This window comes from Bacillus sp. AFS077874, assembly GCF_002566505.1.
Lineage (GTDB): Bacteria > Bacillota > Bacilli > Bacillales > Bacillaceae_G > Gottfriedia.
In genome coordinates, this window is the sequence record NZ_NUYF01000007.1 from 274,570 (window position 1) to 389,912 (window position 115,343).

Below are 115,343 nucleotides of genomic sequence, written 5' to 3' on the forward strand. Positions count from 1 at the left end.
AGAAAGCGAGCGTTTGTCAATAGTCTGAGACTGATTCAAAATGAATCAGTCTTCTTTGATGACTTAACTTTTCGAATTAAGTTAATTGCCAAGTATGCTAAAACCATAAAAACAAGATAAATTGTTGCATAAAACCAGTACTCTTTATTGGTAAGTTTATTACTTAGGAGACTTAAAATGAAGAATGTTGTAAATGAACCTAATAATAGCCCAATAAATGTTTTTAACCTCATTACAATGCACCCCCATTAAAGTAATTTTAAGTATTTTAAAGAAACCCTTTTACAGTCTATATAGTTCATTATTGGTAAGAATATTCCATTCTAACCTTTCTAGAAGCAAAATTAAGCTCTTTCTATACACTACTTCCCTATAAAAAAGACTGATTTAATCGGTCAACAGTCTGATACTCTTTTACTATATTGGACTCCAACATCAATTAGTTCACTTATAAACTCTTTAATATTTCCTACTAGGACACCGCCATGTCCAGTACACATTACACTACTTTCAAATTGATTTATTTTTTTTAGTCCACCTAGAAAACATTCTAAGTGTTCTGTTGAGACTCCACCATTTCTCAAATACTTTACCCACTCATTTCTAAGGTCATCTCCTTTAGAGACTAGTCCATCCTTTGATAAAGGATCACCGAAGAAACATAAGAAATCACCTGTAAAAACTACTTTTGATGGGCGATGGTAAAATACGACCGAACCTGGAGTATGGTATCCAACTAAATCATATTCAAACTCCTTTATTACTTCAAAATCTTCCAGGTCATTACTAAATTGACTTAATTCATGTGAATCAATCAAATTATTATCATTTGAATGGATAAATTTCTTAGCGTTTTTAAAAATACTAGAACCTTCAATATGATCTTCATGTCCATGTGTAGCTAAAAAGAGATGGACGTCTTCTGGAGTTTTCCCCAATTCAACCAGAGCTTTCCTAAGATACTTAGAGTGGGTCCCTTTTCCTGAATCAATGAGAGTAACTCCATTATCTTGAATTATAAAGTAGCAATTATTATATGACTTCCATTCGGTATCCCATATCGCTAAAGCGTATATGTTATCTACCACACGTTCAAAAGAAACTTCCACGTCTTCACCTCCAGAATAGATAGCATTCCATAATTAACTAAAAATCGGTCTGAAATACCTACATTATAGTGTTCTATATTTGCGACTAATCACCTTTTATCAATATGTTATCTAGTCATAATGAATAAATATTATGAAAATTTAGCAGAATTAATGGGTCTTATCCACTAGATCAAAAATACATAAAAAATAATTTTAACTTTTCAGAAAAAAATAGATTAGAAAATAAATATGCTATAATCTTTCTAATTTTATAAATATAGTCCTGGAAGGAGAGTTTAACGTGGAAAAAGAACTAAATTTAAAGAAAAATATTGGCTTTTTCGTATCAACGTCTTTAGTAATCGGTACAGTAATCGGTTCTGGAATCTTTATGAAACCTGGGATTGTATTGTCTTCAACTGCTAACTCCACTATGGCTCTTTTAGCGTGGATTATCGGTGGTGTTATTACACTAGCAAGTGGATTAACGATCGCTGAAGTAAGTGTAAAAATCCCGAGAACTGGTGGATTATATGCTTATATAGAAGAGGTTTATGGTGAGAAGTGGGGATTTTTATGCGGTTGGGTACAAACCCTCGTCTATGGACCAGCTGTTATGGGTGCTCTTAGTCTTTATTTTGGCTCTTTGTTGGCAGATTTTTTCGGTTTTCAGGGAAGTAGCAAAGTTATTGCTATTATCACGATTATATTACTTGGTGGTCTAAATATACTAGGCACTCAACTTGGTGGATTTATTCAAACAATCTCTACTGCTGGTAAACTAGTTCCTATTATTTTAATTGCTGTTTTTGGTATTCTTCAAGGGGACGTATCAGTTTTTAATGCAGATAGTGGTAGTTCTACTCAAGCACTTAATATGGGCGCAGCAGTATTAGCGACTTTATGGGCATATGACGGTTGGATGAATGTAGGTTTTATGGCAGGAGAAATGAAGAATCCTTCAAAGACTCTTCCTAGAGCAATTATTTCCGGTATTGTTATTGTTATTTTAGCTTATCTTTCTGTTAATATCGCAATGCTACATGTTTTATCTGCTAGTAAAATTGTTGAATTAGGTCCTAATGCAGCTACTGCGGCAGCTTCTTCACTATTTGGTAGTATTGGTGGAAAAATTCTTGCCATCGGAATCTTAATTTCTATTTTTGGCTGTTTAAATGGCAAAATTCTTACATTCCCAAGGGTTACATTTGCAATGGCAGAACGAAACTTCCTACCTGGTTCAAAAGTATTATCTAGTATTCACCCAAAATTTAATACGCCAGTAGGCTCAACAGTTTTTCAAATTGTTTTAGCATTAGCAATGATGATATTCTGGAACCCAGATCGACTTTCTGATATGGCTATATTTGCAGTTTTCTTATTTTATGGACTAGCATTTAATGCAATCTTCATATTACGTAAAAAAGATAAAGGTGGAAATAAATTATATAAAGTACCTTTATACCCTATCACTCCGATTGTGGCAATATTAGGTACACTTTACATCATCGGTAGTACGATTATAAATGCCCCAATAGATGCACTTGTATCAATTGGTATTGCAATTGTTGGTTTACCTGTTTATTGGAGACTAAAATCGACTATTAGAAGCGAAGAAAAATATAAAGCAAGTTAATATATAGATTAATAAAAAGCAGGTAAAAGACTTCAATATCTTTTACCTGCTTTTTTATGTCTCTATTATTTATGTGCAAAAAATACTAATTGAACTAAGAGTAGTACTGCAAATATATATACAAATGGGTGTACGTCTTTAAATTTACGTTTAACGATTTTCATGATTGGATAAGAAATAAAGCCTAAAGCAATACCGTTTGCAATACTTGATGTTAATGGCATACTAACAATGACTAAAAATGCCGGGAATGCTTCTTCAAAATCATCCCATTTAATCTCCGAAATACTTTTAATCATTAAACAGCCAACAATAATTAAGCTAGGCGCTGTAATTGCGGCAACATCTGATACTGAACCAATCATTGGGCTAAAAAATGCTGCGATTACAAATAGGACTACAACAGTTAATGATGTTAAACCAGTTTTTCCACCAGCACCAACACCTGCAGAGGATTCTACAGTTGCTGCAGTCGGACTTGTTCCTAACATTGCACCAACTATTGTTCCAATTGAATCAGCAGAGAATGCACTTCCTCCCTTTTCTAACTTACCATTTTTGATAAGACCTGCTTGTTTAACGATTGCTAGTAAAGCTCCTGTTGTATCGAATAACATGACAAGTAAGAATGAAAAAATGACACTATAAAGTCCATATTCAATAATGTCTTTCACTGAATCAATTGGGTTGTATACTAAAATTCCTTTTGGTAAATGTGGCATAGCAACAAAACTATTTGCAAAATTTAACTGACCTGTAAAATATGCAATTAGACCTGTCGTAATCATCCCTAGAAATAACGCACCATTTAAGTTAAGTGCCATAAATACAATTGTTATTAGTAGACCGATCAATGTAAGTGCAACTTTAGGAGAACTAAAATCACCAATTTGAACTAGATTAGCAGGATGATCTGCGACAATACCTGATAAACGCAAACCAATAAAGGTAATAAATAAACCAATTCCAGCAGCAATTGCATGCTTTAAGTTAGCAGGAATTGCTTGAATCAATTTTGTTCGGAAAGATGTTAAAGAAAGTAGTAAAAATAAAATTCCAGTAATAAAAACAGCAGAAAAACCTACTGAATATGGGAGATTATGTCCCCCAATCACAGAATAAGTAAAATAGGCATTTAACCCCATTGCTGGCGCTATAACGATGGGATAATTAGCTATTAAAGACATCGTTAAAGTACCAATAATGGTTGCTAGAATAGTAGCTAAAAATGCCTGGTTAAACGGTACACCTGCGTCCTTTAAAATCATTGGATTGACAATAATGATGTACGCCAAAGTTAAAAATGTAGTTAAACCAGCTAATACTTCAATTTTAACTGAAGTATTTCGTTCTTTAAGTTGAAACATATGATGACTCCTTTATTATATTAAAATAAAAAAACTGCCCGCTTTTCATGAGAAAAAGCAGGCAGTTTTACATTGTAAAGAAAACAAAAATCCAGAGCTCTTCCTCATAGTCTAGCAGTTTACGGGCGCTAGGTAGAAACTCTTGAACCTTATTTTCAAGTTTATATGAGAAAATATTAATATATTTTTTCTATCATACGACCTGCCTTACAGTCTGTCAATAAAAAACATTTTTGTTATATAATTTAGAAAATATTATAATGAATGTGGATAAAATAGTAGTAACAATTTAAAAGTACTTTTTAGTAATAGTCGAATGGTATTCTCATTAAAAAGCTATCTATGTTATTCTGAAAGTATAATTTAGAATTTAAGGGGTTGTTTAACATTCGTTTAAATAAATTTATTAGTGAGTCTGGAAAGGCTTCGAGACGTGGAGCGGATAAGTTAATTAGTGAAGGACGCGTAAAATTAAATGGTAGAGTAGCAAAAGTCGGCGATCAAGTTGAACCTGGTGATGAAGTAATTGTAAATGGTGAACATATTAGACTAGCTCGAAATCATGTTTATATAGCCTTAAACAAACCAGTTGGTATAACTAGTACTACTGAAAAAGGTGTTAAAGGGAATATTGTTGATCTCGTAAACCATCCATTACGTATCTTTAATATCGGAAGATTGGATAAGGATTCTGAAGGCTTGATTCTCCTTACAAATGATGGCGATATTGTAAATGAAATTTTACGAGCTGAAAATAGACATGAAAAAGAATATATTGTATCTGTAGATAAACCAATAACGCCTGACTTTTTAACTAAAATGTCCGAAGGGGTAAAAATATTAGGTACGAAAACATTACCATGTGAAGTTAAACAACTTTCAAAATATGATTTCCAAATCATTTTAACACAAGGTTTAAATCGTCAAATTCGACGTATGTGTGAAGCGCTAGGTTATGAAGTCTGTCGATTACAACGAACTCGAATTATGAATATTCATCTAGGCAATTTACCAATTGGTCAATGGAGAGACTTATCTAAGAAAGAAAAAACTCAGTTATTTAGAGAATTAAATTACGAACCAAATGAATGGTAAACTTAAAAAAAGACTGTTTCAATTTAATTGAAATTAGTCTTTTTTGTTCAATTAGGGGTATCCTTATATTTGTATGATTTGAATTCCTACAAAAAAAGAAACCACTATTAAGTAGTATTTAATAGTAGCTTCTTTGGGATATATGATTATAAGCCTAATTGACTCTTAATCGTTTGTAACGTTTGGTTATTATAGATTGTTTTCGGTGTAGGCGCGTTTTGAACTGATGGATTTTGCTGTAAGTAATTTTTCTCGATAAAAGCAAAATCTTTTGCATTTACTGTTCCATCGAAATTGATATCAGCATTTAAATTGTTTGTTCCCCAGTAATTTTGGACGTAAAGTGCATCTTCTACATCGATTACGTTATCTTGGTTAACATCTCCACCAACTAAGTTAACGTTAATTGAATCCGTTTTACCATATAGTTCGCCTTTGTATTCGAAACCAAATTTCTTTGTTTCCTTTGTAATAAAGTGTCCAGGTACATTAACTTCAAATGTATATGCATCTTTATTTAGAGGAAGTGGTTCTATATTAAAGCGTCCACCACTACTAATTAAATTAGTCGCGTCTAGATTATAGGCTCCATTTGTTACTTTCATCGTTGCGCCTACTTTTGTCCAATTACGGTATCCAGTATATGATTGACCTTCAACTAAGTACCCCTCTGGTATAATATTGCCTTGCACTCGATTAAATCTTGATTTTAATTGGAATCGTTTACCTGCATTTAATAGCTTAACTGCTTGACCATTAGCATCTACTATATTAGCTGATGGGTTAATATAACCTATTGGATAGAAAAGTTGATCTTGTACTTTTACTTTTACGTTTACTATTTCTGCACGGTCAAATACTATCGCTTCTTTAAAAGTGACTTTTATTTTATTACCAGTTACTTGAATGGTTGCTTTATCCTTGAATTTATCCGTTAAAGATGCTTCAACAAGATTAACATAAGGAACACCTGCAGCCTGTGCATCATCAAAATTCCATGTTGCTTCTTTAACACCTTGTAAGTTGTCTAATACTAGAGATGCAGACAAGATATCTCCTGATCTAGCTAACTCTACATTATGTTTCGCGTATGAGACAGGTGTACCTTCTTTTACAAAGTAGTATTCCTTCCAGTTTGCTTGATTTCCAGCTGCATCGTAACCAATTAAATTAAATGATAGAGAATTAACACCATCAACCATTTCTACCTCATCAATCCACTTACCGTTTTTGTCCATTTTAATTGGACCGTTTGGAAAAGGCATGCCATACGTAAAGATTGCAAAGTTCGATGTTTCATCTAAATTCATACCTGCATTCTGCATTTCAGTTAAAGCATTATCTATTATTTCCATTTCAAATGGAACTGTCTTTTGACCCGGTTTATACTCAATAAACGGTGAATCTGAATCTAGTGAGCTTTTTACTTTAGGTGTATCAATATCAATAAATACATCATCAAAGTCTATTTTTTGTTTTCCACTTGGTAAAGTAGTAACGTATTTTAATTTATAGTGACCAGGTTTAGCAACCGTTGTTTCTTCAGAGATAGGATGTTTTTTATCTCCCGTAAACTTGTTATACTCCCCACTAAACGCTTGAAGGAAGTAGTCATTATCCGTTGGTCTTCCTTCTAGATTAAGTGTACCGACTAATCCTAAATCTTCATTCGTTTTTCCGTCTTGCAATATGACATCTAGTGTATTGATTGGTGAACCTAAATTGAATTTCAATAATACTGTTGTTGTGCGATAACTGTCATACCCATGATTATAATAAGAAGGTGAAATAGCAGGCGTTAGTAGATTTAGCATATCAAAGCCTTCATCTGATTTCTTAAAACTAAATGGGATACGATATTGCTCTGTTTTATCTTCACTATTTGTTATTAAAACATAGCCTTCATAAAAACCTATTTTTGCTGTAGATGGAACCGTTAATGTTGCTTTTACTGTTTTAACGGTGTTCTTGTCCACTTTAATTGAATTACTAATATCTAGAACAACCCCGTTCTCTTGTAATCCATTCTTACCATTTGCATTATCCACTACTTTTACATCAAATGTATTCTTTTTATCGCTATTGTTTTTAAACTCAATGTCTTTCTTTACTTTTAGTTGTGAGTCATTTTTAACAACTTGTTTACTGAAACTTAACCCTCCAGTTTCATTTTTTGCTTTTAATAATTCGTTTCCAACCGGGATTAATGTCTCATCTTGTACTTTTATTTCTGTTTGGGTGTGAAGAGCTTGATATGGATCTACACGACCTGCTCCTACTTCAAACACGCTATAATCTCCATTTAGTTTATCAGCAGTGTTCATAAGGATTGATTTAACATCTGCTGGCTGAAGGTTTGGATTCTGTCCGAGTAATAACGCCGCAACACCAGCTGCAAATGGCGATGCCATAGACGTTCCATCCATTCTTTGGTATGCATATTTATAGTCTTCTGGTGTATTATGATTTGCTATATATGAAGGAACCGTAGATAGAACACTTACACCAGGTGCTGTGATTTCAGGCTTCATTTGGAAGTTACCGTTAACTGGTCCTCTTGAGCTAAAGTCCGCTAGCTTATCACCTTCAGTAGACTTTTCCTTTAGATTTGCAAATGTAAAAATTGTATTTCCATTTGCAATTTTCGCCTTTAATTCTTCTCCTGCTTTCTTTGTCATTGAGAATGCAGGAATATATTCCATTGACTCACCTAAGTTATATCCAACATGGCCATCCCCATTGTTGTACATAATGACAGCTTTTGCTCCGTTTTGCTTTGCAAACTTAACTTTATCAACTAGTGCAAAATTCCCACGTTGAACGAAAGCAATTTTCCCGGTAACATTTTTATTTTTGTAATCATCCAATGTTCCTAATCCAACATCTACTAGTTCAAGAGATTTTCCTTCTAAACTATTAAAGTGATCAGCGAAGCTCCTAGCCATACTAACAAGATCAGTTGACCATCCGCCTTCCACTTTACCTTCAAATGTTGAAATTGTCGTTGGTACATCACTAGCTCCTACTGTTAAAGCAAATGCTGCCGTACCTGGTGAGCCTAAAGTATAAGCTTTAGGTCCACTGTTACCTGCTGAAACTACCGCTGTTACGCCATTTAGTACAGCATAATTTATTGCCGTACTTGTTGGATAATATGGATCATTAATTCCTGCTCCTAACGAAAGGTTAATAACATCCATACCATCTTGAACTCCTTTATCAATCCCTGCGATTACATTTTCAGATGATCCGCTTCCGTATGGACCAAGCACACGGTACATATATAGATCCGCGTCAGGTGCAACTCCTTCTACCGAAACTTCACTATCATTTTTATTTTGTCCAACAATTGTCCCTGATACATGCGTACCATGCTCAGTATAATAAGTACCATTACCATTACTTTCAGGTTGGTTTGATGCCTGCCAGTCTTTGTAAGTAGCTTCCATTGGATCATTATCATTATCTACAAAATCGTATCCGCCTTTAAAAGCGTCTTTTAAATCAGGGTGGTTATAGTCAATACCAGTATCTAGTACCCCTACTTTAACACCTTTACCTGTTATTCCTTCTTTATGTAGCTTGTCCACGTTTAAATAAGGAATACTATCAACTGATGTAGTTATTTTACTTCCAACATCTGTTGGAACATCTTCTTTAATTGGATCAATATTAAACGTTACATCTTTATAAATCGTTTTTACAGCATCTGACTTTAAAAGTTCTTTCACTTGATTTGCAGGAAGTGTAATCGCTGCACCATTAAATGCTGTTTTATACGTTTTTGTAATGACAGGAGCGTTTTTCTTTTCCTTAACCTTAACGAACTTTCCTACATCTTCTTTAAAAACCTTGTGCTCTTTATCAACTTGTGCTTGTGCTGATGTTTTCGTTAAAGTCTTTCCATCAACTGCTGCTTCTAATACTGCAACATTACTAGGATCTGAATTAAACTGAACGATGACAGAGACGTTTTTATCAGAATTTAGTTCACCTTCCCCGAATCCTTGAAGTCCTTCTTGATTGTTTAATTCTAGTTGTTTTAATGCTTCTCTTTGCTCTGGTGTAATTGAAGCTAAAATTTCTTCTGCTTTAGAAGTTGCTGCTTTTGCCGTTAAGTATGACTTTGCACTAAAAGGTGAAATAAGCAGACTCGTTGAAAGAGCAAGTACTGCCGAGTGCTTTGCTAATGTTGTTACCTTCATAGACTTCATCCCCCACTTTTCTCTGTATAATTAAAAAATTCTTACTATTTCAATAGTAATAGCATTTAGGAAAAATGCATATTGTGTTATTTTTAATCGAAATTTTGGTCATTTTGTAGGTTTTTTTTCCTAAAAAGCATTGAAATTTGAAAGAAAATTTCATTAAATATTAAAAAAACATGAAATTTTGCTGAAAAATTTGTGTTATTTTTAATTTAAAATGAAAGTATTTGACTTTAAAAATTTCTAGTTATAATAAATGAATAGGTATTTCAAAGTCTTTGTACTTTCTAGTTTCTTAGATTTGCGTTGCAATGGACATTCGCAAATTGTAGGAATGTAATCTTGCACTGACGCAAAAAACTTCATAGTTAATCATCTGGAATTAGAAAAGGAGAGAATATATGCTTGAAGGCGAAATCATTAAATTTTATCGTAAAAAAGCGGGATTGACACAAGAGGAATTAGGAAAAGACATTTGTACCGCTACCCATGTAAGTAGAATTGAAAGAGGGGAAACCCGATATTCTGAAGAAATCATTCAACTGTTCTCTCAACGTCTTCAAATTGACATTAAAAATGAGATAGCCACTGTTCAAAATATCGAGAAGAAACTACAAAAATGGCATAATGCAATCATATTAGAGCGAATGAAGGATGTCATAATCATAAAGGAAGAATTAGAAAGCATTCACTATATTAACACATCCAACTATGCTACCTATTATCAGCTATTATTAGCCCGCTATTTTATTTTAAGTAAAAATACAGATAAAGCAGATCGCATTATTAATCGGATCGAAAAAGATTCTCCTCCTATGTCAACATATGAAAAGAACCTACTCCATCACGTTAGAGGGATCTATTATTTAACCCAATATACACGACTAGGAAATGTAAATAGACAAATTGCGCTCCAAGAATTAAAAAAGGTCAATATAGAGGAATATGGAAATAAAGAATATTACTATCATCTCGGGTCAGCCTATCATTGGACTCAGTCTAAGGTTATGGCATATTTCTACGGTGAAAAGGCATTTAGATATTTTAATAAAACAAATAATTACACGAGAGCAATTTTGGCAGAATCCCTAATGTTAGTACAATTAAAAGACAGTACACAACTAGATTTTGAAGAAATAGTAGTAAGGTATGAAAGTTTAATTGAGCATAGCGAAGCTTTAGGACTTTTAGATAAAAGAGGAATGATCTTACATAATTTAGGTCTAATGTATTTTTGGAAGCGAGACTTTAAAAATGCACATATCTATTTTAAAAAATCTATTGACGAAGCTGATAAACAATCATTGCCATATTTAAATCGTTTATACAACTATTTAGATAATGCCGGGGAAGGAAAGATTCTATCAACAAATGAATTGCTAGAAGAAGCATATGAAGGACTTGCTCTTTCTGAAAAAGCTACAAATGATTTATATAGAATTCTCTTTAAGATTTTAATTTTACGTTTTAACGAAAATTATGATGAATATTATGAGTTCATGGAACAAACTGCATTTCCTTTCTTTAAGGAACACCACCATGTTACACATTCAAGTAAGTATGCAAAGTTGCTCTATTCGTACTATGTTAAGACTAAGCAATATGAGAAAGCAGTTCATACTGGAAAAATGTTTATTAGTGGTAATTAGTTAAAACGGATAAGACAGTATAGATTTAAGGGACTGATTCTATTGAGTCTGTCCCTTAAAATGAATTTTAGTGAGTCTATCATTCTAGTAAAATTAATGTACAAGTAAGTCCTTCTCTAACTGATTGTATTCATCAAGAATAAAACTAATTAGCTTCCTGTAATCTGATAATTCTGAATATTTAACAAGCAACTCTTCCACAGAGTGATCTTGGAGGAAGCTTTGTAGTTCAACTGCTTCATGATCATCATTATTTTTATAGAATAGCGCAACTGCAATTGCTTTAACTAAATAGTTAGGTGTTATCCCAAAGTTTATCAACTCTCTTGCCGGCTTAATAAAACGGTCATTTGCTCCTAATTTACGAATTGGAGAACGAGCAACACGAGATAATTCATCTGAAATATATTCATTATCGAATCTACCTATTATTTTTTTAATATAAGCGCTATGTTGATCTAAGTCAAAGTTATATTTTTTAACTAATAACTTTCCTGTTTCATCTAAAATAGAACTAACAGTATTCCTAATATTCTCATCAGAAATTGCTTCTTTAATCGTTTTATATCCGTAGAAATTGCCTAAATATGCAGTCGCTGCGTGACCAGTGTTTACGGTAAATAACTTTCTTTCAATATAGGGAAGTAAATCCTCTACATAAGTTACACCATCAATTGCTGGAACTTCACCGATCATTTTTGATTGATCAATTACCCACTCATAAAAAGGTTCAACTGCCACTAATAATTTATCTTCATGACTTTGAATTGGTACGATTCGATCTACTGCAGCATCCGGAAAACTGACCGACCGTTCAGTTTTTTTCTTCTGAGCTAATGTCATATTTAAATAAACTTCATCTCTTAAAAAAGTACTTCCACCTATCATATTCTCACATGCAATTATATTTAACGCTTTATCTGAATTCTCAACTCTTTCAATTAATCCCTCTGCAATTAGCTTTGCTATTTTAGGAAGAATTGAGGGACCTACTGCTGTCGTTACAATATCAGCCTGTGAAATTACTTTTGCAACTTTTCCTGGATCCTTCAGGCTGTTAATCCCCCTTACATTTGTTATCTTTATTTCTTCCTGAGTACGATCTGCTAGCATGACAGTATATGATTTCTTCTCATTCAGTTCATTAATAATCTCTTCGTTTACATCAACAAAACAAATCTCGTACCCTGCTTTGTGTAATAATTGTCCTATAAATCCTCTTCCAATATTTCCGGCGCCAAAGTGTACAGCTAACATTTTACTCCTCCTCGCTAAACATTAAAATTAGTTCCTCTTTTGATGTGGCTGCGACCAATTTATGTACATTTTCTTCCTCTGAACAAAGGATTGCAATTTGAGATAATAGATTAAGATGCTCATTATCTTTGCCTGCAATACCGAATACTACCTTTACGATATTTCCGTTTCCAAAGTCTACTCCATTAGGAATTTGAAGAACCGAAATTCCAGATGAGATTACCTCTTGCTTTGACTCCTCAGTTCCGTGTGGAATCGCAATAAAGTTCCCCATATAAGTTGTTAAAGACTCTTCTCTTTCAATCATTTTTTCAATATAACTTTCTTTTACATAACCGTTTTTTACTAAAAGATTTCCTGCTAAACGAATAGCTTCATCTTTTGTTCTCACATCTACATTTAATAAAACATTATCTGTTGGTAATACTGTCTGAATCATTTATTAAACCCTCAATTCTTAAATCTTTTTTGTAAATTTTCATATAACGCATAGCTTAGTTTGTTATATATATCTGTATAGTTATTAGATGTAAAAATCCGTGTTGATTCTTCATCTTCAATAATTGTTGAACTAATTGTACTCAACACCTCTAATTGACCTGTTTGCATATCAACTGGAGCTAGTAATAATAATAATGTATTGATTTTTATTGACGAATGGTCCATTGCTTTTACTATCATTGGCTCATGAAGCAAAAAGGATAAAAACACTGGTTGCATAACATATTCTGAACGACAATGATACAGTGCTATGCTAGTTCCTGGTATCCCTAGTCCACCCTTCTTTTCTCTTTCTGTAAGTTGATTTGTTACCTCAAAATAATCACCTATTAATCCTCTAACATTTGCTTGTTTGCATACTTCCAATAATAAAATAGAAGAGGTTGGAATAAACGGTAATGAAATTGTCTCAAATGTATTCAAAATATGGAGTACAGTTTCTGAATACTGATGAACTATTTCAAGATTTTGTTTAATTAATTCTGGCGTTTCTAGCTTGATCTGCTTTTGGAGCTTTTTGTTTTGGAGCTTTCTTAATAGAGTTGCTTCCGTTGTAAGAGAGTTGCGTTTTATTTCATCACGAATCTGCTCTGCCTCATTCTTTGGCAATAAAGGATTTACGGTAATATATTTTTGGGAAAATCCCGGCATCTCAACTGTAGATAAAATAATGTCATATTGGTCAATTTGAATATTTCTTAAGTTTGCTAAAGACGATACTTCGATATCTGTTATTTCTTTTATCTCTTTTTTGATTCGACTCGCTAACATTTTAGAAGAACCGATTCCACTTGAACATAATACAAGCGCTTTAACCTCTTTACTGTTATCATAGATTACTTGAGATGAACCAAAATGTAGGACAAGATAAGCGATTTCCTCAGTTGGAAAAACAATCTTTGGAAAAGCTTCTTTTAATCCTTCTTGAATGATCTTAAACATTGCAGGATAATCCTCTTGAATTTGACTTGCTAAAGGATTATTTGCATCTAGTTTTTTTTGAATTCGATAGATTGCTGGTTCAATATGGGTAATTAGTCCTTCAAATAAGGCTTGATCTTCTTCAAAATTTATTTCAAGTTCCTTGGATACATAATTGATTAACTTTTTTGAGCCTACGACGGTTTCCGTACTGCTCTCTTCTAGCCAATCATTTTTTTCTTGACGCTGCCTTGCACCTAATAAGTGCATCGTGATATACGCTTTTTCAGCACTTGGGATATTAACTTTAAACACTTCTTCTAATTCATTAACAATCTGACTTGCGATATTAAATTCTTTAGTGGTACTTAATTCCTCAAGAACCACTTGATCCATTTTTACGACTTCGCCTTGAATAATTCTTTCAATTGCAAGAGATAAGTGAATTGTAAATGTCATAAATGCACTATCAGCTAGAGAATAAGGTAATTGTTGTTCAATATCCCGAATCATTTTTCCAATCATGGTGAGTTTTTCTAGTTTTATTATTTCTAATAATCCATTTGAGAATCTATTCTCTGATTCATACTCATCTTCCACTACAGATAAAAACTCATATTCATTTAATTGCTGCGCAATTAGATGTCCTAGGGCTTTTCTTTTTTTTCGTTCCGAACCTAGTAAAGCAATGCCGTACCCTTTCTTTCTTATAAGGTCCAAATCGAACTCTTTTAACCATTCTTCTACTTTATTGAGATCGTTACTAACTGTAGCAACGGTAACATGCAAATCATTTGCTAGTGAGCTTAGTTTAATAGATTCTGGTTCTTTTAATAAGGAACATAGAATTAACTCCTGTCTTTCCTTTTGAGTAAACTCCTGCCCACTTTTTAAAATTGCAATTTGGAGCTCATTTTTTTGCTCAGGTGTCCCTTCTATATACATTCCAACACCTAATACCTTTTTTAAGAAAAGGTTATGAGCAGAGGCAATACTTTCGACTCCTTTTAGTTCCCGTTGTACGGTTCGGCTACTAACATTTAAGTTCTCTGCAATTTCTTGAACATTGATTCCGTTTGGATGATCTAACAACAAATTAATGATTTCTCTTTCTCTTGCTGATATATACATATATACCTCTTTAAATTTTTTATTTTATTAAAGAATTCACTAATTCATCATACTTTGGACTGTTTAGGAAGTTCTCTACTGAGATATGAACTGCATTCGGTACTTTTGCTTTTGCTCGATCAGTTAAATCTTTATGAGTTATGACAACATCCACATCATTTGGTAAATTATTAATTGCTACATTCGTAACCTCTAATTCTATCCCCGCTGTTTTTACCTTTTTGCGTAATATTGATGCTCCCATAGCACTTGATCCCATACCAGCATCACAGGCAAAAATAATCTTCTTCACTTCTTTATCAATACCAAGAGAACTAGCTACTTCTTTTTCAGTCTGTAATAGACTAGCTACTTTGCTTTCTTTACCTTTTAAATCTTGTGTTTTTTGAGCTGCTCTTTCTAAATCTTCATCTGATGAAACTGACTTAGATGATTTTAGAACGACAGCTGAAACAATAAATGAAACGGCTGTTGCAACAAGTACTCCCGCAAGAATTGGTAAGTATCCTCCTTTTGGAGCCATTGCTAATATTGCTATAATACTACCTGGAGAAGCTGCTGCTACTAGGCCCGCGCCTAATATATTAAAAGTAAATGTACCAGCTACACCACCAGCGATAACAGAAAGGATTAATAAAGGTCTCATTAAGATATAAGGGAAATAAATCTCATGAATCCCACCTAAGAAATGGATAATTACTGCTCCTGGCGCTGTTTGTTTAGCTGTACCTTTTCCGAATATCGTATATGCTAATAGTACACCTAAGCCCGGTCCTGGATTAGCTTCTAGTAAGAACAAAAGTGACTTTCCAGCTGATTTTGCTTGTTCAAGACCAATTGGACTTAAAATTCCATGGTTAATAGCATTGTTTAAAAATAAGATTTTTGCTGGTTCAATAAATATGTTTGCCAAAGGAATGACATTTGCTTTTACCATCATATCTACGCCATTAGCTAATGCTTCTGTTAGCGTCGAAACAACTGGATTAACACCTATTAAACCAATTATTGCTAAAATTGCTCCTAAAATACCCGCTGAGAAATTATTAACTAACATCTCAAATCCTGACTTAACTTTTCCTTGTATAGCTTGGTCAAATTTCTTAATAGCCAAACCGCCAAGTGGTCCCATAATCATAGCGCCTAAGAACATCGGCATCTCTGCTCCAACAATTACCCCCATTGTTGCAATTGCCCCAACAACTCCGCCTCGAATATCATGGACCATTCTTCCACCGGTAAAACCAATTAGCAATGGTAATAAGTAAGTAATCATTGGACTTACTAAGACCGCCAACTTAGCATTAGGGATCCATCCAGTTGGTATAAACAGTGCAGTTATTAATCCCCATGCAATAAAAGCACCAATGTTTGGCATTACCATACCGCTTAGAAAGCTACCAAAGCGTTGTATTTTTACTTTTATATTATTGTTTTTATCTGTATTCAAAATCTTACCTCCCCTGTAAAGCTTATATACAAATGATAAAACGCTTACAGTACCAATACAATGAAATGAATATTCGTATTTGTCGCTTACTAATGTGACAAAATTTAAAAGAGCTAAATTTCCTATAAACTCTACTTATAATAGAATGATAGAATCAGTCTACCTGAGCAATAGGTCTCAAAACACTCGAAAACATGACATAGTACCTACAAAAACACCCCTACATTAGACTCGTAAACCGATATAAAAAAAGAAACATATTCAAGTTATGAATATGTTCCTTTTGATTTTATATTGTAGAAATGAAAGCTTCCATCCTACTACTCTTATCCAACCTGTCCACTATATTTAGATTCTTCTTCTGGGAATAAAAATCCTAACTCATGGTGTTCACCTTCATAAACTGAAGATTGCGTTATACGGATTTCAGAATTAAAATCAACTACTTCTAATTTACAGTACGCACGATTAATTTGTAGAGCTTCATAAAACTCATTAACAGTAGAGACATTTTGTCCATTTACTTTCGTAATACTTTCGCCTACTATAATGTTCATTTTATCCGCTACAGAGTTTGGTAAAATCCCTAAAACAATTAGGCCAGTTGATTTAACTGTAAAGTAAGATGGTGTATTAATATCTCTACTTTTATGAATGTAGTTTATAGCTTCTCGTCCCACTACTGCGATTGCTACAGCTATAAATGCTATAAAACCAATAAAATAGCTTAATATTCCACCTGCACAAACTATAATTGCTAAAGCAACTATTTGTTTACCGACAAGCTTAATTGATTCCTTTGGTAGCATTCCTTGAATTAACTGGTAAAATCCAATTCCAAATGGTACACAAAGAATCGAATACCCACTATCACCTAAAGCAAGTGTAGGCCACCATGAATAGTCACTAACGATCGAACCACTTGGTATTAGTAAAAATAATGGCACCATCCATAATCTATTTGCCTCATGTGCCCCTACTCTTTTTCCACGTTTACTCTCAATAAATAAAGGAGTTGTATGATTTGCAGCATTACGTTGAACTAAAATTCCTTCAGCCAATAAAAGTAAAGCCAATAGAATTGTTATAGCAGGAAGCATCGCATTCAGATCATTAGGTATAAAGTTTTTCAACAAAGGTAGTGAATCTTGCCCTCTATTTAGTAATGGCAGAGCTACTAATGCTAGTCCAAAAAGATAAGCAGGAGACATCCATCTGAATTGTAAAATTAGTGCACAAATAATTGTTAATACACTTAATAAATAAACCATTTCAATCGGAATGCTAATTCCAGCTACCAATGTGATAACTGAAAGAATTAATCCAATCAGTAATCCATACCATAGTGAAGTTTTCCACTCGAACGTTACATTAAAATTTCGAACCGAAAAATGCTTACGTTCTCGTTTTACACGTAAATTGCCACAGAAAATTGATGCGATGAAAAATATATAAGTAAATGGATTTAAAAATAGTTTACCTAATCCAACTAATAGTTCAGATAATAAATTTGACCACATAACATTCACCACCTTTTTTATATAATAGATTGATATTCCTATGTTATCGGTTTATTAATGTTTTTTCAAAGAGAATATGCTACAAAACAATAAAAAAAGCACACTTCTCCATAAAGTGTACTTTCGACATACTAAACTAAAACTCCTGCATGAATTGTAATTTCAAATCTATTTCCCGGGAATTATGTCAAATGAGGACGAAATTAATTTTGTCCTCTAAAACTGGACTTTGCTATACAAAGAGGACAATTCAAAATTGTCCTCTCTGTGTATTATTATTGAGCTACCATATCTAAAGCTTTTTCTAACTGAAGATCATTCTTTTCATCTTTAATTTTATCAATTAATGATGATTCAAGTTTTTCTGAAGTTAGAGGATCAATCTCACCGTTAACAGTAATCCCAACAGCTTTTTGATAATTCTTAACTGCTGTCTCTGTTTGCTTACTGAAATATCCATCTTTACGACCCGGGTCGTATCCTAAACCTTTTAACATGATTTGCGCTTGTTTAATATTTTCATCATTATCATCAAATTTAAATATTTTCTTTTTATCAATTGGTGTAGCGTAGAAATAATCAGGTTGTTTTACAGCAACATCTGGTTTAATACCTTTTTTGTGAATCCAAGTACCATCTGGAGTTAACCATTTAAATTGTGTTAACTTAATATTGCTACCATCTTTGAAATCTAATGTAGATTGTACAGTACCTTTACCATAAGATTTTTCCCCAATTAATTCATAGTGTCCTGCTTCGCTTAATGCCGCAGCTAAAATTTCAGCCGCAGATGCACTACCTTTATCAATTAATACATCAATTGGATATGGTTTCGCTTTATTTAATTTAGTATAATACTTTTCTCGTTGGCCATTTCTATTTTCAACCTGTAAGTAAGGCTCACTTTTTACAACTAATTCTTCTAAAACGCCTTCTACAGCTTGTAAGTACCCTCCAGGATTTCCTCGAACGTCAATTGTTAATCCTTGAATATTTTGATCCTCTAGTTTTTTCAATTCTTTCTTGAACTCATCTGCTGTTTTTTCATTAAACGAGGTAATATGAATATAACCAATTTTTTCATTATTTACGTCTTTCACCGAACTAAATACTGTATACATTGGAATATCATCGCGTTTAATTGTAAATTTAATTGGCTCTGGAACTCCTGGTCGTTGTACTTCAATCGTAACATTTGTTCCTTTTTTACCACGGATTTTTAATACTGCATCATATTGAGATAAACCTTTTACACTCTTACCATCAACTGATAAGATTTCATCCTTTGGTTTCAGACCAGCCTTTTCCGCAGGAGAGTTCTTAATTGGAGATACAATAATTAATTTTTCACCATCTTTAGAAACTTCCGCTCCAATTCCTTGGAAAGAAGAACCTAATGATTCATGGAATTGTTTAGCTGTCTTTCCATCCATATAAGTAGAAAACGGATCATCTAAAGTTGTTACCATCCCTTGGATTGCACCCTCAGTTAATTTATCAGGATCAATCTTTTTCACATATTGATTTGCAATAATTTCGTAAGCTTTTTGTATTTTAGCAATATTTTCATCTTCTGAAGCTTTTACTTCTTTACTTTCAGAGAATTTCGAAACGATTGTACTTGTACCATCATTAAATGCAAATGTACCTACCCCCATACCAACAACAAATGTTGCTGTTGCAAGTAAAGCCGTTGTTTTACGATTCATACAGAACCTCCTATTTTTCGTTCCTTAAGAACGTACCAATCTATTAAATAGTGTATGTACCCGAAAAAGCATCACACAGACGTGCGATGCCATTTCTGTTCTATTATATGATAAGCCTGTATCACTTATGTTTGCAAGTAGAACACGATTTAATAAATTTTTATTAGAAGAGTTTAATTTATTTTGGTAGATGTTGTAAGTATGGTGTTAGATTAATACCTAAATTACCAGCTAGTCTCTCACCTAATTTTGCATCTGCACGATAGAAGTTACAAACTGCACGAAGCTTAATTTTTTCATCTACATCTGTTAGGTCAGCACTAATATTTTTAATAACAGCAACCTGCTCCGCTTTACTATATCTATTCCAAACTTCTCCTGCTTGGCCGAAGTCATTTGTTTTTTCTATTTTTTTTCGCTCAGAAACACCACTTAATGGCTGCACTACTTCAACATAATCGGCATCCTCTTTTGGCGTATCCGAGTAGCTATTTGGCTCATAGTTAACTTGATGTGTTTGCTGACTAATAGGCATATGACCATCACGTTGACCATTTGCTACTTTCGCAAAAGGACAGTTAATTGGAAGCTGTAAATAATTTGCCCCAATACGATATCTTTGAGTATCTGAATAAGAGAATAATCTTCCTTGTAGTAACTTATCTTCAGATGGTAATATGCCAGGAACTAACACACCAGGATTAAATCCAACTGATTCTGTTTCTGCAAATACATTTTCAGGATTTCGATTCAGGATCATCGTTCCAACAAATTGTCGAGGAATCACATCTTCAAACCAATCTTTTGTAGGGTCTAATGGATCAAAATCGAAGTCATCCATATCTGCTGGATTTAATACTTGTACATATAGGTCCCATTCTGGGAAATCGCCGTTTTCAATTGAATCGTATAAATCACGGCTTGCATGATTAAAGTCTTTACCTTGAACTTCACTTGCTTCTTCCATTGTAAGATTTTCAATTCCTTGCTTTGGTACCCAACGAAGTTTTATATAAACAGTATTACCGTATTCATTTATCCATTTATATGCGTGAACACTTGAGCCTCTCATTTGACGATAGTTCGCTGGAATCCCTTCATCAGAAAATACATGTAATAACATATTTGTTGACTCAGGTGTTAGAGACATAAAATCCCAATATCTGTTAGGTGTTTGTAGATTAGTCCTAGGATCCGGCTTTAATGAATGAACCATATCGGGGAATTTCATTGCATCACGAATAAAGAATATAGGAAGATTATTACCTACAAAATCATAGTTACCATCTTCAGTATAGAATTTTACAGCAAATCCTCGAGGATCACGTAATGTTTCAGGAGAATGTAATCCATGAATAACTGTTGAGAAACGAGCAAATACTGGTGTTTCTGTTCCGGCATCTTGTAAAAACTTAGCTTTCGTATATTTTTTCATACTATTTTTAGTTATGAAAACACCATGTGCGCCAGCTCCGCGTGCATGCACAACACGCTCAGGTACTCTTTCACGGTCAAAATGAGCTAGTTTTTCAATTAATTGATAATCCTCTAATAAAGTGGGACCTCTACGTCCCGCTGTAAGTGAATTTTGATTATCTCCAACTGGCACTCCTTGATTTGTTGTTAATCGATTATTTGTCATATCATTTCTCCTTAATTAGAATTATTATAATTTAGTAATAATTATATAATAGTCTAACTCATAATGAAAATCAATATCAAATTATAATTATTATAAACTAGCAAATATTATAATTGAATTTTACCTCTTAACTATGTAGGTATGAATTGCCGTTCTTATATAAAAAGGTGCTGATTTAATAAATTCAACGTAAAAGATCCATATAAATACTAAAATTCCTCTATAACTCAACATTAAGCATGACAAATTGAACCATTTTATTAGACTTTTATGATAATATGTGTTCTTTTTAATAGTTTGGTTGGCTTTATTTGCGAATTTGGAAATTTTAATTGCGATTACATAGGTTTATTTGCGATGGACCATTTTTATTTGCCATTACACAGTTTTATTTGCATGGACCATTTTTATTTGCGACATTCTTCTGTTTTATTTGAAATCAATAATCACAAAAAACAAAATAAAAAACCTATCCTAGTGTTTTAGGATAGGTTTTTAGTAAATTAAAAATTAATATATTTCATAGGATCTACTGCATTTGATTTAGCATAATTCCATTCACCTTTATGTAATTCAAAGTGTAAATGTTGTCCAGTAGAATGACCTGAATTTCCCATATAACCAATTTTCATACCTTTTGAAACAGTTTGTCCAGTTGATACATTAAAACTAGCCAAGTGCGCATATACAGTTGTCCATACTTGTCCATCAATATTATGCGTAATAAATACACAATTTCCATAAGAAGAAGAGACATAAGCACGAATTACAACCCCATCGCCTGCTGCTACAACTGGTACACTTCCCGCTGAGGCAATATCAACACCTTCATGGAACTCTCCACCTTCAAATGAACGTTGTCCAAATCCTGAAGAGATATAACCGTTTGCTGGTCTTGTAAAGTTGCCACTAGACACGGTTGGTGTGTTATCAGAACTACCGGTATTATCTGAGTTACTAGAATTACCTGAACTACTTGAGCTTTCAGATCCACTTGATTGACTTGTACTTGTAGATGGCTTTTTACTTTTTGCAGTTGCTTCTGCTTTACGTTTAGCCTCTGCTTTACGCCTAGCTTCTGCCGCAGCTCTTTCAGCAGCTTGTTTCTTAGCGATTTCAAGAGCTTTTTGCATTGCAGCCTGCTGACTTGCTAATAATTGATCTTGTTCCTTTAAATCTAAAACATCTTCATGAGCTTCACTTTCTTTAGCTTTTAATGAAGCCATTAATTTGTTCTTTTCGCTAACCTGACTTGCAAGTTGATTATTAAGACTCTTTAAGTTCGCTAAATCTCTTTCGATTTTTGCTTGTTTAATAGTCAAATCATCTTTTTTAGCACTAACTTCTTTTAAGTCCAAGTTTTGCTGCTTAATAATGTCCTCGTCAGCCTTCATAATAATTTGTACGGCACTCATTCTTTGGATTAAATCTCCGAAACTATTAGCGCCTAAAATGACATCAATGTATGATACCATTCCACCAGCTTTTTGAAGAGAACGCATTCGGTTTTTCAATAATTCTTCACGAGATTTAATGCGTTCTTCAATAAACTTGATTTCTTCCTTTAGTTTTGAAATTTGCTTTTTCCCATCACTAACTGCATCTTCAGTTTGGTTAACTTTTTGCTTAGTCAGTTTCATCCGAGCATCAAGTTTTTCAAGCTCCGCAACAACTTCTTGCTGGTCATGCTTTATATCAGCAATTTTGTTGTTTGTCGCATCCGTCTGATCCTTAACTTCACTACGCTTCTTTTTAATGCGGTCAATTTCTGATTGGTATTTACTTTCAGCAAAAGAAACGGATGGGATAGCACCGATGATGAAAGTACTGCATAACATAATCGTTATTACTTTCGATGATTTTCTCTTACTCATCTAAGATCCCTCCTTATATGTATATAGAAAAGCCCTAGTACCTGTATCAACTCAGACAGACGTTAAATTGGGAACTAGAGCTTATCAATCGAATTACACTATTAAAACAATAGAACTACAAATGAAAAATTTAATCTTATTTACGTAAAAACTTACGAATTGACATGACAGAACCCCACATCCCGATTATTGCACCAATAGCTATTAATATTGCAGATAGCTGGTACACAAACGGTGAAAATGGTAATAATGTGAACATTGTTCCTGCTAATTTTGGCATTAACATATTATAAATGACCTTATAGCCCGTTAATAGTAAAACAATCGGAATAACCGATCCTAACACACCTAACAGTAAACCTTCTAATAAGAACGGCCAACGAATAAAGTTATTAGTTGCCCCTACCAATCTCATAATCTCAATCTCACGTCGTCTTGCCATGATCGTTATTTTGATAGTATTAGAGATTAAGAACATCGCAGTAAATAATAGTCCGAAAATCAGTACTAAACCGATATTACGACCTACCGAAACTGCATTAAATAATTTTTGAACTTGTTTTTTACCATAAATTACTTCATCAATATATTTTAAGCCTTCAATTTTTTTGGCTACTGGTGCGATTTGTTCTGGAGAATCTGTTTTAACAATAAACGTATCATTTAATGGATTTTGCTGTTCAAACAGTTGGAATGCTTTTCCATCTTCTCCCATACTTTTGATTAGATTGTTTAATTCTTGATCTTTCGATGAGAACTTTACAGTAGTTACATGATCTAATTTTTTGATTTCTTCTTTTAAAGTAGCTTGTTGATCTTTGTTTGCTGTTAAATCAACCAAAACACGTACTTCAACATCTTTTTCTAAAGTTGTTCCAATGTGATTAACATTCAAAATTACGGTTAAAAATACGCCAACAAGCATTAAAGTAACTGCAACAGCACTTACCGATGCAAACGTCATCCAACCATTTCGTTTTAAACTACGTAGACCCTCACGAACATGTCTTCTTGCAGTTCTAGCTTTCATAACCGTACACTCCTCTCGCTTGGTCGCGTACAATTTTTCCAGCTTCAATTGCGATTACACGTCGCTTTATCGTATTTACGATATCTTTATTATGAGTTGCCATTACTACAGTTGTTCCACGTTCATTGATTTCTTTGAATATATCCATAATCTCCCATGTAGTTTCAGGATCTAGATTACCTGTTGGCTCATCGGCGATTACAACTTGTGGTTTATTTACAATAGAACGGGCAATCGAAACACGTTGCTGTTCACCACCAGAAAGCTCTGTTGGTAAGAATCGCGCTTTATGTTTTAACTTAACAAGGTCAAGTACTTCCATTACTCTCTTCTTAATTGTTTTCGGATTTTCTTCAATAACTTCAAGTGCAAATGCAATATTTTCATAAACTGATAAAGTCGGTAATAATTTATAGTCTTGGAAAACTACCCCAATATTTCTACGTAATAAAGGAACTTTTTTATCCTTCATATGGCTTAAATCCATTCCATTAATTAAGATTGTACCCTTTGATGGTCTTTCTTCACGATACATCATTTTAATGAATGTCGACTTTCCGGCACCACTTGGTCCCACGACATACACAAATTCACCTTGGCGAATTTTTACATTAATACCATCTACCGCAAGAACACCATTAGGATAAGTCTTATAAACATCTTTTAACTCAATCATGACATTCTCCTTAATTTTTTGTTCCGTTTTCTTCTATTAAACTATATAAGATCCATTTTGGATGAAATTATACTTTACTTTACTTGATCTTATTATTTCGCTTGCTATTTACATATTTCGATAAATTCAGCTAAGCTCCTCTATTATACCACTTAAAAAATGTCAAAATTGATAAATTTATGTTACATTTTAATAATAGTCAAGATTATTTCCGAACGATTTAAGAACTTATTTAACAAATTATGGAAAAATGTAACTAAAATGAAAAGAAACAGACCTTTTCTAATTAACAGAAAATTGTCTGTTTCTTTCATTTTTTTCAATAAAATTTAAAACATTTTATTTTTTAGTCGCAAGCCATTTCGCTACACTTTTCGCGTCATTTCCTTGAACAACTCCACTAGGCATTGAACCTCTACCATCATGGATAATATTTTCTATTTCTTTTTCAGAATATTTCGCTCCGACCTTTTTTAAGCTTGGTCCAATTACACCTTCTAATTCTCCACCATGACAGCTAGCACAGCTTTGTTTAAATAACTTTTCCCCATTAGCAACTGAAACCGGCTCACCTGAATCATTATTTTTACTAGAATTATTATTTGAACCACATGCTGTAATCAATAACAGCATACCACCAGTTATAAAAGCAAGAAGTAGTTTTTTCACAAAAATCATCGCCCCTTTAAAAATCCATAACTATAGTCTACTACTAATAAAAATATTTATTTTACCTTATTATGTCAAATTTGTGAAACCTTCTCCAAGTACTTCTGTTGCATCTACAACTGTAATGAAAGCATTTCGATCAACTGACCGAACGATATCGCGTAAAGAAGAAAATTCAGTTTGATCAAGGACACACATTAATACTAAACGGTCTTCATTTGTATATCCACCAACACCGGTTAACTTTGTTACTCCACGATCTAATTGGTGAACAATTGCTGTTGTTACAGGCTCCACTTCTGAAGTAATAATTAGTGCCATTTTTGATCTAGCAAGACCGATTTGAACTAAATCGATTGTTTTACTCGTAACAAAAAGTGCGATTAGTGCATACATACCACTTTCAAGATTAAACACGATTGCAGATGTAAGTACAATTAATCCGTCAATAAATGCTACACAAATCCCAAGTGATAAACCAGTATATTTATGAACAATTTGAGCTGCTAAATCTGTTCCACCAGTAGATGCTTTACCACGGAACACGATTCCTAAACCTAAACCAATAAATAGTCCTCCAAAAATTGATGCTAAAAGTGGATTATCAGTTGCAGGTTTTATATTGTATAAATCAACTAAATAAACAACAAGTGGAATAAAAATTGTTCCAACTAATGTTTTAGCGCCGAATTGTCTACCTAAGAAAATTACACCTGCTATAAATAAAGGAATATTAAATGCCCATTGTACAAACGCAGGATTAAATCCCATTGTACTCTTTAGAATCGTCGAAATACCGCTGACCCCACCAGAAGCAATATGATTTGGTAATAAAAACACACAAAACGCGACAGCAATAATTGCAGAACCAATTAATACAAAAAAGTACTCAAAAAACGTTTTACCCCACCCTACAGTTAGAGCAGTAGAATATCTGACCTTTTTCAAACTTATCCCCCTCAATATTTCTCACTTACAGACAACTTTTCTATTTTATATCCTGTATATCGGATACTCTCTCTATTTTTTATTATGAAAAAAACAATAAGATTTAATTACATATAAACAAAATTTACTTTCTTCTATTTGTAAAACAACTTAAAAATAAATATGATTCATGTAACCCCTTCACATTAGTAAGGTAGAATCCTTATTAATCCCCTAAAGAAAAAAGCTCAAAAGAATAACATCTCAATAATTAAGAGATGTCTTTTTAGACAAAGTCCCAAAAATTTGATGATCAGACTATTTGCAAGTGTTTGGCAGGCAGTCTGATCGTAGATTTTACAGGTTAAAAGATGGATTTACAGCTAACTAAATGATAAAATATACCTCTTTTGTCCCCAAAGATTAAGGCTGGTAAGAAAGAAGTTTCCCCCAATCTTATCAGCCCATTTTTCAACATTAAATCTTAGAACGTAAGTAAGCATCAATAAATGGATCAAGATCTCCATCCATTACTGCATGAACATTACCAACCTCTGTGTTTGTTCGATGATCTTTAACCATTGAGTATGGGTGGAAAACATATGAACGAATTTGACTTCCCCAGCCAATTTCTTTTTGTTCTCCACGGATTTCATCTAGTTGAGCTTGTTGCTCTTCTATTTTACGTTGATATAGTTTTGCTTTTAACATTTTCATTGCATGTTCACGGTTTTTAATTTGTGAACGTTCTGTTTGACATGTTACTACAGTGTTAGTTGGAACATGCGTAATACGTACTGCTGAGTCAGTTGTATTAATGTGCTGACCACCCGCTCCACTTGCACGATACGTATCAATTTTCAAATCTTCTGTACGTATATCGATTTCAATTTCTTCATTGAACTCAGGCATTACTTCGCAAGAAACGAAAGAAGTATGACGACGACCTGATGAATCGAATGGAGATATACGTACTAAACGATGAACGCCTTTTTCTGCTTTTAAATAGCCATAAGCATTATGGCCTTTAATTGCTAAAGTTACGCTCTTAATACCAGCCTCATCACCAGGTAGATAATCTAAGGTTTCGACTTTAAATCCACGTTTTTCAGCCCATCTAGTGTACATACGTAATAACATTGAACCCCAGTCTTGAGACTCAGTTCCACCTGCTCCTGGGTGAAGTTCAAGAATTGCATTATTTTTATCATATGGCTCGCTTAATAATAATTGAAGTTCAAAATCATTCAGTTTTCCAGTTAAAGATTTTACTTCAGTTACTAATTCTTCAAATAGTTCGTCGTCATTTTCTTCTTTAACTAACTCATAAGTTACTTCAAGATTCTCATATCCATCATTTAAATCATTGAATTCATTAATGACTTCTTTTAAACCATTTACTTCACTAATTACTACTTGTGCAGCTTTTTGATCATCCCAAAAATCTGGCTCTGACATGAACGCTTCAAGCTCATCTAGTCTTGCTTGTTTTGTTTCGACGTCAAAGAGACCCCCTAAATGCTTGAAGGCGTTTCGCCATCTTTTCTAGTTCTTGCTTCACTTCTACTAATTCCATTACATAACACCTCGATTAAATTTTACGAACAATAAAAAGCAGGTAAAGACAAGTAGTAAAGTAAGAATAACCTTTGAAAGTTACTCCTCTTTTCTAATCACTACTTGCCTTTGCCCCTTTTCATTTAGTTTCTATTTTATTAGATTCCTTTACCGTGGCAGTTTTTATACTTCTTACCTGATCCACAAGGACAATCTTCATTACGGCCAGTTTCTTCGCCTTTTACGATTGGTTTTTTCTTTACTTCACCTTCACCATCATTACTTACATGAATTGCATCGCCTTGAACAGCTTCACGCTCTACATCAGCTTCAATTTCAGCTTTCATAATAATGCGAGATACCTCTTCTTCAATTGAAGCAATCATCTCTTCAAACATTGCGAAGCCTTCCATTTGATATTCACGTAGTGGATCAATTTGTGCATATGCACGTAAATGGATTCCCTCGCGAAGTTGATCCATTGAATCGATATGAGCCATCCACTTGTTATCAACAGTACGTAATAATACAACTTTTTCAAACTCACGCATTTGTTCAACTGGTAAAGCTACCTGTTTTTCTTCGTAACGCTCGAATACTGTTTTTTGAATTAATTCAACCATTTCATCCGGTTCAATTACACGTAATTGTTCAACTGTGATTTCATCTTCATTTAATAAGTTTGCTTCTAAGAAATCAATGACTCCTTCTAAATTCCACTCTTCTTGAAGCTGCTCGTTTGGAGTATGAGCTTGAACTACTCTGTTAATAGTACCTTCAATCATATTCTTAACGATTGGTTGTAAATCATCTGAATCAATAACTTCAGAACGTTGAGCATATATAACTTCACGTTGTTGACGTAATACATCATCATATTGAAGTAATTGTTTACGAGCATCAAAGTTATTACCCTCTACTCGTTTTTGTGCAGATTCAACTGCACGTGAAACCATTTTACTTTCGATCGGTTGAGAATCATCTAATCCTAAACGGTCCATCATAACTGATAAATTTTCTGAACCAAAACGACGCATTAATTCATCTTCCATTGATAAATAGAAAGTTGTCACACCAGGGTCACCTTGACGACCAGAACGACCACGTAACTGATTATCAATACGACGGCTTTCATGACGCTCTGTACCAATTACAGCTAATCCACCAAGCTCACGAATGCCTTCTCCTAGTTTGATATCTGTACCACGACCAGCCATGTTTGTCGCAATCGTAACTGCGCCACGGTGACCAGCTAATGCGATAATATCAGCCTCACGTTCATGGTTTTTTGCATTTAATACTTCGTGTTTAACACCTTTACGCTTTAACAATTGAGAGATTAATTCTGAAGTCTCGATCGCTACTGTACCAACTAGCACTGGTTGCCCAGCTTTGTGACGCTCTACGATTTCATCAACAACAGCATTAAATTTTCCAGTCATTGTTTTATATACTAGATCAGGTTTATCCATACGAGCAATTGGTCGGTTCGTAGGAATAACTAGAACATTCATATTGTAAATATTACGGAATTCTTCTTCCTCAGTTTTAGCTGTACCTGTCATACCCGAAAGTTTTTTGTACATACGGAAGTAGTTTTGGAAAGTAATTGTCGCAAGCGTCATACTTTCGTTTTGAATTTTTAATCCTTCTTTAGCTTCGATCGCTTGGTGAAGACCTTCACTGTATCGACGGCCTTTCATTAAACGACCAGTAAATTGGTCAACGATTACAATTTCACCATCTTGAACTACATAATCTACATCGTGAGTCATCGTCACGTGAGCACGTAATGCTTGAGTAATATGATGGTTTAAGTTAACGTTTTTCAAATCAAATAGGTTTTCAACGCCAAAAGCTTTTTCAGCACGTGAAATACCATCTTCAGTTAATAAAACTGATTTTGTTTTTACATCGTACGTATAATCTTTATCTAGCTTAAGCATTCCAACAAAAGCATTTGCAGCAATATAAGATTGTGCAGACTGTTTTGCTTGTCCAGAAATAATTAATGGAGTACGTGCTTCGTCAATTAAAATTGAGTCAACCTCATCGATAATAGCATAGTTTAGTGGACGTTGAACTCGTTGTTCAGCGTATACAACCATGTTATCACGTAAATAGTCAAATCCTAATTCATTATTAGTACTATACGTAATATCACAAGCATATGCTTCACGCTTTTCATCTGGTTCCATACTATTTAAATTTAGACCAACAGTAAGTCCTAAGAACTCATATAATTGACCCATTTCACGAGCATCACGACTAGCTAAGTATTCATTGACTGTAACAACGTGAACACCTTCGCTACTTAATGCATTTAAGTAAACAGGTAAAGTGGAAGTTAAAGTTTTACCTTCCCCAGTTTTCATTTCTGAAATATTACCTTCATGTAAGGAAATTCCACCTAATAACTGTACAGGATATGGAGTCATACCAAGCACACGAGTAGCACCTTCACGAACAACGGCAAATGCTTCAACTAAAATATCATCAAGAGTTTCACCTTTTTGTATACGCTCTTTAAATTCAAATGTTTTACCTCTAAGTTCATCATCAGATAATTTTGCATACTGATCCTGTAAAGATAACACTTGATCAACTTGTTTTTGCATTTTATTTAATTGTCGCTGATTAAGATCAAAAACCTTTTTTATCATTCCAAGCATTCGTAACGCTCCTCTATTATAAAGTCATAAACTAAAATGTCATTAAGTTAGTAGATACTATTTCTAATTTTATCATTAAATGAAGATACGTGACAACCTTATGTCGAGAATGTTCTATTAGAATTAATTAATATTTTAGAAAATAAGCAAAAAAAAACAAAAAAGGACTAAGCTAATTGTTCAGCTCAGTCCTTTTATTATTATTTTATTAATTTTTATTTGGCTTCAATTAAACCATAACGCCCATCTTTTCTAGCGTAAACGATGTTCGTTTTATTCGTTTCACCATTTAAGAATACAAAGAAGTTATGACCTAACATATTCATTTGTAGCACTGCTTCTTCTGCATCCATAGGTTTTAAATCAAATTGCTTTGTACGAACTAACTCAATATCATTTTCGTGCTCTTCTATTGCAACAGCTGATTCAGTAGTTGATGGTGCAAACATGAATTTTAATGAACCTTTTTCTCTTAACTTGCGATTTACTTTTGTTTTGTGTTTTCTAATTTGACGATCTAGTTTATCAATAACTAAATCGACAGCTGCATACAAATCTGAATGCTCTTCTTCTGCACGTAATAACATATACGTTCCAGGAATAGTTACTTCAATTCTTTGCTTGTCGTGGAATACCTTAGCATTAACTCTCGCCGATAACTCTTCGTCAAAATAACGATCAAATCGCGATAATTTTTTATCTACGTAATCACGAATAGCTGGAGTAATTTCAATATTTTCGCCTCGGATGTTTAGCATCATATGGGTTTCCTCCTTCATCAAGCTCCAAATAATGAAAGCTGTCATATTTATATTCTACACTTCTATCTCTATTTCCTCCTTGAAATTTTTGTCAAATATGAGAAATCTCTGTGTCCATTTTATGAACTTTTATGGTTTATATCAGATTATATTTTTATAATAATTTAAAGATACTCAAGAATTTTCCAAAACAAACAAAGGCTTACTCAAATGAGTAAGCCCTCGTGGTCCGAATCTATATAAGCAAATACTTACTTATTAACGGAAAAAATTAAATTTTAGTAACATTAGCAGCTTGAGGTCCACGGTTACCTTCAACGATTTCGAAGCTAACTGCTTGGCCTTCTTCTAAAGATTTGTAACCTTCTGCGTTGATAGCTGAGAAATGTACGAATACATCGTCTCCATCTTCACGCTCGATAAATCCAAAACCTTTTTCTGCATTAAACCATTTTACTTTACCTTGCATTCAAATCCATTCCCTTCAGTCGAAAACTTGTGAATCTTCTCCACATTTCAACTATACATCATAAAACTAGGACAAGTCAAAAGTAGCTTATCGCCTTTTTTTTCACGAATTCGACAAATATCGAAAAATTCTAATTATTTTTCTTACCTATCATATTCGCTTACCTTTTGACTTGTCCCATTATTTTTTCCTATTTTTATAAAAAGAAATTTTATAACATTTTTCCTACAAACTTTGCTCTCTACACCTTAAATCTAAAAGGTACAGTAGTTACAATAACGCTTCGTTTATGAAGTAAATACGCTCGAAGTAATAAGCTTGATTGATTATGTAAAACATTATGCCAATTTTTTCTCGTAATAAACTGTGGTATTAAAACTGTAATTTCAAAACCTTGTTCATGAGCTTTTGCTTCCATTTCATCTATTACTTTTAAAAGAGGTCTTGTGATCTCTCGATACTCAGAGTGAACAACAATTAATTTTACGTTAGGATTCCATGCTTCCCATTTTTCTCTCATTTGCTCTTCACTTTCTTTATCAAAAGAAATGTAAACAGCATAGACTTCATCAGCAATCCCTTGAGCATATTGCATTGTACGTTCAACTACTTTTGTAATCCCAGCGACAGGAACTACCATGATATTTCCACTAATTTTTTCAGGAATATCATTATTTAATCTTAATTGGTCACCTACTGCTTCATAATGCTTACGTATTCTTAAGAATAGAATAACAATCAAAGGTAAGAAAACAAATATGGACCAAACTTGATTTAACTTAGTCGTTAAGAAAATAATTGAAACTGTTGCTGAAATAAATGCTCCAACGAAGTTGGCAGTTAATTTCGGTAACCAGCCAGCCGGTTTTTCTCTAATCCATTTAATTACCATACCTGTTTGAGAAAGTGTAAATGGTACAAATACACCAACAGCATATAATGGAATTAATGCTTCTGTTTTACCTTGGAAAGCAATAATTAATAAAATTGAAGCTATACCAAGTGTAATAATACCATTTGAATAGCCTAGACGATCTCCTCGAAGTAAGTACATTCTTGGCATAAATTTATCACTCGCTAAGTTATAAGCTAGTAATGGGAATGCAGAAAATCCTGTATTAGCTGCTAATACAAGGATTAGCGCCGTTGTCCCTTGTATAAAGAAATAGATTATATTTCGTCCGAAAATATCAGAACCTAATTGGGACATAACTGTTTCTTCTGCATTTGGTACAATTCCATACCAGTAAGCTAAAAACATAACTCCAGAAAATAGTACTGCTAAAATCGAACCCATCAACAATAGTGTTTTTGCCGCATTTTTATCTGAAGGTTCTTTAAAGTTCGGAATAGCATTTGAAATTGCTTCTACACCGGTTAAGGCTGAACAACCAGATGAAAATGCTTTTAAAAGAATAAAGAGCGAAATCCCTGGAACAGCAGTACCAATCGCTGAATGTGCTGTTTGTGGAGCATGGCCTGTAAAGACATTATATAAACCTACGATAATGATGATAACAAGTGCTACAACGAATAAATAAACCGGATATGCCAAAATCGAAGCAGATTCAGTAAGTCCACGTAAGTTTAAAATTGTAATACATATAACCAAAATAACAGCAATAAAGACTGTATGAGCGTGCAAGACTGGAAAGGCAGACGTAATCGCGTCCGTTCCCGCTGACACACTAACCGCTACGGTCAAGATATAGTCAACTAGCAAGGATCCACCGGCAACTAAACCTGGAATAACACCAAGGTTTTGTTTAGATACGACATAAGCGCCTCCACCGTGAGGATAACTAAAAATAATTTGGCGATAAGATAAAATTAATGCTAATAATAAAATCAGAACGCCTATACCAATCGGAACCGAATACCAATACGCTACCGCCCCAACCGTAGTTAAAACGATCAGAATCTGCTCCGGACCGTATGCTACTGAAGAAAGCGCATCTGACGATAGAATTGCCAAGGCCTTCGTATTCGATAACTTTTGTTCACTTAACTCTGTTGACTTAAGTGGTTTACCAATTAAGTATCGTTTTAAAATCGATAACATATGTACACCTCTACATAAAAAGTAAAAAACTAAACCATTTGAGTTTATCACATTATTAGAAAAAATTGTGTGATATATTAAGAAAATCTTTCCATTATTTTATTAAGTTTTTGTCAAAATAATTAATATTAACTTTCCTCTAAATCAAATTAAAATACTATAAAATGAATGACCACTATAAAAACTTCCCGACCCAAATAAAAGAAGATTATGTTTCGGATGAAAATCCTATTTTATATCCTTGCCTAAACACAGAAGAACTTAACATTTTTGCTAAGTTCTTTCCTTTTTCTTCTTATTTAATTAACAATTTTTGTAACAACCCGGTTCGATTGTTAGTCTTTATTTCTTATTAAAATAACTAAGCATTTTTTCAGCCACTTTCATTGGTTCAACTTTGTATGTTCCCTCGTCAATTTGTTTTTTTAATTGCTGTATACGTTCATCACGTTTTACGATTATCTGATTGGCGTTTTGATTATCCTTTGCTTGAGGGGAGATTTCTATTTTTTCTTCTTGTTCTCGTTTATTTTGTTCGATTTTTTCTACGTTGTATTGATGCAAATGAACTTTATCCTCATCAGATGATTTACCCTTCATTTTTCTCACCCCATCGCTAATCGTTTTATACCTCGGCTTTATTATTAAATTACGATCCTTTATCTGTATTTTTGTTTTATTCTGTCCAATGACCATTATTTATATCGGTAAAACTCGTAGTAAAATTAAGTTCTTAATATAATTAGCCCCAAGCTTTATGCCCGAATTAATGTGAGTGAATATACTTCAGTAGCACCATTTTGCAACAATATCGCTGCGGCATCTTGTATCGTTTTACCAGTTGTATACACATCGTCAAGTAATACAATCGGTTCGTTATCGATATTTTCCTCACCACAAAAAGAAAAAACTTGTTCTCGGCTAAGTCTTTCATAACGGTTTAATTTACTTTGTTTTTCGGTATGAATTCTTTCTAAACAATTTGTTAAGTTTAAACCTGCATATTGTGCGAGCACGTCAACCTGATTAAAGCCTCTTTCCTTTAGCCTCGCATCACTTAGAGGTATTGGAATTATTTTATAATTTTTGAAAGAATTTTCATAGTATTCCCTCAAATCACTTGCAAATATAGATGCTAACTGAACATCACCACAAAATTTAAAATGATTGAGCCACTCTTTTACTTCATTTGTGTAATGAAATATCGACTTATTAATAATTAACGGCACATCTAACTTTAAATTCATATATTCTACACAATTTTTACAATGCTTTTGATTCTCCATAATGTAACCACAACAAATTTCACAAACAGGACCTATTATTTTTTTAAATTTCGCTACACATTGTGAACAAGCTGATTCATTGCTTAGAAAAAACAATTTATGCAAGGAAAACTCTTCAATAAATCGAACACCACAATTTACACAAATCACTTATTATCCAACCAGCCTTTCTCGATACCTAAATGATTCATTAGAAGTATTTGCTTTTTAGCTTTGAGCATTTCTTCACTAATTCCATTGTGAAAAAAGATAACCTCTCCATTTGCATAATTAATATGCCTACCAGCACGCCCAGCAATTTGAACTAGTGCACTTTCTGTAAAAATCTCTTCATCAGCACCTAGTACTGCAATTTGGCTATTCGAAATCGTAACACCTCTCTCTAAAATTGTCGTTGTAATTAAAACTTGAGTATCACCGTTTCGAAAAGCACTTACTTTTTCATGTCTTTGTGGATCTTGACTATGAACTGATGCCGATTTAACTGTTATCTTTTTAACAGCCTCTTCTATGAAAACACATTCATTAATTGTAGGGACAAACAAAAAGATAGGGCAGCCTTTTTGAATAAATAATTTTATCCATTTTTCTAAAGGATTTGGAAGTTTTGGTGTTTTGCGGATTGTTTTACGCCAGTTACCAATCCATTTAAAGCTAGGTACTGGTAGGGGTTGCCTATGGTATCTTGCGGGGACCATTACATTTTTGATTTTATTTTTTAGCGCAAGTAGTTGTTGTTCACTAGTTGGGGTAGCTGTCATTTGTACTGTAGAACCTTTAATCGTTCTTGATTCATTTGCAACCCAGTGCAAATGTGTTTCAATATTATAAGGAAAAGCATCAACTTCATCGATAATTAATAAGTGGAAGGTATGTCTAAATTTCATTAACTGTTGTACTGTACAAATCGTTATCCTATTTCCATCCCATATCTCTTCACTACCTCCATAAAGTACTGCAATTGAAATAGTAGGGAAGGCTTGTCTGAATCGAATCGATAGCTCTAAAACAACATCTACTCGAGGAGTTGTAATGCAAACAAATTTCCCTTGTTGCAGTGCAGCTTCAATTCCTTCAAACAACATTTCTGTTTTTCCTGCGCCACATACTGCCCAAAGTAGCAAATTCTGATTTCCATTCACAGCTTCAACTACTTTAATAGATGCTTCTTTTTGCTGTGGTGAGAGTTTACCATCCCATTCGAGTCCAGAAATTGAGGTATCGAATTTCATATCCACTTCATTAATGACTAGCTCAGTACATGTCGACATCTTTCCCATAGTGATACATTTTCTACAATACGTACACTGCGATGAACATTTAGCACAAAAATGAGTAGCGAAAAAGTGTTGATTTTGATTACCACAACGAAAGCATTGATAACGATTTTTAACTTTTTGAACCGCTTGAATGATTAGACTTGTTGAGGGGATGTCCTGAAGGTTTATTGTGGGGAGAAGTTGGAGTTTTCTACCGTAAAATTTGTTCATTTTTAACCTACTTTCTTATTAAGAAATATTTTGAGGGAAAAAACTTGGGAGTATTAAAAAGGTTCCACATAAATATGGTCATCTTCAAATATTACATCCAATCAGTCACTAACGACGATAAATCCAATGAAATTTCCTTGTCAAATATATAGATATATTGTGACGATCTTTTAATGACTACATTATTAAAAATCCATTTTCAATAATTCTACAGTTCATTTATAAAGTAGACTAAAAATAATTAAATTCGAGTTAAAAATGAAGTATTTTTGATCAAATTCTATATAAACTCCTAAAAAATTAACAACTTTAATTGAAATTGAACAAAATCTACAATAGTTTATCGAGTTTTTCTTTTTAATTGCGATTTCGCTGATTTTATATATGATAACAAGGTTTTATTTGTGATTTTCTACTTTTAATGAAGATTACTTGTTTTTATTTGCGATGCTAACATTTAATTACGTTATCAAATTCCCACTGGAAAAAACAAAAAAAGCCCCTAATCAAAGGAGCTCCTACTTAAACAACGTACCAACCTAATCCTAAAGCACCTTCACCAAGGTGCGTTCCAATTACTGGGCCAAAATATGAAGTTTCTAATTCAACATTCGGATATGTTTCACTAAGTTGTTGGGCTAACTTTTTTGCATCGTCTTCACGATTGGAGTGAATAACAACTGCTTTCATTTTTTCGCCTTTTGATGCAACTTCGCCAAATAAATCTGTAATTCGTTTCATTGCCTTTTTTTCAGTTCGAATTTTTTCAAAGGCGACAATTTGTTTGTCTACAAATGTTAGAATTGGCTTTACTTGTAGTAAACTTCCTACAAAGGCTTGTGCACTTGAAAGTCTTCCACCACGTTGTAGGTGATCTAAATCAAAAACCATAAAGTAAGCATTTGCAGATTGTTTTATTTCATCTAAGCGCTCAATGATTTCAGTTGGTCCAGCACCTTTCTTTGCCATTTTCGCAGCTTCAATGACATAAAACCCTTGGACCATGCAGCTAATTTCTGAATCGTAAGCGACTACTTCTAAGTTATCAATCATTGAACTAGCTGATACAATACTTTGATAGGTTCCACTAATTCCACTTGATAAAGTGATCGCAACAACAGCCTCATATTCTTTTGAAAGCTGTTCAAATTTTTCAATAATCGTGCCGTATGCAGGCTGTGAAGTTTTCGGAAGCTCCTTTTGTTCACGGACCTTGAGGAAAAACTGTTCGGCTGTAATTTCAACTTCTTCTTGGTAGGACGCATCTCCGAAGATTACATTAAGAGGCAACATATGTATATCTAAAGAATCTCTTACTTCCTTTGGGATATAGGATGTACTATCTGTAACAATTGTAGTTCTCATTGTCATATCCTTTCTTATATATATAGTAACGTTTAACTATGTATTTAATGGTTTAATTTTACACAACTAATTAAGTAAAATCATTGTATTTCATTCTCTTTACTCTGAGTCAATTCGACAACCCAGTTAGACTTAGAAAGACTTATTATACTTAAAAGCCTATTTATTGAAAAGAAAAAGTGGCGATTTTATTGATTCTATGTTTTAGACTAAAAGCGAAAAATAAAATATATTGTTCTTTGTCTACAAACTAAAACAGAGTACCGATCATCCGATACTCTGCTTTTTGCACCTAATTATTTCACTTCTACCCAAGCGTTTCGAATTGCCGTTACTACAGCATGGGTACGGTCATTTACTTCTAGTTTTTGTAGAATATTACTTACATGGTTTTTGACAGTTTTTTCACTAATAAAGAGAGCTTCACCAATAGCACGGTTACTTTTACCATCTGCTAACATTTGAAGTACTTCACATTCTCTTCTAGTAAGTAAATGTAATGGACGGCGCACTTCTACTTCGCGAGATTTAAATAATTGTTCTTTAAGTGATAGTCTTCTAAATTCTTCTACTAGGTTGTGAGTTATCTTCGGGTGTAAATAACATCCACCTTTTGTAACGACTTTAATTGCTTCAATTAGTGTATCAGAGTCCATTTCTTTTAATAAATAGCCTCTTGCACCTACTTTTAGGACATGAGTTACATACGATTCATCATCATGAATTGATAAAATGATTACTTTTGCATCAGGATGTTTTTCTAGCAATGCTTTTGTAGCTATTACTCCGTTCATTGTCGGCATGTTTATATCAACAATAAATACATCTACTTGATGTTGATCCATGATATTTACAACTTCTGTACCGTCAGAACCTTCAGCAACAACATCAAAACTCTCTTCAAAATCTAGGATTCTCTTAATTCCTTCACGAAACAATTTATGATCATCTACAATTGCAATTCTAGTTTTCATTTCATTACTCCTCTGTTTATTTGTTCTAGTTTGCTAATCTATCGAAATTTGTAGAAATTGGTATTTTTTTCTAAATTATAGTATATTTTAACATATTTTATGAATAGTTACGACGCAAATCTCCGAAAAATGTGAAACGAAATTTTACTTTTAGAAATTTTCAGACGTTTAATTTTGAAATGACATTTCTAATTCATTCTCTATATCTACATCTAAAGTGATCTTAATTTTCGTACCTACGTCTAGTATTGATTCGATTTTAAAATCTCCATTTAATAACTCAACGCGTTCTTTCATTCCTATTAATCCAAAAGAGTTTTCACTTTGGCCTTTTCCAACAGGAAAACCTACTCCATCATCCTGTACGAAAACATTAATTTTGTTTCTTAAAAACTCTAATCTCACAAAAATTGTTGATGGATCGGCATGCTTACACGCGTTTTGAACTGCCTCTTGGATGATCCGAAAGATTGCAACTTCTATTTTTGAATTAAGTCTTTTTTTGCTTTGACCGCAATATTCAAATTTCATTTCAATATGCTTATACGATTCAAGCGATTTTAAATATTTATTAAGGGCTGGAACTAAACCTAAATCATCTAAAGCCATTGGGCGTAGATCGTATATAATTCTTCTAACTTCCCCTAATGCACAACGGACTTGTTCCTTTATATCACCTAATTCTTTTCTTGCATCTTCTTCTGGTCTTTGGCGATATGTTTTTATTAAAAAGTCTGACTGCATTAATATACTGGCTAACGTTTGGGCAGGTCCATCATGAATTTCGCGTGATAACTTTATACGCTCCTCTTCCTGAGCTTGTATCAATTGAAATCCGAACTCTTGTTTTTGTTTTACATCTTCAAGTAAATGACTAACTTGCTTAAAGTCTGTATTAAGGTAGTTTAAAACAATTGAAATACGTGCAACTAATAATTCTGCTTTTTGGAGCTTCTCTAACAAAGTCTGAAGTCTATTTTCTAATTCTTTTCTACGATGATTTAGAACTTTTTCTTCCTTTAATGAAAGAAAATGCTGTTCCTGAATAGTTTGGACAGTTTCATATACTGACTTTACTTGAGAGTCAGTATACCGATTAAAATCCCCATCAACTTCAGTTAATTTTTGGCGAGCCGCTCGGGCTAATAAATCTAATCTAACCGTATTTTCAATCTTCTCTACTACTTGTAATTTTACTTCTTCAAGCTCTACTCTTAATTTTTCGTATTCTGAGCGAGTATCTTCAACAATTCCAAACACATGGGACTTACTATCTATAACAGATAAGAGCATATTTTCCATGATTTCGTCTAGTGTCTGATTGTCCATTTTCCTAGCTGTCATTCACCTTTTCCCCCATTAGCCTATTACTAAATGACTAATAAATTTATGTATATCTAATATTATAATGTAATTAGGATTATAATTGTACAAAAATTTGAAATAAGCAAAAATTTTAATTTTTCCGATTCAAACCTTATATTACCAATATATATTGGTATTTTATTATAAGTTTTAAAAAATACATACCCTTCTATAACATCCTTAACACAATGTTAACAAGTATTACAAAAATATTACGATTGACCCAATAAAAAAGCTGATTCCTGTAAAAGAATCAGCTTTCTGCCTATTTATTGATTGGTACTATTTTCATTTTCAGAACTACTATCTGAATTAATTGTATTAGTTGTATTAGTTGTAGGTGGTTTTTCTAAACCTAAGTGAACTCGGAATTTGCTAGTAATTTCTTTTACACTTTCCTCTTCAGGAACATAATAGTAAATACCGTGAATCGTATCATCGTGACCTTTTAATTTTATAGTTTCTAAGTCATTTTCAGAGATATTAGGTAAATGCTTCGCAAGTGAAATACCACCGCTCATTTTCATGTTCGTACTAATATTTTTACTGAACACTTTCGCGTATTGATCCATTTTCATGATTGTTTCAGGTGATTTAATTTCATTTAAGATCGCTTTAATTACTTGTTGCTGCCTTTCTTCACGTCCAAAGTCACCACGAGGATCACGTTTACGCATACGAGAATATGCTAACGCCTGTTGTCCATTTAAATGCATCATACCTTTTGTAAAGTAAACCTTTTTCCTTGGTGTAGTATCTGTATTTTCCCAGAAGTCAAAAGGTACATCAACATCTATTCCACCAACTGCATCAACTATGTTTTTAAAGCCATTAAAGTCTACTGTAACATAATAATCAATTGGTACATTTAAGAATTGCTCAACTGTATCAACTGTTAATTGTAAACCGCCATATGAAAATGCATGGTTAATTTTAGTTTTTTCTGAATGTCCTGGAATACTTACATATGTATCTCGAGGAATACTCATTGTTTTTATTGTCTCCTCTTTAGGGTTAAAGGTAGCAAGGATCATCGAGTCAGTTCGTCCACCCTTTCCACCAGTTGAATAGTTCTCAATCCCTAAGAAGAGAATCGATATTGGATCTTTCGATATTGCAACTTTTTCATTTCTTAAGTTTGAAGAAATATCTTCTCCTTTTGTTGCTTTATTTAATTCAAGATATGTTCTAACGCCTTTATATCCTACAAAAACTAAGGCTACTATAATGATAAGTAATAATACCCTAGCAATTAGGCCTCTCTTTTTCTTTCTTCTTTTCTTGGCCATTTTTCGAGAATGATTCTGATTCATATGTTCGAATAGACCTCCTTTAAAGTTAGTATGATTGTTCTATTTGAAATTAGTCATATATTTACTATTTATAAAGCTAGACTACTACATGTATTTAACAATACTTTCATTTATATGGCAACTACCATTTGTTAACTCAATCATCCAGTTTTTGAAGATCTCTACTTCATCAATCTTAACCCAAAGTTCAAAGCTTACTTCTTCCATATGGTTAACATTTTCTAAATGATAATGTGAGTTCCGTAAAGCGAACTCTACTTTGCCTAACAATTTATAATTAATCCTTACGTTCATTACTTTAACTAATGAACGCTCAACAATTCCAACAGCATTTAACCCTTCACTGACTGCCTGTCCATATGCACGAATTAAGCCTCCTGCTCCAAGCTTTTTACCTCCAAAATACCTTGTTACAACAACAACAGTATCTTTTAATCCTCTCTTTTTCAAAACTTCTAACATTGGAACTCCAGCCGTACCACTCGGTTCACCATCATCATTGGCTTTTTGAATTTCATCATTTTCACCGATTAAATAAGCTGAGCAATTATGAGAAGCATCAAAATGCTTTTTTTTAATTTCTGAAATGAATCGTTGCGCATCAACTTCAGTTTTCGCTTCATTTATGTAACAAATAAATTTCGATTTTTCAATCTCAATCTCATGACTACCAAAGCCACAAACAGTGAAATAATTCGCTAGCATTTAACACCTAACCTTTCGACTAAATTAAACAAAATTTCGACTCACTTCAATATATTACTACAATTATTCATTCCATTCCTTAAAAAACACTAACATTCTTCAAAAGTAAGTATTTACTGACAAGATTTTATACAGTAACATTAGAAATAATGCTTAATAACTTAATTTTAATCTTCAGCAACTACAATATGATCTAATCATTTCACATGTATAAGTAAAGTTTTCATATTCACATGAATATCAAACTGTATATCCACTATGCATAAAAAAATTTATATCAATTACTGATTCCACATCAAGAAATTTCTACTCAATTTAAATTAAATTTAACAAGATTGAAAACTAAGTGATAAATCCATTTCATCTTTGGTCATATCCAGCTATATCCCCACTAATTTAATTGGTTTTTTCATTTAAAAATTAAAGATTACACCTTTTTTTAAGAAGAAGATTATCCTAAATGTTCAAAAAATATTAGAATCATATTTCTTCTGCGGTAATAAGCTTAATAGTGCGGAAATTAAATAAGAGCATTTTATTACAATCGTATGATTAAAAAGCAATACTCCACCTCAATAGTAAATAAAGTCCTTAATGGAACTACATAAATTAATAAATTTCGTTCACTTAATTCAAAATCAAATATAACAGCAATGAAAGCTAACAGAGGTTTGCCAAAAGTAAAAAATTCTTGATCAATTACGAAGAGGGAGTTGATTTTTTGGAGAAACAAAAAAACAAGGATTTAATGAAGGATAAAAAAACTAAATTTATTCATAATAAATTATAAGGAGAATCATCAAAATATTGTTATTACATACCCAATTACAAAATCAAGGTTATAAAAAGGATTAATCCCCCCACACAAATTAACTAAATTTAACTGTTATTAGAATGTAGTAAAATTCTTTGTCCATATAACAAGTGCTTTTGTTTTCTTGAAATAACGTTAAGTATAGAGACAAAACGCTGCTAAATCTATATGGGGTTTTAATTTCTTTGGGAAAGTGCTATTATAACGCGACGTATTTTTCCGCTTACTTTATGCTAAAATAATAATACCTAAAAAGTCGACCTGGACAAAAGTTTGATCAATTACTAATTATTGTAATGCCGATTAATAAATCATTCTTGCACACACTATAAGTGTAAGGTACCCTTGTGAACTTTTTATGTGGAGTAATAAGCTTGTAACATAAAAATAATTTGATTTTTTTCTGCGAACATTTATAATTGTTATGATGTTATAAAACGTAAACGTTATACATTAGGACATGTTGCAATGTACTTGCAAGGATGGGCCTAAATTATAAACTGGGGTGTTTAAATGGCCTTACAGAATACTCAACAAAAGGTTGAAAGCCGCTACTCAATTCAACAACTTGAGTCATTAAAAAAGAAAAGTATTTTTTATTCATTTATAAAAAGAACATTGGATATAGTCTTTGCGTCGCTCGCGTTTGTCATTTCTTTACCATTCGTTTTGTTCTTTATCGCATTAATTAAAATTGATTCTCCTGGTCCTGCTCTTTTCATCCAAGAACGAGTTGGATTAAATGGGAAGATTTTTAATATTTACAAGTTAAGAACAATGCGTATGGATGCAGAGATAAATGGACCACAATGGGCTAGTACGGATGATCCTCGCATTACAAAACTTGGTCACTTCCTTCGAAAAACTCGTATCGATGAATTACCACAGTTCGTCAATGTCTTACGTGGAGATATGAGTCTTGTTGGTCCTAGACCGGAAAGAGCGTTTTTTTTAGTAAAATTTAATCATGAAGTACCAGGCTTCACTAATCGCTTAACAGTCAAACCAGGGTTAACTGGTTGGGCACAAGTGAATGGCGGGTATGAATTAACACCGAAAGAGAAGTTAGTCTTGGATTTACACTATATTGAACATCGATCAATCATGTTGGACATTCAAATTATGTTTAAAACAATTAAAGTTGTCTTGACTGGTGAAGGTGCTCGTTAGGTAATATAAGACAAGTTCAAAATTCTCTATATTAAAAATAAGAATAGCTTAACAAAAGGCCATTTCTCAATTGGGAAATGGCCTTTTAATTTCTTTAATAAAAAGTATTATTGGTCATTAAAATGTTTGTAAACGTGAAAAACATTTTAAATTCCGAAAATTACCCACAATTTCAGAAGTTTATTAACAATTTGTGGATAACATATAATAGTTATCCACAAACCGCTTGTTTATAAATTAATTCAAGTAGCTAAGAAAGATAAAGATACGACAAAATTCTACCAAAATGAAAATTGTTAATCTTTTCTTCCTGTCGATAAGTATTAATTTTATTCACAAGTTATCCACATATTAAAAACAAATCGCATTCATCATAAAAATATTTTGTAAAACAGATCCTCGTCCACTTAATTATCGTGAAGCAATTGTAAAGTTCGAAACAAATAAACTTACTCTTTCCAATAAGAACTTGAAAAAAAAATACAATGCAATAAGAAAAAAACTTATCGCATCGTATTTTAACTATTATACAACTTTAATTGTACGAACGCTTTTGTTTCCCGATTTATCAGTGACATAAACCTTTAAATAGGTGTTTGCTTTCTGTACTTTTATTGATACAGAAAATTTACCACTGGAATTAACCGAGCTTTGACCTATTAATGTGCTTCCACGATAAATCTTCACTGAAGCATATTTCTCAGCACTACCTGTTACAGTTTTTGATTTTGAAGTAACTTTATTAACAACTGGAAGTGCTGGTGGTGTTTTATCTAATACTTTTAAAGACTTTGTTGCACTTACATTTCCAGCTTTATCAGTAGAAGTTACACTTACTGTCGTTCCACTTTTTTGCTTTGAAATTGTAAATTTGTAGCTTTTATTTGAAGCAGCTGTCGTGCTTTTTTGAAGCTTGCTATTAATATATAGTTTAACTGTAGAACCTGCTTCTGCTGTTCCGGTAATAGTAGTTGATTGATCTGAAACTGTATTCATTGTTGGTGTTGTAGGTTTTGTTTTATCAATTGTAAAGGTGATTGTCGTTGTGTTACTTTCTTCATCTTTCACAACTAAAGTGTATTTGCCTGGTTTACTAACGATTTGACCATTTTTAAATCCTGCACCATTTAATAAAGCAGTACCTTCATCAAATGTAATCTTTACGTCTTTATTATAAGAAATATTATTTTTCACCCCTATTACGATTGGAGCTACAAAATCTTTCTTTTTGGCAATATATGAAGAAGCAATATAGCCTGATGTTTTTCCATCAGTTGATTTTACTGGGAACCAAACAAAATGATTTAAGCTAGAATTTGGTTCAGTATATTTAAATTCTCCATCAATAACAAATACCTTATTTAAGGGTTGGGATGTATATGAAGATGAAGTATTCGGTTGAGTTCTTAGTTTTGTACCATCTGTTGTTACTTTGACGATATTACCTTTTTTCAATAAATACACAGACTCATGTAATCCACTTGTCATTGTATAATTCATTTGATTAAATTTTATACTTTCACTAAGATTTGGATCATAACTAAAATCATCATAGGCAAATGGATATTGAGCAAGTTTTGTACTTCCTAATAAACTTTGGTCTTCAATAATTTTAAACACTTTATCTTGGTAAGTTTCCAAATTCCTTATGATTAAATGATCATCATTTCTTTTTAACGGACTATTTACAGGCATTGTACCGTTATACGCCATAACAGGAAAATACCAGTTTTCAATAACGTCTCTTCCAGCACCATTTATTTTTGGTAATGACGATAATCCATACTTCTGATCCAAAATACTAACACCCGTCTCAATATTATAGACGATGTCATTTTTTAATCTCTCTGGATCAACATTTGGATCTGTCACTTGCATAATCCCAAATCCATTATCTGAAGAAATAACCGGTTGTCCTTTTTCATCAAATTGTCTCCAAGATGATTCTTTCATTGCAATTGATTTTACAACCTCAGGTGGAATATTCTTACTTAATGCTGCATTCGTTAGTAAACAGTTAATTTGTTGATTAGATGGATTTACATTTTGTTTAATTTCGCCCATTGGTAAACATTTCGTAGACCAATCCGTTGCTGCTGATGCTTTTCCAGCAACTAAGCCAATGGAAAGCGTCGTCAATAAGCCTACTTTTAACATTGTTGATTTCAAAATTTTACTCCTCCCCAATCTACTTAAATAATTTTCTATCTTTCATTGTATCATATAAACAAATTATTCTTTAAAATTGTTACTCAATTAAACTAGTAAAAAAGTGACTCACAAGGAGTCACTTTTTTATTTTAATTCTTGTTTGACATAACTTGAAGATACCCATCCAAAGCTTCCATTTGCTAGTTGGATTTCATACCATTTTTTTGTACTATCCATTGTTAAAGTACCATCTGTATTTGTAACAATACTTACGTAATTATTAAGGTTTAACTTACCAATTACATTGTTTTCAGCTGTAGTTGCAGCTGAGCGCACGTTTAAACCATCTGTTGTTATTCTACCTAAGTTTTTAACAGATAAGGTTTGGCTATATGCATTTAATTTGATACTGTTTGTCCAAAAAACGTTCCCATCTATTGATAATTTAATCCAATAATTATTTGTTTTTTCAAGAAGAAGGAAAGTTGTGCCGGCTGTAATCGATTTCACTTTAGCCGTATCTCCCTTTGCGGTGTATAGATCAATGTTTCCTTTTGCAACCGCTTGGACATTAGCAGGGAATACATCACTTCCAACAGGAGTGGATGGACTTCCTGGAATCGTAGTATTCGGTTGAGCTTGATCATAGTACGCTTTATTAAATGGTAGAATTTTTTGCATATGTTGAGCAATCAATTTACCCCAGTTTGGATCAGTCGCGTAATAAAAATTCATCCCTTCACTTGCTGCATCTATTCTTACATTGCTCATATCTTTCGTACTAAAACCAAGATATGCACCTTTATATTTCCAGTTACTTGGGTTTAAGTAAGTAGATTTAATTGAGCGAGCAATATACTCTACATTTTCTTGCACACTCATAAATTTGTATGAAGCTATATATGGTGTTGTGTCATATGAACCAAAGCCAAATAAGTTATTTTTACCTAATGAAATTTGAGAAGTACCAAATCCACTTTCATGAATGGCATGCGCTGCTAAATAAAGTGCATTTACACCATATTTATTTCCAGCATCAATAAATAATTGTCCTTGTCCAGTCAGTATACTCTTAACTCCACTTTTCACATTATTAGCAATATAGGTATTAATTTGCGCAGCAGTTACAGGCGAAGGTGTACGCAGATCAATAAACTGGTAGCTATCTCTTGATGTTATTGGGTCACCAGTTTTTACTTGTTTGATATATGATCCTGATACATATCCCGTTTTCCCATTGTAACTAACCTTATACCAATTGTTAGACGTTTTATCAGTCGCCATTAAAACCATATTAACGGGAATTACTGTAAGCAACGCTGAAGAAGTATCATACGTTTGACGTAAATTTAATTCTGAAGTCGTAATATAAGTCGTATCCGTTATATTTGTTATCGTCACGACATCACTTTTTCCGAAATCTGCTGTTCTTACATATCCATTTACACCGTTATAAGACACACTATACCAATTACCAATTTTTTTGCTAATCGGGATAACTGTATCTTTTGGAATTTGGATAAGTTGTTTTGATGCATTGCCGAACGATTCATATAAATATGTTGCATTAAGCGCTTTATATTTTGTAGTAGTAAATGTTGTGAAGCTATTTGCAGATACATCTTCACTTTTAACATACAGATTTTTTCCATTGTAATTAATTCGATACCATATCTTCCCTACTAAATCTGTCGCTTTTTGAGTTGAAGCGAAGCCATTATCTCCATTAACTGTAGTTACTACAGGTTTTGTCGCATCTGGAGTTGCATATAAGTTAGTGACTGCTTTCGTAAAATAATATGCAGTACTTGTTGTTTCATATTTTACTTCATTTACTTTTGTAAAATTATTAATATAAACATATCCTGTTTTACCGTTAAGCGTGACGCTATACCAGTTACCGACACGTTTTGATGATGAAATGACCGTACCACTTGGAATACTTGATAGTACTTTAGAAGATGCACCATAGGTTTGATATAAACTTGTATTTTTAATTGCCTTATATTTTGTTTGTGCAAATGTAGCTACAGCACTTTTCGTAACATCTGCGCTATTTACATACAAGGTTTTGCCATTATAACTAACGCGTAACCATGTTTGGTCAATGCTATTTACAATGTTTTGAGTACTGTAAAATCCATTATTAACAACTACAGAATATACTGCAGCTTTTTTTGTATCAGGCGTTGGATATAGCTTAGTAGTTTTATTTGTAAAATAATAAGCGGTCGCTTGAGTAGTATATTTATAATATTCCTTTAAATACGTACCACTTACCCAACCAGTTTTTGAACTATAAGTCACTTTGTACCAATTACCATTTCTTTGAGTAGCGGTAATTACTTTTCCTTTTGGAATAATCACAAGTGATTTATAGGTTGTACCTGCACCCTGCCTTAAATATAGATTTGCTGTCGTTTGATACTTTGTTTTAATATTTACAATTGCTGCACTCGCTTTTGATGTTTCCAAACCGATATTAGGACAGGAAATGCTGGAGGTGCCTACTAATATGCCTGTTGATACCAAAAGTACTCTTCCCATTTTTTTCATGTATCAAATTTTCCTTTCCTACCATTATTACATTTAAGCCGTAGAATAAAACAATCCAATTCTATTAAACTAGTAAAATTAATAAACTATAATTTTTTAAAAATGAAATTAACAAAAAATTAACACTAAAATTAAGTATAAGTCATAAAATGTCGGAATTTGAATTGTTTTTTCAATAATTATATCGGTAAAAAAAGGAAATTGTTTAATTTTATCGAAACGACAACCATTTTGTAATTAAATTGACATAATTCTAAAAAAAAAGTTAAAAAGACCACAAAGAAGACATTTAACTCTTCTTCATGGTCTATTGATTTCCTACTATATTATGTTTAAGTGGGACTAAAATCTCAAAATACTTTGTTTTCTTCATTACTTTTTTACTATATGTGAAGTCACCATAACAATATGGATATCTGAAATTTTTCTTATTATTATTACACGTATAAAGCTCAGGATTCGTCTCCACCATCGATAGAGAATAAGTTTTAGCAAGTTGATCTGTATGTTTACCTCCATGTGTTTTTACAAAATCAATATAAGCAATCCCCATATTGTAACTTTGTATGATGGTTTGTAAATCAACGCCTTGCTTTTTACCATAGGAATACACGTCTTTAAAGTGCGAGACCCCTTGTTGTATGCTTTTTGAAGTATCTTGAATACTATCCTTTGCTAATCCTAGTGATTCTGAAGCTTGCATTGGATCTTTTCCTTTACCCTTTGTTTCTTGCATCATTAGTCCTAGTAATAAAGGTGTGTATTCTTCTAAATCAGACGTCTTTAATTCAGTGTAAACTTGTGTTTCATACTTCAACACATCTTGGAAATAGTAACGATAGATCGCAAATAACCCAATAATTGACATCAGAAGTGTAAATAAAAGAAGTCTTTTAATAAATTTCCACATTCTATTCTTTTTCATTACCTCCAAACATTTCTCTTTAATACATTATAACGAATATTCCTATTTAAAAAAGTAATGTGCTAAAACTACATATATTTGACATTAAAATGTGAAAAAAGAAATATTTCTTATCATAATCATTTAATAAGAATTGTACCCTTTTAATCCTAGCTTAATAATTGCGGGATCTTCCAACTCTGCATTCAAAAAAAAAAGAGTCCAACCTAAATTTGGACTCTTTTCTACAATTTACTTTATCTCTTTTACTTCTAAAATACGATCCATTTTTAATTCATCATTTTCTCTTGAGAAGTGGTAAGTAATTTCAAATGATTTCATTTTAGTTTTACCATGTTTATCAGTGATCTCATACGACTCATTTGTTGTAATGATCATACCTGAATCATCTTGTTTTGAATCTTTCATAGAAAAGCTTGTGAGTTTTTGCGTTGTATCCTTTTTCCTAATTTTGTCTTGATATTCCTTAGACTGTAAGAATGCTTGGCCATTTTGATTAAACAAGCCGTTGATTAGTTGCTTTTCTTCTAAATCAGAAGAAGGCTTTGGACTAGGTAAATACTTATCAAAAAAACGTTTAAGTCCTGCAAAGAAACCATCTTTTTGATCTGTCTCGTCCTGATTTTCAACTGGCGTATCAAACATTAAATCTACATATTTTCCTGTAACCGGAATATCATCCGTTTTAAATAATTCACCATTCTTTTCAATTTCAGCGTGAACTACTGTTTTACCATTTAATAAAAAAGGACCAAAGCGATCTAGTTCACTTACTTTTTGCCCCGTATCTTTTCCATTTACAAAAAGTTCTGCCTCAGGTTCGTTCGAGTAAATTTGGACATAACTAACATTAAAAGTTAATTCTTGTGATAACTTATTTTTTGAAGCAGAAGAAAAATCTATATCAACTGAATCCTTAACATCACTATAAACACCTTTATATGAAACAGCCATAGTGTACTTTCCAGGTAAAATTTTATGGTATGTTGTTTCATATTCATCTTTATTTAAATGTGTAATATGATTATTTAATTTTAATTTAACGTCATCAATCGGTGAAGAAATCTTTAATTCGAATGGTTGTGCACTTATTAAATACGTTTGATAAATCCCTAAAAATTTACTACCCTTTTTAATTGAAAGCACATAATTTCCACGACTGTCTATTAACTTACTATTAATTACTTTATTATTTTGGATCATATCGTCTAAATTATCTAAAACATCATAGCTATTTAAATAATCCATAAACGCGATTACTGAGTCTTCATCTAGGGATGCCCCCGTACCGCCTTTTTGTAGCATATGTGTGACTTCTTTATAATTATTATCTGATACAGCTTTATCAAAAATCTTCACTAATCTTTTAGGCGAATTTAAGTAATTTAATGTTAAATGTGTAATTAATATCGCGAGAATTGGTATTAAAATAAACATCCATTTTCTTTTAAAACAAGGTATTCGGTTTTTTCGCATTATTCGTATACCCGCTCTTGACAAGGAATTTTGTTCTCTTAACTGAGTTTCCATTTATTTTTAACTTCCCCTTAAATTTTCATTCTATAAAGTGCATGTTTTTAATATATAAATTGAATCTAAATAAATCCTTAAAAAAGTAGACTATAGTCTATCATACTATTTTTTATTTAAAGGGTAAAAAGAAATTTTTTTATTATTAAGTGGAAGTAATTGGTTTCATTTCACTTAAATATTTGTATGACATCCTTTCCATTTACTTGTTAAACTATAAGAATTGAGATATAGGAGGAGAGAAATTGAAGTCGTTAGTTAATCGGAAAGAATCGATTTATTTTATATTACTTTTACTTATTAGTATTCCAATTTATTTTTTACTTATTTTAAGTGTTGTTGGTCTTATTATTTTAGGAATTTTAATCGTTTTACCTCTCTTTGCCCATTTAATTTTCACTGCCCACATACGTATGAATGGGGTTAAGATTACTGAAAAACAATTTCCAGAGGTATATTTCAGAACAAGAGAAATTGCAAAGGAAATGGGCTTTTATTTCTTACCAGATGTTTATGTAGTCCAATCTGGAGGACTGTTAAATGCCTTTGCTACGCGTTTCTTTGGACGGAATATGATTGTATTATATTCAGATCTATTCGAAGAGATTGAATCAAATCCAAAAGTAGTTGATTTCGTGATTGCACACGAGCTTGCTCATATTAAACGAAATCATATTCTAAAAAAGGCTTTAATATTGCCTGCAAATTGGGTTCCTTTTTTAGGTTCCGCATATTCACGCGCTTGTGAGTATACAAGTGATCGATTGGCTAGTCATTATATAAATGATTTCGAAGCATCGACTCAAGCACTTACAATGTTAGCCGTTGGTCGCAAATATTATCAACAAATTGATCAGCATGAATATTTATTAAATAGTAGCAATGAAAAAGGCTTTTTAATTTGGTTAAGTGAACGATTAATGTCCCACCCAACTTTACCAAAACGTATTAACGCTTTGCGTCATTTTAATAATGTAGAAAGCGATATTAAATTTAAAACACCAAAACGCGTGTACGGAATTGCTGTAATTGTATTCGGGTTGTCATTCGGGGTTATAGTCGGTGCAGGTTTATTAGTAGAAAAAGCGATTCCACTAGCACAATCATTCGTTGATGGCTATTTATCTGCGGAAACACCATTAACGCAAGCAGTACTTGATAACGATATTGAACAAGTTAAAGAGTTAATTGACGAAGGAGAAGACGTAAATGAATTGAATAGAGATCATGAATCTCCACTTCTTAAAGCATCATATACTGATGGAGAACCTCTAAACTTAGAGATGCTAAAGTTATTACTTGATAATGGAGCAAATCCTACTATAGGAGATGCAGATGATTGGACAATCTTACATGCTGCAGCTTATTTGGGTGACAAGGAAGCAATTGACTTATTACTAAAATACGGAGCAGATATTAACCAACCAGACAATGTTGGAGAAACGCCTATTTTTGATACAATATATGAAGTAGATGATTTAAAAACTTTCCAGTATCTAATTAAAAAAGGTGCAGACTTATCAATAAAGAATGTGGATGGAATGACATTAAAAGAAGTAGCTAAGGAAAATGGAGCAAAGAAAATCTTAGAATGGTTTGATAATCAAGAAACCGAGATTAACCTTTAAGACAATACAAGTATTTTCTTATCAAAAGCATTAGAGTTAGTAAAAAAGCAAAGTTCATTAATCACTGAACTTTGCTTTTTTTAATAGCTTATTACTAATTTATAACTTGATACAATTGAAGAAGAAACTGTCGTATTTCCAACTATTCCCTTGATTTAATTAAATTTAAATTATATTTTTCTACATCATTAAGCTCTCCGCTATATGCTGGATTAGGTTTATACCAAGACTTCGAGGTGAAATAAATCGTCAAGTCACTAGATTTAAATACTAAACCATGCCTAGCATAGATTTCATTTCTGGCTAAACGTAAATCATTAGGAGCTAATTTAATTAGATCTGCATTCGTTAGTTTTCTACTATTACTTTCCGGTAAAACATAATCTTTTGATTGCTTTTCTTCATCAGTAGCTTTTGTTTCCTTAGTAGTTGTTTCTTTAGCAACTTCCTTAGTTTTTGTTTCAGTCGTCTTTTCACTCTTTGTTTCTTTTTTTACATCCTTATCCGCTACTGCCTTTGTAGAAGCATTTTCCGGATGAAAATTACCTTCATTCATTATTTTTGGGTAGACATAAAAAATTGCTGTAGCACCAATTATAAGTACTCCAGCTATCGAGAGTATTAACGAAAAGTATCGTTTATTACTTAAACCATCTTCCTTATTCTTAAGTTTTCTATTTTCTGAACGACTTTCAACATTGTTTTCTGCCTTATTAGCCAAATTCTTTCACTCCTCTAATACAGTTATAAATAAATTAATTAAAATAAATACATCTATCATATTATCTAATCTATTTGCTAAAAATCCAATTCTTTTAATAGAAGTTTAATATGTTATTAACACAATTGAAAAGACCGTTTAAAAAATCCTATATCTACACAAGAAATCCCTAGCTCCACAAACGGAATTAGGGATCTTTCATCACAATATTTATTGGATATTGACGCTAATATATTTACCTCCTCTAGTTCCAACAATTACTTGTTGACCAACTACAACTGGAGACGCCTCAATATTGGCACCTAGATTAATCTTATTGATCATTTTTCCTCTACTACTTATTAAGTACAGGTTCCCAACAGAATCACCTTGAATTAAGTAAGCTTTATTATCCTTTGTATAAACCGCTACTGTAGATGACCACGCATAGTTTGGTAAATCTAAATGCCATTTTTCTTTTCCAGTAACAGTATCATAACTAATTAATAAGCCCCCATTCATCGTTTTATACCTTGAAATATTAAAAATAACCTGCCCTTTTAATGGCCCAGTTCCAACAATTGGAGTCGCTAACAGTCCACCATTAACAGGATGATTACCTTTTATCGAATAACCCGGTATTTTCTTCTCCCAAATTACTTTACCAGTAAGCCCATTTAACTTTTGAATGCGTGCATAGCCTTTAGTTCCTTGTTTATCGATTTCAGAACCTGTGTATAAAAACGGTGTACCATTAGAATTCTCAATGACAATTGACGCATCTGTATCGTCATATGCATCATTTGCCCAAATTGGCCTTTTCTTAATAATATCCAGCGCTTGAATACCACCACCATTATCGGCGAAATATGCAATATTCTTAAATACCGCTACTGAATTTTCAATACCTTGGTATGAATTATTTTTAAGTTTATATCGATATTTTGAAATTACTGGAGAAATTTTTATCTTTTTAGCCTTAGAATCATATTTGGTATTTAGTTTGATAAAGTAAACTAGTCCATTTTCCCCGCCGACTAACATCGCATCATCTTCTCGGTTAAATAACGCGGAGCCATCAAAAGCTCCCCAACCACGAAAAGAATAGGAATCAATTCCTGGAATAAATGCTAATTGAGAGCCATCAATTAGACTATAAATCCTCATACCTATTTTTCCGGTTTGTGGTATACCTTGTCCAACGTATAAAAGAGGATAACCACGTGGATCAAGAGCCACGCTACCCTTAATTGGATTTTGAATATTAATTGGATTTCTTGTTTTCTTCCCTGTTGCTAAGTCTAAAAAGTAAACTCTTCCATCTAAAGATCCATAAACTACTTCTTTAAAATTTGACTTTGTTTTAAATTGAGAATATAAATTCATAATTTTTTGTTCTTGTGGTTTCCATTCAATTACACTAGGTTGGCCAGTCCATCCTGAGCCCCCGCCCCATCCAGATGAAGAAGAAGTTTGAAACGACCAACTCTTAACTAACTTTTGCTTTGAAATAACTGTCGTTCCCATCGAACCGTTATTTCGGAAAGGTCCGCCTCGAAAGCTCAATATCCCATTAATAGTTTGATACTGCTCTGGGAAAGGTTTTGTAAACACTTTTGTACTATTACTGAAACTATACGATAGGTTTTTACTACTTGGGAGTGGATTCAGTTGTAGTGCTTCCCATTTTTTTTGTTGATTTGTCTCAACCTTTTGAAGTGTTGATTGTCCACTACTAGTTTGATTTGTTGCAGCTTTTACTTCATTATTACTTATTAAATTGGTCTCATGTTTAGTGCCTCTATGCTTCAACGATGGTGAACTAAATATACTTGTTAAAAGTATTGCAGCAGAAAAGATTATACCGATCTTTGTCTTCAATAAAGCTCTCTCCCTCATATCTTAGTAGACTATTAATATGAAACTACTAAGATTATATATAATAGGAAGTAAGTAATTTGTCACATTTTGAAATTAACTAGTTATTTTTACTTAAAGATCGTTCGCTTCATTTTGATTCCTACTAATTGTTACTTTAGTATTAATAATATAATTTTCAATCTTTTCTATAAATTCCCACTATTTACACCTTGAGTCCCGTAAAACTTATGATACATTTAAAGAAGAGACTTGATAGATTACCAGCTCAGGAGGGAACATCCTTGATCCAGACTTTGCAAAAAATTATTGGCAATCGAAAATTAAAGGAATATGAAAAAGTTGTTCAAGAGATAAATACAAAGGAGCCATTCTTTGAAAGTCTTCTAGATGAAGATTTGCGTAAATTTACTTATCTATTAAAGCAAAAAATTTCTAATAAAGAAGCTGTTATTCATGAAATTACGATAGATGCTTTTGCACTAGTACGTGAAGCATCAAAACGTGTTTTAGGGATGCGCCATTATGATGTTCAATTAATTGGGGGACTTGCATTACTAGATGGAAATATCGCTGAAATGCAAACTGGGGAAGGAAAAACATTGGTTTCTTCATTACCTGCCTATACTCGTGCGCTTGAGGGAAAGGGCGTACATATTATTACCATAAACGAATATTTGGCCCGACGCGATGCGGATCAAATTGGGCAAATCCACGAATTTTTAGGTCTTACAGTTGGTTTAAACATTCCCAATTTACCTTTGGAGGCTAAAAAAGCTGCATACAATGCAGATATTACTTATGGAATCGGAACAGAATTTGGTTTTGATTATTTACGAGATAATATGGTTACTTCTTTCGTTGAACAAGTTCAACGCCCATATCATTATGCAATTATTGATGAAGTTGACTCAATATTAATAGATGAAGCAAAAACACCACTAATTATTGCAGGAAAAAAAACCGCACAATCACACTTATATTCGCTTTGTGCACGCTTTATTCGCACGTTTATAAACGGTAGGGATTATTTTTTAGATCAAGAAACTAAGGCAATTACTTTAACCGAAGAAGGTATATCAAAGATTGAAAAAGCCTTTATGGTAGAAAATTTATATGACCTAGAACATACAACGCTTTGCCACTATGTTCATAACGCATTGCGAGCCGATTTAATATTTCAACGCGATGTTGATTATATAATTCACGAAGGCGAGATTAGACTAATTGACTTATTTACTGGCCGAATGATGGAAGGACGCTCATTAAGTAACGGTCTCCATCAAGCAATCGAGGCAAAAGAAGGGTTAAAAACAACTGAAGAAAATCATACCGTTGCATCTGTAACAATACAAAATTATTTCCGTATGTACCCAATTCTTTCTGGCATGACTGGAACTGCAAAAACGGAAGAAAAAGAACTCCTACATGTTTATAACATGGAAGTTTATCGAATTCCTACTAATAAACCGGTAATTCGTATTAACCACGAGGATATTGTGTTTGAAAAAACAGAAGAAAAACTCAGGGCAGTTCTGGCTGATGTAAAATTACGACATGAAAAGGGACAACCAATTCTAATTGGAACAACCTCCATTCGTCAATCTGAAGTACTCGCAGAATTATTAGAGAAAGAATCGATAAAGTTTCAGCTCCTTAATGCAAAAAATGTTGAAGAAGAGGCACAGATGATTGCCCAAGCTGGTCAAATAGGTATGATTACCATTTCAACCAATATGGCGGGTCGAGGAACTGATATCATATTAGCTGATGGTGTATCAGATTTAGGAGGTCTTCATGTAATTGGAACCGAACGTCATGAAAGTGAGCGTATTGATTTACAATTAAAAGGGCGTGCAGGGAGACAAGGGGACACTGGTTCATCTCAATTCTATCTGTCATTAGAAGATGAATTATTTGTAAAATATAATACAGAAAAGCTAGAGAAATTATATAAGAATCTACAGGCTGATCAATTTGGTAGAGTACTAAATTCTACGATTCAAGACTTTGTTTCATCTACACAAAAGCTCTGTGAAGGAAATCAATCTTTAATTCGTGAATGGCAGCTTAAATTAGATGGTGTTGCAAATGAACATCGCCGTATTATTTATAAATTAAGAAATAACTTTATACAAAATGAAACTGGTTTAGACTGGTTTATTGATCAAGCTGAAGAAACTATTGATCACTTATTAATGCAATTCTATCCTAAAGACAGTACACCTGAAGATTGGGATCTACTTGAAGGTAAAACAGCACTTGAACAACTTATACCACCACTTCGAATAGATATTGAACATTTTAATACTGAACAAGAGATTTGGCATAACGTAAAAGAAGCTTTTTCAGTATATAAAGATGTATTAAACGGTATGGTGGAAGAGAAAAAAGTAAAACTTATTAGTGTTTTAAAAAGCACGGCATTAAGTACTATAGATTTATATTGGACTGAACATTTAGAGCATTTACAACAATTGATTGAAGGGATACACTTAAGACAGTATCAACAAGAAGAGCCAATTCGACTATATGAATTTGATGGATTTACTCTGTTTGAACATACTTATAACTCAATACAACAAGAAATATCAGCAAGTCTTGCTTCAACATTCCAAGAATTATCTTGTCCACAGGGGGTAGAAAAACAAAATGTTATCGTCGATTAAGCGTTTATTACAAAAAGGTAAAGATTCAACAGTTTCATCGAGTGATTTATTGCAACAAACATCTACTGATCAAGCAGTTCAAGGTGAAGAAAATGAAGTGGTTGAAATTTTTCCTAAAATTTCATTCCACCCATTAATGCATATTGAGGATGAAAAGCGTTATGTTTATCAATTTTTAAATAACGAGCTTTCTCCTTTAAAACCAAATCAATTATCATTATCTGCAATCGAGCTTGAAACTAATGATGACGGAAGTGCAACTGTTACTGCATTCGTTCGTAACAGTTTAGAAAAATTAGTTCGTTTAGAAGACGCAATTCTATTATTGATTAGTGAAGAAGGAGAACTCTTAGCTAAAAAAGGATTTAGATTGGAAGAGCTTGGCGAAATGCCTCCTTGCAGTAGCCGCCCATGGCGTTTTGTATTTGAACGAGAGTATTTACTAAAAGAGGACTTGCCTGAAGCAGGTTTTGAGTTAGCATTTGATTTATCAAAAACTATCCACCGATTAGATATAGATCCATCATGGGAAGGCCGACTTACTGAAGAACAAATTTCAGAATTAAGCAATCTTGTAAATTCTTTACCTAAATTACGTATAAATGAAGTGAGCTTACATGCTTTACGAGCAAGCTATAATGAAGAAGGAAACTTAGGCGTTAACATTTTAGTTCGAAATGGATCAACACAAGCTGTTAGTCTAGAATTACTACCACTAGAAATGTTAAATGAGAATGGCGAAATAATTGCGAAAGGTTTATTCACACTACCTCCATTAACAATCCAGGCAAATACGAGTAAACCATGGACATTTATCTTCCCTAAAGAACTAGTAGAAATAAATGCGTTCTCACAATGGACAATTAGAATACCTGAACAAGAAGTTATTTAAGGCATAATTAAAGAATAGATCCACAAAGTTTAAAAGCAGGATTTATGATCAATTAAGATCTTAAGGCCTGCTTTTTGTATTTCCTGCCCCTGCTTTCCTAAAATAACTTACCTAAGCCTACCCATCAGAAGAATATCCTTCTATTAATTCCTTAATCATCATTAACTTTTCTTCATCTGATTTTAGCTTATATTCTACTTTCTGACTTAAATACATACTAATAATCTTTGTGGCTTTACTAATTTGTTTATCAAAAATGTAATAAGAAATTGGGAATACCCTCTCTTCTCCATTCCTAAACTGTATTTTTGTTTTTCTTTTTTCTTTTATATATTTATTTATTTGCATAAAATTTAGCCATTTGCAAGATATGTTATTTTGCGAAGATGTAGGAATCATAATAATTGATAATGTGGGATTAATCATAAGAGGAATCTTTTTCATAGTTGGATATTTACTTTTTACGACTTCGAGATGACCTTTAATAGATTGATTATGGTAGAGGGCGGATTCATTCAAGATTGCTTTCATTGGCCGCTTTGAATAGATCACCCCTTTGTTTTTATCAGTTATTTTGGTTAAAAACTCTGGATGATCCGCAGCTTCAATCAGCATTGTTTCATACGATACAACATAATCTAATTTTGACATATGTGCCTCCTTTTTAGGATTTTTTACATATCGATTATATCAAAATTATCTTTCCGTATTTTTGAAACTTCTATGACCGTTTAGCCTGTGTTTTAGTAAACTTTACTTACGTTTAAAAATATAAATAGATAAGATTTCATTTAATTATTTCTGGCAAATTTAAAGTTTTAAATATGAAACTCACATTTCACTCTATTTTTTTTATTCTTAATTGATGTATCCAAATATGATATGTTTTTTAAATTTTTATATAGTTACATCACCGCGGAATACACACAAGGGCATGCCTTTTTAGAAAGGCAGTAAGCATGAAATGTAGTGAAGAACATGTAGATTATCAAGTTATTTCAGGAAAATTGAAGCCAAGTACATTCGAGGAATGCTTAAACCAGTATTCCCGAATGATAAAAGCAACTATGAAGAAGTTACATTTATATAAAAACTTTGATGAATATTATCAAATTGGTCAAATAGCATTGTGGAAGGCTTATCAGCAGTATCAAAATGAGAAAGGGAGCTTTTCAAGTTATGCTTATATTACAGTTAGAGGCTATTTATTAAACGAGCTATCCAAAGCAATTAAATATGATGAGAGAAACGTAGTAGTAGAACAAAACCATGAAGATGTAATATATTGTGACGAAGCATTTTCACTAGATAATTTTATAAGTTTTCTAGATGGGATTTCTCCCTTACAAAAGCAAATTCTAATTAGACGTTTCTACTACAATCATGAGTTTCCACAAATCGCATATTGCCTAAATATGAAAGAATCCAGTGTTCGATCTAGTTATCGTTATGCATTAAAAAGATTAAGAGATTCAAAATAAAACTTTTAAAAATAAAGTGATCTATTTATTGGTTACTTTATTTTTTTAGTTTATCAACTTTAATTACAATTAAATCCAAATTACCCATTACTTTCCTCCTATTTTTATAAATTTCAAAACTATGCCATTTTGAGTGAACTCCGTACATTTTTAAACGTTTTCTTCTATTTTGGCCTAGTCTTGAATATTATTCTAAAATTACTAAATTTCACCAGTCATTTTTTGGTATTTCGACATTTTTTTTTGCAAATGTCGAAATGTATTCTCTTAAAATTTTTCCAATTGTTTCAAATGTAAAAAAACGCCTTGATTTATCTAAAGCTTTTAATATAATTGAAATATTAGCAATATTATTGTTTTTTTTGAAACTACAAATTACTACAAACTATGTATTGGATTCATTATATAATTGTGATATAAATTTTTTAAAAATTGTAATAAATACACCAGAACTCTCTCTAGAAAAAGGCAAACCAGTTGAGAGATTGGGACGCAAAGCCACTGATCTTAGTTGGGAATATAGTTAAAAAGAACTAGTTCTCTGTATTTTTTAACGATTAAACGAGCTAAGATAGCAGGGTTACCTAGGTATTTTATACCTTAATTTTAGGAGGCCATTATCCATGTACAGTCAATTGGAAAAACATTCTGCCGAATTAAACTGGATCGACTTGCTACTAGAGTGCATTGAAGTAGGCATAAGTCCTGATGAAGTGCGATCATTTCTTTACAATTGCGTTAAAGATTCATGTCAAAACTAGGATAACTACTCCCTACTATGATATACTTTTTGTAATAGTCAAAAAGATATGGAGTAGCTTATATGATTGGAGAACGAATTAAAAAACTACGTTTACAACATGGAATGTCACTTACAGAGCTTGCAGAACGTGCTGGTATCGCAAAATCTTACATAAGTTCGATTGAACGAAATCTACAAAGCAATCCTTCAATTCAAGTACTTGAAAAAATTGCTGGCGTCTTCAATACAACGGCAGAAAGCCTCCTGAAAGATGATATTGATCCAACAAAAATTATTGATTCTGAATGGATGGATATCCTTCAAGAAGCAATTAATTCAGGTATACCAAAAGATGAATTATTAAAATTTATTGAGTTTAATAAGTATAAACAAGGTAAATAAACCTTCAAATTAAAATGTTTCCATTTTAATTTGAAGATTTTTTTCCCACAAAAATAAGAAGGGCGCTCTTCAAACGAAGAGTGCCCTTCTTATCATTTATTTACGTAAATCATATTTTAAAGAAATGTTATCGATTTAACCAGCATCTTTACTTGAGCTACCAGATTTATCTTTAGCATAAGTAAGTTTTAACACATGTTTACCTGGTTGAATCGTAAGCTTTTTATTTGTCCAATGGTTATCTGTACCTGATTCACTAACTAGTACACTGCCATCCAATGAAATTGTTAAGATATCTTTATTTAGTTGAGAAAGTACTAAATAATCAAAAGATAAGAAAGCGTTATATGCATTATCTGGTACACTAATTGTTACCTCAGCAGTAGACGAACTATTATTAGTTAGTCCTTTTTACACATAAATTACGAAAATGATTTAACGTAAATACTGTTCATTCTCTATTTTTTTTTCATATTTGAAAGGGAAAATCAGGATTAAGTACTAGGTCTTTAGTAGCCCGTAGGTTTGCGTTCGAATATCAATATGTAGAAATTTGTAGAAACTACAGAGGATAAATATCAGAGGAATAGTCTTTTCGTTCAGATTAAAGATCAAAGAAAAAAACCCCGATTTGTAATNNATTACAAATCGGGGTTTTTTCTCTCGATAAAAATTCACGCTATTGTGTTAATCCCAACTGATCGCGTAGTTCGTTTGAAAGTGCTAAACGATTTTCTTCCGGTACTAAATAATAGTAGATTCCCTTAATCATTTTCCCACTTCCTTCTAGTTGCTGTTGTTCAATACTGTCAGTGGCACCGCGATAGCTTTTCTGAATATCGAACATTTCATCTAAAGTTAAATTAGTTTCTAGGTTTTTACTAATCGAATTTAATATATCCTTATAACTCACTAAACTTTTAATTTTTGTTCCTTTATTAATTACTTCCTGAATAATTTGACGTTGTCTAGCTTCTCGTCCGAAATCACCTTGTGGATCCTCGTAACGCATTCGCGAGAAACTTAATGCCTTTTCACCATTTAAAGACAATAATCCCTTTTTAAAGTGATAACCGTCATTTGTGAAGTCTAGTGTATTCATAACCTCTACTCCACCAATTGCATCTACAATGCCCTTAAATCCCTCCATATTGACCTCTAAATAATAATCAATAGGTATGTTTAAAAATTTCTCCACAGTGTTTACACTCATCTGTATACCACCGAATGCAAATGCATGATTAATCTTATCAGTACGATTTTTCCCTACTATTTCAGTACGAGTATCGCGTGGAATACTAATAATTTTCGTCGTATGTTTTGTAGGATTTACGGTTAAGACCATTAGAGAATCAGAGCGCCCCTGGTCACCTGGACGTTTATCTACTCCTAGTAGTAAAACTGAAAATGGATTATTTTCCTTAACGCTGACGGTTTCGACTCTTTTCTCCGACTTTTCAATTGGGTGATAGATAACGCTTGTCGTTTTCGTGACTTCATGATAAATATAAAATCCAGTAGCCCCAGCTATAACTACCAGGACGATCAAAACAATTCCAATGCGCAACATTATTTTTTTCCAGCTCACGGATATTGCTCCTTTTAGTAAAAATTAAAATTGTTAGACTAGATTAAAGAAAATATGAAAAATATGTTTCAACGTCTTATTAATTTTATTTTTTTTGTTTTAATGTTAAAACATTAAATTCAGGCGGGTTAAATAAACGAAACTTTAGGAACCGAATAAAATTGCTACTTCCAAGACCTGTACTTACATATTGTTTAGTATGTTTGTACTCCCAAAGACCTTTAACGCGGTTTTGTGGGGGAAACAGACCACCCCATTTATACCATCCCTCTGGAACGAATGGTGCTCCTATAAAAGGTAAACGAATTTGTCCTCCATGATAATGCCCAGCAATAATCAAATCGTATTTCCGATCTCTAAACTTCAGACTAGAATCATTTAAAAGACTATCAATTCTCTTATCAACTATAGGATAGTGATTAAGCGCAATTAAGACATCATTCTTTAAATAATTAATACCGGACATCTCTTTCATTAATGTTTTACGGTGCTCAATATACTGTTTGGTTTGTACATATTCAGGTAAGAAGATTCCATTTGTTTGTTTTTCACTTTGAGAGGCGTTCAGGATCGACGTTTCAAAGTCAACGAAGTTAATTGTGGAATTGTTTTTTTTGACTGAATAAACAGATTCCAAGAATTTGACACCACGTTTTTCAATTCCTTTAATGAATTTACTTTTTACTAAAACACCTTTTGAATTTACATAATATGCCTCTGGATCTTCATTTCCAGGTATATAAATCGCATTCTCTTTGTTTTTTATGCCTTCTAATAATTGATAGAAGGGCTTAATATTACTACTTTGGCTTTTAAGAATCATATCCCCAGTAAAAACAATGGCATCATAATCAGTGGAATTAATGGATTTTAACAAGCGACTTTGATTTTTACCAAACTCTTTACTATGCAAGTCTGTAATTTGAAGAATTTTATATTCTTCTAATTCTTTTGGTAAATGGTCTACTACGACATCTTGTTTTGCTATTGTAATTCGGTTATTATCCCAAATTATATAAATTACTAGAGCACAGATAAATAATATGATTAACCTTGCAACCACTTTTGTTAATTTATTTTTCAAAGTAACCGCTCCATTATCCACTTTTTATACAAAGTATTGATAACCCGTTCAAATGAAATTAATAATTGATCGTCTGCTTTAATTCGAAAAAATCAAAGAGCTCCTCAACGCTTTCAGTTACATAGACATTCTTACATTTACTTGCGTCGACTTTACTTTCAAATCCGTAACCATAAGTCACAGCAATAAAATCAATTCCCACTTTCTCTGCACCAATTGCATCATGCATGCTATCACCGATCAATACTACTTTTGATATATCATTTTGACCTATCTCTTTTAAACACATTAAAATCAAATCTGATTTACTAAGCGTATCGGCATCATCGACCCCGCAAATAACATCAAACTGCTTGTTCAAATCAAAATTTTCCAAAATCTCTTTTGCTAGATCATCCCTCTTTAGTGTTGCAACTGCCGTAGTACATTTTTTCTCTTTTAATGAAAATAGTAACTCTTTAATATAGCTATATTGCTTAGCTTCAAATTTACCCTTTTCTTTATATCTAGTTCTATATATTTTTACAGCTTCTCTTGCCTTCTCCTCATTAAAACCGCACTCTCGCATAAATGATTCGGCAGGTGGTGGACCAATAAATCGTCTCTGCTGTTGAACTGTTAATTCGGGTGCCCCCATTAGAATTGCAGTATGATTCGCACCAATCATGATTCCTTCCGCTGTATCTAATAATGTTCCATCTAAGTCAAAAATGATTGTAGAATATTTCATATGCCCTCCGCTTTAATATGCCTTACTATACAAATGAACATCATTATAAATCGTCGATGTTACATAGTGAATTCCCATATGCTTTTCTACACTGGCTAAGTAATTTTTTATTTCTTCATTCTTTTTAACAAGCTCAACCATTTCAATATGATTAATTAATTCTGTTGAATAGTAGTTTTTAGCCTTATTTAAACTGAACCCATCAAATCCCGCAAGATACACATGATCAATAAATAAACGATTTAATAAATTAATAGCCATTAATCCTGCGTTATCTGAAATTAAGGGGTTTTCTAGTAGTAAATCAGCATAATTAACGACTATTGATGAATCGACTTTTAAGTTTGTAATATTAGACGTTGTAATCAAAGTTGTAGTAATTGCTCTATCTTTTATTACTTCTTCCATACTCTTAAATCTCTTACTATTGCTAATAAAAATGGCGTTACAGTTAAAAGCACAAGGTAAAAAATTTACGCTAATAATAAACGGATTCTCTTCGGTTATAAACGTTTTAATATTCGCTAATTCTTTTTCGATTGATTTACCTGGTGCTATAATAAGTACTTTTTTATTACCAATTTGCTTCCTTAATCTCTTCAAACTTTCTGTATCGTCTACCAATTGCATTTGATGATTTATGTATAAATCTTCAATATAAATTTCATCATAGTTATCACGTTTTTTGTTCGGGATTTGCCTCAATATTGTATTGATTGACTTAACAGAAATCGTCTGTTTATTCATTAAATATGATGCATAGTTAGGGTGACAATTATTGATTGCCGCTATGAAATAGGGAACGGAATAACCCCATTTAGGCTCATTAAAAAATCTACCCAAATGTTCATCTACAATTTCCAATAACGGTACTATTTTATATTTTTCATCAATATTTTCATTGATGTACTCGGAAATTAGCTCCGTGCATAAATTTCCAGCACCTCTTCCCATACCAAATACTGATGAATCTATTATTATATTTCTTTTAGTATGCAGCGTTAGCAATTCTTGAGCATTTGAAAAAGATAATTGTAAATTATTATGAGAATGGAATCCGATGTTAATTGTTTTATCAAGATTATGATCTAGTAGGTGGTACATTCTTAGTAAATTATTTTTGTACATAATCCCAAGTGTATCTACTAAGTAAAATGCATATGGTTTTAACTCATTAACTTTTTCGATCAAAGCTAACAGATTTGCATCAGTATAGCTAGTAGTACCAACGGGTTGAATAAACACTTTATACCCTTTTTCAATTAACATTTTTCCATATTCTAATGCTTCAGCAATTTCTTTTTCATTATCATGGAACGTTAATCGAATTCCATCAATTGAAGTACCATCATATACTTTTATCTTATCGTTTGAGATAAATGGCTGATCAATCATAGCTACGTAAATAGTATCTTTATTTTTTGGCTGAATCAGTTCTTTGATGTTTTCAATATCATTGAAAATTGTAGTATCATTATCATAAACCACATCTCTAAGAAATCCACATTCGATAATGTCTATATTAGATTGTGTCAATTTTTCAATTACTTTTTTAACCGTCCTCTTACCAAAGTTCCAATTGTTGATGTATCCACCATCGCGTAAAGTACAATCGAGTAACATTATATTGTTCACTCAAATACCACACTTTCTAAACGATTTTTTATGATATCTCGTACTTTATCTAAATCTTTTGGAGTATCTACGGAAAGAGTCGTCACATTTGCTTCCACAAATTTTATCTTTTGACCATTCTCAATAAATCTAAACTCATCAATGTCTTCGGCTGCTTCCAAAGGTCCTCTTGGTGCCAAATAACAGAACTCCAATGCACTTTTTGTAAAACATTGTACTCCAACGAACTTTTTATAATAGAAATCGTATGTCCCTTTTGGGTAAGGAATTGGGCTTCGAGCTAAATATAATCCATATCCAAAAACATCCGTGGCAACTTTAATCTTTGAAAAATCAACCGCCTCCAAAGGATTTTTTAACTCTGTCATTAAATTTGATACATATAATGAATTCGAATCAACCTCTTTAGGAAGAATCATTCTAATTGCCTCAGTTTCTATTAATGGTTCATCCCCATTTACATTTATATAAAAATCTGCGTCTACTAAAGTGGAAACCTCGTATAGTCGGTCAAGATGTGTTTTATGATTTTCAGAAGTCATAATCGTTTTTATTCCATAGCTTTCACAAACATCTTTAATTCGTAGATCATCTGTTGCTACATATACCTCACTTAGTCCCTCTAATCCTTTTAATCGTTCGTGAACCCACCAAATCATTGGTTTTCCACAAATATCTGCTAATGGCTTGCCTGGGAATCTTGACGAATTATATCTAGCTGGGATTATTCCAATCACTTTCATACAAAATCCTCCTTAAACGGTTCATTATAACGAACATACATGTATAAAAAACTACTTTTTAATTATGTCTAGCAGTTCTAATAGTATTATTATCTTTTTCTAAAACAACATCTAGGTCTACCCTTTCAAAAACTTCAAGCATACCTCCTCTAGTTGCATTAAATATTTTTATATTATGGCAATCCGCATATTCTTTTGCTATATTATATGCGCTAATCATTTTTTCACTAGTTGAGGTATAGTTAGAATCTACCAAATTATAATCTTTAAAATGATTTATCTTATCTTTTGAATAATTACAATCTACACCAATTAAATAGATTTCATTAAATCCCATATAAACAGCAAGTTGTATTAATGAATAAGTGATTGTATATCCATCATAAATTACTGCATAAGCATCATCGCTAAATTTAGTATGGAATCTTTTGTGTTTCATATTATGATTAAGCAAATCTAAAGGGTAAATATAATAATCATCCGATACATCAAATTGTTTAGAAATTACATTTGCTATGAATTTATAACGAACATCTAAATGATCTATCTTATTTTTATATTTCTTAAACAAATCGGTGAATTGTATTCCATAATAAGTAGGTCTCCAATCGGTTTCTTCAAATGCTAAAAATATTGAGTTCATACTAAAAGTAATTTCATTTTTCAACTTTTCAAGATCGCTATTTAACAAACTTGGGCCAGTTGCTACTATGAAACAGCGTTCACCTTTGTGTATATTCTTAAATTGTTTTAACTTCAAATAAAGACTATTATTGACAAAATTAGTTACCCTAAACCACTTATTAATATTAAAAAAAAGCTGGTTAATACTATGAAAGAATAATAATTGAAACTTTCTAACGGGTTTAATCATGTTAATTATGACTTTGTTACTTTTTATCATTTCTCTTATCATTATTACTACCTCATCATTTAAGTTTCACATAAACTTGAATAATTGTTATCTTCAATATAAATGGGGGAATCTTTTTCTAAAGCACTTTCATACAATTTAAAGAATCCTATAAATTTTCCTAATTGAGCCAAATGATTGTTTTCTGGATATTCTTTTAATTTAAGTAACGTAACTTCCAAATAAAATAGAAACCTATAAATATCCGAGTGGTTGAGTGTATCAACTTTTAATTTTGAATCTGAGTTCATATTTACCATTAAATAGTTTTGAAAATATTTAACAGCCTCTTCCATTTCACATGTAATCATTTTATTCTTAGAATTAAAGATCTTAAAAGCAATCTCAAATAAAATATCATAAAAATCAAAATAACAACTTCTCATATCATGTGTATTCCAATCTATAACATAAGACTTACTTTTATTTTTAAGAATATTTCCTTCCCAAAAATCCCCATGTGAAAATACCCGTAATATGTCTATATTGGAAGAATAAATTTTTAGTTTATTTTTAATCACCCCAAAGAATTCGATGATTATTGCATTTTCTTTTTTAAAATCGGCGGTATCTATTGAATGTTTTTCTATTAATCCCTCAATCAGGTTAATTAATTTCTGTGAATATTGACTTAAATTTATCATGTTAGTATTTGCACTCGAAATTATTTCAGTAATTAAGGGAATAACGTCAACTTTAAAACTATTAAAGTTTTTATATTCTATATTTATTGGTTTGAAATTTATATAACTCTCTCTTATATACCGTGAATTTATATCCCAATTTAAAACTTTGGGTGCTAAACTACAGTTTTGAGCATCAACCTTATTTAAAATATTTTTTTCGATTTCATTTTTTGACATTATTTCTGGAAAAACGGTTGTAACTACTTTCGTTTTAAAATTTATTATTTTATATTCTTCTAGTCTTGTAACTAATAAACTGTGTCCATTGAATTTGGTAGTAATTGTTTTAAATGAATCTTTGTTCTTATTATAATGATATTTGTTGATTAAATATTTGACCGTCAACTGAGCGACTCTTAATATTCTTACTCTAGGTATCAAAAAGTTAATTATTTTACTACTTGTTTTATACTCAAGAAATATCATTGGTTTAGCCTTAAAATAAAAATAATAAATAAGAGATACCAAGCTAATTTCTAAGTTGATATATAAAGAATCACTGATAAAAAGATAAGTCTGATCTATTGAATCTGATGAAAGATTATTTAAAAAATTTTTTATTCTCATCATTAGTACCTTCTTAATTAAAATCGTATTTTCACTCAAAAAAATTAATAAAGTCATTTACAAAGACTTGTTAGAAAGAATAAATATTTAGCTTATCAATTTTTTTATTTTTTTTAAGAACATGAAGTTTTCTTTTTTTAGATAATATAGATTTTTCATTTAATTCTTCTTCAACTAGTGAAAGGTTAGCTTGTCGAATTGCTTCCCCCTGCAGATAGAATTGTTCCACGTCTTGTGATTTATGTTCAGCTAACATTTTCCTTTTAAGATCACGCTCATCTCCTGAAATATCAATTTTTATTTCCTCAAAGCTAACTAGCTCTGAATCCGGAAACCTAACATTACTAGATCCTAACGGCTGAATTTCATAGTATTCAGTCCATTCAAAAACATTAGTGTATTCCATTTTTTCACATACAGACTTAACAACAAAACTTGTCATATCATGGTCTCTGTGCCCACCCTCAATACAGTGAACATAAATCCGCTTTGGTTTTAAATCCTGGATTAACATAAAAATATCTTCGGACATATTTTCAATATATCTATGTGTGCCTCGATCAGGATACCCTAAGCAAAACATATCCTTTTTTAAAATGTTTATTAGTGATAACCCTTGGACCGCCTCGGAGAATCTAGTATTTGATTTTTCTTTGGATTTGCTTAAACTTAAATTCCAGCTTTCACGGCCATAACCTGTCCCATTTGTAGTAAATATAACTTTAACGCGATCGCCATTTAAACTATGGCGATGTAGCGTAGTTCCTAAACCTAATATCTCATCATCTTGATGGGCTGCAAAAACTAATACGTCGACATCCCCTTTATTTTCATGTGGCATCCTACGGCCTAACATTTTATTTGGATATCGGTATAGACCTCGAATATACTCTATTTGCTTTATTACATGGTCATTTAAAATAAGTTTAAGTATGCCTATAATAATATTTATTAGCATTTTAGGAGCTGCATTTATAGTCATTTTAATTATTGATTCCAATCTGTAACCTCCCTTAATTATAGTACCTACATAAGATTACCGATTCATAAAATAGATACTTTACTTAATAGCCTTACTTAAATTACTGATTGGTCTAACTTTCTTTCAACAGTAGTTAATTTACCTTTATTTATTTTGAACACTATATCACAATTTTCAATTGTGGTTAGTCTATGGGCAATGATTATTAAGGTCTTTTCGCCTTTTAACTTATCAATAGCTGAAATAATTTCTTTTTCAGTTTCATTGTCTAATGCCGATGTAGCTTCATCCATAAAAATAATTTCAGGATTATGGTATAGAGCCCGCGCAATACCGATTCGTTGACGTTGACCGCCAGAAAGTCTTACCCCTCTTTCCCCTACCGCTGTTTCTAATTTATCAGGTAGAGACTCTACGAATTCTTTTAACTGCGCTTGCTCTAGTGCTTTCCAAACAGCTTTCTCGTCAATTTGATCACTTGGTATTCCAAAGGCAATATTCCCTCTTACGGTATCATCCGATAGAAAAATTGATTGAGGTATATATCCAATATTTTTTTGCCATTTAGAACCAAGTTGGTGTATTTCAATTCCATCTACTGAAACGCTCCCCTTTTCAGGACGAAAAAGTCCAAGTATAATATCTACTAATGTCGTTTTCCCAGCACCTGACTCACCTATAAAAGCTATAGATTGGCCAATTGGAATTGTTAAAGAAATATCTTTAATTGAAAGTTCATTTTGATTAGGATATCTAAAGGAGATGCCTTTTAAATCAATGGACTCTTTGAAAATTCTTTCCCCATCATTTGTAGAGTTTACTTTATAATCTTTATTTTCTATTACCTCATAATTAAGGGATTCATCTTTATTCGTAAATAAATCCTCATAAATTACCGATAACGCTGGTTTATTAAATCGAATTGCTGCAATCATAGCAATTACACGGTTAATTGAAGGCATAAGTCTAAATGCTGCCATTGCAAATAGAGCCATTGTCGAAACAATTTTTGATATATTAGTACCTTCGAAAATAATGACAAGCATAATAATAAGAACGATTGATACGATTAACGTTTCAATAAATAGCCTTGGAACCTGATCAAACATCATTATTCCACGTTTAATAACAGCACTTTTTTTACTATATACTGAATACGACTCCACAAAGAAGTTCTCTCTTCCTGATACTTTTACTTCTTTACTTGCCCCTAAACCTTGATTTACCCACTTAATCATCATGCCATTAGCACTTTGTAAACCTTTTCCCATCTGGCTCATTTTTTTACGATAAGCTTTTAAAAATAAATAAACGCTTCCGCTCAATATTACGGATGCAACTATTGTCGCCATTGGACTAGTTACTAATAATAAAACTAATATACAAAAAATTACGAGGAGTTCTGTAACCAACAAAAACCCAGATATAATAATTTGTTGAAATACTTTAGATACTTCTTCATTTACATTTCTTAATAATAATGCGGTATTCCTTTGCAAATGAAATGTATAAGGTTTTTTCAAGTACTCATTAAATAACATCCTTGATAGTTTAATTTGTTGATTCATAATGACTCTATTCTGACAGTATTGAAAAAATAGAATATATGAATTTTTTATTATATAAATAAAAAGTAAAACAAATACTGAAAATATTAAAAAGGAAGTGGTAGATTTAAAACCAATTAAATTATATAAATATTTTAAGATTACTTGTTCTTTTATAATTGTTGGATTTGTTACAATCCCGACAAACGGAACAATTAATCCAATTCCTACTGTTTCGAACATTGCAGATATGATCATCATAAAAAATAAAATTAACAACTTTTTCTTTTCCCTTTTGTTAAAGAGCATTATTAATTTTTTAAAAGTATCGCCCAATTTCCTTCCACAACCTTTTCTGAGAATTTCCTATTAAATACTATTAACTATTCCCAATATTATTTTTCCATTTTAAAAATTCAAAAACAGTTTTATATTCATGAATCTTTTCTATTTCAATCCCCGATTCCTTTAATTCTTTAAGTAAATTAATCCATTCCTTTTGCATATGTAGTTCAGTATCTACATTTTTCCCTAGCAATGTGCTCATATCAACACCTAATACTTTGGAGAGCTTCTCTAGTACTTGGATAGAAGGATTATAGTTAATTTCGCGTTCAATATTACTCAAGTAAGATTTTGAAATATCGGCCTTTTTAGCAAGCTCTGATAATGATAATCCCCTCTTTTTTCGGGTTTCCTGTATGATTTTTCCTATCATATTCTATCCCTCTTTTACCTTACTAAATTCTTTTGAAATTACATTTTTAAGACAATCTATTACTCTGAATTGTTCATCCTCAGTTAAACTTGATCCAGATGGAAGACAAATACCTGTTCTAAACAATTCTTCTGCTATATGCTCATTTTCACTATGAGAATAATATGATGCGTTTTCAAATAAAGGCTGCATGTGAAGCGGTTTCCAAACAGGCCTAGCCTCAACATTTATTTCACCTAATGCCTCAATTAGCAAATTAGGTGATATCCCTGACTCTTTATCCATTGTTAAAACAGTGAGCCAACGATTACTTTTAGTATTTTTTAATTCAGGCATGAAAGATAGGCCCGGGATATTGGAAAGTTCTTTTAAATACCGTTCAAATATAAGTCTTCTCTTTTCTACCCTTTCGTTCAAAACTTGAAGTTGGGCTCTACCGACTCCAGCTAATATATTACTCATTCGATAGTTATATCCCATTTCACTATGTTGATAGAAAGGAGCTGGATCCTTTGCCTGAGTAGCCAAAAAGCGAGTTCTCTGTATGGCCCCAATATCATTTGAAACAAGTGCTCCTCCTCCTGAAGTTGTAATAATTTTATTTCCATTAAAAGAAAAAATACCAAATCTTCCAAAGGTACCACTTGCTTTACCTTTATATGTTGATCCCATGGATTCGGCCGCGTCTTCAATGATTGGAACATCAAATTGATTACAAATTGAAAGTATTTCGTCCATTTTTGCACTTTGACCATATATGTTTACCACTATTACAGCTTTTGGTAACTTATTTTCTAAATGCGCATCTTGAAAAGCTTTTTCAAGTGCTCTCGGAGACATATTCCACGTATCCGGCTCTGAATCTATAAAAACTGGCTCAGCTCCTTGATAAAGAATCGGATTTGCACTTGCTACGAAAGTAAGACTTGAACAAAAAACCTTATCACCTTTCGTTACGCCTAATAAAGAAAGAGCCAGGTGAATTGCTGCCGTTCCTGAACTAACGGCAACTGCTTCACTGGCTCCTACGTATGAGGCAATCTCTTTTTCAAAAGCATCAACATTTGGTCCTAGAGGTGCAATCCAATTCGATTCAAATGCTTGATTAATATAATTTTGCTCTTTTCCACTCATATGTGGAGGAGAAAGATAGATTCTTGATAAAGACATTTAAAAACACCTTCTCGTTTAATTTTCTATTCCAACATCTAACGTTTTAATTACTTTAGCTGGACTTCCTACTGCACAACTGCAAGCTGGGATATTTTTTAAAACTGTTGATCCTGCCCCAATGACTGACCATTTTCCAATCTTTATGCTAGGTATAATAGTTGCAGCAGCTCCTATATGTACACCCACATCTATTTCAACATTCCCAGTTAATGTTGCATTCGGTGAAATATGGGAGTAATCACCAATGGTATTATCATGTTCAACAACTGAACTTGTATTAATAATGCAATGATCCCCAATCTTTGCTCCTGCATTTATAACGGTTCTAGGCATTACAACAGTTCCATTCCCAATGATCGCTGATGGGCTTACTATTGCTGTAGGATGAATAATTGATAAATATTGGTCTCTATTTATATTTAATAAATTTACTATTTTATTCCTAAGTTCATTATTTCCAATTGCAATGATTACTTTAACTTGATCGTAAAGGTACTTTTTTATTGCATTTACGGGACCAAATACCACATCGTTATCTCTTACTTCAATAGTATATTTATCATCCAAGATAGCGATGATTTCATGATTCAAAGAATAAGCCATTTCTTGTATGACTTTGCTATGTCCACCATTTCCTACTATGATTATTTTCATGTTACATCACTTCATATGAACCTTTAAATTTTTCCATCGTAACTTGCCCTTGCTGGCTAATACCCTCTTTCTTTATCACTTTGATAAACGTTAAGAATAAAATTTTCAAATCTACCTTAAGATTTTGATTTTCTACATACCAATTATCAAATTTGAATTTTTCTTCCCAAGTAATTGCATTTCTTCCGTTCACTTGAGCCCAGCCAGTTATTCCCGGCCTAACATCATGGCGCAGCATTTGTTCTTTCGTATAAAGAGATAAATATTCCATTAAAAGCGGTCTAGGCCCCACTAGACTCATCTCACCTTTAACAACATTTATTAGCTGAGGAAATTCATCTAAACTAAATTTTCGAAGGAATTTCCCAAAATTAGTTAATCTTAATTCATCTGGTAATAGCTCCCCATTTGAATCCTTTAAATCAACCATCGTGCGAAATTTATATAAGTTGAATGGTTTTCCGTATAATCCTGGTCTTTTCTGTGTAAATAGAATAGGTGAACCCATTTTGAATCTAACCATGACTCCAACAACTAGGAGAATTGGAGAAAATACAATTAATAACATTAGAGAAATAATTAAATCGATCATTCTTTTCATATGATGGGACCCCCTATTTAGGCTTACTTACATTTATTTAGATTGAGTAACGTAGGGTCTGTATTTAATAAATAATTTCATTTACAAAATCCCGTGTTATGATCAACATGTTCATTACCTTTTTTGTAAAAGCTTTCAAGAACCTCTTTTAGTTGCTCCTGATTCAAGTTAATTGATTTCGAGGTTTCCATATAATTAATTTGAAACAATTAGATTACCTGATTTAGAAATAAATTGGTCAATTTCTGAAACTTGATCATAGCCATTAGGATTGCTTTTTTGCCAATTCCAGGCATCATCGCACATGTCGTTAATATCTAAGGTCGCTTCCCACTCTAGCTCCGCCTTTGCTTTCAAAGGATTTGCATAACATATTGCTGCATCACCCGACCGACGTTCCGTAATCGTATAGGAAATTTTTCTTCCGGAAGCTTTTTCGTATGCTCTAACCATTTCCAGCACGCTAAATCCCTTACCTGTTCCAAGATTATATGCATTGATCCCTTTTTCATATTCTAGCTTTTCAAGTGCTTTTAAATGGCCTTTTGCTAAATCAACGACATGAATGTAATCCCTCACACCTGTTCCATCCGCTGTTGGATAATCATTTCCAAAGATACATAAGCTCTGTAACTTTCCTACTGCTACCTGCGATAGATAAGGAACTAAATTGTTTGGCGTTCCTTTTGGATCATCACCAATCAACCCACTTTTATGTGCTCCCACGGGATTAAAGTATCGCAATAGAGCAATGCTCCAATTATGGTCGGAGTTATATAAATCCCCCAGTATCTCCTCTATCATTTGTTTTGTGCGACCATATGGATTTACTGCTCCCAAAGTTGTCTCTTCAGAAATTGGTACTTGTTCTGTAGAACCATATACAGTCGCCGATGAGCTAAAAACGAGTTTCTTTACTTGGAACTTATTCATCGTTTCACAGAGGTTAACTGTACCGACTACATTATTTTGGTAATACTTTAGTGGAACTATATTTGATTCACCTACTGCCTTCAGACCAGCAAAGTGGATTACGGCATCAATTTTATGTTTTAGAAATACCGCTTCAAGCATTTTTAAATTTAATAAATCCACATTATAATAATGAAATGATTTACCCGTTATTTCCGATACTCGCGTTAAAGCTTCAGGTTTACTATTTGAAAAATTGTCCAAAACAATAATTTCATATCCCTTATTCAAAAGCTCTACACAAGTATGGCTACCAATATATCCCGCTCCACCTGTTATTAATATCTTCATAACTTACCTCCTCCAGTTTTCCATAAGCTTTTAAATCGTAAATTTATTCACTTTAACAAAATAAATAACTGAGTGAATTACATGGGAGTCGGATAAAACTTCTTAAAGCTGAAAGAGAGTCAATTCTTCAAATACCTCATGCTATATGCTCTTAAAAACATATCCATAGCGGTTACATTTTTGATCCGCACAAGTGTCCTTATGATTTTTTGTAAATTACTCCGCTGATTTGGAATGTTAAATATCTCCTGAACTATGTCACTATGCATTATTGTATTTATCATTTTCTTTCGATCGGTGCTACTTAATGAACAATCTGGCAAGTAGTAGTTAGTGAATACAAATGTAAGTTCATATTGGTAATAAAGATACATCGTATTAATAGAATCGCTACTAGACACTTCGTTAACTAGCTTTCTTAGATTCTTGTATAGTTGAGTTTGTATTTCATATTTATTATGGTAATAACTATTAATAAGGCTACCAACATTTTGATGATATTCATAAAAAATACGATTATCAATTGAGCAACATTTTGAATGTTTAAAATACGAAATGTTAAACAGGGCATCCTCACCTAAATTAAAATCTACCCCAAAACGAATATTATTAAGTTTTATAATTTCACTACGATATAATTTATTACACGGAGAATATGCTAATCCCCTGTCTAGTAAATTAATAAACAAATCAATTAATGCCGTACCACGAGCACTCAATAGTTCATCCACTGTATATTTATTATGAGTTTGAGCATTCTTAATATTTTCAATTCCACAGATTACAATGTCAGAATTGTCCTGCTCAATTCGAGAAACCATTGCTTCTAAATAATTTAGTGGCAATGTATCGTCACTATCTGTGAATTGAATGTATTCCCCTCTTGCGATTTTCAAGCCCATATTACGGGCATATCCCGGTCCATGATTTTCAATTTGTATAACCTTAATTCTTTCGTCCCTATGTGAATAGTCTAAACAAATTTCTTTACTCTTATCTGTTGAACCGTCATTTATGAGAATGACTTCAAGTGATTTGTATGATTGTTGAAGGATACTTTCAATGCATCTTGATAAATATTTTTCTGAATTATAAATTGGTATAATAACACTTACTAACCCGCTAACGCTCATTAATTTCCCTTAAAAGTGATTTTGTCAAAACTTAAACCTCCTCTATTAGGTTATAAATCTGATCCATCATACACTTCATTTCAAAATCATTAGCTCTTAGTTTTGACGTATTTTTATATTTCAGAATTGATTTTTGATCTTCTGCAATCTGAATTAGTGCTTCAGTTAAACCTTTTTGTGAATTATCAACTAGTAACCCATACTTCCCGTTATCCAATATTTCCTCTGGACCGCCACATTTTGTCGATACAATTGGTATACCTAAAAACAATGCTTCTAATAGAACGATACCAAACGGTTCACTAATCGCAGAATGAATATAGATATTTGCATCATTTAAGTAAGCATATGGATTTAGTTGCTTACCCAGGAAAAAAACAACTTCATTAATATTTAACTTTTGCGTTAAATTCTTTAAGTTATTTTCTTCAGGTCCGTCACCAATAATATACAATCTTAGCTTATTATTCTTTTTGTAGCCTTCTAAAAATGCACGTATTAAGCGATCAATTCCTTTATCCTCATGCAACCTAGCAATAGTTATTAAGTTAATCAAGCTCTTATCAATTACTAATTGATAATCCTCATGCATTTTGCTCATAATCTTATCAGGTACAACAGCATTGTAAATTTTTTCAACAGCTGTATTTGTTTGAGTTACATTAATAAATGATTTTTTGCATTTTTCCGAAACAGTAATAATACGATCAAATTTGTTATAGCACTCTGTTTGTTTTGCTTTTGTTATATGACTTTCGAGTCCAAAGTTCTGATATCCCATTTCACCATGAATCCATGCTATTTTCTTCGAATGAGTGTTTCTAGAGGCTGCCACAATTTTCTCTGGCATTCCTGTCTTAAATGATATTTCAATATCAAACTCCTCATTAAAAAGTTTTTTGTAAAGAAGGCGCGGACTAATAAAACGCAAAACTCTGTATATGCCTTTATATTGATTTTTAAATAAAAAAACATGCTTTACCGAATTTGGTAATGCATGTTTAAGCTCTCCACCGTCAAATAGTGTTCCGACAGTTATACTATATTTGTTTCGATCCATACTATTAATAATGTCTATTAAAAGTATCTCAACTCCACCCATTACCATTCGATCTAATAAAAATAATACTTTTTTCTTCATTACTTTAAACCAACCCTCCTACTTATTAGGGTTTTTATCGGATTAAAACTCATAATTAATTGTATTAACCAGTTACCTGGAAGTGAGAGTAATATAATTAATTTACTAAAAAATGTAATTTTTTTATTTAATAGTTTATTAATTGGCTTTTCGACAATATCTTTTGTTAGTTTTTTTGCAGTATTTTCATGAAGACTAGTCCCATTTGTCGCATTTCCCGCACATATATCGAACAGCATCCTACATTTTATATTTAATATCCTTGCTTCTAAAACCTTATCGTAAGTCATAATATTTTTTTCACTAAAGAAGCTTTTTATTTCTTCAATTGCATCGAGTTGATCAAACTGTTTATTATTAAATCCTTTTCTTAAAGTACTTCCGTCACGCTGAATATAATAATATAAAGGTTCATCAACTGATACGATCTTATTAGACTTTAAAAATAACTTATATGTTGTAAAAACATCCTCATATATTTTTCCTTTTGGATATCTGATATAATCAAACAATTCTTTTTTATAAAGCTTATCCCAAGCATAATCAAATAGAGATCTACTCCCAATTAATTCTTCTAATGCTTCCCAAGAAGTATAATGAACGGTTTTCTTTGTGTTGGTGAAAACTTCTCTATTTGAGTATTTTCTAATATGACCACACACTGCTATGTCGCAATGTGTTTCTATAAATAAATTGTATAGTTTTTCATACATTTCATCTTTAATATAGTCATCACCGTCAATGAAACCAATAAAATCACCAGTAACTACTTCTAATCCCGCATTTCTTGCTGAACTAAGTCCCCCATTTGATTTATCTATCACTACAATTCTTTTATCGTTCTTTGCATAAAAATTAATTATATCTATCGTTTTATCAGTCGATCCGTCATTTACAACGATTATTTCTAAGTTTTTAAATGTTTGTGAAATAATAGACTTTAAACAATTTCCAATATAATCTTCGACATTAAAAGCAGCTACTATTACACTAATTTTCATCTAAACCCTCTCTTTATGCTCAATAATTTTGCAAAAAACAATATGATAATACTATTTTTTGTACTAATAATTCCTTTTAAAATATAAGTTAAAGGATCTCGGGTACTGCAATCCTTTAAATACTTTTCCTCTTTTATCAATACGTTTTGTATAAATGCTAACTTTTCTTGCTTAGTGAATTGACAGGATTTTTTATATAAATCCATGATACCTGCCATAAAATCTTTTATTAGAATTCGATCTAGCATAGGCTTATTATCATCCAGTAATCCCCAGTATAGTAAAGTTTCTTTTATTTTTTCTAACAATGACATTCGGATTTCTAAACGATTAGGTCTAAATTTGGAGACCAAACCTTCGCCTGATTTTACTCTGTAATTTATTAAAGCCTGATTTATTAATTTAACAAAACTTATATTTTTTGCGACTAATAAGTTAAAACTTAAATCCTCCCCAATATCTATATTAGTAGGAAAGCTTATATTATTAAGCTTTATGTAACTTGTTAAGTAAATCTTATTCCATGGAGCATTAATCATTTCATTCCCAATAAGGGAGATTGCAATTTTTCTAAATTCATCTTTCGTATTAAGTTGTACAGACTCTCTTATAGGGCTTTTAAATGATGAGAATTGACCATCCTTTACAATGTTATAACCATATACTAGCATTTGAGTATTCTCTTCTATTTCAGATGTCACAACACTTAGAAAGTTATCATTGTAATAATCATCTGAGTCAAGGAAGGTAATATACTTTCCACTCGCTTGGTCGATTCCAAAGTTCCTTGCATAACTTACACCTGAATTTTTAATTGTAAATAGCTTAATTCTTGGATCATTGATGGCTAGTTCTTCACAGATTTTAAGACTACAATCAGTTGACCCATCATTTACGACGATAATTTCTATTTCATTGTAAGCTTGTGCTGTAATGCTGTTAAGCGCTTGTTTTATAGTGTTCTCGGCATTATACATTGGAATGACTATCGTTAGAAATGGTATTTGCATTTAATTTTCCCCTTTAATTTTTGCAGAGTGTATTTTATGTTGAAAAAATACTAGTGTAAGCGGCACTACTACTTATTTGGTAATAAAAGAATGTTAAGAAACATACTAAAATCCCAAAATAAATTAATTGATTAAAACTGAATTTCTTAAATATTGAAGTAAGTTTTGGAATGAGTAAAACTCCAAATAGTGTAAAATAATCTGCTATCCTAGCAATAAAAACATAATTATAAGATATCACCATTAACATCGTACCGATTACATAGAGATTCACTAGATGGTCACTATTAGGATATTTAATTTTTAATGGTTTTCTCCAAATATATAAAAGAACTAATGGAACAATAAATATGAAAATCCTCAGAATATTAACCCCATAATACCCCTCTGTTAAAGAACTCAAATAGGTACTATACTTAGTATTTACAAGCATAACTGCTAAAATATTAACAAAAGTTCCAAATGAAACTGCAAATACTATGCAAGAAATTATGGTTAAAATTGTCCACTTTGACCAAGCTCTCTTTTTATAAATAAAGTATGCAGGTATTAAAATTAAAGCTGAATAATGAAAAGTTGATGCAATTAATACACAAATAAAATACTTTTTGAATTCTCCTTTATTTACATATCTTATTGCCCAAAATATTATACTAACGGCTAAATATTGTCTCATAATATTAAAACTAGTCATATAATAGCCTACACAAATAAATAGTAATATACTTAACTCAAACTTCTCACTAAACCTTGCAATTGTGGAAACGATTAATGCATTGGTTATTACAGCACAAACAAAGATAAGTAGTTGCGGTTGAGGTGAGATCTTATACAATAGCCAATTTAGTAAAGCAAAACCTGGTTCTAGATTTAAGGAAAAAATAGCTTTTAAATCCATATTTCCTATGTCTGAGTACTCATTTCTATAGATCCATTCATCACTATATAGAGCATTTAAATACCTCAATCCAGAAAAAAGTATTAATCCAATTAGAACAGTAAATACAAAATATTTATTATTAATAAATTGACTGTTCTTAACAAATCCAAACCTTTTTGCTAACCACCCATAGCAATAAGCAAAAAATAAAGTTAAAACATAAGGTATCAATGTAACCCATCCTTACCGAAACATTCATTTTTGTCGCTAAACAAACAGCAGTATTTTTGTGATTTCGATCGCACAAAATAAATTCGATTTTTTAATAATTATTTTCTTTTATTCTTAAATCTTTTAATCTCTTTATTATCAAATCATCGTATTTGCTAGACTATTTACCACTTGATTTACGTCATACTTTTTAATTAAGCGATTGGCGTTTAAAGCCATTTTTTCTAATAACAACCTATCTTTATATAGTAATTCGATTTTGTCCGCTGTTTCATTCGGTTCGTTAATTGGTACTAAAAACCCATTTATATTATCTTCAATTAAATCTCGAATACCTCTTATATTTGTACCAACAACTGTTTTCTCACATGCCATTAACTCCATTATATTTCTAGGTAATCCTTCCCTTTGAGATAAAAGAATACCCATATCACATGCTATAATTAGCTCATTTATATCATTTCTAAAACCTAAAAAATTTATATTATCCTCTAATCCTTTAACCTTTACATTATTCTTTAAACTTTCAAGCATTGGACCATCACCAGCGCAGATTACCTTGACGTGAATCCCTCTCTTTTTAAGAATTTCGACTGCATTAATCATTTGCTTATGATTTTTATTTTGATTTACTTCAGCAATCATAAGGATCACAAAGTCATCTATACTTAAATTCAATTTTTTTCGAATCTCTTCCTTTTGAAATAAGTTCAAGTTATAGGATGTAAAATCTACTCCAACACCATGAATTTTATGGATTTTGTTTATATTAAATTTCTGAGCTCTCTCATAGTCTTCGGTATTCATTGTTATGATTGTGTCAGTGAAGTTACTCATTATTTTTTCGATAGGATAATAAATACACCAATTTAAAAATGGAGCACCTTCATAAAAGTGAAAACCGTGAACTGTATAAATTGTTTTTATCTCAGGAAACTTTGCCTTTAATAGTCTCCCGTAAAGCGCGGCTATTGGAGTATGAACGTGAACAATATCATATTTATACTCCAATTGTATTTTTATGAGAGCTCTAAAAGCACTTATATTTTTGAGGTGAAATGGATTCCTTGTAAAAGGAATATCAAAAACTTTAACACCTTTCTCAGTTAAATTTTTATCAATCTCAATATCTATCGAACAAGCACAGTCAACAATATTCCCATCACTTATTAGTTTTTCAATATGTGGAACTAAAAAGGCATTAATGGTTCTACTCAAAGTTGTAATATATAATATTCTCTTCATAATTTTACCAATTTCCCTTTTTAAACCATTTCGGTTCTATTTTTTAAAAAAACTAGCCAATAATATCAATAATTGATGTGGCTTCTTCTTGCATAAATCCTTTTCCTGCAACAATGATCATGTCTTCTATTCTAGATTCAATAGTTTCTTATGCAATAATTGCTGGTTTAATTGCTTTTTTACTTTCATTTATTTGAACACCCTTTTAACTTAGCCTGATATTGAAAGTATTTCTGCTGCATTAACTACCCCATTTGAAATATTCAGTAAATTATGTTTGAGAATCTCCTGATCTAATGTTGAGTGCGTTAAGATTAATTCGTTTATTTCATCAATATATAATTTTGATGTTTTTCCGACATAAATTTTCGGGTAAATTTGCTCTTCATACACTTCTTCCTTATTCAATAACTCTTCGAAAAGCTTTTCCCCTGGGCGTATTCCAGTAAACTCAATTCCCACTTCATCAATTGTGTTACCGGAAAATTTTATTAAGTTTTTTGCAAGATCAACAATTTTTACAGGCTCACCCATATCCAATACAAATATTTCTCCTCCGTTAGCCAGGGCTCCAGCCTGGATTACAAGCTTTGATGCTTCAGGAATCGTCATGAAATACCTAACCATATCTGGATGTGTTACTGTAATTGGTCCACCTTTTTCAAGTTGTTTTTTGAATAAAGGAATCACACTACCTCTGCTACCTAAGACATTTCCAAATCGAACAGCAACAAATTTAGTCTTACTATTTCGATCCAAATGTTGAATCATCATTTCTGCCAATCTTTTTGTAGCCCCCATTACACTTGTTGGATTTACTGCTTTGTCAGTTGAAATCATAACGAACGTTTCAACGTCCAATAGACTAGCAGCAGTTGCAACATTCACTGTTCCAATGATGTTATTTTTAACTGCTTCTTCAGGATTTTGTTCCATTAATGGAACATGCTTATGTGCAGCAGCATGATATACCACATGTGGACTATGTTTTTTCATAATTGACATCATTTTCTTCTCATCTTGAATGTCTGCAATTTCTGTAATAAATTCAATCGAGGTATTTTCGAATTGCTCTTTTAGTTCCATATTTATTGTATAAATGCTATTTTCACCATGTCCTAATAAAATTAAAGTACTTGGATTAAACTTTGAAATTTGCCTACAAATTTCCGATCCAATTGATCCACCTGCACCTGTTACTAATACAACCTTGTTTGTTATTGAATCAGAGATCATTTCAATGTCCAATTCAACAGCCTCACGCCCTAATAAGTCTTCAACCTGGACGTCACGAAATTGGTTTACAGATACTTTTCCAGTCATAATATCCTCTAGCATAGGTAGAATTTTTGTTTTTGCTTTCGTTTTAGTACATTCTTGTAAAATTTTATTTAACTCTTTTTTTCTTAAAGAAGGAATTGCAATTATTATATTGTTTATATCTAGTTTATTTACATAATGGTCAATCTGGTTTACCCCACCCACTACAGGGATTCCTAATATATGTAAATTTTGTTTTTTTACATTATCATCGATAAATGCTACGGGTATTAATTCTGAGTCATAATTTTTTAACAATTGTCTAACTACCATCGTCCCAGCAGCTCCGGCACCAATAATAAGTGTTCTATTTTTATTCTCTGTATTCTTCTTAAACGAATCAGTGTATATTCTCCAAACTAGACGAGTTCCTCCAATTAACAAAATATGCAGAAGCCATGTTACAGTTAGTAGACGGAAATACATTTCGTGTATAGTCAGTTTCTGTACGATTGCAGCGCAAAGAATTGAGTAGGTAATTGCTTCAAAGATAATAATTAATTCCCCTATGCTTGCATATTCCCATGCCTTCTTATATAGCTTAAATATAAAAGAAAAAAAATGATGGCTAAGTAATAATGTGATTGAGCTAATAACGATTGGTGCATTAAAAACTCCAATTCCAGGGTTTACTAAAAATCGACTAAAGAAAATTGAAGTTAATACAATAAATGAATCTAAGAAAATAATAAAAGAAACTCTTTGTCTATATGTCACATTACTTACTCCTTTTCTATACGATTTTCACCTTAAATTTTTAAAGTCTTTAACTATTGNNCAATAGTTAAAGACTTTAAATTAAATAATGGGCATCTAACCCAACCTCACATCACACTCTCGACGACTTGCGTCTAAGGTATCTACAAACCCACAGCATAACCGAGTGCCTTCATTGATAGAGGTAAGAAGACATCACCTTTTCAAATCCTCTTTGTTCTTAATAAAGAACAAAATTATAAAATTAAAACTCAATTTTTAACAATATACTCTTACCTCTTATTATTAAGAATGATTCCAACTAAATTTGAACTATTGGCTAAAAGTTTTTTAGCTTGAATAAGATCATTATTTTCCGTTTTCCTATAGCGAACAACTAATATTACACCATCACAATAGTCTGAAAAAATTTTAACATCAGCGACTTCAAGAACAGGTGGAGTGTCAATCAAGACCATATCATACTGATTAGTTGCAGTCTCAATTACTGATTTCATTAATTTTGAACTAAGTAGATCAGCCGCATTGACAGCCAACGATCCACTTGTTAATAAATCTAAGCCTTTAATTTCCGTTTGTTTTATTGCATCTTCTAATCTGGTATCCCCTGTTAATACATTACTTAACCCAACTGAGTTATTAACTTTAAAAGCAGAAAATAGCATCGGGTTTCTTAAATCGGCATCAATTAAGAGAACCTTTTTTCCAAGCTGTGTAATTGATATTGCTAGATTAGCTGCAGTCGTTGATTTTCCATCATTATAATTTGGAGAAGTAACAATCAAAGATTGTGTTTTACGCCCATCCATTGATCCTAGTAAATTAGTTCGAATTGTTCTATACTCTTCAGAAATTTTACTATTTGGACTTTTAGAAGTTACTAGATTGATTTTGTCTATTTTGTTTGATGATTTTATGCTCTTTAGCTGCACGGTAATCCCCCTTCATATTAAGTTTACTCTCAATCTTACTTAACGAAGTATTTTTCTTATTCATTTTAGAAATAGTTCCAAAAACAGGAATTCCAAGTAAATCCTCAACACTTTGCTCTGATCTTACCGTGTCATCCAATGAATCTAATAAAAAGATGAGAGCTATACCTAAAACTATTCCTACTAAAATTCCATAAATGATATAACTGCTATAGCTATCGTTAGTCGGTACAGTATTGACTTCTGCATATGATAAAAACTTAATATCTTTAAATCCTAATAAACCTGGCATTTGATTCATAAAAACATTTGCAGTAGTATTTGCTATTTCTGCTGCTAATTTTGGATCTAAATCAACTGCAGTGATTTGAACTACTGATGAACCATTTATACTTTCAGCTGTAATTTCTTTACTCAACTCATCTGGTGTCGTATTCAAGTTCATCTGATTAATAACTTTTCTCAGTAATGATGGCTCTTTTACCATTACCAATAGGGTGTTCATTAATTCTGGTGTTTTTGCATTTACAATTAATTTAGAAGATGTTGAGTACTGTGGCATGGTAAAATAGTACGTGTAGATTCCACCTAAACTAGTAAATAAACCAATAGATACTAAAAGGATCCAAAAGCGTTTCTTTATGATTCCATATAACTTTTTAATGTTAAATTCATTTTCCATACTTATCACCACTTTTTTCAATATTTTATTTGCATTTCTTTCATTGGGATCTATTCAATATATAGAAGGGATTAAATAAATCTGTTATACTTCCAAGCTTCCTAAAATAACCAAAGTTAATATTCAAATAATTTCGTTATATTGAACAGTACTTTGGTTAATAATCTATATTTAATTGAAAACAGATAAAAATATTTAGTATTTTCTGAACTTTACAAAAAACACTATATTCTATATAACGAACACAAAATCAAGAAAGTTTGCCATACTTTAACTATTTGTCTATTTTATATAATATTTTCATTTTATTGAAAACTGGAAATTATCTTAATTATAGATTAAATTCTAATTCTTTATAAAGAACAAGTCAATAATATTCTTTTAAATTTACATCCTTTTTACTAACTTAAAAGACGGTTAACATAGAGCTATTTTATTTATATTAAGAACTCTTTAAAAGAAGAATTTTAATTTGAAAAAATCACATGTCATATAGGGAAATATCACAATACTTGAAATTTTTTTGTAAAAATTTGGTAATATTTCCAACCTTCTTTGGGGATTCTAGTTTTAGCTTATGATGAAGGGAAGTAATAATATGGAACAAACTCTATACGAAAAATATGGTGGAGAGGAAACAGTAGGAAAAGTGGTGGACTATTTTTACGATGAATTAGTACTAAAAGATGAAACTGTCAATCACTTCTTCGAAAAAACAGATATGGATAAGCAGCGTCGCCATCAGACAAAATTTATCAGCTTTGCTTTAGGCGGACCAAACCAATATTCAGGAAAATCAATGTCAAAAGCCCATGAAGGCATGAATATTCAACCTGAACATTTTAATGCAATTGCCACTCATCTTCATGATGCTTTAGCACATTTTGGGGTTAGTGAATCAGATATCGATCAGGCCCTAACGAAGGTTGAGTCACTTAGAGATGATATACAGTATAAATAATTTTTATAACGAATCTACTGTTTATTTAAGATTGAATATAGTTTTCTTCACTTACATGGAGTGCTAGTTATCTTCTAATGACTCTATACATCGAAAGACAAGTCTTCAGTCAGTATAAAAGTTTTATATTAAACTTTTATACTGACTGGAGCTTTCTCAATTCCGCATAGCGTAGGACTAAAAAACTTAAAAAGCGAAGAATTACACCTATTTCTAGCCAAGTATTCTTTTCCATAAAAAAAAGGGGAGATTTTCACCCCAAATGTTTCACAGAGATATCTATTACTCAATTGAATAATATAATTTAAAACACCCCTCTATAATTTATTCATTAAAACAGTGATTTACGAATTTCTACATTATATGTTATTTTACTAAAGTCAGCAGACTTCAATTTGTAAGTGCTTGTTGCTCCGTCGACTAATTTATACCCTAATTTAATTTGACTTCTATAATTATGGTTAATACCTTTTACAAAACTTGCATCCACATAAAAGTTACCACCACTAAAAACTTTTCCACCTGTAGTATCAATTGTACAAATTGGAGAAAATTCTACACCTCGATTATTCGTGCCTCCAGTAGCGTCGTCATAATAATCATAAATTACACCTAATATTACTTTTACATTAGTAGAAATCCCAGCATCTATATAAACGGCTCCTTTTACATTTATACATGATGACATTTCTACAAATTTATTCTTAAACGCTACTCCGTTTGAGACCGGTGACTGTAAATCTGAAAAATTATACATTATATAATTTTGAAAACTTGATAAATTATTACTTACATAATTGAATTTTGATCGTAATTTATAAACTGAGTCTTTTGATAAAGACAGCCCACTTTTATATATTTCCATTCCTGCAAAGTAGTAACCTGTACCATCTGATCCATTTATGTCAATTAAGGATTTTAATGTTGTAAAATCACTTGGTGGCATACAGTCCTTTAAAATCACACAACCATTTGGATAATGATTAATATCACCACTATCAATTACGATAGGATTTAGAGAACCTGTTTCTGGACCTTCTCCTAAATAAGTTCTCCCTTTTAAAAAGAGTCCTCCATTTCCTGAAGGAGCAGTAATAGGAACGTTTTCTATAATTATTGGATTAACTCCGTAAGCCCATCCTTCGTAATCAATAGTTGTTGTTTTTTCAGGTTGTGCTAAAGGTTCATAAGCTTCTTGATATAAATTAGATATTTTAACCATACCTTTAGTGTGTATCACAATAAAATTATTAAAATTATTTTTATCTGCACCTAAGTAGCCCGTTGCCACATGGATATTTGAAATCGAACACGGCGTACCCCCATAACCAAATCTAATACCAACTCGATTATAAAGTAACTCAACATCATCTGCTTGAAATAAATGACTTGCTGATTTAATGTATATACCATAATGACAGGTAGAGAATGACATATGTTTGCCACCACTTCCTGAACATGAAAAACCTGGTGATTTAAATCCATAATCGTAACCATGGATGTATACATTATAAAAATGAAAATTGTATTCGGCAGAACCGTCATTTTCGGCTCCAAAACAAACTCCTGTTGGAATTTCCGTGTACCCTTCATAAGAATAGAACTTTAAGTCCTCAACATAAAAACAAATTCCTGGAGAAGGATTTCTTCGGTCATATATAAAATCTTGCTTATTTGTCTTAACTGTAGTGGATACACTTTTAAACCAAGATGGCGATAATCCATCATTTTCACCTTTTAATTTTATTGTTATACTGCCTGATATATTAGTGAGGTCTATTGGATTAAAATAATATTCTCCTTTTGGTAAATAAAAAGTAAATTCACCATTTGGGTATTGTGTAATTAAGCTTTTTAGAATCGCTGAATTACTTGCAGCAAATGTACTATTTCCTGATTTCACCCCTAAAGTTTTTAAATTAATAATTAAACTAAATAATTCATTCCGATTTGAAAATAAGATGTTACCATTACTAGATCCAATAAATAATTCATTTGTATCGGTAGTAAAGCCAAATTCACCAACATCCAAAAGCGGTAAATTTGCTTTAAGACCTCTACGAATTTGTATTTTTTGCGCCATTAAAAATTCCCTCCATCTATATTACCTAAAGGTGTGTCGGTAAAATTTCCCCCATCTATCTTCTGATCAAAGTTCACATCAGTAAAACTACCACCATCAATATTGAGGCTAACTGCAAACAAAGTAGTTTTATTACTTAAAAACTTTTGGGAATTTGAAACTAAAAAAGTAGTTTTCTTATTTTCAATTGCTTGTCCAATTTTAAGAAAATAAGTCAATCAACTTTAACCTCCATTCTATGAATATTAATTAAGATATAACATCTTATGAAAAACGCCTCTTAAATGTCTCCGTGAATGACTACTAATATAGAAATAACTAGTTTTACATTTTTTTGGCACAAAAAAATACTAAGATTAGTTCTTAAACCAACGAAAAAGGTCTAGTAGATTAATCTTAGTATTTTTAATAATTTACTCTATTTCCAAAACGCACCCTCAAACTCAACTAAATCGTGATATGGGTACAAAGGTTTCAATAATCTTGCTTTTGTCCATAAATCTGTTGTTTTTTCTAAAGCCGTTAAAGACGATTTATAATTCTCATCAACTGTAATATATTTGACATTACCGAGATGCTGGAGTGAGTACCCAGTTATTTGTTTAAAGAAGGTTTTATTGGCGTAGTCCAATGGGTCACCCTTAACAATGTAATTTGTAAATAGCGGTTTAAACGTTTTTTGGACTTTTTGTGATTTTGCATGAAGTTTTTTCGAACCATCATCTAATAGTACACCTAATGAGTTAAATGTAACGCCCTGTACAAATAGATGATTTTTCAATTTTTTATCATTCTTAAGCTGATAACCCACAAATTGAGCCAAATAACCTCCAAACGAATGACCAGTAACATACACACTTGAATGATTGTTCTCTTTTTTATTTAATATTGTTGTAACCCAGTTATATGCTTGCTGAGCTTGTTGATCTACGACAATTGGTGAACCATTCTCAGGAGTTTCAAATTCAACTAATCTTTGGTAAATATCTTGTATATTAATTTTCTTTAATCCACTAAAAGCAAATAGTAAACTATTATTTTTTTTGTTTTTTAATGCTATTGCAGAAAAACCAATATTACCAGATGTAATGGAAACAAGACTATAATCGCTAAGATTCTTATGAACTTGAGTAAGTAATGGATCAGCAATCCCTTTATGTTCTCTTAAGCTTTTGCCTATTTCTTTACTTAGAAATGCTTCATAAGAAAGCTCAGATGCTGCTAGAAATACGCCATCGGGAAGCTTCTGTAGCTCTCTTTGCTCTTGTTGGCTACATCCGGTGGTCGTTGTAAAAAAAGTAAGTACTGTAACGATAAAAATAACTACACGAAAATTCATTAGTAACCTAACCTCCTTTCGACAGTCTCTTTCTTCATATTATGTCCACGACCATATGACATGTTCATCTTTTCCCCAAAAAAGTAAAAAAATATACATAAAATTATTGACAGTTTTATTTTACAAATGTTATCATATAAATTTTGATATTTCATTTATTAATGTTATACTTAAGTTATAAGAATTTTCGGAGGTGGGTACATTGTTCAAAATTGGCGATCAAATTATTTACCCAATGCAGGGAGCTGCAGTAATTGATTCCATCGAAGAGAAAGTTATACAAGGTGTAACACAACAGTACTACATAATCAACATACCATCCAGCAATTTAAAATTGATGGTCCCTCAAGGGAAGGTGTCAAATACGAAAATTCGTTTAGTCGAAGACAAAGAACATTTAAGTAATGTATTAGATGACTTTTCAAATGGTCTTCCCGACGATTCCTTATCTTGGAAACAAAAATATGATTTAAACATGAAGAAACTAAAGTCTGGCGAATTACTCGCTGGTGCTCAAGTTGTGCGTGATCTAACGCTTCAAGGCAGGGAAAAACCTTTAAACCCTAGTGAAAGAGAAATGCTAGACATGGCTAAACGCATGTTTGTTGGCGAGCTTAGCTTAATTAAAGGCATATCACAGCTTGAAGCAACCGAATTAATTGATTCTGCATTAAAATAAAGATTTTTTAGGAAAAGGAGCTTACTTTAAGCTCTTTTTTTGTTGATTTTCGAACTTATTAGTTACTTTCATGAATACCCAGGAGGACCAACTGATCAAAATAAAGTATGAATATAGTTTCGATTCCACCTTATGTGTTTTCTCGGAAAGATTTTTTTATATTTACCAGTTTTAATTCCATTAGTTAATTTAATACAATTATAATGGAAGATATTAGAAGTTTTAATATTTTTTTCAGATTTACTTTTTTAAATAGTTTATATAAGATTGTGGACATTTTATTTGCAGGCGACGCCATTAACACTTCTCCACAAAAATAAAAAAAGACTGCTAACAAAAATGCTAGCAGCCTTTTATTCACTCAAAAGTGAAATTATAATTTAACTACGTTTTCAGCTTGAGCGCCACGGTTACCTTGAGTGATCTCAAAGCTTACTTTTTGGCCTTCTTCAAGAGATTTGAAACCGTCGCCTTGGATAGCTGAGAAATGTACGAATACATCGTCTCCACCTTCAACAGCGATGAATCCGAAACCTTTTTCTGCGTTAAACCATTTAACTGTACCTGTGTTCATTGTACGAACCTCCATATATACCTGTTTTTTTACACTTAATGAGTATTGTTAAGAAAAAATACACACATTAGAACAGGATGAAAATTCGTCCCTTTTAACACATGAATTGAATTAACCAATTTCTTATTAAGTATGTACCTATAGTAACATAAAATGAAACGAAAAACAAATTGTGCACGAAGAATAATTAAATTTAATAATTTTAATATAAAAAATGCCCTTATTATTTATTTTTCGTTAGCAAGTATTAAACCAACTGGTAAGTTCTTCTTCATAATACTACTAAAGTAACTATTTGGAACTGGTTTGTTTCCTACATAAGGAGAAATTTCAATAGTAAATCCAGGTCGTTTTTTTGCAGCGACATACCAGTCTTTATATCCACCGCCTCCACCTTTTGCGGGAGCGACCAAACTATAACCTGTTTGTTTTGATAATTTTGTAGCAATTGCCTTATCTCTAGCCATTTGAGTCCCTGATTGATTATAATGCCAGAAAATAATATTTCCTGATGAGTGGTATGCAACTGTATTTTTGAATGAATGTTTATTAGTGAAATCATATAAAGCTTTAGCTTCTGGTTCACTTAGAGCCTTCGTACCTTTATAGTTATCAGGTCCAGGCTTTGACTTATTACCAGAAATCGTATTCCACCCAGCTGGGTATTGACGATTTAAATCTACGCCACGTACATTTGCCTTCCAAGCTTTAAAATTCTTGCTACCATTATTTAATTTAATGACCTGATTTGGATTCTTTGCACTGCTCGCACCTTTTTGTACAAGCATTACACCATCAGGATTAACCATTGGTACAAAATAAATAGACGTTTGTGATAATGTTTTTCTTACATCAAAACCAGAAATCTTTGTATTTTTTTCATACGCACTAGCGTACTGATCAAGCATTTCCATTATGACATTTGTTGTCATATGCTCACGAGCATGATGCGAACCATTTATACTAATTTCAGCTTTTCCAGTCCCTAGCTTAATCGCATATAAATTTCTACCATCTACCGATTTACCAATCGTTTCAACTTTAGTAAATCCAGGATACCAAGCATTCAACTCCTGTAAATCCGCTGTCAATTCTTCATATGAGTAATCACCATTTGGGTCAACGTAGTTATATGTTTTTAACGAAATATCCGCTTTAGGGATAAGCCCCTTAAGTCCCCCAACTTTAACGACATAATAAGAGGAATAAGCTGAATCAATTACTATTTTTTGCTTAGCAGGTATGTTAACCATTGTTGGTTTCGGATCACGCGGGGAGACAATTTTAGTATTTCGCACTGCAACACCTACTGTAATTTTGACAGGCTGAGTCACAATATTGATTACAGGCAATGTCCCATTTGGTAAAGGAATTGTTTTATTTTTATCAATATAAGCAGTTTGATTAGAATATTGGATCATTAAATACTGATCCTTCACACCTATTTTACTAAAAACCGTATTTGCTTTTACTGTTCCCCTATTCACTAATTTACCATTTTCACTTAATAATAGAGGTGTATCGTTTGTTACTTTAAAGACTTTCGCCGTAGGGTAGATTTCCCATGGAGTAGCATCTCGGACTGCACTTTTCAAAATAGTCCCAGCATTCCCATTATAAGTAACATAGTAAAGGTCATTTTCCTCTTTATCTACTTTTAACTTAACGTTCGCTGGTATTGTTATTGTAGTTGTTGTGTTAGTTACATCACTGGTTGTTTCTTCAGTTGTTGTGCCACCGGTTGTTCCTCCAGCTCCAGTACTCTGAATGGTCAACTCTGTAGGTTTTAGAGTTACAACCCATTTGTCTGCAGCTTTTGTTTCCGCAAATACATCTTTAAACATACTAAACATAAGTACTAAAACAATTAAACTAATATAACCTTTCTTCAATCCCTTCACCTCTCTAGTTAATCAAAAACAATTGTGTATATGTAAGTAATTGTTTTTTACTCGTAACAGACGAAAAGCTCCCCATTTAGGGAGCTTATTTTAATTGTCTAATATATTAATATATTATTATATTAGCATTTTCATTGCATATTAAAATTGTATTACACACTTACCCATTCCTGTTACGTTTTTTACTTTAAATATAGGTATGTTTTTATCGATTTTAGTTGAAACTGAGGATTTTACATATAAGTGCAATTTATTTTTTGAATATATTTGATTTGATAGTTTTTATTTGCCATTCCAGGATTTTAATTGCGGATTCTCACTTTTTATTGGTGATTTCCGGGTTTTAATTGTGATCCCGACTTTTCATTTTGCGTTCCAGAATTTTAATTGCTTCCCACTCTTTTTGTTATGATTCCAAAATCTTAATTACAACTTAATAGTAACAATCTATATCAACTTTCAATTTTTCCCTTTTCGGCTATGTGTATCGTATTTGTTTAGGGTATAATTACCAATAAGAATGTTTCGAGTAAGGAGGCATCGAATGCTTCAGCGTGATTTAAGTAAAGATATTATTTATGAACTTTCATATTCACTTTTTTCAAAGCTTTCTCCTCAAAATACGAGGGACGCAGAGCTTGTTGAAACTGGCCTGCAGTTGTATCGACTAGGTCAAGTATATAATGTTTCGGTTCGCGAAGGTCGCCTAGTTGGTGTTGTCGAAGAAGGGGACCAAATTCATTTACCAATTCTACATATTGAAAACCATGATCAAAATGGATGTGATTGCTACGAAGCTCCTCCATGCCAACATCAAATTGCACTTCTTTGCTATGCTGCCGCTTCATTTTCTTTAGTCGGAGATATTTTGAGGAAGTTTAAGCAGTCTTCCTTAAAAAGTATCCCGAATATCATGACTGGTCGCCAATTGTTAGATCAAATGAGTATGTTTGAGCAGGATCGACCGAAAGAGACAGTGGAGCTATTTGAGAAAAAGTATAAGGAGTATATAGAACAGCAAAGAACGTCATTTTACCAAGATGTTTATTTTGTATATCCATTATATGAACGGTTTTATCATGGATTATTGAATCAACAACCACGTCAAGAAAAGGAAAAGCTACTATATCAATTACTCGCGTCAATTTTTACAATGAATAAAATGGTCGGACAAATCGAAATTCAAAGCACAGTTTACGACAATGCACATTTACCGCGCGAAATGACAATGCTAGAAAATCAAATTGAGGCAGTAAGTAGACAATTACATAATTTAACTGGGGGTTCCGTGTCTACTCAGTATGAAGAAGTTCTTCGTGAGCAGTTACAGGCTCTGTTATTAGAAAGAAATCTTTGTATAGTTCCACGATATAACTCTTTTCGTCATGTATATAAAGAGCTATTAAATAGTCCAAAGATTTTATATAAGGATTTAGAAACTTTATCAAAGGTTGAGGACAATTATTATGCAGACTTAGGAAAAGCTCATCTATATTATTTATTAAAAGAAGATGAAACAATGCTGTCCATTATAAAACAATACAGCAGTAATGAACGTACTCTTTATTGCTTTACCTACTGGATAGAAAGTCTTCGAAAAAACAATGAAACAGATCGGCTAACATTATTTTTGCCATTGTATTACGAGATGCTTTTACACTTTTTAAAAAATGGCGATGATGAATATGCAAAAACTACTTTTGCGAAACATTTCCTTACTAATTATGAGTACAATAGTTTTTACACAAATGAAACGGCCGGGCTAGAAGTAGTTTATCAAGCATTACTTCCATATAGTGTGATGCAGTACACTGATTATTTAATGCATAATCGAGAATACAAGCGATGGGCTGAGCTACAAATGCACTTATATTCTTACAATCCTGATTACATTGATAAACATGACCTTCAGGAAGTACATAAGTACTCACCTCAATCTGTATTACCTATATACCATCACTTGGTTCTTTATTACATTGAATTAAAAGGCCGAGCAAACTATAAAATAGCAGTTCGATATTTGAAAAAACTAAGAACAAATTATAAAAAATTAAAGCGCATGAATGAGTGGGATGACTATATTCAGTATGTTGAATCTCAATTTATTCGTTTACGTGCACTTCAAGAGGAATTAAAGAAAGGAAAATTAGTCAATGAAGCGACTAGCAAATCTTAGTATTGCCGTAAAATGGGTTGAGCGAAAAGGCTTACTCCTTTATGGAATGCAAAGTCACGGTGTCATTTTACCGGTAACCGCATGGAAGCATCTAGTGTTTCAATGGCATGAACCTTCATATTATGGGACATTATTGCAGCCGACCCGAGTCGGACAGATTGAAGGAATTCTTTTAACTCCAATCGAAGCACTTACTTTTTTTAGAGAACATCAAGAAAACTCATTAGTAGAGATTACTTATTTAGATGAAGCAAATGAGTTTCATTCGGTAATCTCACGTTTATACGATGATTTTAACGAGGGCCACGTTTCTCCAAGCTTTGCTCATTATCAGACTGGCGATGAGCTATGGAAAATTGATGGATTTGAACAATTAGAACCAACTTTACAAGAATTGGTTTCTTCTGCAATTAAACAACAGTTTGAAATAGAAACTTTACAGTCTAAACGCTGGGATATTGCTAGGGGCTTGTATCACAATCCAAGTTATATAAAACAGCAACTCACACATAGTATTGATGAAGACGATTGGCATGTAAAAATCGGGCTAAGAGACGATGATGTTCCATTTTCAATTAGATTAGTACTTGAAGAACCAATGAGTGAGCATGATGACTGGAATTTACGTACGTATTTAATTGATGAGCGAAAAACCATAAAACCTTATGAATATAACGGACATGAATCATTACATAAAAAGCATTCTTCTTATGCTGAGTATTTAGATCGAACATTCCAAGGAGTAGGATTATTAGCACCAAACTTAATCGATGATCATAAGCCAAAAGAAGTTTTAAGCGAACAAGAAGCTTGGACATTTTTAACAGAGGATAGTGAAAAAGTACTTTCCGCAAATATTCAGGTTCTTTTACCAAGCTGGTGGCAAGCTTTAAAACAAAATAAGATGACTTTAAAAGCAAGTGTAAAAGGTAAACCTGCTGGAAACTCATTTTTCAATATGGAAACATTAGTTGACTTTAACTGGCGAATTTCTACAAATGGAATGGAGCTTTCAGAACAACAATTCCAACAATTTGTTGAAAATCAAAGACGTTTAATTCAATTTAACGGTCAATGGATTGCACTTGACCCTGCTTTTATTGCACGTATGAAGAAAATGATGGCAAAGGCTGAAAAGCAAGGACTTAGATTTCACGAAGTTCTTCAACATGAGCTACTACAAGGGACTGAAAAACCTGAGGACGATCACTCACCTTTTGCCGAAGTTGAAATTGAAGTAGATGATGTATTCCGAGAATTAACTAAGCGATTAACCTCCATTTCAGAAGTTCCCGAGCTTAATGTTCCTCATGGTCTACAAGCAACATTACGAGCATATCAGCAAAAAGGATTCGAATGGTTAGTTCATTTGAAAAATATGGGATTTGGCGCACTGCTTGCTGACGATATGGGGCTGGGTAAAACAATTCAATCGATCTCTTATTTAGCTTATCGTAAAGAAAACGAAGAAAAACAAGGAGCATCATTGATTGTTTGCCCTACTTCTGTTATCAACAATTGGAAACGAGAAATTGAATTATTTTACCCTGATTTAACTGTTCATGTTCACTATGGTGGTAACCGTTTAAAAGGTGAAGACTTATTTTCAATAATGAGAGATGTCGATATTGTCATCACCTCCTATGCTTTAAGCGTTTTAGATTATGAAGACCTAAAGCAATATGTTTGGAAAAGTATCATTCTCGATGAAGCTCAAAACATAAAAAATCCAACGACAAAGCAGTCTCGCGCAGTTCGCGGGTTAAAAGCTGAGCACCGGATTGCTCTTACTGGTACTCCAATGGAAAACCGTTTAACGGAGCTTTGGACAATATTTGATTTTATAAATAGAGGCTATCTAGGTTCACTAAACCGTTTCGCTAGCAATTATGTAAACCCTATTGAGAAGGACCGAGATGAAGAAAAGATAAATGCTGTTCATCGTTTAATTTCACCTTTCTTACTAAGACGGACAAAACAAGACGAAGATGTTGCTTTAAATCTTCCACCAAAACAAGAACAAAAGATGCTTTGTCCGTTATCAGTTGAACAAGCAGCATTATACGAGCAAGTTGTCCAAGACAGCCTAAAACAAATCGATACATTAACTGGTATCGAACGCCGAGGCCGCATTTTATGGATGCTAAATAAGTTAAAACAAATCTGTGATCACCCTTCTTTATTCTTAAAGGAATCACAGCTTGTTGAATTCGAAGAGAGATCAAGTAAAGTTGAACGACTATTCGAATTAATAGACCCAATCCTTGAACAAAAAGAAAGCTGTCTAATCTTTACCCAGTATGTGAGAATGGGTGATATGCTTAAAGAGGCAATCCAAGCAAAATTTGGTGAAGAAGTATTATTCTTAAACGGTAGTGTTCCTAAAACTGCCCGGGATAATATGATTTCCCGCTTCCAAAACGGCGATGTAAAAGTGTTTATTCTTTCACTTAAAGCTGGTGGAACAGGATTAAACTTAACAGCTGCAAATCACGTAATGCACTTTGACCGCTGGTGGAATCCAGCAGTTGAAAACCAAGCGACTGACCGAGCATACAGAATCGGCCAAACAAAATTCGTTCAAGTCCACAAATTTGTAACGATCGGAACGCTAGAAGAAAAAATTGATGAAATGCTACAACGGAAACAATCACTTAACGATACAATCATAACGAGCGAACAGTGGATTACAGAATTGTCTATGGATGAGCTTGTTGATTTGTTAGGTGTTTAATATGACGGAAAAATGGGATTATTGTATAGAGATAATCCCATTTTCTATTAAACGGAGGTTTTATTATGGGCACAAATACTGGAAGGAACGTAATTGTCAAAAACCATGATGGAAACTGGAAAAAATTATTCCAAGAAGAAGCTAACCTTATACGTGAAATCTTAAAAGATGAGCTTATTGAAATTCATCACATAGGTAGTACATCAGTTCCAAATTTAAAGGCAAAACCAATTATCGATATGTTACCTGTTGTTAAAAACATAGAAAATATAGACAAGTATAATGATCAATTAGCTGAAATTGGTTATGAGGGACTTGGTGAGTTCGGTCTTCCAGGTAGAAGATACTTCCGAAAAGGTGGCGAGAATCGTACCCATCAAATGCATATGTATCAGTTTGATAATGAAAAAGAAATTGAGCGTCATATTGCGGTTCCTGCTTATTTAAGAGCACATGAGGATGAGATGAAAGCATATGGAGAATTAAAAGCGCAGCTTGCTGAAAAATTTCCAAATGATATTTATGGATATATGGACGGAAAAGATGCTTTTGTGAAGGATTTAGAGCGAAAAGCAATTGAATGGAGAAAAACGATTAAATAAAATATTGAATTAATTATTGGGTCATTATTTATTTCTCCAGTATAGATTTTCTTGGTCGAAAACGTTGTATCATGGAATAATAATAACCCAGTTCTTTTTTCTAAATTACAGTTAATTCTATTTCTACTAAAACCATTCAGACCATCTAGTTTACTATTATTACTTAATGAAAGAAGCCTATTTTCAAAAAATAGGCTTCTTTTTTATTCTATTTATTTAAGTGCAAATGTAAGTTCAGCTTCACAAGCTATTTGTCCGTCAACTGTTGCTACTGCTTTACCTTTACCAATTGGTCCACGCATTTTCACTAGTTCAACCTCTAGTCTTAGTTGATCACCTGGTACTACTTGTCTTTTAAAACGGCAATTATCGATACCAGCAAATAATGCTAGTTTTCCTTTATTTTGCTCAAGGCTTAAAGCCGCAACTCCTCCAACTTGTGCTAGAGCTTCTACAATTAGTACCCCTGGCATTACAGGATAATCAGGGAAATGACCGTTAAAAAACTCTTCGTTAGCAGTTACATTTTTAATACCAATCGCTCGTTTACCTTCTTCGTGCTCAATAATACGATCTACTAATAAAAATGGGTAACGATGAGGAAGAATTTCTTTAATTGCTTTAATATCTAACATTTTATGTAGTCCTCCATTTGTAAAGATTCAATATGTTAATAAAAAAGAAGCAAGTCTTAAGACCAGCTTCTATGCGCTATTAATATAATACTATCTTATTTTGTAAGTTAACGCAAACCAATAATGAAACCGCTCATTTGCTTACCAATATTACTCAAATTACTCTATGAGAGCTAAAACGGTAAGTTTCTTAGTCAATTAAGCCAATCATAGAACCCAATTGTTATCTATTACTTTTAAGCCCCGTTATTTGTGATCACTTTCAAGCTACCTACTATGTTCGACTATTTATATGTTTTATTTACAGAAAATTTATAAAAGTTAGAAATTTTGTAAAGTATTTGACAGACGAAAGGAACCGATTTTTTTATCATTGAGTTAGAACAAGAAAGAGATGCTGCTCTTTAGGACAAAAGTGTGTATCGCCCATTTTGTTTCTCAATGAATCCTTTTTCACACAATTCATTCATTACATAAGACACGCTTACACGTGATGAACCAACTACATAAGCTAGTTCTTGGTGAGTGAATGGAATCGTAATTGTTATACCCTTTGATGTTTCTTTACCGTATGAGGATGCTAATTGGCGCAACATTGTCAAGACACGCTCTCCTACATCTGAAAAACTCATTAACCTCGTTTGAAGAAGTAGAGCTGATTGTTTATTACTTAGCGATCTTAGCGTTTTAAGAATGAGTTCTGGCTCACTCATAACAATATCGCGAAACGTTGTTTTTGGAATTCGAAGGACACGTGCGATTGACGAGGTCGAAGCGTTATATCCATATGCTTCATCTGCCCATACGTTTGATTCTCCAATTATATTACCAGAGCCTACGATATATAAATGGCGCTCAGCTCCATTAGGTGATAACAAGTAAATACGAATTCGCCCTTCAAGGACGAGATAAACAAATGGATGATTTTCATCTTGTTGGAATAATACGACTTCACGTGAGAATGACAGTTCTTTACCTACTTTAAGAAAAGGTGTTGCTGTCCATTCGCCTTGTTCAAACCATAAGGATTGATGATTCATATGTCACCTCAAATTTCTTATGTATCAAATAATGAAAACGCTATCAAAACAATGAAAGGATGAATTAAATATGACTAGTAGCCCATTTTTAGAGAAGCGTTCTCTTTTTCCGACCTTATCTGAAACAATTCATTTATCAAGTTGTTCCCAAAGTGCAATCTCATCACCGGTGAAGGAAAGTATTCAATCTTACCTTACAAGCTGGACCGAAAAAGGTATGGACTGGGAAGGTTGGATGGACAAAGTATATGAAGCAAAAGTCGCCTTTGCTACTTTAATAAATGCTTCTCCTGATGAGATTGCGGTATTATCTAGCGTATCTGATGCCGCTTCATCATTTGCAGCGTCGTTAGATTTTACTGGAAGTCGAAATAAAGTTGTTACAACAGATATTGATTTCCCATGCATTGGTCACGTTTGGCTATCACAAATACCACGTGGCGCAAACGTCACATTTTTAAATGAAAACCTTCATCAAATTCAAATCGAACAATATGAAAAGGCTGTGGATTCAAACACACTTATTACATCTGTCCCACATGTGTCTTATTATAATGGGTTTATTCAGGATATCAAAGCTTTATCAAACATTACCAAAGCGAATGGATCACTACTATTTGTCGATGCCTACCAATCCGCTGGAAGTGTTCCTATCGATGTAAAGGAAATGGGAGTCGATGCACTCGCAACAGGTGCACAAAAGTTTTTACTTGGTATACCTGGAATTAGCTTTTTATATGTAAGAAAAGAGTTAGCAGAGTCTCTCCAACCCCCAACGACTGGTTGGTTTAGTCGAGTAAATCCATTTGCTTTTGATCAGCATCTTCTTGATTATGCGGAAGGGACAAGGAGATTTGATACTGGAACTCCAATGATGATAAACGCTTATGCAGCTGAAGCAGGAATTTCTTTATTAAATCAAATTGGTGTTCCATCTATTCAGGATTATCTATCTTACCTATCTACTGTTGCAATTGAAACAGCGCATTCACTCGGGTTGACCGTTGTTAGCCCAACAGATTTATCAATAAAAGGTAGTAACACTGCCATTCGAGTGCAACAAGCTAATGTCGTTGAGCAATACTTAAAAACAAAAAAAATAATTGTCTCTGCCCGAAATGACGTTTTACGTGTAGCTCCTCATTTCTACAATACAGAAGATGAAGTTGTACGCGCGATTGAGGAAATTGCTTATGCAATTAGGAAAAGCTGACAAAAAACTATATTTCAAAAAATCAATTCTGGTAATTGTCGGAACAATTTTGATCGCACTGACCTATTACTTTTTCCAGGTGCCAAATGGAATTGTGGCTCCTGGACTTGGTGGTATCTGTATGTTGCTTGTTAAATTCATACCTATTCCACTAGGGATTCTTTACTTTTTATTAAACATACCACTATTTTTAATTGGATACCGAGCAGTTGGAGTACCATTTGCATTGCTTAGTTTACTCGGAATGTGTAGTTTATCTTTCTTCTTAACTCTCTTCTCCTCACTACCAGGCCCGCATCTTCCGTTAATAGGATGTATACTCAGTGGGATTTTGTCAGGAATCGGGATTGGGATCGTGATTTTAGCAGGTGGTACAACTGGAGGACTGGATATAGCAAGTGTAGTAATCAATAGAAAATTTCCGAATTTTTCTATTGGAAAAACGATGATGGTTATAAATGGAATTGTCCTTTTGTGTTCCTTATTCGGAGAAGGATTACAGCGAACTTTCCTCACGTTTTTTAGTATGCTGATTGCCGGAAAAAGTGTTGATTGGACGTTATCTTATAGAAAACAATTCAAGAAAGGTGGCGAAACAATATGAATGAAAACAAAACTGTAATTGATCGAGAAGGAGGACTAAGTCGTTCGCTTACAAGTAGACAGCTGACCATGATAGGGATCGGTGGAGCAATTGGTACCGGTTTATTCATGGGAAGTGGCATTGCAATCGGATACGCTGGACCTGGGGTTATTCTAAGTTATATTATTGCAGCATTCATAGCAGTCATAATGATGTTTAGTTTATCTGAAATGGCAGTTGTGCACCCGACAGCCGGTTCATTCGGTACTTATGCAGAGATGTATTTAAATCCTTGGGCAGGTTTCCTAATTCGTTACACATATTGGGCAGCACAAGTAATCGCAATTGGTGGAGAAGCTGTTGCAGTTGGACTGTACATGCAGTATTGGTTCCCAAGTATTCCTGTTTGGTTATGGACACTTGGATTTGGTATTGCTTTAGTGCTTGTGAACAGCAGGTCTGTTTCCAACTTTGGTCAAATCGAGTATTGGTTTGCAATGATTAAAGTCGTTGCTATTGTACTGTTCATAGTTTTTGGTGTTTCGCTCCTATTTGGAATTGGACATTCACACTCTGTAGGATTTCACCATTATACCGATCAGCACGGATTCCTACCTAATGGATTTAAAGGCGTTTGGATGGCAGTACTTATGGCAATCTTTAGTTTTTATGGTGTAGAGATAGTCGCTGTAACAGCAGGGGAATCTAAAGATCCAAAAAAAGCTATTCCTAAAGCAATGAAGAGCATGGTTCTACGTTTGTTTTTATTCTATATTCTATCATTAGGAATCATCGTTGCTGTTATTCCTTGGATGCAAGCAGGTGCCCATGAGGTTTCTGGATCACCGTTTGTAAAAGTCTTTGAGAGTTCTGGTGTGAGATATGCGGCTGGCATTATGAATTTTGTTATCTTAACCGCTGCACTATCCAGTATGAATACTAATTTATACTTAACATCACGTATGTTGTTCTCCTTATCTCGTGGAGATTATGCTCCAAAATCATTCGGTAAATTATCTAAAAATGGTACGCCAGTAACGGCAATTTTCATTTCAAGTGCAGGTGTATTAATCGCAACTGTATTGTCTATGTACTACCCAGATACATTTAACAAACTATTTGGTATCTCAATCTTTGGTGGAATTTTAGTATGGCTTATGATTTTAATTAGTCATCTTCGTTTTAGAAAAACCGTTCACCTTCATTATAACGAGCCTTTACCAGTTAAAGCACCGCTCTTTCCATTTCTTCAATGGATCGGAATACTACTACTAAGTGGTATCTTAGTTACAATGGCATTTTCACCGGATTGGAACTCCGCTTGGAAAATTGGTGTTCCATGGGTCATATTAGTATCAATTGGCTATTGGATCCAAAAAAGACGCAAATCCATTTTATACAAACATAATTCAAATAATAAATCAGCACTTTAATTATTTAGCTCGAATTTTTTAAAGATTGTTAGTTTAAAAATACAAACAAAAAGACAGGTATAAAAGAGGTAAATGCCTTTTATATCTGTCTCTTTTTATTCTTTTGGATCAATTAACTACCCTTTTATTTATTCTAAATTTCCAGATAAAAGCTCTTAGACTTTTCTTGAAGTTTTCCTAACTTTTCGTATAATCACTGCCATCATATACCAAAATAATAGTAATTAGTCATTATAAATGGGGTGCGGGCATTGAAAGTATTTTGGGTTTTTCTTTGTTTATTTATTCTAGAGATGTGCTTATTGGAAGGGATTGACTTATATAATGGGGATCAGTTTCCTCACTTACTAACGAATATAAAGCTTAGCAAAACTGAACTAGTTGGTGAAGATTATGTATTAATTTTCTTTTTTACCGTACCATTCGGCGTTGCCAAAATCGTCCTATCGTATATGAAGAAACTAAAAAAGAAACGAAATCAAGAACAAAATCAAAATAGTTCTAATTAATACGAAAGAGAATGCAGTTAAGGCTTCTATTCTGCATTCTCTTTCGTTTTTGTTTTTGCTTTTTTTTGGATGACTGCTATGACCAACAGAACAGTAGGAATAACGATTTGTAAGGGTATATGTAAATAGTAAGGTACAATGTCAAACCCTTCTTTATAGTGCTCTAAATAATCAGGTGCCATCCAAACGGAACAAATTACTATGATTACTGCAATTGGATATGTAAGTGTATCTGATTGTTTCACTTTAAATAAATCTGCCGCTCCAATGATTGCACAAAAGAAAAAAACCGTTATCTTAATAAATCCCCCTACAACAATAACAATGACGACGACTGAATCGAGTCTTTGAATAAAATCAGCAATATTGATGTAACTAATTGCAGTTAAGATCGGATAAGTAGCTCTGACCACCGTATTTGCTCCTAAAATACAAATATTAAGCATTGTTACTACTGTTAAAAGCAAACCTGCAAACATTAATCCAGGAATGCCGACCTTCCATGCATAATCCGGTTTCTTTAAATAAGGTAAAATCATTGTAAATACAATCATTTCACCAAATGGAAATGTAACAGTCAAAGGGTATGCTTCTTTTATTACGGTTTTCCAACCCGTCTCTAGTACAGGTCTTAGATTATCAGATTTTATTAGTCCTGCAATTACTTCAAAACCAATTATTGATACGATTATAAAGATGATTACGAAAAATAGAAACTCACATACTCTACCGAATACTTCAAAGCCTTTAAAGACAGCATACATACATAAAAACATAAATAAAATACCGATTGAAAAAAGAGAGGACGCGTTGTAAAGTGTAATCACTAATAATTCTTCAAAGTCTCTAAGAACTCGTGCTCCAATATAAATAAAATAGAGAATATAAACCATCGCTAGTAATTTGCCTGCAAACTTCCCTAAAATAGATTCAATATATCTCGTAAATGGTAACTCGGGATACAGATCAAATAATTTAATGTAAACACAAAATAGTAAGCATCCAGTAACCAAAGCTATTAAAACACTAATCCAAGCATCCTGCATTGCACCAGATGCAAGCCCTACTAATGTAGCGCTCCCCATTTCAAATAAAAATATAATACTAAAGAATTGGTAGGCACCAATTGATAATTTTCGATTCATTAGCATTCCCTTCTTTTCTAAAATGGATAAGCTTTTTTTCTCATACCTACATTATTTATTTGGACATCAACATCAATTTTCACTTTAGCTTTTTGAAATTGGTCATTCCAATTTTTCTCATACTTTTTAAAAACCTTTGGATCTGATAAATGTAGTTTATCGCCAAACCCAAAAATATCTGCACCATATCCTTGTGCTTTTTTAATTCCTTCCTCTAGGGTTTGCTTTACCGCTTTCTCACTTAATAATTCATATTTTTTTAGTGTTTTCGCTTGATCAAAATTGTCATTACAAAGTACTTCATCAATAACGGCAATAGCTTTTACATTTATGCTAATTCTTGGTATCTTATTTTTCATTTTAATCTTCGTGTCGGTTTTCAAACGTGTAATCTCCATTGAATCAAATTCTGTTTTGCTGCATTTTATTTGTACATTTGTTTCTTTTATTGCATTATCAATTATTTGTACTGATTTTGCCGGTGGGCCATCTAACCACCCTACCAGCCTTCCTTTTTTAATAACGCCTAGCCCTTCAATTTTGTTATAGGATGATTTCACACTTGAAAAATTATCAAGTGTTTCAGAAGTCTTGGTTTCATTTTCTAAAATGGCACCATTAACGACCGGTTCTCTACCACTACTTGAAAGTGCCGATATTACTTGACGCATTTGTATTTCTTGATTTTCTCCTAGTAGTGAAGACGTATTTTTAATTTTCCCTACCATTGACTTAGCCGGTAATTTATCAAGTGCTGGCAAGTTATTCATTACATGATAAACACTGTCGTTCCTTGCAATAACAACTGGAATATTAACACGTATTTTGGAATCCCGCTCAAACACATCAAATATATAGTTCAACGTTTTTTCCTTTGCTAATTTTTCACCAATAACAACAAGTGCTACATGAGAGTATATATTTGAACGAGAAACACTTTTTGTAATATTTCGCGCCGCTTCTGAAATCGTTCTACCTTTTTGTTCTAGGGCAATAACTGGTGTACCTATTGAACCAGTAACACTGGCAATTGCACTCGGATTAATGATTTGAAGAACCATATTGTATTGATTATCTTTAGGTATATAATCGACACCCATAGCTACCACGATCGATACACTGTTTAATTCTTTATAATTAGAACAACTCACCAAAAGTAAACTTGTAATTAGAATTAAGATCATACATTTTCTCTTCATACTTATTCTCCAGTACTTTGTTCTTTAACGGTTTTTGGGTTTCCTTGACCAGGTACAACTAAAATAGTATCTTTTTGACTTTTTATACGGAATGGACCAAATGGTGCAAAATATGGCTCTCCAAAAGATCGTAGGCTACACATATGTAATAATATAATTAAACCGCCAATCAACATTCCAAATAAACCAATATAAGCTGCTGCCAATAATAATATAAACCGAAGAATCCTAGCGGCTGTTGACATATTATAATAAGGGATCGTAAAGCTAGCAATCGCAGTAATTGATACGATGATTACCATTGACGCAGATACAAATCCTGCTTGTACAGCTGCTTGCCCCAAGATTAAGGCTCCAACAATTGAAAGCGCCTGCCCAACCGCTCTTGGCATTCGAATTCCGGCTTCCCGTAATACTTCAAAAATTAGTTCCATTCCAAGGGCTTCAACAATCGCTGGCAAAGGCACACCTTCACGTTGAGCCGCTAAGCTTACTAATAAAACCGTTGGAACTACTGCTTGATGAAATGATGTAATTGCAATGAAAATTCCAGGTGCAAACAAAGCAGTCCAAAAGGACATATAACGTAGCAACCTTAAAAAAGTACCAATATATGAGCTTTGATAATAATCCTCTGGAGATTGAAAAAACTGTGTAAATGTAGCTGGTAAAATTAAGACAAATGGTGTACCAGCTATAAAAATTGAAACACGTCCTTCCAGTAAGTTACCTACTACAGCATCAGGTCTCTCTGAGTTAATCATTGTAGGGAAAATAGTCTTTTGATCGTTTTGAATATAGTTTTCAATATAGCTGGATTCTAAGATTTCATCTGCATTAATAGCCTCTAAACGATGTTTTACTTCCCTTAATAACTCTTCATCTACAACACCTTTTATATACATTATTTCTACATCAGTTCTCGTTACTTCACCTATTTTCATTGACTCGATTCGCAGCGCTGGGTGTTGAATTCTATTACGAATTAGAGAAGTATTTGTACGTAAGCTTTCTGTAAAGCTATCCTTTGGTCCTCTGATTACAGTTTGTGTTGAAGGCTCTGATATACTTCTAGATTGCACCATTTTTGTACATGCAACTAAGAAATTACTATCATGGTCTAAAAGAACAACGGTATCTCCAATTAGTAATGCCGATAGGAGATTTGTATAGCTTGATTGTGATTTTAAACTTGAAACGGCGATTACGCTTTTTAAGCCATTCTCTAAATCTGTTAATGACAGCGTTGTTTCTTTTTCTGCATTAATTTTAACGATTTTATTAATGATTCCATCATTCACTAATTTCTCATTTGAAATTCCGTCAATATGAATCACAGCAAAAGAATACTGCATGCCTTCCCCAAGTGTTTCATGACGAATCACAAGGTCGGAGCTATCTCCAAAATCATCTTTTATTCTTTTTATATTCTCTAAAATGTCCTTACTTAAAGAACGGGATATATTATTTTGAAATGGAATTTTTTTACTTGTAGCTGCACTATTGGTTTCTTTATAGTTAAACACTTTTTCCACCACCCTATAATCATGGCTTATTATTCTTATACTTTTTCCAAAATATTTCATTTAATGTATTGTTTTCTAAGTGGATTATTTTGCACATAAAAAAAAGGCTGTCTAATGAGACACCCCGCTTCACTTTTGTTCTAAAAATTTTTTCCTACTAGGTTACTCGATCTCAGAAGTACCGTATCTTATCCAAGTAACTTAAAAGTCCAACTCCTATTAAAGAGTCATAGAAATTTCAGTCCAAAAGAGTCTTAAATTTAAGATCATTATTTACGAATAAGCTGTGGGATTGGATTCACCGGCTTTCGACCGATTGAGTAATAGTGGATGTTCATTTTTTGCATTTCAGTTAATTCAAAACAATTACGTCCATCAATTACTAACGGTAGCTTCATTAGCTCCTCATATAATTGGAGATCGGTTTCTACGATTTCTCTCCATTCAGTCAAAATTAATGTAGCCTCTTTATCATGAATAGCTTCCTTCACATTAACTGAATAATTTATGGAATCTCCGAATACTTTTCTTAATTCAGGTAAGGCATATGGATCATACACTGTTATTTTAGTACCTTCTCTGATGAACTGATTAATTAAATCGATAGAAGGTGCATGTCGAATATCATTTGTATTTGGTTTAAAGCTAACTCCTAGAATTGCAATTTCTTTATTTTTTAAATTTCCAAAAAGAGATTTTGTTAATTCAAAAAGTTTTATTTTTTGTTGATTATTAATTATAATAACAGATTTTAATAGTTTTAAGTCTACACCTACTAGCTCAGCTTCTTTTACTAAAGCAGTCGTATCCTTTGGGAAACAAGATCCGCCATATCCAATTCCAGCTTTTAAAAACTTTGAACCGATTCGGTGGTCTAGCCCGATACCATGAGCAACATGATCAACATTAGCATCTAATTTTTCACAAATCGTGGCAATTTCATTAATAAAACTTATTTTAGTAGCTAAAAAAGCATTAGATGCATACTTAATCATTTCCGCACTTCTTGCATCTGTTGTATAAATAGCTGTATTAAATGGTTTATATAAATCCTTTATCAATTCCGTTGCACTTTGACTTTCGGAACCAATGACAATTCGATCACCATTAAATAGATCGTATAGTGCAGAACCTTCCCTTAAAAATTCAGGATTTGATACGATATCAATCGTTACATGTCGAGGGGCATTTTCCAGCATTATTCTCTTAACTGCCTCATTCGTTCCAACCGGAACAGTGCTTTTAATAACAACTATTAGATTTTTTTTAGCATTAATTGCGATTTCTTTCGCAACACCTTTTAAATAGTGCAAATTCGCTGTACCATCTGGAAGTTCTGGTGTACCGACAGCAATGAAAATGATTTCTGCATGGCTATAAGCTTCTTTATAATTTGTTGTAAACTCAATTTTATTAAGGAAAATATTTTCTACTAATGATTCTTTCAAACCCGGTTCAAAAATAGGGCAAATTCCTTTTTGCAGTAATCCAATTTTTTCAACATCAATATCAACACACGTTACATTGTAACCAACTGAAGCAAATGAAACTCCTGTAGTAAGACCAACATATCCCGTACCAGCAACAACTATATGCGTCATGGTTCATCCCCATCCTATACAATTAATCAGTAAAGATAAAAAACTTTAACACTGCTTAAAGTGAAAATTTTACTTTTAATTGCAAATTCAGATTTGATTTCTAGAGGTCTACTGCTTTTTAAAGAGATCAAATTTAGTATTTCTACTTATCTTGAAGTTCAATCATCATTTACACCAGTTAACTTAACTACTTAATCATCATCCTTTTTCCGATTTTTTTAGATCAAGTCCCAAGTTAAACTAGAGGAGAGTTTTACATAATTTTTAAGATGTTAGAGTTTTAAGTATTAAATCATATGTACTGCTTACCTAGATAATCCACGGTTTACAATTACTTAATTTAAACTTTAAATGGAGATTTTAAACTTTGATACTTTCCTTTTCTCTATTCCAACTTTGACTACCTTCTAGTTCATCTTAACTTTACAAAACCTAAACACTTTTCTTACAAAGATAACTGCTCCTAATAAATTTCAAACAAAAAAATCCCAAGCTCTATGCTTGAGATTTCAGTGTGTAGTCAAGCTACAAAGCTTGAGATTTTTATTTTAAATAGCGACTTGGAATCTTATCAATGTTTTCTAACATAATTCCAGTACCTACTGCAACACATTGCATTGGATCTTCAGCGATAAAAACAGGTACTTTTAACTCTTCAGCAAGTAAAATATCTATTCCATGAAGTAATGCTCCGCCACCAGTAAGAATAACTCCACGATCAATAATATCAGCTGATAATTCAGGTGGTGTACGCTCTAATACTGTTTTTGCAGCTTGTACGATTAAGTAAACTGGTTCACTTAATGCTCTTTGAATTTCATCAGATTGTACAGTAATTGTACGAGGTAATCCAGTTACCATATCACGTCCACGGATATCGATTGATTCATTTCTTGCGCCAGGGAAAACAGTACCTACTTCAATTTTAATTTGCTCTGCAGTACGCTCTCCAATTAGCAGTTTGTATTCACGCTTGATATAGTTTAGAATCTCCATATCAAACTTGTCCCCTGCCATTTTAATTGAAGAGGCGGTGACGATATCTCCCATCGATAAAACTGCGACATCGGTTGTCCCACCGCCAATATCAATTACCATGTTACCACTTGGTTGGAATATATCCATTCCAGCACCGATTGCAGCAACCTTTGGCTCTTCTTCAAGATAAACTTGTTTACCGCCACTCTTTTCAGCAGCTTCACGAATTGCTTTTTGTTCAACAGATGTGATGTTTGTTGGACAACAAATCAAAATACGCGGCTTTGACATGAATCCCTTTACATCTAATTTATTTATAAAATGACGTAGCATTGCCTCAGTAATATCAAAGTCAGCAATTACACCATCTTTAAGTGGACGAATTGCTACGATATTACCAGGTGTACGACCTACCATGCGGCTTGCTTCTTCCCCTACTGCTAATACCTTACCGCTACTACGCTCTATTGCAACTACAGAAGGTTCGTTTAATACGATTCCCTTACCTTTAACATGTATTAAGACATTGGCTGTACCAAGATCTATTCCGATATCCTTAGAAAACATTCCTTTTGGCTCCTCCTTATTCACTATACTCATGAGCAGTTCCCCGAATACGTTCCATACCAAAATATAATTTTACCATAAAGAACTACTTTTAGTAATTAATATTTGTGAACAGGAGGTTAAATATTTCTAATTTTGTTTTCAAGGCTCAGAAACCCTATTTAGTTACTTTCTCAACGTCTTCTTTTTGATACTTTTGCTTTGTAGCCTCTCCACCGCGTAAGTGACGAATTGATTTGTGATAATCCAAAATTTCTTTTACTTCATTTGCCAAATCTGGATTGATTTCCGGTAGGCGTTCTGTTAAATCTTTGTGTACTGTACTTTTTGACACTCCAAACTCTTTGGCTATTACGCGAACTGTTTTCTTCGTCTCCACGATATATTTCCCAATCTTGATCGTTCTCTCTTTGATGTAATCGTGCACACTACTCTCCTCCTCTAAATGGATGTGAGAAGCGTGAAATGAGACTCGTTTTGACTGACTAAGCTGCTCTTTTTCCTGCTCTGACTGACCTGCTGAGGTACATTTATTTTGACTAGGTAGAAAATCCACGATTCCTCACCTCAAACACCTCTTTGATGGGTTTATAACATTGTATTAGCAAAGGTGTCTAACTATGCACAATTATCAGAAAAAAACAAGTGCCCAACACATATGGGGTATGATTCCCACGTGTTAGGCACTTTGTGAATTGCTTAATTATTATTGTTGAATTTTATTTCCAGTTGAATCAGTATTAGAAGAACCTTCTTCATTGTCATCAGATACATTACCAGAAGTATTCATTGTATTCGATTCTTTTGTTTCGCTTTTTGTATTTTCAGAACTAATAATTGATGAAACATCTTGTCCTTGGTATTTCTCTGGATTAATTGCTACACCATCTTTACGTAATTCATAATGAACATGAATGCCATTTTCTTTGCCAATTAAAGCTGTTCCAGCTGTTCCAAGAACTTGTCCTTGTGAAACTTTTGTTCCTGGCTCAACACTTACAGATTTTAAGCTTTGGTAATATGAAACTAATCCGTTACCACTTTCTACTACAACTACATAACCTAGCTCAGCATCTTTTTGAGCTTTTGTAACAGTACCACTAAGAGCCGCAGTTACATCAAATTCTTTTCCGCTTTTATCAACTAAATCCATACCAGTGTTGATCGTGAAAGTATTATTATCCATTTGGATTAATGATGCTTGTTGCTCATCTTTTGAAGCAGAGTCATCATAATAATGACTTTTAACTTGAACTGTTGCATCCTTTGAAACTGGGTAAGTTAATTTTTCTTCTGGCTGTGAAGCTGGAATTGCCTCTGGCTCTCTCGTATCAACTGTAGTTCCAGTTTTTGTTGGAGTTGGAGCATTACTATATTGATACCATAACGCACCTGTCAAAATAACTGCCGCACTCACTAAATAAATTGCTGGTACTACCCAACGCTTTCTTAACATTTTAATAACCTTTTGAGAAGTTTTTTTGTTTTGTTCCTCTCTCATCCTTATCACCTCTGCAATCATTGTCAACAGATTTCTGGAATTATATACGCAATTTAGAAAATTTTAGTTCGACAAAATTCTTATTTTTCCACACAATTTCAAACTAATTCACATTAATCCACAAAATACTAGTAAAATATTAACAAATGAAAGCGATTTATCCACAATTCCACAAGGTTTATACACAATATTTGTGGATAAGTTAATAAGTCTCATTATGAAGTTCACAAAATATTTTTCTTGCATTTTTCTTTATTACAAAATATAATCACACTACAAGCTTGTACGATGTATTAAAAACTTAAACTTAAAAAATTATTTCAGTCATTATATATTTTTTGCGATGATGAAGAAGAGTAGATTATATGAAAGTTTCAGAGAGCTGACGGTTGGTGCAAGTCAGTACGGACATATTTTTGAATGGGCTTCTGAGCACCCAAACCGAACCATTTATTTATGCAGTAGGCTTTGGCGGACGTCTCACCGATAAAAGAGACGGGTATTCAAACTCATGTTTCGATACTGCTTTTTATCACAAGGTAGTTCAATTCATTTGTTTCGATACTGCAAAGTGAGTCTAAACGTTTTTAGACTAATTAAGGTGGCACCACGGGAGTCCTCGTCCTTTTTATAAGGCGGGGACTCTTTTTTTGTACCCAAAAATAAGGAGAGAAAAATAAAATGATATTTACTAAGAAAACCTTCATATCAATTACTTTATTATTCACATTGGCACTAGCAGGTTGTGGACAACAATCAAATCAAACAGCTTCGAAGTCAAATGATCACACGTTACATTTAATGGATACTTCAGATATTGTAAGTCTTGATAGTTCACTAGCTTTAGATGGACCATCATTAAACGCACTTAATAGCGTAATGGAAGGTCTTTACATGCCAAATGAAAAAGGAGAATACGTTCCCGCTGCTGCTTTGTCACATAAAGTTAGTACGGATGGTAAAGTTTATACATTTACCTTAAGGGATGCTAAATATTCAAATGGAGATCCAGTAACAGCAAAAGATTTTGTTTTTGCAATGAAACGAGCAGTTGATCCAAATACTAAAGCTCAGTTTGCATACGATTTATATGATATTGAAAATGCAAAAGAAATTAACCAAGGAAAGTTATCTGTGGATAAACTCGGGGTAACTGCACTAGACGATAAAACATTACAAATTAAACTTGCACGCCCTATCCCATATTTCCTTCAACTGACAAGTTTACCGATGTTCTTCCCGTTAAATGAAAAATTCGTTAAGGAGCAAGGTAGCAAA

At 32.6% G+C, this 115,343-nt stretch carries 94 protein-coding genes, 2 riboswitches and 1 other annotated feature (1 of these 97 running past the window's edge); of the genes, 20 read left to right on the forward strand and 74 right to left on the reverse strand.

Annotated elements, in window-relative coordinates:
* Positions 1-35: 35 nt before the first annotated feature.
* On the reverse strand, positions 36-233 hold the full coding sequence (locus COJ46_RS07445; protein WP_097975065.1) for a hypothetical protein: 198 nt from the start codon (positions 231-233) through the stop codon (positions 36-38).
* Between the two features lie 162 nt (positions 234-395).
* Complete coding sequence (locus COJ46_RS07450) at positions 396-1,109, reverse strand: MBL fold metallo-hydrolase (protein WP_176522493.1); 714 nt, start codon at positions 1,107-1,109, stop codon at positions 396-398.
* 283 nt (positions 1,110-1,392) lie between these two features.
* Here COJ46_RS07450 and COJ46_RS07455 point away from each other — a divergent pair, with 283 nt between their 5' ends.
* Positions 1,393-2,727 (forward strand): APC family permease, encoded by a 1,335-nt coding sequence (locus COJ46_RS07455; RefSeq protein ID WP_097975062.1) that lies wholly within the window; start codon positions 1,393-1,395, stop codon positions 2,725-2,727.
* Between the two features lie 65 nt (positions 2,728-2,792).
* Here the strand turns inward: COJ46_RS07455 and COJ46_RS07460 are convergent, their stop codons facing one another.
* On the reverse strand, positions 2,793-4,094 hold the full coding sequence (locus COJ46_RS07460) for an NCS2 family permease (protein ID WP_098565811.1): 1,302 nt from the start codon (positions 4,092-4,094) through the stop codon (positions 2,793-2,795).
* A gap of 87 nt (positions 4,095-4,181) precedes the next feature.
* Positions 4,182-4,283, reverse strand: a riboswitch (purine riboswitch).
* 189 nt (positions 4,284-4,472) lie between these two features.
* Here COJ46_RS07460 and rluF point away from each other — a divergent pair.
* Entirely contained in the window at positions 4,473-5,189 is a 717-nt protein-coding gene (gene rluF, locus COJ46_RS07465; RefSeq protein WP_176522492.1) for a 23S rRNA pseudouridine(2604) synthase RluF, read from the forward strand.
* 146 nt (positions 5,190-5,335) lie between these two features.
* Here the strand turns inward: rluF and COJ46_RS07470 are convergent, their stop codons facing one another.
* Positions 5,336-9,394 (reverse strand): S8 family serine peptidase, encoded by a 4,059-nt coding sequence (locus COJ46_RS07470; protein WP_098565812.1) that lies wholly within the window; start codon positions 9,392-9,394, stop codon positions 5,336-5,338.
* 404 nt (positions 9,395-9,798) lie between these two features.
* Here COJ46_RS07470 and COJ46_RS07475 point away from each other — a divergent pair, with 404 nt between their 5' ends.
* Positions 9,799-11,046 (forward strand): helix-turn-helix domain-containing protein, encoded by a 1,248-nt coding sequence (locus tag COJ46_RS07475; protein WP_097975056.1) that lies wholly within the window; start codon positions 9,799-9,801, stop codon positions 11,044-11,046.
* Positions 11,047-11,139: 93 nt separating this feature from the next.
* Here COJ46_RS07475 and COJ46_RS07480 read toward each other — a convergent pair whose 3' ends face one another.
* The 25 genes from COJ46_RS07480 to COJ46_RS07600 form a co-directional block, all read right to left on the reverse strand.
* Entirely contained in the window at positions 11,140-12,303 is a 1,164-nt protein-coding gene (locus COJ46_RS07480) for a mannitol-1-phosphate 5-dehydrogenase (RefSeq protein WP_097975054.1), read from the reverse strand.
* A gap of 1 nt (position 12,304) precedes the next feature.
* On the reverse strand, positions 12,305-12,742 hold the full coding sequence (locus tag COJ46_RS07485) for a PTS mannitol transporter subunit IIA (protein WP_097975052.1): 438 nt from the start codon (positions 12,740-12,742) through the stop codon (positions 12,305-12,307).
* An 11-nt stretch (positions 12,743-12,753) separates the two neighbouring features.
* Positions 12,754-14,856 (reverse strand): BglG family transcription antiterminator, encoded by a 2,103-nt coding sequence (locus COJ46_RS07490; RefSeq protein WP_098565813.1) that lies wholly within the window; start codon positions 14,854-14,856, stop codon positions 12,754-12,756.
* Between the two features lie 19 nt (positions 14,857-14,875).
* Positions 14,876-16,309: a PTS mannitol transporter subunit IIBC gene (locus tag COJ46_RS07495; RefSeq protein WP_098565814.1), complete on the reverse strand. Its 1,434-nt coding sequence runs from the start codon at positions 16,307-16,309 to the stop codon at positions 14,876-14,878.
* Positions 16,310-16,632: 323 nt separating this feature from the next.
* A complete protein-coding gene (locus COJ46_RS07500; protein WP_097975047.1) occupies positions 16,633-17,826 on the reverse strand; it encodes a PDZ domain-containing protein in 1,194 nt (397 codons plus the stop codon).
* Between the two features lie 275 nt (positions 17,827-18,101).
* Complete coding sequence (locus COJ46_RS07505) at positions 18,102-19,535, reverse strand: S41 family peptidase (protein ID WP_097975045.1); 1,434 nt, start codon at positions 19,533-19,535, stop codon at positions 18,102-18,104.
* A gap of 178 nt (positions 19,536-19,713) precedes the next feature.
* Entirely contained in the window at positions 19,714-21,177 is a 1,464-nt protein-coding gene (locus tag COJ46_RS07510) for a catalase (protein WP_098565815.1), read from the reverse strand.
* Positions 21,178-21,680: 503 nt separating this feature from the next.
* Positions 21,681-23,051: a murein hydrolase activator EnvC family protein gene (locus COJ46_RS07515; RefSeq protein WP_098565816.1), complete on the reverse strand. Its 1,371-nt coding sequence runs from the start codon at positions 23,049-23,051 to the stop codon at positions 21,681-21,683.
* Positions 23,052-23,187: 136 nt separating this feature from the next.
* Entirely contained in the window at positions 23,188-24,081 is an 894-nt protein-coding gene (gene ftsX / locus COJ46_RS07520) for a permease-like cell division protein FtsX (protein WP_097975039.1), read from the reverse strand.
* A complete protein-coding gene (gene ftsE / locus COJ46_RS07525; RefSeq protein WP_097975037.1) occupies positions 24,071-24,757 on the reverse strand; it encodes a cell division ATP-binding protein FtsE in 687 nt (228 codons plus the stop codon). Before ftsE ends, ftsX begins: the two co-directional genes overlap by 11 nt.
* Positions 24,758-25,096: 339 nt before the next feature.
* Positions 25,097-25,426 (reverse strand): cytochrome c551, encoded by a 330-nt coding sequence (gene cccB / locus COJ46_RS07530; RefSeq protein ID WP_483295509.1) that lies wholly within the window; start codon positions 25,424-25,426, stop codon positions 25,097-25,099.
* A gap of 69 nt (positions 25,427-25,495) precedes the next feature.
* Positions 25,496-26,374 (reverse strand): YitT family protein, encoded by an 879-nt coding sequence (locus COJ46_RS07535; protein WP_097975035.1) that lies wholly within the window; start codon positions 26,372-26,374, stop codon positions 25,496-25,498.
* Positions 26,375-26,830: 456 nt separating this feature from the next.
* Positions 26,831-27,929 (reverse strand): peptide chain release factor 2 gene (gene prfB, locus COJ46_RS07540; RefSeq protein ID WP_248267333.1). Its coding sequence is split into 2 segments (ribosomal slippage): positions 26,831-27,865 and positions 27,867-27,929, totalling 1,098 coding nucleotides; the frame shifts between segments, so codons are not numbered across the junction.
* Positions 27,930-28,068: 139 nt separating this feature from the next.
* Positions 28,069-30,582, reverse strand: coding sequence for a preprotein translocase subunit SecA (gene secA / locus COJ46_RS07545; protein WP_097975031.1), 2,514 nt, complete (start codon positions 30,580-30,582; stop codon positions 28,069-28,071).
* Positions 30,583-30,797: 215 nt separating this feature from the next.
* A complete protein-coding gene (gene hpf / locus COJ46_RS07550; RefSeq protein WP_097975030.1) occupies positions 30,798-31,343 on the reverse strand; it encodes a ribosome hibernation-promoting factor, HPF/YfiA family in 546 nt (181 codons plus the stop codon).
* 271 nt (positions 31,344-31,614) lie between these two features.
* Positions 31,615-31,812 (reverse strand): cold-shock protein CspD, encoded by a 198-nt coding sequence (gene cspD, locus COJ46_RS07555; RefSeq protein WP_056469532.1) that lies wholly within the window; start codon positions 31,810-31,812, stop codon positions 31,615-31,617.
* A 241-nt stretch (positions 31,813-32,053) separates the two neighbouring features.
* Positions 32,054-33,874: an APC family permease gene (locus COJ46_RS07560; protein ID WP_097975028.1), complete on the reverse strand. Its 1,821-nt coding sequence runs from the start codon at positions 33,872-33,874 to the stop codon at positions 32,054-32,056.
* A gap of 342 nt (positions 33,875-34,216) precedes the next feature.
* A complete protein-coding gene (gene flgM, locus COJ46_RS07565; protein ID WP_176522490.1) occupies positions 34,217-34,474 on the reverse strand; it encodes a flagellar biosynthesis anti-sigma factor FlgM in 258 nt (85 codons plus the stop codon).
* Positions 34,475-34,629: 155 nt separating this feature from the next.
* Positions 34,630-35,160 (reverse strand): ComF family protein, encoded by a 531-nt coding sequence (locus COJ46_RS07570; RefSeq protein ID WP_141437772.1) that lies wholly within the window; start codon positions 35,158-35,160, stop codon positions 34,630-34,632.
* A gap of 146 nt (positions 35,161-35,306) precedes the next feature.
* The gene (locus COJ46_RS07575; protein ID WP_176522489.1) at positions 35,307-36,440 is read right to left on the reverse strand and encodes an ATP-dependent helicase ComFA; all 1,134 of its coding nucleotides are present in this window, start codon (positions 36,438-36,440) and stop codon (positions 35,307-35,309) included.
* A gap of 732 nt (positions 36,441-37,172) precedes the next feature.
* Positions 37,173-38,015 (reverse strand): DegV family protein, encoded by an 843-nt coding sequence (locus COJ46_RS07580; RefSeq protein WP_097975021.1) that lies wholly within the window; start codon positions 38,013-38,015, stop codon positions 37,173-37,175.
* A gap of 296 nt (positions 38,016-38,311) precedes the next feature.
* Positions 38,312-38,989, reverse strand: coding sequence for a response regulator (locus tag COJ46_RS07585; RefSeq protein WP_097975019.1), 678 nt, complete (start codon positions 38,987-38,989; stop codon positions 38,312-38,314).
* A gap of 168 nt (positions 38,990-39,157) precedes the next feature.
* Positions 39,158-40,333 (reverse strand): sensor histidine kinase, encoded by a 1,176-nt coding sequence (locus tag COJ46_RS07590; protein ID WP_097975017.1) that lies wholly within the window; start codon positions 40,331-40,333, stop codon positions 39,158-39,160.
* Positions 40,334-40,623: 290 nt separating this feature from the next.
* Positions 40,624-41,667 (reverse strand): LCP family protein, encoded by a 1,044-nt coding sequence (locus COJ46_RS07595; protein ID WP_097975016.1) that lies wholly within the window; start codon positions 41,665-41,667, stop codon positions 40,624-40,626.
* Positions 41,668-41,751: 84 nt separating this feature from the next.
* Positions 41,752-42,372 carry a YigZ family protein gene (locus tag COJ46_RS07600; protein ID WP_097975014.1) on the reverse strand — a complete coding sequence of 207 codons (621 nt, stop codon included), beginning with the start codon at positions 42,370-42,372 and terminating at the stop codon, positions 41,752-41,754.
* 1,327 nt (positions 42,373-43,699) lie between these two features.
* Between COJ46_RS07600 and COJ46_RS07605 the strand changes: the two genes are divergently transcribed.
* Positions 43,700-44,356 carry a sugar transferase gene (locus COJ46_RS07605; RefSeq protein ID WP_097975012.1) on the forward strand — a complete coding sequence of 219 codons (657 nt, stop codon included), beginning with the start codon at positions 43,700-43,702 and terminating at the stop codon, positions 44,354-44,356.
* Positions 44,357-44,881: 525 nt separating this feature from the next.
* Here COJ46_RS07605 and COJ46_RS07610 read toward each other — a convergent pair.
* The 4 genes from COJ46_RS07610 to COJ46_RS07625 form a co-directional block, all read right to left on the reverse strand.
* Positions 44,882-46,525: an Ig-like domain-containing protein gene (locus COJ46_RS07610; RefSeq protein WP_141540891.1), complete on the reverse strand. Its 1,644-nt coding sequence runs from the start codon at positions 46,523-46,525 to the stop codon at positions 44,882-44,884.
* 126 nt (positions 46,526-46,651) lie between these two features.
* The gene (locus COJ46_RS07615) at positions 46,652-49,063 is read right to left on the reverse strand and encodes an SH3 domain-containing protein (RefSeq protein WP_097975011.1); all 2,412 of its coding nucleotides are present in this window, start codon (positions 49,061-49,063) and stop codon (positions 46,652-46,654) included.
* 307 nt (positions 49,064-49,370) lie between these two features.
* The gene (locus tag COJ46_RS07620; RefSeq protein ID WP_097975009.1) at positions 49,371-49,988 is read right to left on the reverse strand and encodes a lysozyme family protein; all 618 of its coding nucleotides are present in this window, start codon (positions 49,986-49,988) and stop codon (positions 49,371-49,373) included.
* Between the two features lie 231 nt (positions 49,989-50,219).
* Positions 50,220-51,518: a TcaA 3rd/4th domain-containing protein gene (locus COJ46_RS07625; protein WP_097975008.1), complete on the reverse strand. Its 1,299-nt coding sequence runs from the start codon at positions 51,516-51,518 to the stop codon at positions 50,220-50,222.
* Positions 51,519-51,763: 245 nt separating this feature from the next.
* Between COJ46_RS07625 and COJ46_RS07630 the strand changes: the two genes are divergently transcribed.
* The gene (locus COJ46_RS07630; protein ID WP_097975006.1) at positions 51,764-53,146 is read left to right on the forward strand and encodes a M48 family metallopeptidase; all 1,383 of its coding nucleotides are present in this window, start codon (positions 51,764-51,766) and stop codon (positions 53,144-53,146) included.
* Positions 53,147-53,288: 142 nt separating this feature from the next.
* On the opposite strand, the gene COJ46_RS07635 is transcribed toward COJ46_RS07630, so the two are convergent.
* On the reverse strand, positions 53,289-53,867 hold the full coding sequence (locus COJ46_RS07635; RefSeq protein WP_097975005.1) for a YARHG domain-containing protein: 579 nt from the start codon (positions 53,865-53,867) through the stop codon (positions 53,289-53,291).
* 210 nt (positions 53,868-54,077) lie between these two features.
* Complete coding sequence (locus COJ46_RS07640; RefSeq protein ID WP_097975003.1) at positions 54,078-55,727, reverse strand: PQQ-binding-like beta-propeller repeat protein; 1,650 nt, start codon at positions 55,725-55,727, stop codon at positions 54,078-54,080.
* 281 nt (positions 55,728-56,008) lie between these two features.
* Here COJ46_RS07640 and secA2 point away from each other — a divergent pair, with 281 nt between their 5' ends.
* Together secA2 and COJ46_RS07650 are read left to right on the forward strand one after the other, a co-directional pair.
* On the forward strand, positions 56,009-58,393 hold the full coding sequence (gene secA2, locus COJ46_RS07645) for an accessory Sec system translocase SecA2 (protein ID WP_097975002.1): 2,385 nt from the start codon (positions 56,009-56,011) through the stop codon (positions 58,391-58,393).
* Positions 58,377-59,285, forward strand: coding sequence for an accessory Sec system S-layer assembly protein (locus tag COJ46_RS07650; RefSeq protein WP_097975000.1), 909 nt, complete (start codon positions 58,377-58,379; stop codon positions 59,283-59,285). The genes secA2 and COJ46_RS07650 overlap by 17 nt, the downstream gene beginning before the upstream one ends.
* A 117-nt stretch (positions 59,286-59,402) precedes the next feature.
* Here the strand turns inward: COJ46_RS07650 and COJ46_RS07655 are convergent, their stop codons facing one another.
* Entirely contained in the window at positions 59,403-59,936 is a 534-nt protein-coding gene (locus COJ46_RS07655) for a competence protein ComK (protein ID WP_097974998.1), read from the reverse strand.
* A gap of 308 nt (positions 59,937-60,244) precedes the next feature.
* On the opposite strand from COJ46_RS07655, the gene COJ46_RS07660 reads away from it, so the two are divergent.
* The 3 genes from COJ46_RS07660 to COJ46_RS07665 all read left to right on the forward strand — a co-directional run bounded on the left by COJ46_RS07660 (position 60,245) and on the right by COJ46_RS07665 (position 61,910).
* Entirely contained in the window at positions 60,245-60,766 is a 522-nt protein-coding gene (locus COJ46_RS07660; RefSeq protein WP_097974997.1) for a sigma-70 family RNA polymerase sigma factor, read from the forward strand.
* A gap of 457 nt (positions 60,767-61,223) precedes the next feature.
* A riboswitch (cyclic di-GMP riboswitch) is annotated at positions 61,224-61,354 on the forward strand.
* A gap of 35 nt (positions 61,355-61,389) precedes the next feature.
* Positions 61,390-61,527 (forward strand): anti-repressor SinI family protein, encoded by a 138-nt coding sequence (locus COJ46_RS24430; protein ID WP_176522488.1) that lies wholly within the window; start codon positions 61,390-61,392, stop codon positions 61,525-61,527.
* Positions 61,528-61,589: 62 nt separating this feature from the next.
* On the forward strand, positions 61,590-61,910 hold the full coding sequence (locus COJ46_RS07665; protein ID WP_025671315.1) for a helix-turn-helix domain-containing protein: 321 nt from the start codon (positions 61,590-61,592) through the stop codon (positions 61,908-61,910).
* A gap of 135 nt (positions 61,911-62,045) precedes the next feature.
* Here COJ46_RS07665 and COJ46_RS24435 read toward each other — a convergent pair whose 3' ends face one another.
* From COJ46_RS24435 to COJ46_RS07780, 24 genes are all read right to left on the reverse strand, one after another.
* A complete protein-coding gene (locus tag COJ46_RS24435; protein ID WP_176522487.1) occupies positions 62,046-62,189 on the reverse strand; it encodes a hypothetical protein in 144 nt (47 codons plus the stop codon).
* 400 nt (positions 62,190-62,589) lie between these two features.
* Positions 62,590-63,498 carry an LCP family glycopolymer transferase gene (locus tag COJ46_RS07670; protein ID WP_335448314.1) on the reverse strand — a complete coding sequence of 303 codons (909 nt, stop codon included), beginning with the start codon at positions 63,496-63,498 and terminating at the stop codon, positions 62,590-62,592.
* Positions 63,499-63,583: 85 nt separating this feature from the next.
* A complete protein-coding gene (locus tag COJ46_RS07675; RefSeq protein WP_176522486.1) occupies positions 63,584-64,582 on the reverse strand; it encodes a metallophosphoesterase in 999 nt (332 codons plus the stop codon).
* Positions 64,583-64,640: 58 nt separating this feature from the next.
* The gene (locus COJ46_RS07680; protein WP_097974993.1) at positions 64,641-65,312 is read right to left on the reverse strand and encodes an HAD hydrolase-like protein; all 672 of its coding nucleotides are present in this window, start codon (positions 65,310-65,312) and stop codon (positions 64,641-64,643) included.
* Between the two features lie 12 nt (positions 65,313-65,324).
* On the reverse strand, positions 65,325-66,947 hold the full coding sequence (locus tag COJ46_RS07685) for an aldolase catalytic domain-containing protein (protein ID WP_141437771.1): 1,623 nt from the start codon (positions 66,945-66,947) through the stop codon (positions 65,325-65,327).
* On the reverse strand, positions 66,944-67,690 hold the full coding sequence (locus tag COJ46_RS07690) for a 3-deoxy-manno-octulosonate cytidylyltransferase (protein ID WP_097974989.1): 747 nt from the start codon (positions 67,688-67,690) through the stop codon (positions 66,944-66,946). The genes COJ46_RS07685 and COJ46_RS07690 overlap by 4 nt, the downstream gene beginning before the upstream one ends.
* A gap of 58 nt (positions 67,691-67,748) precedes the next feature.
* Complete coding sequence (locus tag COJ46_RS07695; protein WP_286133496.1) at positions 67,749-68,606, reverse strand: 6-hydroxymethylpterin diphosphokinase MptE-like protein; 858 nt, start codon at positions 68,604-68,606, stop codon at positions 67,749-67,751.
* 17 nt (positions 68,607-68,623) lie between these two features.
* The gene (locus tag COJ46_RS07700; RefSeq protein ID WP_097974987.1) at positions 68,624-69,856 is read right to left on the reverse strand and encodes a protein kinase family protein; all 1,233 of its coding nucleotides are present in this window, start codon (positions 69,854-69,856) and stop codon (positions 68,624-68,626) included.
* Positions 69,857-69,926: 70 nt separating this feature from the next.
* Complete coding sequence (locus COJ46_RS07705; protein ID WP_097974986.1) at positions 69,927-70,856, reverse strand: PIG-L deacetylase family protein; 930 nt, start codon at positions 70,854-70,856, stop codon at positions 69,927-69,929.
* 77 nt (positions 70,857-70,933) lie between these two features.
* On the reverse strand, positions 70,934-72,664 hold the full coding sequence (locus COJ46_RS07710) for an ABC transporter ATP-binding protein (RefSeq protein ID WP_286133495.1): 1,731 nt from the start codon (positions 72,662-72,664) through the stop codon (positions 70,934-70,936).
* Positions 72,665-72,764: 100 nt separating this feature from the next.
* On the reverse strand, positions 72,765-73,103 hold the full coding sequence (locus tag COJ46_RS07715; protein ID WP_097974982.1) for a helix-turn-helix domain-containing protein: 339 nt from the start codon (positions 73,101-73,103) through the stop codon (positions 72,765-72,767).
* Positions 73,104-73,106: 3 nt separating this feature from the next.
* A complete protein-coding gene (locus COJ46_RS07720) occupies positions 73,107-74,273 on the reverse strand; it encodes a DegT/DnrJ/EryC1/StrS family aminotransferase (protein WP_097974981.1) in 1,167 nt (388 codons plus the stop codon).
* Positions 74,274-74,291: 18 nt separating this feature from the next.
* Positions 74,292-74,930 carry an acetyltransferase gene (locus tag COJ46_RS07725; protein ID WP_097974979.1) on the reverse strand — a complete coding sequence of 213 codons (639 nt, stop codon included), beginning with the start codon at positions 74,928-74,930 and terminating at the stop codon, positions 74,292-74,294.
* Between the two features lies 1 nt (position 74,931).
* A complete protein-coding gene (locus tag COJ46_RS07730; RefSeq protein WP_097974977.1) occupies positions 74,932-75,531 on the reverse strand; it encodes a sugar transferase in 600 nt (199 codons plus the stop codon).
* A gap of 195 nt (positions 75,532-75,726) precedes the next feature.
* Positions 75,727-76,794, reverse strand: a complete 1,068-nt coding sequence (galE, locus tag COJ46_RS07735; protein WP_097974975.1) for a UDP-glucose 4-epimerase GalE — start codon at positions 76,792-76,794, stop codon at positions 75,727-75,729.
* A 119-nt stretch (positions 76,795-76,913) separates the two neighbouring features.
* Positions 76,914-77,927 (reverse strand): glycosyltransferase family 2 protein, encoded by a 1,014-nt coding sequence (locus COJ46_RS07740; RefSeq protein ID WP_097974974.1) that lies wholly within the window; start codon positions 77,925-77,927, stop codon positions 76,914-76,916.
* Positions 77,928-77,958: 31 nt separating this feature from the next.
* Positions 77,959-79,068, reverse strand: a complete 1,110-nt coding sequence (locus tag COJ46_RS07745; protein ID WP_097974972.1) for a glycosyltransferase — start codon at positions 79,066-79,068, stop codon at positions 77,959-77,961.
* The gene (locus COJ46_RS07750; RefSeq protein ID WP_097974970.1) at positions 79,068-80,069 is read right to left on the reverse strand and encodes a glycosyltransferase family 2 protein; all 1,002 of its coding nucleotides are present in this window, start codon (positions 80,067-80,069) and stop codon (positions 79,068-79,070) included. Before COJ46_RS07750 ends, COJ46_RS07745 begins: the two co-directional genes overlap by 1 nt.
* Positions 80,066-81,079: a glycosyltransferase family 2 protein gene (locus COJ46_RS07755; RefSeq protein ID WP_097974968.1), complete on the reverse strand. Its 1,014-nt coding sequence runs from the start codon at positions 81,077-81,079 to the stop codon at positions 80,066-80,068. The genes COJ46_RS07750 and COJ46_RS07755 overlap by 4 nt, the downstream gene beginning before the upstream one ends.
* 34 nt (positions 81,080-81,113) lie before the next feature.
* On the reverse strand, positions 81,114-82,190 hold the full coding sequence (locus COJ46_RS07760; protein WP_097974967.1) for an EpsG family protein: 1,077 nt from the start codon (positions 82,188-82,190) through the stop codon (positions 81,114-81,116).
* A gap of 138 nt (positions 82,191-82,328) precedes the next feature.
* Entirely contained in the window at positions 82,329-83,435 is a 1,107-nt protein-coding gene (locus COJ46_RS07765; protein WP_097974965.1) for a glycosyltransferase family 4 protein, read from the reverse strand.
* Between the two features lie 210 nt (positions 83,436-83,645).
* Positions 83,646-85,472, reverse strand: coding sequence for a polysaccharide biosynthesis protein (locus COJ46_RS07770; protein WP_097974963.1), 1,827 nt, complete (start codon positions 85,470-85,472; stop codon positions 83,646-83,648).
* Positions 85,473-85,744: 272 nt separating this feature from the next.
* Positions 85,745-86,404 carry a CpsD/CapB family tyrosine-protein kinase gene (locus COJ46_RS07775; RefSeq protein WP_097974961.1) on the reverse strand — a complete coding sequence of 220 codons (660 nt, stop codon included), beginning with the start codon at positions 86,402-86,404 and terminating at the stop codon, positions 85,745-85,747.
* The gene (locus COJ46_RS07780) at positions 86,343-87,086 is read right to left on the reverse strand and encodes a YveK family protein (RefSeq protein ID WP_097974959.1); all 744 of its coding nucleotides are present in this window, start codon (positions 87,084-87,086) and stop codon (positions 86,343-86,345) included. Before COJ46_RS07780 ends, COJ46_RS07775 begins: the two co-directional genes overlap by 62 nt.
* A 598-nt stretch (positions 87,087-87,684) precedes the next feature.
* Between COJ46_RS07780 and COJ46_RS07785 the strand changes: the two genes are divergently transcribed.
* A complete protein-coding gene (locus COJ46_RS07785) occupies positions 87,685-88,047 on the forward strand; it encodes a group I truncated hemoglobin (RefSeq protein ID WP_097974958.1) in 363 nt (120 codons plus the stop codon).
* 331 nt (positions 88,048-88,378) lie between these two features.
* Here the strand turns inward: COJ46_RS07785 and COJ46_RS07790 are convergent, their stop codons facing one another.
* From COJ46_RS07790 to COJ46_RS07800, 3 genes are all read right to left on the reverse strand, one after another.
* Positions 88,379-90,130 carry a hyaluronate lyase N-terminal domain-containing protein gene (locus tag COJ46_RS07790; RefSeq protein ID WP_097974956.1) on the reverse strand — a complete coding sequence of 584 codons (1,752 nt, stop codon included), beginning with the start codon at positions 90,128-90,130 and terminating at the stop codon, positions 88,379-88,381.
* Positions 90,130-90,348 carry a hypothetical protein gene (locus tag COJ46_RS07795; RefSeq protein ID WP_097974954.1) on the reverse strand — a complete coding sequence of 73 codons (219 nt, stop codon included), beginning with the start codon at positions 90,346-90,348 and terminating at the stop codon, positions 90,130-90,132. Before COJ46_RS07795 ends, COJ46_RS07790 begins: the two co-directional genes overlap by 1 nt.
* Positions 90,349-90,548: 200 nt before the next feature.
* A complete protein-coding gene (locus tag COJ46_RS07800; protein ID WP_097974952.1) occupies positions 90,549-91,469 on the reverse strand; it encodes a lipase family protein in 921 nt (306 codons plus the stop codon).
* A gap of 193 nt (positions 91,470-91,662) precedes the next feature.
* Here COJ46_RS07800 and COJ46_RS07805 point away from each other — a divergent pair, with 193 nt between their 5' ends.
* Entirely contained in the window at positions 91,663-92,148 is a 486-nt protein-coding gene (locus COJ46_RS07805) for a CarD family transcriptional regulator (protein ID WP_286133493.1), read from the forward strand.
* A 373-nt stretch (positions 92,149-92,521) separates the two neighbouring features.
* On the opposite strand, the gene cspD (COJ46_RS07810) is transcribed toward COJ46_RS07805, so the two are convergent.
* Both cspD (COJ46_RS07810) and COJ46_RS07815 read right to left on the reverse strand, forming a co-directional pair.
* Positions 92,522-92,722, reverse strand: a complete 201-nt coding sequence (cspD, locus tag COJ46_RS07810; RefSeq protein ID WP_025568675.1) for a cold-shock protein CspD — start codon at positions 92,720-92,722, stop codon at positions 92,522-92,524.
* A 227-nt stretch (positions 92,723-92,949) separates the two neighbouring features.
* Positions 92,950-94,614 (reverse strand): M14 family metallopeptidase, encoded by a 1,665-nt coding sequence (locus COJ46_RS07815; RefSeq protein ID WP_098565818.1) that lies wholly within the window; start codon positions 94,612-94,614, stop codon positions 92,950-92,952.
* Between the two features lie 553 nt (positions 94,615-95,167).
* Between COJ46_RS07815 and COJ46_RS07820 the strand changes: the two genes are divergently transcribed.
* The 3 genes from COJ46_RS07820 to COJ46_RS07830 all read left to right on the forward strand — a co-directional run bounded on the left by COJ46_RS07820 (position 95,168) and on the right by COJ46_RS07830 (position 100,135).
* The gene (locus COJ46_RS07820) at positions 95,168-96,799 is read left to right on the forward strand and encodes a hypothetical protein (RefSeq protein ID WP_097974948.1); all 1,632 of its coding nucleotides are present in this window, start codon (positions 95,168-95,170) and stop codon (positions 96,797-96,799) included.
* A complete protein-coding gene (locus tag COJ46_RS07825; RefSeq protein ID WP_097974946.1) occupies positions 96,777-99,533 on the forward strand; it encodes a DEAD/DEAH box helicase in 2,757 nt (918 codons plus the stop codon). Before COJ46_RS07820 ends, COJ46_RS07825 begins: the two co-directional genes overlap by 23 nt.
* Before the next feature lie 65 nt (positions 99,534-99,598).
* Positions 99,599-100,135 carry a GrpB family protein gene (locus tag COJ46_RS07830; protein WP_097974944.1) on the forward strand — a complete coding sequence of 179 codons (537 nt, stop codon included), beginning with the start codon at positions 99,599-99,601 and terminating at the stop codon, positions 100,133-100,135.
* Positions 100,136-100,347: 212 nt separating this feature from the next.
* Here the strand turns inward: COJ46_RS07830 and fabZ are convergent, their stop codons facing one another.
* Together fabZ and COJ46_RS07840 are read right to left on the reverse strand one after the other, a co-directional pair.
* Positions 100,348-100,770, reverse strand: a complete 423-nt coding sequence (gene fabZ / locus COJ46_RS07835; RefSeq protein ID WP_056469377.1) for a 3-hydroxyacyl-ACP dehydratase FabZ — start codon at positions 100,768-100,770, stop codon at positions 100,348-100,350.
* A 404-nt stretch (positions 100,771-101,174) separates the two neighbouring features.
* Positions 101,175-101,810 (reverse strand): Crp/Fnr family transcriptional regulator, encoded by a 636-nt coding sequence (locus COJ46_RS07840; protein ID WP_097974942.1) that lies wholly within the window; start codon positions 101,808-101,810, stop codon positions 101,175-101,177.
* A gap of 70 nt (positions 101,811-101,880) precedes the next feature.
* Here COJ46_RS07840 and COJ46_RS07845 point away from each other — a divergent pair, with 70 nt between their 5' ends.
* From COJ46_RS07845 to COJ46_RS07860, 4 genes are all read left to right on the forward strand, one after another.
* Positions 101,881-103,023 (forward strand): aminotransferase class V-fold PLP-dependent enzyme, encoded by a 1,143-nt coding sequence (locus COJ46_RS07845; protein WP_097974940.1) that lies wholly within the window; start codon positions 101,881-101,883, stop codon positions 103,021-103,023.
* Entirely contained in the window at positions 103,004-103,627 is a 624-nt protein-coding gene (locus COJ46_RS07850) for a YitT family protein (protein ID WP_176522485.1), read from the forward strand. Before COJ46_RS07845 ends, COJ46_RS07850 begins: the two co-directional genes overlap by 20 nt.
* Positions 103,624-105,039 (forward strand): amino acid permease, encoded by a 1,416-nt coding sequence (locus COJ46_RS07855; RefSeq protein WP_097974937.1) that lies wholly within the window; start codon positions 103,624-103,626, stop codon positions 105,037-105,039. Before COJ46_RS07850 ends, COJ46_RS07855 begins: the two co-directional genes overlap by 4 nt.
* A 251-nt stretch (positions 105,040-105,290) precedes the next feature.
* Positions 105,291-105,548 carry a hypothetical protein gene (locus tag COJ46_RS07860; protein ID WP_097974935.1) on the forward strand — a complete coding sequence of 86 codons (258 nt, stop codon included), beginning with the start codon at positions 105,291-105,293 and terminating at the stop codon, positions 105,546-105,548.
* A gap of 26 nt (positions 105,549-105,574) precedes the next feature.
* Here the strand turns inward: COJ46_RS07860 and COJ46_RS07865 are convergent, their stop codons facing one another.
* The 7 genes from COJ46_RS07865 to spoIIQ form a co-directional block, all read right to left on the reverse strand.
* Positions 105,575-106,693 (reverse strand): GerAB/ArcD/ProY family transporter, encoded by a 1,119-nt coding sequence (locus tag COJ46_RS07865; protein ID WP_176522484.1) that lies wholly within the window; start codon positions 106,691-106,693, stop codon positions 105,575-105,577.
* A 17-nt stretch (positions 106,694-106,710) separates the two neighbouring features.
* The gene (locus COJ46_RS07870; protein WP_097974931.1) at positions 106,711-107,892 is read right to left on the reverse strand and encodes a Ger(x)C family spore germination protein; all 1,182 of its coding nucleotides are present in this window, start codon (positions 107,890-107,892) and stop codon (positions 106,711-106,713) included.
* Positions 107,893-107,894: 2 nt separating this feature from the next.
* On the reverse strand, positions 107,895-109,418 hold the full coding sequence (locus tag COJ46_RS07875; protein ID WP_286133492.1) for a spore germination protein: 1,524 nt from the start codon (positions 109,416-109,418) through the stop codon (positions 107,895-107,897).
* Between the two features lie 269 nt (positions 109,419-109,687).
* On the reverse strand, positions 109,688-111,019 hold the full coding sequence (locus COJ46_RS07880) for a UDP-glucose dehydrogenase family protein (protein WP_097974928.1): 1,332 nt from the start codon (positions 111,017-111,019) through the stop codon (positions 109,688-109,690).
* A gap of 543 nt (positions 111,020-111,562) precedes the next feature.
* Positions 111,563-112,564 (reverse strand): rod shape-determining protein, encoded by a 1,002-nt coding sequence (mreB, locus tag COJ46_RS07885; RefSeq protein ID WP_025569003.1) that lies wholly within the window; start codon positions 112,562-112,564, stop codon positions 111,563-111,565.
* 157 nt (positions 112,565-112,721) lie between these two features.
* A complete protein-coding gene (gene spoIIID / locus COJ46_RS07890) occupies positions 112,722-112,991 on the reverse strand; it encodes a sporulation transcriptional regulator SpoIIID (RefSeq protein WP_025569002.1) in 270 nt (89 codons plus the stop codon).
* Between the two features lie 279 nt (positions 112,992-113,270).
* Positions 113,271-114,065 (reverse strand): stage II sporulation protein SpoIIQ, encoded by a 795-nt coding sequence (spoIIQ, locus tag COJ46_RS07895; protein WP_176522483.1) that lies wholly within the window; start codon positions 114,063-114,065, stop codon positions 113,271-113,273.
* Between the two features lie 334 nt (positions 114,066-114,399).
* Positions 114,400-114,695: a binding site (T-box leader), on the forward strand.
* A 51-nt stretch (positions 114,696-114,746) separates the two neighbouring features.
* On the opposite strand from spoIIQ, the gene COJ46_RS07905 reads away from it, so the two are divergent.
* A protein-coding gene (locus tag COJ46_RS07905) for a peptide ABC transporter substrate-binding protein (RefSeq protein ID WP_097974925.1) crosses the window boundary here: on the forward strand, positions 114,747-115,343 show its 5' portion. 1,023 nt of this gene lie beyond the right edge of the window; only the first 597 of its 1,620 coding nucleotides appear in the window; its start codon is at positions 114,747-114,749; the stop codon falls past the right edge of the window.

What these genes read in the sequence shown, in the direction of transcription:
- COJ46_RS07445 (WP_097975065.1), bottom strand. Translation starts at nt 233, where the DNA reads ATGAGGTTAAAAACATTTATTGGGCTATTATTAGGTTCATTTACAACA.
- COJ46_RS07460 (WP_098565811.1), bottom strand. Translation starts at nt 4,094, where the DNA reads ATGTTTCAACTTAAAGAACGAAATACTTCAGTTAAAATTGAAGTATTA.
- COJ46_RS07470 (WP_098565812.1), bottom strand. Translation starts at nt 9,394, where the DNA reads ATGAAGGTAACAACATTAGCAAAGCACTCGGCAGTACTTGCTCTTTCA.
- COJ46_RS07475 (WP_097975056.1), top strand. Translation starts at nt 9,799, where the DNA reads ATGCTTGAAGGCGAAATCATTAAATTTTATCGTAAAAAAGCGGGATTG.
- COJ46_RS07480 (WP_097975054.1), bottom strand. Translation starts at nt 12,303, where the DNA reads ATGTTAGCTGTACACTTTGGCGCCGGAAATATTGGAAGAGGATTTATA.
- COJ46_RS07485 (WP_097975052.1), bottom strand. Translation starts at nt 12,742, where the DNA reads ATGATTCAGACAGTATTACCAACAGATAATGTTTTATTAAATGTAGAT.
- COJ46_RS07490 (WP_098565813.1), bottom strand. Translation starts at nt 14,856, where the DNA reads ATGTATATATCAGCAAGAGAAAGAGAAATCATTAATTTGTTGTTAGAT.
- COJ46_RS07500 (WP_097975047.1), bottom strand. Translation starts at nt 17,826, where the DNA reads ATGTGGTCAAATTTATTATCTGAACTATTAGTTGGATTAGGTAAACTA.
- COJ46_RS07505 (WP_097975045.1), bottom strand. Translation starts at nt 19,535, where the DNA reads ATGAATCGTAAAACAACGGCTTTACTTGCAACAGCAACATTTGTTGTT.
- COJ46_RS07510 (WP_098565815.1), bottom strand. Translation starts at nt 21,177, where the DNA reads ATGACAAATAATCGATTAACAACAAATCAAGGAGTGCCAGTTGGAGAT.
- COJ46_RS07515 (WP_098565816.1), bottom strand. Translation starts at nt 23,051, where the DNA reads ATGAGTAAGAGAAAATCATCGAAAGTAATAACGATTATGTTATGCAGT.
- ftsX (WP_097975039.1), bottom strand. Translation starts at nt 24,081, where the DNA reads ATGAAAGCTAGAACTGCAAGAAGACATGTTCGTGAGGGTCTACGTAGT.
- ftsE (WP_097975037.1), bottom strand. Translation starts at nt 24,757, where the DNA reads ATGATTGAGTTAAAAGATGTTTATAAGACTTATCCTAATGGTGTTCTT.
- secA (WP_097975031.1), bottom strand. Translation starts at nt 30,582, where the DNA reads ATGCTTGGAATGATAAAAAAGGTTTTTGATCTTAATCAGCGACAATTA.
- hpf (WP_097975030.1), bottom strand. Translation starts at nt 31,343, where the DNA reads ATGATGCTAAACATCCGAGGCGAAAATATTGAAATTACTCCAGCTATT.
- cspD (WP_056469532.1), bottom strand. Translation starts at nt 31,812, where the DNA reads ATGCAAGGTAAAGTAAAATGGTTTAATGCAGAAAAAGGTTTTGGATTT.
- COJ46_RS07560 (WP_097975028.1), bottom strand. Translation starts at nt 33,874, where the DNA reads ATGTTATCGATTTTAAAACGATACTTAATTGGTAAACCACTTAAGTCA.
- flgM (WP_176522490.1), bottom strand. Translation starts at nt 34,474, where the DNA reads ATGAAGGGTAAATCATCTGATGAGGATAAAGTTCATTTGCATCAATAC.
- COJ46_RS07570 (WP_141437772.1), bottom strand. Translation starts at nt 35,160, where the DNA reads ATGGAGAATCAAAAGCATTGTAAAAATTGTGTAGAATATATGAATTTA.
- COJ46_RS07575 (WP_176522489.1), bottom strand. Translation starts at nt 36,440, where the DNA reads ATGGGAAAGATGTCGACATGTACTGAGCTAGTCATTAATGAAGTGGAT.
- COJ46_RS07580 (WP_097975021.1), bottom strand. Translation starts at nt 38,015, where the DNA reads ATGAGAACTACAATTGTTACAGATAGTACATCCTATATCCCAAAGGAA.
- COJ46_RS07585 (WP_097975019.1), bottom strand. Translation starts at nt 38,989, where the DNA reads ATGAAAACTAGAATTGCAATTGTAGATGATCATAAATTGTTTCGTGAA.
- COJ46_RS07590 (WP_097975017.1), bottom strand. Translation starts at nt 40,333, where the DNA reads ATGACAGCTAGGAAAATGGACAATCAGACACTAGACGAAATCATGGAA.
- COJ46_RS07595 (WP_097975016.1), bottom strand. Translation starts at nt 41,667, where the DNA reads ATGAATCAGAATCATTCTCGAAAAATGGCCAAGAAAAGAAGAAAGAAA.
- COJ46_RS07600 (WP_097975014.1), bottom strand. Translation starts at nt 42,372, where the DNA reads ATGCTAGCGAATTATTTCACTGTTTGTGGCTTTGGTAGTCATGAGATT.
- COJ46_RS07605 (WP_097975012.1), top strand. Translation starts at nt 43,700, where the DNA reads ATGGCCTTACAGAATACTCAACAAAAGGTTGAAAGCCGCTACTCAATT.
- COJ46_RS07615 (WP_097975011.1), bottom strand. Translation starts at nt 49,063, where the DNA reads ATGAAAAAAATGGGAAGAGTACTTTTGGTATCAACAGGCATATTAGTA.
- COJ46_RS07620 (WP_097975009.1), bottom strand. Translation starts at nt 49,988, where the DNA reads ATGAAAAAGAATAGAATGTGGAAATTTATTAAAAGACTTCTTTTATTT.
- COJ46_RS07625 (WP_097975008.1), bottom strand. Translation starts at nt 51,518, where the DNA reads ATGGAAACTCAGTTAAGAGAACAAAATTCCTTGTCAAGAGCGGGTATA.
- COJ46_RS07650 (WP_097975000.1), top strand. Translation starts at nt 58,377, where the DNA reads ATGTTATCGTCGATTAAGCGTTTATTACAAAAAGGTAAAGATTCAACA.
- COJ46_RS07655 (WP_097974998.1), bottom strand. Translation starts at nt 59,936, where the DNA reads ATGTCAAAATTAGATTATGTTGTATCGTATGAAACAATGCTGATTGAA.
- COJ46_RS07660 (WP_097974997.1), top strand. Translation starts at nt 60,245, where the DNA reads ATGAAATGTAGTGAAGAACATGTAGATTATCAAGTTATTTCAGGAAAA.
- COJ46_RS24430 (WP_176522488.1), top strand. Translation starts at nt 61,390, where the DNA reads ATGTACAGTCAATTGGAAAAACATTCTGCCGAATTAAACTGGATCGAC.
- COJ46_RS07665 (WP_025671315.1), top strand. Translation starts at nt 61,590, where the DNA reads ATGATTGGAGAACGAATTAAAAAACTACGTTTACAACATGGAATGTCA.
- COJ46_RS07680 (WP_097974993.1), bottom strand. Translation starts at nt 65,312, where the DNA reads ATGAAATATTCTACAATCATTTTTGACTTAGATGGAACATTATTAGAT.
- COJ46_RS07690 (WP_097974989.1), bottom strand. Translation starts at nt 67,690, where the DNA reads ATGAAAGTGATTGGAATAATCCCAGCTAGATATAATTCGTCAAGATTC.
- COJ46_RS07695 (WP_286133496.1), bottom strand. Translation starts at nt 68,606, where the DNA reads ATGATAAGAGAAATGATAAAAAGTAACAAAGTCATAATTAACATGATT.
- COJ46_RS07700 (WP_097974987.1), bottom strand. Translation starts at nt 69,856, where the DNA reads ATGAGAATAAAAAATTTTTTAAATAATCTTTCATCAGATTCAATAGAT.
- COJ46_RS07715 (WP_097974982.1), bottom strand. Translation starts at nt 73,103, where the DNA reads ATGATAGGAAAAATCATACAGGAAACCCGAAAAAAGAGGGGATTATCA.
- COJ46_RS07720 (WP_097974981.1), bottom strand. Translation starts at nt 74,273, where the DNA reads ATGTCTTTATCAAGAATCTATCTTTCTCCTCCACATATGAGTGGAAAA.
- COJ46_RS07725 (WP_097974979.1), bottom strand. Translation starts at nt 74,930, where the DNA reads ATGAAAATAATCATAGTAGGAAATGGTGGACATAGCAAAGTCATACAA.
- COJ46_RS07730 (WP_097974977.1), bottom strand. Translation starts at nt 75,531, where the DNA reads ATGAAAAGAATGATCGATTTAATTATTTCTCTAATGTTATTAATTGTA.
- galE (WP_097974975.1), bottom strand. Translation starts at nt 76,794, where the DNA reads ATGAAGATATTAATAACAGGTGGAGCGGGATATATTGGTAGCCATACT.
- COJ46_RS07740 (WP_097974974.1), bottom strand. Translation starts at nt 77,927, where the DNA reads ATGAGCGTTAGCGGGTTAGTAAGTGTTATTATACCAATTTATAATTCA.
- COJ46_RS07745 (WP_097974972.1), bottom strand. Translation starts at nt 79,068, where the DNA reads ATGAAGAAAAAAGTATTATTTTTATTAGATCGAATGGTAATGGGTGGA.
- COJ46_RS07750 (WP_097974970.1), bottom strand. Translation starts at nt 80,069, where the DNA reads ATGAAAATTAGTGTAATAGTAGCTGCTTTTAATGTCGAAGATTATATT.
- COJ46_RS07755 (WP_097974968.1), bottom strand. Translation starts at nt 81,079, where the DNA reads ATGCAAATACCATTTCTAACGATAGTCATTCCAATGTATAATGCCGAG.
- COJ46_RS07765 (WP_097974965.1), bottom strand. Translation starts at nt 83,435, where the DNA reads ATGAAGAGAATATTATATATTACAACTTTGAGTAGAACCATTAATGCC.
- COJ46_RS07780 (WP_097974959.1), bottom strand. Translation starts at nt 87,086, where the DNA reads ATGGAAAATGAATTTAACATTAAAAAGTTATATGGAATCATAAAGAAA.
- COJ46_RS07785 (WP_097974958.1), top strand. Translation starts at nt 87,685, where the DNA reads ATGGAACAAACTCTATACGAAAAATATGGTGGAGAGGAAACAGTAGGA.
- COJ46_RS07790 (WP_097974956.1), bottom strand. Translation starts at nt 90,130, where the DNA reads ATGGCGCAAAAAATACAAATTCGTAGAGGTCTTAAAGCAAATTTACCG.
- COJ46_RS07800 (WP_097974952.1), bottom strand. Translation starts at nt 91,469, where the DNA reads ATGAATTTTCGTGTAGTTATTTTTATCGTTACAGTACTTACTTTTTTT.
- cspD (WP_025568675.1), bottom strand. Translation starts at nt 92,722, where the DNA reads ATGAACACAGGTACAGTTAAATGGTTTAACGCAGAAAAAGGTTTCGGA.
- COJ46_RS07820 (WP_097974948.1), top strand. Translation starts at nt 95,168, where the DNA reads ATGCTTCAGCGTGATTTAAGTAAAGATATTATTTATGAACTTTCATAT.
- COJ46_RS07825 (WP_097974946.1), top strand. Translation starts at nt 96,777, where the DNA reads ATGAAGCGACTAGCAAATCTTAGTATTGCCGTAAAATGGGTTGAGCGA.
- COJ46_RS07830 (WP_097974944.1), top strand. Translation starts at nt 99,599, where the DNA reads ATGGGCACAAATACTGGAAGGAACGTAATTGTCAAAAACCATGATGGA.
- fabZ (WP_056469377.1), bottom strand. Translation starts at nt 100,770, where the DNA reads ATGTTAGATATTAAAGCAATTAAAGAAATTCTTCCTCATCGTTACCCA.
- COJ46_RS07840 (WP_097974942.1), bottom strand. Translation starts at nt 101,810, where the DNA reads ATGAATCATCAATCCTTATGGTTTGAACAAGGCGAATGGACAGCAACA.
- COJ46_RS07845 (WP_097974940.1), top strand. Translation starts at nt 101,881, where the DNA reads ATGACTAGTAGCCCATTTTTAGAGAAGCGTTCTCTTTTTCCGACCTTA.
- COJ46_RS07850 (WP_176522485.1), top strand. Translation starts at nt 103,004, where the DNA reads ATGCAATTAGGAAAAGCTGACAAAAAACTATATTTCAAAAAATCAATT.
- COJ46_RS07855 (WP_097974937.1), top strand. Translation starts at nt 103,624, where the DNA reads ATGAATGAAAACAAAACTGTAATTGATCGAGAAGGAGGACTAAGTCGT.
- COJ46_RS07865 (WP_176522484.1), bottom strand. Translation starts at nt 106,693, where the DNA reads ATGAATCGAAAATTATCAATTGGTGCCTACCAATTCTTTAGTATTATA.
- COJ46_RS07870 (WP_097974931.1), bottom strand. Translation starts at nt 107,892, where the DNA reads ATGAAGAGAAAATGTATGATCTTAATTCTAATTACAAGTTTACTTTTG.
- COJ46_RS07880 (WP_097974928.1), bottom strand. Translation starts at nt 111,019, where the DNA reads ATGACGCATATAGTTGTTGCTGGTACGGGATATGTTGGTCTTACTACA.
- mreB (WP_025569003.1), bottom strand. Translation starts at nt 112,564, where the DNA reads ATGTTTTCTAAGGATATCGGAATAGATCTTGGTACAGCCAATGTCTTA.
- spoIIQ (WP_176522483.1), bottom strand. Translation starts at nt 114,065, where the DNA reads ATGAGAGAGGAACAAAACAAAAAAACTTCTCAAAAGGTTATTAAAATG.